We start from the raw sequence: 109,692 nt of genomic DNA, 5'->3' as shown, positions 1-109,692 counted from the left end.
AGCGTCGGCAAACAGAACCGGGCCGCAATCGGCCGACAGGACGCCGATGACAAGGCCGGGCGTCGCGGTCACCAGCGCGTCGGCTTCAGCGCGCGTGCCGTCATAGCTGGCGTTGACGATCACGGCGTCTGGCGAATGAACCTGATGCACCGTTGCCAGTTTTTCTGGTGGGGCACCAAACCAGGCGCTGACGCGGGCGCGATTTTCTTCGACACGGCTGCGCTCGTCCCGGGATCCAAGCCCGACATTCAGGCCTCGGTAGATGCCGTCCGAAACGCCGCCTTCGCGGGTGAAGTAGCCATGTCTGATGGCGTTTCCCGCTGTTGAAGAGAGAAGCGGGCTTTGCACAGGCGATAGCAAGGCATCATCCTTCATCGGTTGTTTTGCCTTTTCGATATGCTGCGATGCGGTTGGTTTTCCGGGCGTCTCGGCTGTGTCAGCCCGGGTGATTTGGCCGGATGTTGGCCTTTAGGGACGGTCTCTGTCAATCCATCGAAACGACAGCCGGCGTCGCCGCCATGTCTTTGTAGCTGCTATTTCTGAAAAGGCACGAGGGCTACATTCGGGCTGCTGACAGCGAGAACCTTGAACAATTCGCCCATTTTTCCTTCGCCAGCTCCAGCCAGCCGTTCGGCGTCGGCCCGGATGTTTTCCTGGGTTTCGGGGCTCTTGTTTCGGCCAAGGGCGGCGGCGCGTTCGGCCAGGCCAAGCGCGATCAGAAAATCGCCCTGATAGGTCAGCCCGTTGATTTGCAAGCCTTCGGCGACTGCACGCCGGGCCAGTTGCTCGAAATCGACATGGCTGGTGATATCGGCCTCGCCGGGGTGGGCAAGTGGCGGATCGAACTGATGGCTGCGCACGGCCTGCAGCGTGTCCCCGAGACCAGTTGCCATATGGCCGTAGTCAATGATCACGGCTGTTCCGCCATGGGTACGGATGCGCTCGCTGAGCGTTGCCATCACCGCATCGCGGGCAGGGGCGACTTCAAACACCGCTCCGAGTGGCGCTGCAGGGCCTGAGGACGGAAGCATGTCAGGATCGATACTGGCTACGCCGGCCGCAAACGTCAGTTCTCCCTGCGCATCAAGGCCGACAAGACGCTCCCTGAACCCCTGTGCCGTTTTGACGAACTGGCGGATGGGGATGGCGTCGAACAGTTCGTTGGCAGCCAAAAGCAGAAAGCCGCCCGGCAGCCTATCGAAACTGTCGTGCCAGGAAATCTTGAACTTGTGGGCGATCAGCGTCTGCTGTTGGACCTTCTGCAACCGCTCACTGGTCTCCACCAGATGGACGCTCGCCGCGTCATAGAGCGCGGGCGACAGCTTGGCGACGACGCGCAGGATATCGGCCATCATCGTGCCGCGGCCGGGGCCGATCTCGGCAATATTGACCGGAACCGGTTCTCCGTGCCGTTGCCAGGCCTGGACAAGGAAAATGCCGATCATCTCGCCGAACAACTGGCTGATCTCGGGTGCCGTGATGAAATCGCCGGACTGGCCGAAGGGCTCGCGCGTCCTGTAATAACCATGGTCCGGATCTGCCAGGCAGAGCGAAAAGTAATCGGTGACGCTGATCGGCCCGTGCGCCAGAATGAGTGCCTTGATCTTTTCTGCAAGCGGGGTCGTCATGAAAACCCCATCAGGCTGTGACGGCGCTGGCACGGCGTGCCCGCAGGATGGCCCAGAGGCCGATCAGCACCATCGGTACCGATAGAAGCATGCCCATGGTCAGCCAGCCGCCCAGCAGGTAGCCGAGTTGTGCGTCGGGTTCACGGAAGAACTCCACGAAGATACGCGCCAGACCGTAGCCGGTGACGAACACGCCGCAAACCAGGCCAGGCGTCTTCAGCGCCTTGCGGTAGTAAATCATGACGGCAAGTACGGTCAGCAGCACAAGGCCTTCGAGCCCGGCTTCATAGAGCTGGCTCGGGTGACGGGCGAAAGGACCGCCGGTCGGAAAGATAACTGCCCAAGGGGCTGACGATAGCCGGCCCCAGAGTTCGGCATTGATGAAATTGGCGATGCGGCCAAAGAACAGACCGATCGGCACCACCGCAGAGACGATGTCGAACAGGCTCCAGATGACGATCTTGTGGCGCTTGGCAAACAGGATCATGGCGATCATCGTGCCGATCAGGCCGCCATGGAAGGACATGCCGCCGTTCCAGATTTCCAGTGCCCGCACAGGATTGGCGATTACGCTCTGCAGGTCGTAGAACAGGATATAGCCGATACGTCCGCCACCGACGATACCCGCCGCAACCCAGAGCAGGAAGTCGTCAAGCTGTGCCTCGGTCGCCGCCGGCGTTCCGTTGGCCCAGAGCGTGGTGTTGCGGACCAGTCGGCGGGCATATTGCCAGCCGATCAGGATGCCCGCCACATAGGCGAGGCCATACCAGTGGATCTGCAAAGGACCAATGGAAATGAGGACGGGATCGATTTCCGGAAAAGGCATGATCGAGAAGAGTGTCGCTATTGTTTCCAAGGTCTTGCTTCATTTCCATCGTTGTTTGCCGGAACATGGCCCTGCGGCAAGGCAGGGTCAAGGCAAGCTGCGTTCACGAAAGCCTGACATCCCCGGTATTTTTCCTTGCATCGGTCAGCATGTGCTCCTACCTCCTTTCTATAGGCCCGCGCTGGCGGGCAATGGATGCCAAGGACCGGAGACCAAGACGATGAGCACAGGCGCAAACCGCATTCTGGATGATTTTGCCAAGTTGATGACGGACGCGGCGGGCGCAGCCCAGGGGGTCCGCAAGGAAATGGAAACGGTGTTTCGCGCCCAGGGCGAACGGCTGCTCAACTCCATGGATATCGTCAAGCGCGAGGAGTTCGAGGCCGTGCGTGAAATGGCGCTCAAGGCGCGGGATGAAAACGATGCGCTGCTCGCCCGCATCGCAGCGCTTGAAGCGCGTCTGGCAGACGCCGGCAAATAAGCAGAATCAACGCGGTGGCGTGTGCTGCGCCGCCGCGTGACCGGTTTGCGGGGCAGGTGTCCCGGGACGGTACAAGCCGTTCTTTTTCAGATGCAAACGCGCCGCCTTTTTCATAAATCTTTCACCCTGTGGACACTGCCGAAAAACGCTTATGGCAGAGTCATTTAAGAACGGGTGCTGAATCAATTTAAGAGAGCCTATCCACAAGCGCCGGCGCTATTTTTCACCCGGGGGGCTTTCATGCGGACTCCGGCATTATACACTGATTTTAAATGATGATTCGAAACGGATCACGCAAGCTCCAGGCAGGGTATGTTAGCCAGGATGGTCGTGTTTCCGGTAATCATAAGTGTTTGTTTCTGGTGTTTGAGTTTGCAGCCTTGTGTGTGAACACGATGTCGCATGTCTGCGCCAGGACTTTTGGGGTGATGCATGAGCCTGATGGAACTGGAACTTGAGCGCCAATCGAACCCGGTCGATATGATCGAGTTCGTCGCTGCCAACAATGATTGGTCCTTCGAGCGCTCGGGCGAAGATGAAATCGCCATGACGGTGGAAGGGAAGTGGACCGATTACCACGTCTCCTTCTCGTGGATGGAGGAGTTCGAGGCGCTGCACCTTGCCTGCGCCTTCGACATCAAGGTCCCGGAAAGCCGCGTCAACGAAGTGATCCGGTTGCTCTCCCATATCAATGGTCAGGTGCTGATGGGGCATTTCGACCTCTGGCGTCAGGAAGACGTGGTGATTTTCCGCCAGTCGCTGCTGCTTGCCGGTGGTGCGGAGCCGACCAACCAGCAGGTCGAAGTTCTGCTGTCGAGCGCGCTTGAAGCCTGCGAATCCTATTTCCAGGCCTTCCAGTTTGTGGTCTGGTCAGGTGTCGATGCGCAGAGCGCTGTCGAAGCCGTTATGTTTGAAACCGTCGGAGAGGCGTGACAATGGCTGTGCATGCGTCAGGTCCGGTCGTTCTGATCGGTGCAGGCAATATGGGCGGCGCAATGCTCGCCGGCTGGTTGAAAAGTGGTATCTCCGGTGCCGATCTTCTGGTGATCGATCCCGGCCCGCCGCCGGCCATGGCCAAGCTGATTGCCGACAACGGCGCGCGCCATGTGACGGCTGCGCCCGCGGACTTGAAGGCCGGTGTTCTCTTCCTTGCGGTCAAACCGCAGATGATGGGCGCGGTCCTGCCGCCATTGAAGAGCCTCGTCGGTCCTGAAACCGTGGTGGTTTCGGTTGCGGCCGGAACGACGCTGTCCTTCATGCAATCGCATCTCGGTGACGCTGCCATGGTGCGCGCCATGCCGAACACCCCGGCGATGATCGGCCGTGGCGTCACCGGCGCCTTTGCCAATGGTGCCGTATCGAGCGCACAGCGTGATCTCGTCCACAATCTTCTCAAAGTATCCGGCCCGGTCGAATGGGTCGAAACCGAAGCCGATATCGATGCGGTCACCGCCGTGTCGGGCAGCGGCCCGGCCTATGTATTCTATCTCGTCGAGTGCATGGCGGAGGCTGGCCGCAAGGCCGGTCTTCAGGCGGACCTTGCCATGCGGCTTGCACGGGAAACCGTCGCGGGGGCTGGCGAACTCTTGCACCAGTCCCCCGACGACGCTTCAAGGCTTCGCCAGAACGTGACGTCTCCCGGCGGCACCACGGCGGCAGCCCTCAACATCCTCATGGCCGATGACGGCATGCAGCCCCTGTTCGATAAGGCGATTGCCGCAGCCCGCAAGCGGGCGGAAGAGCTGGCCGGCTAGTTCAGGATTCTTTTCATGACCGAGACCATCAGTTACGCCGATTTCGAGCGCGTCGATATTCGCACCGGCACAATCATCGAGGCGTCGCCCTTTCCCGAAGCACGCAAGCCGGCGATCAAGATCGTCATCGATTTCGGTCCGGAGATCGGCATCAAGAAATCCTCGGCGCAGATCACCGCCCACTACACGCCGGAAAGCCTGATCGGCCGCCAGGTACTCGGCGTCGTCAATTTCCCGCCGCGGCAGATCGGCCCGTTCCGCTCGGAAGTCCTGACATTGGGCTTCGAGGACGAAGCCGGCGCGATCGTGCTTGCCGCCACCGACAAGCCGGTGCCGAATGGCAAGCGGCTCCTCTGAGGACTTTTGGTAAGGAACCTTGCGATGGACCTGAGTGCTGTTCGAGACTTCATCCGTGTCACGTGCCTGCGCGATGCGGCCATGGTCGCCACAGACTGGTCGGCCTCGCATGTCGTTTCATTGCTAGACCCGGAATTGGCCGAAGAGCACGTTCCGCGTATCTCCCCCGCACAGCACCATGTGGTGCGTCTGCGCGACCAGGAAAATGCATTGGCGACCAGCCATTTTCCGGATGCAGTCACGGCGTTCTTCGATACCGTCCTTCCGGCCATTGAACGGGAAGACAGCCGGATCCTCGTGCATTGTCATGCGGGTGTCAGCCGCTCGACTGCCTTTGCCTATGGCATCATCGCCCACCGCTTTGGCGCTGGCCGTGAGGATGAGGCTTTTGCAGCACTGCTGTCGATCGTCAACAAGCCCTGGCCGAACCGCCGCATCATCGAAATTTTCGACGCGCACTGGCAACGGGAAGGGCGGCTTCTCGCCCCGCTCGACGTCATGCGGTCAAAGCATCCGAAACGCATCGACGCCTGGCACCGGTTTAACGAACGGCGCGGCATGATCGGCACCTATTCACGTTGATCATACCGGAACCCGGACCACAGCCCTCAATCCACCCATTGGGCTATCCGCCAGCGTGACGTTGCCGCCATGACTTCTGGCGATGTCCAGGGCAATGGCAAGGCCGAGGCCTGTTCCTGAACTGTCGAGATTGCGGGCTTCGTCAAGCCGGAAGAACGGTTTGAACACGTCTTCGCGCGAGCGTTCTGGGATGCCGGGGCCGTCGTCGTCAACGGTGACGGTCAGCCATTTGCTGCTGTGCTTGGCATCGATATGGACGGTGTTGGCGTAGCGGTAAGCGTTCGATGCCAGATTGGCGACCAGCCGGGTGAAGGCATTCGGCCGGACGCGGATATTGTCGTCGCCTTCCACTGAGGTCGTGACCGTCTTGTCCTGCAGCTCACCCTCGAGCGTCAGCCGGTTCATCAGGTCGCTCAGCTTCAACTGCCCGACGTCTTCCTCCGCCTCGCCGCGGGCGAAGGCAAGGTAGCCTTCGAGCATGCTCTGCATATCCTCGACATCCTGGTTGAGATTATCGAGATCGGCACTGTCGCCGGCAAGCGCCAATTGCAGCTTGAAACGGGTCAGGATGGTTCGAAGGTCGTGGCTGACGCCGGTCAGCATCGCGGTGCGCTGTTCCATCTGGCGCTCGATGCGCTCGCGCATCTGGATGAAGGCAAGGCCGGCTTTACGGACTTCCTCGGCGCCGCGCGGGGAAAAATCGTCGATCTTTTGGCCCTTGCCAAAGCTCTCGGCTGCCTTGGCGAGTGCCAGGATCGGCCGGATCTGTCCGCGCAGGAACAGGATGGCGATGGTCAAAAGCACCAGCGAGGCGGCAACCATCCAGACGATGAAGATATGGGTGTTGGAGGCGTAGGCCTGACTGCGGCGGGCATAGACCCTCAGGATTCGCTGGTCGTCAAGCTTGATCCGCACTTCGACGAGATCGGAATTGCCGACGGTATCGATCCAGAACGGCTTGCGGATCTGGTCGGATATCTCTTCGCTGAGGATCTGGTCGAGGATTTCGAAAAAAGGTTTTGGGCGCGGCGCCGGCAGTTCGCCATCCGGTTCGATCGAGATGCGCAGGTTGAGCCGGTCACGGGCAATCTGGATGATATCCGAGTAATCACTGGCGGGCATTTCATCGATCAGGTCGATGACGGCGGCAATATCGCCGGTAACGGCCGCCGAGAGCCTTTGCGTGACCAGCTGCCAATGCCGTTCCATGAAGACGAAGGCGACCACCGACTGCAGTAGCACCATCGGAATGATGACGATCAAAAGCGAACGGGCGTAGAGCCCCATCGGCAACCGCCGCCTCAGCCAGCGGACACTGCGCTTCCAGGCCGTATCACCGGTTTGTCCGCGATAGCGCCGCAGGATGTCAAAGCTTGCCATGGATACCCAGCCGGATGGTCATCGCACTAGTCCACGCTCAGCCGGTAGCCGATGCCACGTACGGTCTGCAGCCAGACAGGATTGGACGGATCGTCCTCGATCTTGCGGCGCAGGCGGTTGATCTGCACGTCGATCGTCCGTTCGCCGACCTCAGCCTCGTCGCTGACCAGTTCATGGCGCGGGATAGTCTCGCCGGCGCGTTGTGAAAACAACATCATGATCTCCTGTTCGCGATCGGTTAGCCGGATATGGTCGGCGCCGCGGCGCAGTTCTTTGCGCACCACGGAAAAGGTGAAGGGGCCGAAGATGACCTGCTCCACCTTGGGGGCCTTTGCCGGCGTATTGCGCCTGAGGATGTTGTTGATGCGAAGCACCAGTTCGCGCGGGTCAAAGGGTTTGGGTAGATAGTCGTCGGCACCGGCCTCCAGGCCCTCGATACGGGCATTGGATTCGGCGAGCGCCGTCAGCATGATCACCGGCACGGTCTTGATCTTGCGCAGGCTCTGCGTCAACGAAATGCCGGTTTCACCGGGCATCATCACATCGACGATCAGAAGGTCGTAGTCGATGCCTTCGAGCTTGCGGCGTGCTTCGTCCGCGTCGGCAGCGGTGGTGACGCGAAAACCCTTTTCCATCAGATAACGGTTGAGAAGATCACGAATACGGCGGTCGTCATCCACGACCAGCAGATGGGCAGCATCATCGTCGATCCTGATGGTCTTTGTCATCTGTCGTTGGCCCTGTCATCTCGCATAGGCCGGCTGTCTTGCCGGGTGTCAATTATCGCCGGCATTTTTCATGCCGGCCAGGAAACGTTTGACCAGTTCGCGCGCGCCGGGACCGGTTTTTTCCATGGCCTCGGCGATGCGCCGTGATTGTGGCTCGGCCAAGGCCCTTGCGAGCGTCTTGCCTTCCTTCGTTGTATAGAGCATGCGCTGCCTGCGGTCCTCCGGTCCAGCAACTTGATGAATATACCCTGAATCGATGAGCTGTTTCAAAACACGCGCCAGGCTCTGCTTGGTGATCCGCAGCGTATCGAGCAGATTGGCGACCGTCATGCCCGGTTCGCGATCAACAAAGTGCAGCACGCGATGGTGCGCGCGCCCGAAACCGCGTTTTTCGAGAATCACATCCGGGTCGGACGTAAAATCCCGGTAGGCAAAGAAGAACAGCTCGATGATTTCAAAATCAACCGCGTCCGTGTTGTCTGCCCCAGCCGATGGCATCTCGTTTTCGGCTTTTTGGTTCGGCTGTCCCGCCACTCAGTCGTTTCCTTTCAATTGCAGAGCATTCTACGAAACATTTGAAAAAATATGTCAGCTATATTGACATATTTTTTCGTGGTTGGTAAGTCTCTAACTGCAGAAGGGCGAACACCCGACGCTCGTCTCATCCGTGAAGATAGGCCGCGCCGCTCCGATCGCCAATTCAAAATCACCATAGCGGATTTCCGTCGTTCACGTTTGCCGATAAATGGGAACCGGGAAGACAATCAACATAAAGAATGGTGCGTTGGCGCCAAGGGATGAGACAATGGCAGCAGTTCCTTTTGATCAGTTGGACGGTCAGATCTGGTTCAATGGTGAGTTCGTTGACTGGAAGGATGCCAAGGTTCACGTGCTGACCCACGGGCTTCATTATGCCAGTGCCGTGTTCGAAGGCGAGCGAGCCTATGGCGGCCGTGTTTTCAAGCTTAACGAGCATAATCAACGTCTGCACAAGTCGGCGGAAATCCTTGGCTTCACCATTCCTTATTCGGTCGGGGAACTGGATGCCGCGACGGTGGAACTGCTGAAGCGTCAGGGCTTTTCGGAGGCCTATGTCCGGCCGATCGCCTGGCGTGGTTCGGAATCGATGGGCGTTTCCGCCCAGAACAACCGCATCAACGTCGCGATCGCCATCTGGCAGTGGGGCAGCTATTTCAATCCGGCTGAAAAGCTGAAGGGTATCCGTCTCGATATCGCCGAGTACCGCCGCCCCGATCCGAAGACCGCCCCTTGCGCCTCCAAGGCCGCCGGCCTTTACATGATCTGCACCATTTCCAAGCACGCGGCGGAAGCCAAGGGCTATGCCGATGCGATGATGCTCGATTATCGCGGTCAGGTGGCCGAGGCGACCGGCGCCAATATCTTCTTCGTCAAAGACGGCGTAATCCATACGCCGGTGCCGGACTGCTTCCTCAACGGCATCACGCGCCAGACGGTGATCGGACTGGCCAAGCGCCGCGGCTACCAGGTGGTTGAACGGGCGATCATGCCGGAAGAGCTTGCCGGTTTCTCGGAGTGCTTCCTCACCGGTTCTGCTGCCGAAGTGACGCCGGTATCTGAGATTGGCCCCTACACGTTCAAGCCGGCGACGATTTCCGAGACGCTGATGAACGACTACATGAAGGAAGTCTATCCAGCCGCCGTTGCCGCCGAATAAGCCGCAGGCAAAATCAATGAAAAAAGGCGGCCGATGAGCCGCCTTTTTTTGATCGTTGAGTATGCTGGGTTCACGCGGCCATGCACGCGCCGTAAATCAAATGCTTCAGGCCTTGCTTCCGCCCATGACCATGCCGGCAAGCCCGGTCAGGACGCCGCCGCCGACAAGTCCGCCGATGGCCTGCGTAATCAGTCCCGTGGCTGCGGCTTCGCCACCCACCATCTGAACGAGAAACCCGCCACCAAGACCGCCGATGGCACCGACGATCGTGCGCACGACAATGCTAAGTGCCTGTTGCTTGAGAACCGCGCCCGTTGCGTTTCCACCCGCTGCGCCGGCAATCAATTGCGTAATTATTGCTTCCATTGCTCGCTGCTCCCGTGTCCGCCACTGGCGTCCGGCCCCCCGGACTCACCTGGCACGCCGTCGATCCGGCATGCTCAGGTTGAGGCGAAAAATGGTATGAGTCAATTTCGCAACTGCGAAATGAGATTTTGAGTCCGGATCTCCTTCTGGTGGAGAGGCCCCACGGCGGTTTTCGCGAGACTTCTCCCGGCTGAAAACGTCGCCGAGCTGGGGCTATCTTGCTCAAAAAAACGGCACGAAATCCTGCCTTTGCCCTTCTTGCCACTCGCGTTTTTTTTGGCCATGCACCAGCCGTCTGGCCGCCGGCGCCAGTGCGCCTTGGCATGTTCCCTTTGGAACTGCGAATATTTCGAAATTGTAAAATACTGAATTCGTTCCGCTTTACCGGAACCTTTAAGCAATTCCGGTGTTTAGACGCCAACTGAGAGGATGAATGATATGTCGCAGACAATCTCCGAGGATTCACACTCCACCGCGCGCCAGCTGCGTCCCGTTGTCGTCACCGTTGTCGCTGCAAAGCTTGCGGTTTTCGCTCTGTTGATGACAACGATCAACTTTCAGGCGCCTTTGCCGGTCGCCGTCGAACTGGCGGAAATGCGCTAAGGCGATTTGTCCTCCGCCTTCCAGATAGGGCGCCTTTCGCAGCTGCTCTGTGTTTCCCTGGCGTCTTTGCCGTTTTCATTGCGGTGCGTCCGTCCTATATGCTGTTCAACGAGTGAGACAGCGAGGCACGGCTACATGTTACAGGCGGGCGTTATCCCGGTTACCCATTTCCAGCAAAATTGCACGGTTCTGTTCGATACCGAAACCAAGGAAGGTGTCATCGTCGATCCGGGTGGTGACGTCGATCTCATCCTGCAGACCATCAAGGAAAATGGCATCACGCTGAAGGCGATCTGGCTGACCCATGGCCATATCGATCATGCCGGCGGTGCCAAGGAGCTGAAGGAAGCCCTCAGCCTCGATATTATCGGACCGCACAAGGATGACCGGCCGCTGCTTGAAAAGCTGGAGACCCAGGCTGAAAAATTCGGACTGGCCATGAAGGTCGAGAACGTCTTGCCGGACCGGTGGCTGGAGGATGGCGACACCGTCTCGTTCGGTGAGCACGTCTTCGAGGTTCTGCATTGCCCCGGCCATGCGCCCGGCCATGTCGTCTACTTCAACCGCGAGCAGGGGTTTGCGCATGTCGGGGACGTGCTGTTTCGCGGCTCCATCGGCCGCACCGATCTGCCCGGCGGCAATCACCAGCAACTGCTCGATTCGATCCGCGACAAGATCCTGCCGCTTGGTGATACCGTCGGCTTCATCTGTGGGCATGGCCCGGGCGGGCAGATCGGCGAAGAGCGCCGGACCAACCCTTATCTGCGCGGTCTGTAACGGCCAGCATCGGTCCTGTGCCAGGGGCAGGGACAATAAAAAAAGGCACGTGCCGGTCAGCACGTGCCTTTTCAGTGAAACGAGACTGTCGCCTCAGCCTGCCTGGCAGAAATAGTCCCGGCCATCATAACCGCGGAATGTGCCGGACTGGGAATCGAACGAGCGGTAACGTTGCGAGCAATACCGGTACCAGCCGGGTGTCCAAGGCTCCAGTCCACCGTAGTTCTGAACAACGACCGGGCGTGCGCGGCGATAGACCGGGCGCGGCTCATAATATTCGGGCTCCGGATCGATATAGACGCGTTCCTGGTAGCGCGGTTGGCTGGCAATCGCGCCGCCGATGATGACGCCGGTAGCAAGGCCAAGTGCGCCCAGCGCGACAGCGTCGCCATTGTTGTGGCGGCGATAGTCTCTGTCGTAGCCACCATGGCGATAGCCGCGACGGCCCCAGTCTTCGGCCTGGGCGGACGATACTGTCGGAATGACCGTCGCTGCGGTGGCGATGGCAAGAACGGCAGCTTTGATAACCTTGTTCATTGATTCGATCCTGTTTTCGGCCGGACAATCCAGTCCTTGATGATGAAAACAGATTAGTCTGGCGAAACTGAACGCAGGCTGAATGAAAAAACCCGGCAACGAGGCCGGGCTTCAACGTGAATCTGTTTGCAGAAACTCGGGCCGTTTAGCCAGAAACCTGCAGGTTGACCGCCTTAGGGCCTTTGCCGCGGCGATCCGGTTCCGTGTCGAAGCTGACCTTCTGATTTTCGGAGAGTCCGTTCAGGCCCGAGGCCTGGACTGCGGAGATGTGCACGAAGATATCGGCGCCACCATTGTCCGGCTTGATGAACCCAAAGCCCTTGTCGGTGTTGAAGAATTTAACAATGCCAGTCTCGGCCATACGTCAGGTCCTTTTTCCTCTGCCCGGATGCAGCGGGCAGCATTACGATATTTTGCCCCAAAGGGCGTGCGGCAGGCAGTTCTCGACTATGAGGAAAGGGTCCTGTAATTGCAGCCAGCCATCGAAGAATTCCGTCTCTTTGCCTGACTGCCCGGGACATTGTGCGTGTCCGGCGCGCGTTAATATAAAGGTCTTCCCGTGTTCGCAAATTGCCCGAACACAGTAAGATTGCTGTGTTTATTTTAAATTGGCAAGCAAAAGTTTTTTGAAACAAGTGTGCCGTTTTGGTTTGTTTAAAAAGCAATCAACTGCCAAAAAATGCGGTTCTTCGGCCGATATATTGCAAACTATTGAAAATATTATCATTTGGCCGCGAATACGCATTTTTTAAGCCGTTTGAGGCTGAGTGTGCCTGAGAAGATTAAGGCAACACGACCCGTTTCCCCGGGTATCTTAAATATTAACCGTTTGATAAAACTGGTACTTGCGGGTGTTCTAATGCAACGCAGTCAACACTCGGAAAGCTACGCCTTATGACCGGCGAGGCATCAGGCGCCGGCTGCGATGCGTTTTGGCTTTGTCAGTTCGGGCACGATCTCGGCGATCAGCATGGCGGCAAAGATCGTTGCGCAACCAATGTAGCCAACGGTGGTGATGGATTCACCGAGCAGCAGAACGCCGAGCAGCGCGGCAAACAATGCTTCGCTCGACAAGAAGATCGCCGCCTGCGGCGCTGTCGTATAGCGCTGCCCGACCACCTGGCAAATGAAGCCGATGCCACTGGAAAAGAAACCGGCATAGAGGATTTCGGGCAGGGCGTTTGTAATGGCCGTCATATCGAGTGGTTCGAACAACGCTCCGGCTAAACAGCCCAGAACCGCACAGACGGCAAACTGTACCACGCACAGCAGCATCGGCCGGCCGGTACTGCCAACGAAAATGCCGACCAGCATCACCTGCAGTGCCCAGAAGGCAGCGCAGATGATGGTCAGGAAATCGCCGTTGTTCAGGCCGGCAAGCGTGCCGCCGCTGAGAAGGAAAATGCCGAGCAGCGCCATGCCGGCTGCCGGCCAGATGACCCAATGCGGCTTGCGGCGCAGGAACACCACGGTCAGGATCGGTACGAACACGACGTAGAGCCCGGTCAGGAAGCCGGAATTGGTGACGCTGGTCGTCAGGAGACCAAGCTGCTGGGTCATCGCACCGGCAAACAATGCCAGCCCGATCCACAGGAAGTTGCGGATGTTGGATTTCGGTGTTGGTTTCTCTGCCTTGCGATGCTCCCACAAAGCCAGCGGTGCTGCTACCGCGGTTGCAATGGCAAATCGAAGGCCGATGAACCACATCGGGCCGATCGATTCCATCGCTGTGGATTGAGCAACGAAACCGGCCCCCCAGATGGCGCCGGACATGAGCAGGAAGAGATTGGCCTGAAAGCGCGTCACGATGCTGGTCCTGATGTATCGGCACGAAGGCCTCATATCGGAACGATTTCAGGGCAGCAGTGCGTTGGATCCTATTTGCATCTGAGCTAACATCTGCACGGATTTTCGGCAAGCGGTCGTCTGGCGCAAATTGTCGGGCTATCAGCTCCTGTTGCCAGGTGCGGAAACCCGCAGAAGCGCGCCGCCGTCTCCGTCCGTCAACATCAGGATCGCCCCGTCGGGCGCAACCTTGACGTCGCGAATGCGTCCGAATTCGCCCTCGAACAGCTGCTCTTCGGCAACAATCGCGCCGTCTTTATCCCGTTCCAGCCGCGTCAGCAGTTCGGATTTCAGCGCTGATACCAACAGGTTTCCGTTCCACTGGGGAAACATGGCGCCGCGATAGACGTCGATGGCGCCGGGCGCGATGGATGGATCCCAGTAGTGAAGCGGTTGTTCGTAGCCATCGGCGGCCTGCCCGGTACCGATCTTCGCGCCGGAGTAATCCTTGCCGTAGGTGATGACCGGCCAGCCATAGTTCTTGCTCGGCTGCGGCGCGTTGATTTCGTCGCCGCCGCGCGCGCCGTGTTCGACCGTCAGCAATTGGCCACTGTCCGGGTCGATGACAATGCCCTGCGGATTGCGGTGGCCTTTTGACCAGACTTCGGCAAGTCCGGCCTTGCCGTCCTTGTAGGGATTGTTCTCCGGAATGCTGCCATCCGGATTGATATGCAAAATGGCGCCGGCATGGTCGCGCATGTCCTGTGCCCGAGCCCGTTCGCCCCGATCGCCGATGCCGAAGAACAGACTGCCATCGGCGGCCACCGCGATCCGCGACCCGAAATGCTGGCCCTTGCCGGTGAACCTATTCATCCGGAAAAGTTCCTGCACCTGTGTCAGGCTTTTGCCATCCTTGGAGAGGGTCGCGCGAACGACGGCCGTGCCATAGCGGCTGCGCTCTGCGACCGCCATGGAAAGAAACAGCGTGCGATTGGTCTTGAATTTGGGATCGAGCGCGACGTCGAGAAGCCCACCTTGTCCCTGCGGCGCCACGTCCGGAACGCCGGTGACTGGCTCGGACGCCTTTCCGTCACGGATGATGCGAAGGGTGCCGCCAAGCTCTGAGACAATGTAAGCGCCATCCGGAAGCACTTCGACTGACCATGGATTGTCGAGGCCGGATGCGATCGTATCGACCTGGACGGCCGCCTTTCCGGTCGTAAACTGCTTGGGAGTGTCGGCGAGGGCAGGGACGGCGGCAAAAGCCGACGCCAGTCCGGCGAATTTCAACAGGCTTGCGAATGGCGTCGTCATCTCATTCTCCCACGGATACCCGTTGAAGCTGGGTCTTGAGACACGCGGATCAAGGTCCCGAGCGAGGTTTTGCGATCAAAAGGATTTGACCGGGAGTTTACCTGATTCACCTTGCGCGGCGAGCGTTGATGGGTCTGCATCCGCGACAAGTTCGGCATTCATGATGTAACGCAGCGGGCCTTGCTCGGCGGCATCGAACGGCCAGCAGGTGGCGAGTACCAGATTGCGGCCGGGCGCATTGGCGTTGATGCCGCTTCGGTCCCAGCGAGCGATGCGGCTGCTGCCGGCGCGAAAGGTGAGGTTGGTGCCGTCGTTGCGGGTGACGACCAGGAGATCGCCCGGCTTGACGTCCTTGAGCCAGCGGAAATGCGTGTCGCGATGCGCGGCGATGACCGACGTGCCGGGTTCCCCCGGCGCAGGCGTATTGGCCAGGCGGGCCGGGCCAAAGGCCAGGGCCTCGCCGCTGGCGCCGGAAAGCACGACCGCCGTCTTACCAATCCGGGGTGCGGTGATTTCCGCCTCGGTGGAAAAGTCGGCCCAGGGCCAGGGTTTGACATTGGTTTCACCCTGCAGTTGCGCCTCAAAGCTGCGCTTCAAAAGAACCTGCGAAACCTCCGCCTTGGCCTTCATGTAAAAGCCTTTGCCGACCAGCATCAGGCCGGCGAGCGCGATCAGCAGGATTCCGGCCAGCACAATCGTTTCCAGCGCGGTGAGGCGCGCCAGAAAACCGGCGCGTCCTTCCTTGTCCTGATTTTCCTGGTTGCCGGGCTTATCAGACACGGTCGCTTGCCTCCAAAGCCAGGCCACGCAGTTGCCAGCGCCACAGGCTGAACGTTGTCGCCGCCATCAGGGCAAAGGCGAGCAGCAGCAGGCCGATCAGGATATGCCGGTCGGCAAGCGTTGCCGTCTGCGGCAGGTCCACCTGCTTGCCGGCGTCGGCGATTACGCTGGCGGCGCGCGCCGTCGGTGCTGCGGCCATCCGGTCGGCGACCATCATGGCCTGCTGTTCGCTCCGTTCAAGCGATGCCTTGCGCTCGCCTTCCGGCATGGCCTGCTGTGGCTTCTCGCCGAACACCTTCTCGAAATCCCAGCCCTCGGGCAGGTTGAGCGGCAAGTCGGTGCTGACGACCGGCTCACCGGTCGGACGGGACGGCGTCACATCGACGGCGACAAGGCTGGTGACGCGCGAGACAAGGTGGTTGGCAAGCGCTACCGTCTCAATCTGCTTGTCAAGCGCCGCCTGATCGTTGACCGCATAGGCATTGGCTTCGAGATCGTCGATCTTGCGGCGGGCCCAGAGCTTGGCGATGCCCTGGCCTTCGGAGGCCTTGGCAACATCCATTTCGATCCGCCACGGCTGGTTGCCGGTCTTGCCGGTGATTTGCAGCTTGCCTGCGGGCGTTGCGCCGTCAAGCTGCGCTGTCAGCACCACCGGCTCGCCGCGGTAAAGGTCGGGCATCGGGTTCGGGGTGATATCCCGGGCATTGGCCCCGTCGAAGTCAGCGGCGATGTCGGTCATCACAGGGTTTTCGAGCTTGGCAAACAATTCACCCATGCGCGCAGCAACCTGATCTTCCGAGCCGATCAGCGTGAAGGTGCCACGGCCGATTTCGGCGGCCTTGGTCATGAAATGCGTGTTGGGTGCCGAGCCGATGCCGACGGTGAAGACGCGAGCCTCGCCACGGTTCTTCGAAATCTCCTCGAACAGCTGTGCCTCGTTGCCGATCGCGCCATCGGTGAGGAACACCACCTGCCGCAGCGCTCCGGGTTCGACCGGACCCTGGGTGCGAAGGGCTGCTTCGAGCGCCGGCAGCATTTCCGTGCCGCCATCGGCGGTCAGGCCGCGAACGAAGGCGATGGCATCCTCACGTTTGTCCGGTGTTGCCTGGACGAGCGTGGGGAAATGCACCTCCATCGTGTCGTCGAAACGCACCACGTTGAACTTGTCTTCGGCCTTGAGCTTGGAAATTGCCAGCGCCAAACTATCGCGTGCCTGCTCGATCGATGGTCCGGCCATCGAGCCGGAGTTGTCGATGACGAAGATGACCTCGCGCTTTGCCGGTGTTTCCGTTACAGCGGACCCGGCGGGAGGCGTGACGAAGCCCAACAGATAGGTCTTGCCACCCTGGGTTTCGCGGAACAGGCCCGCATTTGGTGTCTTGCCGGCGATGGCGTTCCAGCTTAGCGCGAAATCCTTGTCGGCCGGCACGCTGCCGCCCTTCAGAGAAATCGTGCGCGCCATGTCATCGACCGTCTGCATGTCGGTCTGATGGAACGGCGAGGTGACTGTGCCAAGCGGGAAACCGGCATTGAGATTGACGGTCAGCGTCACCGGATTGATCCTGGCGTTCTCAGCCGGGTCGAGTACGGGGGCGGCGATCTTGTCGCGGTCCGGTACCGGATCGTTGACCGCATAGCCGGACTTCGGATCGAGATCGACTGTCTGGATGATTGGGTCGGGATTGTAGCGCGGTGCGACGACCATCGGGAAACGCAACGAGAACTCGCCACCCGACTGATGAACGCTGCTCTGGTATTCGATCTGCACGACGATGGTTTCACCCGGTCCGATATTGGCAACCTGGTTGGTAAAGATGTTAGGGCGCTGCTGTTCGAGAAGTGCCGTCTTCTTGCCCTCGGCCTTGGCTTCCTCATAGACCTTGCGGGCCTCTTCGCGGGCCTTGATCTCACCCTCGATGAAGCGGTCGCCGATCTGCATTTTCAGCGTATCGACCGCAGAATTTTCCGGCAGCGGGAAGACATAGGTACCTTCGACCCAACCCTTGCTCGGGTTCTGGAAGCGCTGGGTGACGCGGGTGCGAATGATCGGACCGTTGACGTCGATCACCACGTCGGTCGCCAGACGCGGCGCCTCGACGAAGGACCCCGGTTCCTTGGAGGGAAAGAGCAAGGCACCGGTCCCCATGTCGTTGGGGCGCACATAACCGGCAAGACGCTGCGGCTTGCCGTCATTGGTCTCGGCCACGGCGTGCGAAAAGACACCCATCACGAACAAAAGGACGAGTGTCAGGGCAGCAAGGGCTGCGACGATCGCATATTCGATGTGCCGCGCGGTCATGCGGCTTGGTCGCTTTGCTGAGTTTTCGGTGTCCAGAAGCATTGCAGGCCCCCTCGGCGCAAATGGATTCGTGTGCCTTCAGAAAAGGCTCCGAAATCGGCTGCACAAGGACGGAATTGCGGCAGGCCGAGGCATTTGTTGTGACCAAATCAAGGCGTTGCGGAAAGTGGCAAAAGTTTTTGTTTTTAATGAATAAATCTCGGTGAAGAAACGTTATTGCGCTCCGTCCGGATACGGCAGCCCGGGGCGACGTTTCTCATTGGCAGGGCTCAAAAAAGCAGAGTCGTTTCAATCGTCTGCGCAGCTCAGCCGACAAAGTGATTCATCCAAACCTGTGATGTCACTGAAGAAACATTGTCATGGTTACGCATTTTGCCGGTTTTATCGGTTCTTTGCGCTTGAAACCGGGGCGGTCTTTCGACATACACCTAACCGCTATGGAGCCCGGCGATGCCCGCTCTTGGCCGCATGCTGTTTCAACCTGATCAGGACAAACATATCATGGCCTTTCTTGCCGACGCCCTTTCCCGTGTAAAGCCATCCGCCACCATCGCCGTTTCCCAGAAAGCCCGGGAACTGAAAGCCAAGGGCCGCGATGTGATCGGGCTTGGTGCCGGAGAGCCGGATTTCGATACGCCGGATAACATCAAGAAGGCCGCCATCGACGCGATCAACCGCGGCGAGACGAAGTACACGCCGGTCTCGGGCATCCCGGAACTGCGCGAAGCGATTTCGAAGAAGTTCAAGCGCGAAAACAATCTTGAGTACACGGCTGCCCAAACAATCGTCGGCACCGGTGGAAAGCAGATTCTTTTCAACGCGTTCATGGCGACGATGAACCCGGGTGATGAAGTCGTTATTCCGGCACCTTACTGGGTTTCCTATCCGGAGATGGTGTCGATCTGCGGCGGCACGCCGGTATTCGTCGAAGCGACCCAGGCCAACAATTTCAAGCTGACAGCCGAAGACCTCGACAAGGCGATCACACCGAAGACCAAGTGGTTCATCTTCAACTCGCCGTCGAACCCGTCGGGCGCTGCCTATACGCATGCCGAACTGAAGGCCCTCACCGATGTGCTCCTGAAGCACCCGCATGTCTGGGTGCTCACCGACGACATGTACGAACACCTGACCTATGGCGACTTCAAGTTTGCCACGCCGGTTGAAGTCGAGCCAAAGCTCTATGACCGCACGCTGACCATGAACGGCGTCTCCAAGGCCTATGCCATGACCGGCTGGCGCATCGGCTACGCAGCCGGCCCGCTGTCGCTGATCAAGGCGATGGACATGATCCAGGGCCAGCAGACCTCGGGTGCCTGCTCGATCGCCCAGTGGGCGGCTGTCGAGGCGCTGAACGGCACGCAGGATTTCATTCCTGAAAACAAGAAGATCTTCGAAGGCCGCCGCGACCTCGTCGTCTCGATGCTCAACCAGGCCAAGGGCATCGAATGCCCGTCGCCGGAGGGGGCGTTCTACGTCTATCCGTCCTGCAAGGGCCTGATCGGCAAGACGTCGCCAAACGGTAAGCTGATCGAAAGCGACGAGGACTTCGTTTCCGAATTGCTGGAATCCGAAGGCGTCGCCGTCGTTCACGGTTCGGCCTTCGGCCTCGGCCCGAACTTCCGCATCTCCTATGCGACTTCGGAAGAGCAGCTCGAAGAAGCCTGCAAGCGCATCCAGCGCTTCTGCGGCGCCTGCAAGTAAGGCATCGTCACTGAACGACAATGGGCCCGCCGGAAACGGCGGGTTTTTTTGTTGGAGCTTGGCTACCTCGCCATTTCTCTCTGTCGCGAAATCTGACAGTCGCCGGGGTAAATCTTTACCCTTGAATGTGCGCTTGGCTTCCGCTCCAACCCAATTCCCGATACACAACAGCGTACCGAGGAGCCCCGTCATGACTATTGCGCCGCATCACAGGATCTATACCTGTTTCTTCCTGTTTGCCGTGTCGCTTGGCGCGTTGCTGGCCCGCATGCCGGACCTGCAGGTGGCGCTGGGGGTGAATAAATCCGAGCTCGGGCTGACGCTGATCGGCATGGCAGTCGGGGCGCTGATTTCGCTGACATTCTCTTCGCCGCTGATTGCGCATCTGGGCGCGCGCACCACGGCCTTCATCACCGTTCTCGGGACGGCCACCGCGTTTGCGATTGTTCCCTGGGTTGGCGCGCCGGTGCTGGTGTTCGGCGTGCTGTTTACCGCCGGGTTGCTGGCCGGTGCGCTGGAAATCAACCTCAATGTCGAGATCGACCGGCTGGAGGCGCGGCTTGGCCGAGGCATCATGAACAGGGCGCACGGGTTCTGGAGCTTCGGTTTTTTCGTCACCGCGCTGATCGCTTCGGGCGTCCGCCAGGCGGAAATCTCGATGCAGCTGCATTTGGGGATAACGCTTGTCGTCGTCGTCGTTGCCGGTGCATTTGCCATTTCGGGTATCCGCAACGCGCCGGCGCGGGCGGTTTCGCACGAGGCCAAGGCGCCGTTGTTCGCCGTGCCGACGCTTGGCCTGCTGCCGCTCTGCATCATTGGCGTTGCGGCCTTCTTGGTCGAAGGCGCGGGGATCGACTGGTCGGCGATCTACATGCGCGACGTCTTTGCCGTCGAGCCGTTCATCGGCGGTCTGGGGCTGACTCTGTTCACCTTCTTCATGGCGATGGCCCGGCTGTTCATCGATCCGGTCGTCGACCGGTTTGGCGCCCGCAACGTCGCCTCGGTCCTGCTTGTGCTGTCGGCCATCGGCCTCACCGCCGTCTGGCTGGCGCCGCATGCCTATGTCGCGCTGTTCGGCTTCGCGCTGATGGGTGGCGGATGCAGTGCGGTCTATCCGCTGGCAGTGTCTGCGGCTGCGCAGCGCACTGACAGGCCGGCGCAGGTGAATGTCGCGGCCCTCGGGCAGGTGACGTTCATCGTCTTCTTCCTCGCACCACCGCTGCTCGGCTTTGTTGCCGAACATGCGGGCATCCGCACATCCTATCTCGTCTGCCTGCCGCTGATCATCTACGCGCTGTTTTCGGTCAAGGCGCTGGCGCCGCGCCGGAGTGTGGCGGATGCGGCTACTGCTGCGGTCTAACGGCCGGCTTTTTTCCCTAGATAGGCCAAAATCCCTCGACCAGCGCATCGAAGGTGACGCGGTAACGCGGGCCTTTGGAGAGCACAGGGTGACTGTTCAGTTCTTGAAGACAATGCAGGCGCCGCCGGTCTTGCGGATATCGGCGCAGACTGCATCGGCTTCCGCCCGCGTCTGGCGGCCGATGCGGGCCGTGTAGCGCAGCCGGTTTCCGAAGGCCCGGTTGCGCTCGCGCTGGATCAGCGGTTTCTCCGTATTAAGCGGCGAGGGCATGCGGCTGACGGTGGCCAGAAACAGCCGTTCCGCAACCGATTTCTGAAAATGTGCTGAAAGCTGCGCCCCCCAGGGTGTCCAGGTGCCTTCCTCTTCAAACTCAACCTCCTTCAGCCGCCGCTTGTCAGCAAGGGCGGTGCAGGCATCGTAGAAGGATTTGTCCTTGTCGAGCCGCAGATCGAGCGTCTGAGGCGGATTGTCCTTCCATTCCTCGACCGGATGGGCGGTGATGGCCAGCACATAGGCGCGCGTTTCGGACGGCAGATTACCGGTTTCCAGAAAGTTGCTAAGCCCGCCTTCACCGGCATTATAGGCGGCAGCGGCAAGGCCGAGATTGCCGAAGCGATTACGCAGCAGATCGAGATATTCGGCCGATTTTCCCAAGGCTTCCAGCGCGTCGAAGCTATTGGTGAGCCCGCGCAGTTTCGCGGTCGAAGGGATGAACTGCGCGATGCCCTCGGCACCCTTCGGGCTGACGGCATCCGGCCGAAACAGGCTTTCCTTCCAGATCAGTCGCGCGAAGAAGTCGGGTGGGAGCGCATTGGTTTCAGCGAAATGGCCAAGCGCCGTGCAGATGTCACGGCTATAGCTTTTGGCGCGCACGCAAAGCGTCGCCGTGCCGGTATTGGCGGAGTAGACGCACGGTGGTGCACGCCATTCCGGCTGCGCCAGGGCAATCGGGCTGTGCAAAAACGTCCCGCTAAGCACCGCGGCCGTAGACAGCGCTGCAAGCCATATCCGCTCCTGCCAACGTCTTTTGTATCTCATCCGCCAGGGGACCGTCCGCTTCGACGGCCCTTGATAGCATCGATCGGCGAAACCGGAAAATGCTTATGGTTTTTCCGGCAGGGTCAGCTGCATGAAGGTCAGGTCCAGCCAGCGGCCGAACTTGGTGCCGACTTCCTTCATCTGGCCGGTGATCTCGAAGCCGAGCTTTTCGTGCAGGCGGATCGAGGCGGCATTGTTGGCTTCGATGCCAGCGACCATCACATGCTTGCCGCAGTCCGCCGCCCGCTCGATCAGGGCAAGCATCAACAGCTTGCCGATGCCGCCGCCGCGCTGGTTCTTCTCGACATAGACGGAGTGCTCAACCGTATGGCGGTAACCGTCGAAAGCGCGCCAGTCGCCAAACGAGGCATAGCCGGCAATGGTGCCGTCATCCGTAACCGCGACAAGAACCGGATAGCCGAGGCGTTTTCGATCGGCCAACCATGTGGCGCGATTGACAAGATCGACCTGTGTATCGTTCCAGATCGCCGTCGTGTTGAGCACGGCATCATTGTAGATGTCGCGGATGGCAGGCAGGTCGGTTTCTTCGGCGTCGCGCAGGTGCATCAGTGGTCTCCAGCAGTTTGGCGAAGCTCTAAGCCGCGATAGAGGCGTTGTACAGCCGGTAAATCCTGCCCTTGCGCAAACTGCTTATGGATTACCGGCAAGCTCCGCCGCTGCAATTTCGGCAACGCGAAGCGCCGGTGCCGGATCGCCGCCATCTTCAAGAAACCACGCTGCGGAAAGTCCGGCATAGGCGACGATCCAGCGCAGCAACCGCTCCGGCGCAAGGCCCGATTCTTGTGCCACGATGGGAAGCTGGCGTCGCAGTCTTGCCGGCTCCTGTGTCGATGGCAGGTCGGGATTGCAGAACAGGTTGGCATAGTCATAGCCACGCTCGCCAAGCAAACCTTTCGGGTCGATGGCCAGAAAACCGCGGGCTTCGAAATCGAGAATATTGCTGTGATGGATATCGCCATGCAGCGCGCCGATCTCCCGGGGTTCGGCAAGCAACGCTTTTGCCACGGTGGCAGAGGTGCTGAACTTGCCGCCATGCGCCAGCGAGGCCAGTTCCAAGGCGCGGAACCAGATATTGAGAGGAACAAGCTCGGGATAGGGTTTTGCGGATGGCCTGTGCAGGGTTGCGACGGTTTCGCAGATGATCCGGCTCGCAGCCTCGTCTTCGCCCGTCATGGCCATGGACAGCAGAGAACGCTTGCCTTCAGCTCTCTCGAGCAAGATGGCGTCATCCTCACTGGCATAGACCTTGGCTGCACCTTGGCCGTTCCACCATTGCAGCAACAGGCCGCCGCGTTTCTCTTCGGCAATGGTCGCCACCTTCAGCATTGCAGGCAGACCTTGCCAGCGGACGGGCAGGAGGAGGCTGGACGGCGTGACGACTGGCACGCCATCAGGCTGCAAGGCCCATGCCTTGATGAAATGGTCGAACATTGCAGGCACCTTCACTCCGTGATTTCCCCAATGAGAGAAACGGTGGTTCGCGTCCTCTTCTCCCCTATGGGGAGAAGGTGGCCCGTAGGGCCGGATGAGGGGGCGGCTGGCTCCGAAATCACGGCCGTACCCCCTCATCGCCTTATCTCACTCGGCACTCTCGTGCCGACCCTCCCCCTCAAGGGGAGGGTGGATAGTCAAGCAACCTGCTGTTCAAGCACCGGATAATCCGTATAGCCCTTGGCGCCGCCGCCGTAGAAAGTCGCCTGATCCGGCATATTGAGCGGTGCATCGTCTTTGAGGCGTTCAACCAGATCCGGGTTGGAGATAAACGGCTTGCCGAAGGCGACGAGGTCGGTCTTGCCGTCCTTGACCGACTGGATGGCGAGGTCGCGGTCGTAACCGTTATTGGTCATCCAGGCGGCCTTGCCGCCGGCCTTTTCATAGGCCTGGCGCAGCGCCGCATAGTCGAACGGCTTGTCGCCCTGCTGGAAGTCGCGTGGGCCACCAGTCGCACCCTCGATGATGTGGATGTAGGACAGCTTGTACCTGGCCAGTCCTTCGACGACATAGGTGAACAGCGCCTGCGCATTCGGATCGGAGGAATCATTGGCAGGCGTCACGGGCGAAATGCGGATGCCGGTGCGGCCTTCGCCAATTTCCTTGGTGATCGCATCGACAACCTCGAACAGGAAGCGGGCGCGATTTTCGATCGGGCCGCCGTACTCGTCGGTGCGGACATTGGAACCCGAGCGGAGGAACTGGTCGATCAGGTAGCCGTTGGCGGCATGGATTTCGACACCATCGAACCCGGCATCAACAGCAGCTCGGGCGGCCTTGCGGTAGTCTTCGATGATGCCCGGGATCTCGGAGAGTTCCAGCGCGCGCGGTTCGGACGTTTCCGCAAAGGTGCCGGTTCCGTCAGCGTTGATCAGATAGGTCTTCGACTTTGCCTGGATGGCCGAGGCCGATACCGGCTTGCCGCCATCCGGCTGCAGCGTCGTGTGCGAGATACGGCCGACATGCCACATCTGCACGACGATCTTGCCACCTGCCTTGTGCACCGCGTTGGTCACTTGTCTCCAGCCGTCGAGCGCTTCCTTGGTGTAGAGGCCGGGAACGTCGGCATAGCCCTGGCCCTGATGGGTGATCGCAGTCGCCTCGGTGATCAGCAGGCCGGCGGAGGCACGCTGTTCGTAATAGGTGACGTTGAGCGTGTTCGGCACGGCGCCCGGCGAGCGGTTGCGCGTCAGGGGAGCCATCACGATGCGGTTGGCAAGCTCGATATCGCCGATCCTGATCGGGTCGAAGAGGGAAGTCATGGGAAGTCCTTTTCGTTTGCTGCGGGGTGTTTATCTTGGGAGGATAAAATGTTGGGCAACGTTGGCGGTCAGAGCGTGTTGCCAATGTCCTTCAGGAACGCTGCGATTGTGTCTTCGTTCCGCTTGTAGAAAACCCATTGGCCAACACGTTTGGTGCTGACGAGATCGGCGCGCTGCAGGATCGACAGATGGCCGGACACGGTCGATTGCGACAGGCCGCAGCGCTCGAACTGGCTGGCACAGATACCCATATCCAGCGGATGATGCTGGCTGGAAAAATGCGCTTCCGGTTCTTTCATCCAGCCGAGCATTTCGATGCGCTTGGGATGCGCCAGGGCTTTGAGAATTTCGTCCTTGTCCATCAGTCTACTCTGTATCGCTAAATTCCGATATAGCGATACGTAAATCGGTATTTTCCGATATTCAAGTCACGTCTTCGTGAAAAATGCCTGGAGGGGAAATCCGGGCAAAAAAAGAGGGCCGCTGACGAACAGGGCCCTTTTAGATGTGAAGGTTATAGAACCTCCAGAGGGGAACAGCTGCTGCGGTGGTACTGGGAGGAAAAGACCACCATGTGCATCAGCTGAACTGGATATGGGAAAGGTGCCTAAAAACTTCAATGCCGCTCGGCAAGAAATATTGCAACCTTAGGGATGTCTTTGAAATCTGGGCAAAAAAAGAGGGCCACAAGAAAAACTTGGGCCCTTTATAGTTATGAAGGTAATTAAACCTCCAGAGGGGAACAGCTGCTGCGGTGGCACTGGGAGGAAAAAAGCCACCAAGATGCATCAGCTGCAGTCGGTATGATGGTTTTTTGGGCTGTTCGCAATGATTTAATCTGCATGACAGCCATGTGCCGGACGCACCCCTGCGTAATTTTCAGGCGGTTTCTATTCCTTGCATCCCTTATAAAGCAGAGGATTTGGCAAAAAATAAGTTAAAACAACAGTTTGTCTAGGAGAAAGGTAGAGAGTGTTTTTTGTGCAGGTGCGAAGGCTGTATCAGAAGGCCCAGTTACGTGCCTTCGCAACGATGAAATCACGGAAGACTTTCAGCTTGGCGGCGTTCTTCATCTCGTCCGGATAGCAGAAATAGGTATCGAAGGACGGAATCTCGGCACCGATCGGAAGTTGAATCAAGCCGGGATCGCGGCCGACGATGTAGTCGGGCATCATGGCGATACCGATGCCGAGCAGGCAGGCGCGCTTGATCGAGGTCTGGCTGTTGATCTGCAGATGCGAGGGGCGGGGATTGTCCGAATCCCGGCCGGCGATCTCCAGCCAGTTGACGTCGAGCAGGTAGTTGGGCGCCGGCTCGCCGAAGGTGATGATGCGGTGGTTGTCGAGATCCTCGATCGACTGCGGCTCGCCATACTTGTTGATGTAGGAGGGGGCTGCGTAGACGTGCATGTGCACGGTGAACAGTTTGCGCTGGATGAGGTCGGACTGCTGTGGCTGGCGCAACCGGATGGCGCAATCGGCATGGCGCATGTTCACATCCAGTTCCTCGTTGTCGAGGATCAGCTGAACCTGCATGTCGGGATAAAGCGCCAGGAATTCCTGCACCTTGTCGGTCAGCCAGCCTTGGCCGAGACCCACCGTCGTGGTGATACGCAGCTTGCCGGATGGCTTGTCGGTGTTCTCGGTCAGCTGGACCTTGACGCTTTCCAGCTTCATCAGCACTTCGTGTGCCGTGCGATAGAGGATTTCACCCTGTTCGGTGAGGATCAGGCCGCGGGCATGGCGATGAAACAGCTTGATGCCGACATCCTGCTCCAGTGAACTGACCTGGCGGCTGATGGCCGATTGGGACAGATGAAGCTTGTCGGCTGCATGGGTGAACGATCCCGCTTCCGCCGCCGCATGGAAAATACGCAGTTTGTCCCAGTCTAGCGGCATGCCGTCCCCCAATAAATGCTCGTGGCGGAAAACGGCCTCGTGTTTTCCGCCATAAGGCTAATTGTCTGTTCCCACTCAGGAACGGTCTTCGACCGATCCCATTCTTCGCGGCTTCTATTCGGCCGCAATTGCGACAGGCATATGGCCCGCCAGATATTTTTCCGCTTCAAGAGCCGCCATGCAACCCATTCCGGCGGCGGTAATGGCCTGGCGATAGATATCGTCGGTCACATCGCCTGCGGCATAAACGCCCGGCACATCCGTGGCCGTCGAATCCGGCGCCGTCCAGAGATAGCCGTTCGGCTTCAGGCGTAGCTTGTCCTTGAAGAGTTCGACCGCAGGCGCATGGCCGATGGCCACGAACACGCCGTCGATCGGCATGTCGCTGACTGCGCCCGTCTTGGTGTTGCGCAGCTTGACGCCGCTGACCGAGGCCGGCATTGGGGGCTTGGCCGCCGCACCGGTATATTCGGTGACTTCATGATCCCAAACGACCTTGACGTTTTCCTTGGCAAACAGCCGCTCCTGCAGGATTTTCTCGGCGCGGAAGTGATCGCGGCGGTGAACGACCGTCACGGTCTTGGCAAGGTTCGACAGGTACAGCGCTTCCTCGACGGCAGAGTTGCCGCCGCCGACAACAATCACGTCCTTGTTGCGATAGAAGAAGCCGTCGCAGGTGGCGCAGGCCGAGACGCCGAACCCCTGGAAGGCTGGTTCGCTCTCGATGCCCAGCCACTTCGCCTTGGCGCCGGTGGCGATGATCACCACGTCGGCCGTCCAATCGGTGCCGCTGTCGGTTTTCAGCTTGAACGGGCGCACCGACATATCGACATCGGTGACGAGGTCGTTGACGATCTCGGCGCCGACATGCTGCGCCTGCTTGAGCATCTGCTCCATCATCCACGGTCCCTGGACCGGATCGGCATAGCCCGGATAGTTCTCGACATCCGTGGTAATCATCAGCTGCCCGCCCTGTTCCATGCCGGCGATCAAAACCGGGTTGAGCAGCGCGCGTGCCGAATAGATGGCGGCGGTATAGCCGGCCGGGCCTGAGCCGATGATGAGAACTTTGGTGTGTCGGGCAGTCATGGTCCGGGTCCTTCGATCGCTATGACGGTATAATGCCGCCCAGCTTCGTCCTGGGTTGAGAAAATCCTCTCTAGTCTAGGGATTCCCCCAGCCCTGTTTCAAGGGCGAGGCTGCTGATACACACAGATGTGTTGCTCCATTGCCCCGGTTTTACGAGGTTTTTGTGCATGACACACAAACTCTCTCTCGTTTTTCCATCCTAATACGTGTTACCGACGAGCCTTGTGACAAGTGGCCGATCGGGATCGAACTGGCAGTGAAAATACGGCAATCCTCATATCCGTTCAAAAACCCGGACGATTTCGATTATAGCCGTACGCTGTTTCACCGGCTCCGGACCTGGCTCGATAGTCGCCGCGTCTCCGCCCGGCTTAAAAGCAGAGCCGAAACGGTACCGCTCGCGCTTTTGTCGCCTGTCACCTTCTGGCCGCTGGCGGATAGCGACGTGCCTTTGCTTTTCCTGGCGCACAACGACCTCAAGTTCATGCGCTCGCTGCTTGCCCATTACCGCGCGCTCGGTGTCACCCGTTTCATCTGCGTCGATGATCAATCCGACGATGGCACGCGCGAATTGCTATGCGCTGAGCCCGATGTCGATGTCTGGACCTCGACGGTGCGTTATGGCGAAGCCCGCCGCGGAAAGCTCTGGCGCGAAGCGCTGTTTGCCCGCTATGGCAAGAACCGCTGGTATCTGAATATCGATGCGGACGAGTATCTCGTCTACGACCGCTGTTTTGAAAAGCCGTTGCCGGACCTGATTGCGCAATTGGAACGTCTCGGGCTTCGCCGGTTTGCGGCGCCGATGATTGATATGTATCCGGGTGGCAGCGTCAGTGCTTTCGCTTTCGACGGTTCGACGGACGTCATGCCTTGGGCGGTTGCCGGCTGTATCGATGGCAACGGCTACATTCTTGAGAAGACAAAGCGCTTTCTCAGTCTCGCCGGTGGCCCGCGCCGGCGCAAGTTTGCAGCAGAAGCTGAAATGATGAAATATCCATTGATGTATTGGGACGACGAGTGCAGTTTCGGCATCAGCATCCATCAGCCACTGCCTTTCGATCGCAATTTCTCGGCCATTTCAGGCGTGCTGCTGCATTTCAAATTCTTTGCCGATTATCATGAGAAGACGCGGGCTGCGGTGGAGGACAAGCAGTATTTCGGTGGCGCTCGTGAATATCAGCGCATTCTCGACACTGTCGAGGCCAGCGGCGATCTTGATTTTGTCTATGACGGAACCTTGAAATATGCCTCGCCGGAGCAACTGGTCGAGCGTGGTTTCATGCGGTCGATCTGGTCCACCGGCCAGGGCGGGGGGATTTAACGGCGGATGCGCATCGGATCGCTGACCCATTGTTATTGGCTGCTTCGCGGATTTCTGTTGCCGGGACATTTGCGCATCGGCCGCAGAGCCCAGATTCGCTCGGGCGCGGCCATCGATGCCTATCGCGGCCGCGTTGTCATCGGCGACCGGTTCAAGATTCACAAGGGCGGGTTCATCGACGCGCAGAAGGGAAGCATCGAGATTGGCTCGAACGTCTCGATCAATCCCTATAGCATTCTCTATGGTCTTGGCGGGATCAAGATCGGCAATGATGTGCGCATCGCTGCCCATGTCGTGATCGTTTCCTTCGACCACCGTTATGACGATGTCTCCAAGCCCATTACCATGCAGGGTGTCATCGCCAAACCGATCACCATCGAGGACGATGTCTGGATCGGGGCCGGCGCGAAGATATTGGGGGACTCGCATATATCAAAAGGGTGTGTCATCGGCGCGAATGCCGTCGTCAAAGGCAAGACGGAGCCCTATGGAATTTATGTCGGCAGTCCGGCGAGGCTTGTGAAATATCGCGGGCAGTAACAAGAAAGGGTCTGCTCAGAGCGGACCAAGAAGAACAACGGGAAGCTCAACCATGGTGATACGCGTCGAACTTGATGCTATCGATATGAAAATTCTACGCGAACTCCAGAACGACGGGCGGATGACGAATGTCGAGCTTGCCGAACGCGTCGGAATTTCGGCGCCGCCCTGCCTGCGGCGTGTGCGAAAGCTGGAAGAAGCCGGCATCATCCGCGGCTATCGCGCTCTTTTGAATGCTCCGGCGCTTGGTTACGATCTGGTGGCCTTTTGCATGGTTGGGCTGAAGCATCAGTCCGACGCCAACCTGAAGGCATTTGCCAAGCAAACGGCCAAGTGGCCGCTGGTGCGCGAGGCCTGGATGGTGTCGGGCGAGTCCGATTTTCTGTTGCAATGCGTCGCCGAAAACCTTGCAGGCTTTCAGGATTTCGTTATTGAGGAGCTTACGGCCACGGAGAATGTGGACACGGTACGCACCATGCTGACCATTCGCCAAGTCAAGGATGTCAGCCTTATCGAGATCTAGATCTCCTGATTGGTCTGTTGCCCGAGATTTCCGCTTACCACGATAGGATCAGGTATTTTGAAAAGATTGCTGCGTTCGCTGCGCAAAAGCTTCCGGTACATGTTCAAGGTCCGTACCGTTCGGCTGGGCGGGGTGACGATCGATACGACTATTGGCCATATCCCGGAAAACGTCCGTGAGCTGATTTTCCGCGAAATCTACGAGGATACCGAGCGTGACCTGATCGGTAAAATCCTCAAGCCGGGTATGCGCACGCTCGAAATCGGCACTGGTATCGGCTTCGTCAGTCTGGTTGCGGCCCGGATCTGTGGAGTGAACAACGTGTTCTGCTACGAGGCCAATCCGGAACTGGAGCCGACGATCAGACGCAATTTCGCGCTCAACGGCATGGCGCCCAACCTGACCATGCGGGCGGTCACCGTCGATGGCGCCCCGATCACGTTTTTCAGAAGCGACAACATCATCTCGTCCAGCCTCTACGACCGCAAGCGCGATGATCAGCAGATCGTGGTGGAGAGCGAAGCGCTGTCCGATGTCCTGGCAAAGCACGATCCGTCGGCCTTGATCATGGATGTGGAGGGTGCCGAGATTGAGTTGCTCGGTGATGTCGATCTGAAGAACATCGCCCATATCATTGTGGAGCTGCATCCGCATATCGTTGGTGAAGCTGCGATATCAACGCTGGTTTCCAGTCTGAAAGCGCGCGGTTACGTCATGCGCAGCAGTAATCGCAAAACCTCCCATTTTGCCCGTGCGGCCTGAAGGGCGCCCTTTGATGCCAGCGAAACTCCCGCTCTCCGCCTTCATCATCTGCCAGAATGAAGAGGCCTATCTCGGCAATTGCATCGAGAGCCTGGAAAGCTGCGCCGAGATCGTCATCGTCGATTCGGGATCGACCGACGGTACGGCGGCGCTGGTGCAATCCTATATCGACAAGGGCTGGCCAATCCGTTTCCTGTTCGAACCCTGGCGCGGCTATGCCGGCCAGAAGCAGTTCGCGCTCGATCAGTGCCGTGAGCCCTGGTGTCTGAATATCGATTCCGACGAGCGGCTGGACGAGCCGCTTCAAGCCTTGCTGCCGTCGCTGCTGGAGGCTCCCGTAGATATCGTTGGCTGGCGTATTGCCCGCCGGCCCTATCTGATCGGCTATGGCTACACGCCTGATAAGGTACGCGAGCGCAAGAACCTGCGGCTGATCCGCAAGGGCAGGGGCGCCTACGATCTTTCTCAGAAAGTTCATGAAGGCATCGTCCCTGATGGCAAGGCTGGAGCGGCGGCGACCGGCAGCCTGTTGCATTACCGGCCGCTTATGCTGGACGAACAGATTCTCAAGGAAAACAAGTATTCTACCCTGAAGGCCGACCAGCAGTTTGTCGCTGGCAAGCCGCCACGGGCCTACAAGATGCTGTTCAGTCCCCCACTTTATTTTCTGCGGCTCTATTTTCGCAACGGGCTGTGGCGGTGTGGCTTTCCGGGCTTTATCGAGGCTGCGACCGGTGCCGTCTACGCCTTCATGACCGCAGCCAAGATCTACCAGCGGCACGCGTTGCAGCGGAAGCCGAATTTCGACGACATGGAGCGCGCACGCCGCGGCAAGTGAGGACGTCATGAAGGTTATGCACTATCACTTCGGCAAGGACGGCGGTGCCGAGCGCTTCTTTGTCAATCTCGTCAATGCCCTTCACGATCGTGGCGTCGAGCAGCGCATGCTGATCCGCCCGGACCGGAGCTGGCGCAAGGATCTGGAAGCGTGCGGGACTGTCTACGAGGGGGTCTTCCGGCGTATCTCGCTCTCGCGCTTTCTCTTGCAGGCTAGAATGAAGAGCGTGCTGCGCGAGTTTCAGCCCGACGTCATCATGGCATGGCAATTGCGGGCGAGCCGTTTCATGCCGAAATGGGATGCTTCGTTTCGCCTGTCGCGCCTTGGCGATTATCCCGAACATCTCGACTACTACAAGAACGTCCAGACCCTTGTCTGCATCACGCCCGATATGGCCGACAAGGTGCGGAAGATGGGCTGGACCCGCGACATCGAGGTGATTGCCAATTTCACCCGTGCAAAGCCGGTTGCTGCGGTTCAGCGCAGCGAGCTGCAAACACCAAACGATGCTTTCGTGGTGGCTGGCATGGGCCGATTTGTTCCCCGCAAGGGCTTCGACTATCTGATCCGGGCGATTGCCAATGCGCCCAATACCTATCTCTGGCTGCTGGGAGACGGCCCTGAACGCGACAACCTGATCAAGCTGGCCGCCGATCTCGGTGTCTCGGATCGTGTGCGGTTCCCTGGATGGAAAACCAATGCCTATGGCTATCTGGCCGCTGCAGATGCCTTTGCCGTCACCTCGCTGCATGAACCGCTCGGCAATGTCTGCTTTGAGGGATGGGGCGCCGGTAAGCCGACGATCGCATCGCGTGCGGAAGGCCCTTCATGGGTGATGACGGATGAGGCCGATGCGCTGATGGTCGATTGCGCCGACGCTGCGGGTCTCACAAATGCGATTGAAAGGCTGCGCGCAGATCCGGCTCTTCGCCAGCGCCTCAGCGAGGGCGGACAGGCGACATTGCGCGACCGCTTTTCCGAGGATGCGATCAGCGCCGCCTATATCGATCTCTTCAAGCGCGGGTCTGGCTTCCGATGAAGGTTTCGCACTTTCATTTCGGCAAGGATGGCGGGGCGGAGCGCTTTTTCGTCCATCTCGTCAATGCGCTGGCGCGCCGTGGCATCGAACAGACGGCGGTCATCCGGCCCAATCGCGTCTGGCGGCGGGATATCAATGCTGCTGTCGGGGTGACGGAGAGCCATTTCCGCAATCTGTCGCTTGATCGGGTTCTGTTGCCACGCAAAGTCCTGAGGATGGCGAGGAGCAGCAAGCCGGACGCGCTGATGGCATGGGCGCCGCGGGCAAGCGAGCTGATGCCGGACTACAAGGGTTGCATCAAGGTTTCGCGGCTTGGCGATTATCCGACCCGGCTGCACTATTTCAAGAATACCGATGTGATCGTCTGCAACACGCCCGGCATTGCCGATCATGTGCGCAGTCTCGGCTGGACGCGCAGCGTCGAGGTTATCTCCAACTTCACCAGCACCGAGCGCGTCACGCCGGTTGACCGCAGAACTGTCGACACGCCGGAGAATGCGCCCGTTGTCATGTCCATGGGACGTTTCGTCCCGCGCAAGGGTTTTGCGCTGCTGACCGAGGCCGTGGCCAAGCTGCCTGGCGTCTATCTCTGGATTGCCGGCGACGGTGAGGAGATGGAGAACGTCCGCAAGCTGGCCGCCGATATCGGTGTCACTGACCGCGTGCGGTTCCTTGGCTGGCAGAAGGACACGCGGCCCTATGTGGCCGCCTGCGATATCTTCGTCATGCCGTCGAGCCACGAACCGCTCGGCAATGTCATCCTGGAGGCCTGGGCACAAGGCAAGCCGGTCGTTTCCAGCCGTTCCGAAGGTCCGAGCTGGTTCATGCGCGATGGTGACAACGGCCTGCTCGCCGATATCGGCGATACCGATGGTTTCAGCCGGGCAATCGAGCGGCTGATCAACGACCGTCAACTGGCCGATCGTGTTTTCCTGGGCGGCCAAAAGACCCTGATGGGCCAGTTCTCCGAGGAAGCGGTCGCCAACGCCTATATCGAACTGTTCAAGCGAAAACCTTAAGTCGCAGACGATAAGAGCTTTTCGTAGATTTCGCCGATTTTCGTTGCTTCGCCCTTGATGCTGAAGCTGTCGATGGCGCGGGATAGGCCGCGCTCGCCAGCGCGTCTGGACCGTTCTGGATCATCCATGAACGATGCGGCTGCGTCTGCCATGGCGCTCAGTTCATTTGCAGGAACAAGGATGCCGGTTTGATCCGCGCCTGTAACGAGCAACTCGGAAAATGCACCGACGTCGGTTGCCACCACCGGCACCTGCGTTGCCATCGCCTCCAGCGGCGTCAGGCCAAAACCTTCCCAGCGCTGCGGCGCAATGAACAGATCGAGTGCCCGGTACCAGTCGGGAATGTTGGTATGTTCGCCGACGAACAGGATGCGTCCGGCAAGGCCTGCGGCTTTGACCTTTTCCTTCAGTTCTGTCTCGAACCCCTGATGCGATGGCGTGGCGCGGCCGGCGATGATGGCAATCCAGTCCGGCCGCTGTGGCAAAAGGCTGATCATGCTGTCGACGAACAGGTCGGTGCCCTTCTGATGGCGGACCCGGCCGAAGCAGCCGGCAATCCTCTTGTCTGACGGCAGGTTGAGGGCTGCCTTTGCTGCGGCCTTGTCATGTGCCGGGAAAAAGCGCTGCGTGTCGATGCCGTGCATGATCGTCGTACTCGGCACCTCCAGATAGGCGGCCGTGCGGTTGCTGGTGGCGATCACCGCGTCCATCCGCCGGACGAGGAATTTGGTCCAGCCGGAATGTTTGCGCTGCGAAGCCGAGGTGAAGACGATCTTCAGTTTCACCCGCAGGATATCGCGCAAGACGATAGCGGGCAGCATTTCGATGTTGCGGCGGGCATGCCAGACGCGCAGCGCCCGGCTTTTCGGACGGCGCCAGAGGCTGAGAAGAGCTGTGTAACCGATATGTGGCAGGCTATCCGGCAGCCCCGGTCCAAGAGCCGCCACTTTCTGGCCAAGTGCCCGCTGCACGGGGATCAGCTGGATGATGGTCGAGGTGACGCCGGAGAGGCGTTGCTTGAAGTTCGGTGCAATGATCTCGACGTCGCTGATATCTACCACTTGCCAGCCCTTGTGTGTGATTTGCAGTGCGCACCCTTCATGAGGCTCAAAGGTCGCTGTAGCACTTTAAGCATGCAGGAACAGAAAAAGCCCGGAGGCAGCTTTGCGCGCCGTCCGGGCTTTTCTATGGGCATGCCGGGGATCAGCCCCAGTTGATCGCGAGGATCTCGTAAGCCTTGGAGCCGCCGGGGGCGACGACTTCGATCGAATCGCCGACTTCCTTGCCAATCAGGGCGCGGGCAATCGGCGAGGAGATCGAGATGCGGCCCTGCTTCACGTCGGCTTCCTGGTCGCCGACGATCTGGTAGGTCTTGTTCTCTTCCGTGTCTTCATCGATCAGCTTGACGGTGGCGCCGAACTTGATCTTCGTACCGGACATCTTCGACAGGTCGATGACTTCGGCGCGCGCGACGTAATCTTCGACTTCGCCAATGCGGCCTTCATTGTGGCTCTGGGCTTCCTTGGCCGCATGATATTCGGCGTTTTCCGAAAGGTCGCCATGGGCGCGCGCTTCGGAAATCGCTTCGATGATCCGCGGGCGCTCTTCCTGCTGACGCCAACGCAGTTCTTCCTGCAACTTGGCGAATCCGCTCTGAGTCATCGGTACTTTATCGACCATTTCGCTGTCCTTCATAGTCCATGCTTGCCCGCTTCAAGCAGGGCTTAGCACAAAAGAAAACGGTCACCGGAGGGTTAACTCCGGAACCGTCGGAAACATTTGAACGACTCTTATAGCAGAAAGCGGAGTGAAAAAGCCAGATTAATCGGAGGCGGGCGCAAGCCTTGGGGCGTCCATCCAGCGCAGAAAATGGCTCGGAGGGAACAAATGACGGTAGTGCCCGTTGGGTGTTTAAGATGAGGACCAGATGATGCGGAACCTATCACCGGAACAGCTTGAAGGCCGGCTCAATGCCCACAGAAAACTCTTGGTCGCACTGACTGCGTTTATCGCAGATGGCGTTGAGGGCCGGGCCTTTGTGGAGCGACTGAGGCGCGATGCCGAAACGGTTCGCGATCATGAGGAGGATCCTGGAGTGGAGCCCAATGGCAGTTTTGCAACCCAGCAGATCGCCGATGACGAGCTTCAGTCGATTGTCACTGCGGCGCTCCTGCGGGTGCAGGCGGTGGGACGTCAGGAACAGGCGCGCGGCGATGCCGCGCCGGAAAGCGAGGATCGATGATACAGGAAAACCAACGCCCACTGGACAAGTTGAAGCTTTACCGGCTGGTTCCTGTTGCAAGGGCAGGGGATCCCAACTGGGACAGTGCCGATAACCAGGGCGAGGTGATTGTTCGCGCATTTTCCGCCGCTGATGCCCGCGTCACGGCGGCGGAAGCAGAGCTGGATTTTACCGAGATCGACGCTGCCCCTGCGGAGGGCAATTCGACACGAGACGCCAGCGCTTTTCGCAACGAGCGGCTTTATGCCGTCGTTGAAATGCTGGACCAGTTGGGCGTTGCTGCGTCCGGACCGCGTGGTGTTGTCGATGGTGTCGTGTCCGTGGGCACGATCAAGCCGACCCAGATTTCTTAAAAATCGCGAGGAGAGATACGATGGCCGCACGGCCGAGTCCAGCCGCCCGCACGGCGGAGAAGCAGCGTGATATCCAGGCTGAGGTGGCCAACGCCGACGCCAGAGAAAAAACGAAAAAGCCTGCCAAACCGAAAGCCATGCAAGCTGGCGCGCGGGCTTATCCGGTCCCGCCCTTTCCCAGGCAGCACCAGCCGAAGCCGGGTGCCGAACACAGGCTCGACCCAGCCCCCTTCTATGAAGCGCCCTACTACAAAGGGTCCGGCAAGCTCGATGGAAAGGTTGCATTGATCACCGGCGGCGACAGCGGCATCGGCCGTGCGGTCGCGGTTCTTTTTGCCCGGGAGGGCGCCGATGTCGCGATCCTTCATCTTGCCGAAGGCAAGGATGCCGACGACACGGTGAAGGCGATCGAGGCGGAAGGGCGGAGGGCCATGACCTTTCCCGGCGACGTGAAAGACCGGGCCTTCTGCCGGAAGGCCGTCGCCGCCGTGGTCGAAGTCTTTGGGCGGCTGGATGTACTCGTCAACAACGCCGCCTTCCAGGTGCACACCGCCGATGTGCTCGACCTTTCGGAGGAGCATTTCGACGAAACGCTCAAGACCAATCTCTACGGTTATTTCTTCATGGCACAGGCCGCGGTGCCGCACATGAAGGAGGGCAGCGCCATCGTCAACACAGGTTCGGTTACCGGCATCGAGGGCAGCAAGCAGCTGGTCGACTATTCCATGACCAAGGGCGGCATTCATGCCTTCACGAAGGCATTGTCCGGTCAGCTCATCGAAAAGGGTATCCGCGTCAACGCCGTCGCACCGGGGCCGGTGTGGACGCCACTCAATCCTTCCGACAAACAGGCAGAGGACGTCGCCACATTCGGGGCCGACACGCCAATGAAGCGTCCCGCACAGCCGGAAGAGATTGCCCCGGCCTACGTCTTCCTCGCATCGCCCCAATGCTCCAGCTACATTACCGGCGAGGTTCTGCCGATCGTCGGTGGTTACTAGGCGTTCCGGCTAACCATCGACAGGATGGTCTGGTAAAGTTCGTCTTCGGCTTGAGCGGCGGTGATGTCGCCGGTCGCGGCGGCATAGGAGAGGGCTTCGGCGGCCCCAAGCATGGCCCAGAGACCGGCGGCGGCAATCGTGCCGGTGCCAGAGAAGGGGGCAAGAGCCGCCCGGCATTTTTCGGTGAAGACCGTCTCGTATTCGCGCTTGATCTTTTCCAGTTCGGGCGAGCCTGCCAGGGCTGCGCTGACGCCGGGAATTTCTCGCCCCTGCAGAAGAACGCATTCGATATAGGATGATGCAATCACCCGTGCCTTTCCGGCAAGGGTCGGCTCACTGTCTTCAAGCGCCTTGTCCATCAGCGCCGTCTGGCGCGTGTCGTACTCGCGGTAGAGCACCGCCAGCAGTCCCGGGCGTGTGTTGAAATGGTCGTAGACCACCGGCTTGGTGACGCCTGCCTGTTCGGCCAGATACCCAAGCGTCAGTGCTTCGGTTCCCTCGGTGCGAACGACCTGCCATGCGACATCCAGCAACTGACGAAGCCGTTCCTCTCGCGACAGGCGCCGCCGTGTCGACGTGGTGGGAGCTGTGTTTTCCATGCTTGACACCGTTATGTACCAAAAGTAACTTACTAAAAGTATATAGCGCGTGACTTTCGCGCGCAACAGCCAAGCAGGAGTTTTCAACATGCATGCGCTTATCGTCGTCGCCCATCCCGACCAGGATTCGCTGACCCACAATATCGTCCGGCATCTGGCGGAGGGCATCGCCCAGCCGAATGATGATCATTCCTTTGAAATCGCTGATCTTTCAGCGGAAGGTTTTTCGCCGGAATTCACAATGACCGACCTTGCCGTTCACCGCCGTGACGTGCCAATCCCGGCAGATATCGCCGCCGAGCAGAAGCGGATCGATCGTGCCGAAGCGCTCGTACTGGTCTTTCCCGTCCATTGGTGGTCGATGCCCGCCTTGCTGAAGGGCTGGATCGACCGGGTGTTTTCCAATGGCTGGGCCTATGATGAGGGTGTGGGGATCAAGTCGGTGAAGAAGTTACGTCATCTTAACGTTCATCTTGTCGGCCTCGGCGGCGCCAGCGCATCGACCTATGAGCGGCGGGGCTATCGCGATGCGATGAAGACGCAGATCGATCACGGCATCTTTGATTATTGTGGCGCTCCGGTGCTGACATCGGAGCTGCTGCTCGGGTCGGAACCGGCGGATGTCGTCCGGCATCTGGAGGCCGCGCACACCATCGGCCGGGAGCTGTTCAATGCCCGTCCAGCCAAAGAAAATCAGGCGGCGTGAGGGCGAAAAAATCAGTTCTGCTGTAAAAATAGGGCTTTACCTCAACAGCGCTTGAGGTTGTATCAGTCTGGCTCCCTACTGGAGACGGAAGCATGACGACTGACAATATCCCTTACACAGACGAGCCGGTGAACAGCGCCTCCTCTGAACTGGCCGGAGGATGGGGTGAGCTGATGCAGCCGCGTTATCTCGTTTCGACGATAACGCTCTGCCTCGGCGTCGCCCTGTTCGCCTTCAACGAGTTCTTCATTTCCACGGCCTTGCCGACGGCGGTCGAGGAACTCGGTGGTGCCTCGCTTCTGTCCTGGGCCTTCACCCTCTATCTGGTCTTTGCCATCATCGGCGGCCTTGTCGCGGCCAATCTCAAGCGACGGTTCGGTGCCCGCAACACACTGCTTGCCGCAGCAACCGTTTTCATCGCCGGCACGGTGCTTGCGACAACCGCCGTTGATATGAAGGAAGTCTTGGCCGGCCGGTTGCTGCAGGGGGCGGGTGAGGGCGTTGTCGCCGCTCTTTGCTATGCGCTGATCCCCGAGCTTTTCCCCTCCCGCCTCGTCCCCAAGGTGTTCGGCGCCGAGGCGATCGTCTGGGCCATGGCGGCGTTTTCCGGACCGCTGGTTGCCGGTGGATTGACGGAGCATTTTTCATGGCGGGCGGCCTTCTTCGTCAGCATCCCGGCGGCGGCCATCTTCATCGTCCTCGTTCTCGCCATCGTTCCGCGTGGTGTGTCGGGCGCCGGGCAGGTGTCGCCCATTCCGTTCGGGCGCCTCGTCGCAGCGGGAGCCGGCATCCTGATGATCTCGCTATCCGGCATTGCCGGCGGAACGATGCCGATGAGCGCATTGCTGATCGGCGCGGCCGTGGTTCTGGTGACCGTCGTTCTCTTCGACCGGCGCTCGCCCAATCCGATTTTGCCGAGCGCGGCGTTTACCATCCGTAAGGCCTTGGGCACCGGACTATGGGTGATCCTGCTGATGCCGCTTTCGCAGGCAGCGGGCTCGGTGTTCCTTGTCTATAGCCTGCAGCATCTCTGGAAACTCGGCCCGACTGCAGCCGGTGCGCTGAGTGCCGTCATGGCGATTTCCTGGAGCCTGAGCGCGATCGGCGTGGCAAGCGTGCGGTCGCTCGCAATGCGCAACCGGATCATGCTGACCGGTCCGGTTCTGCTTCTGGCGGGGCTGGCCTTGGTGGTGCTTGCGATCGGCGCCGACATATTCTGGTTGATCCTGCCGGGGCAGGCGATGATCGGCGCAGGCTTCGGCGTTTCCTGGGGCACGCTCAGCCAGCTGATGATGGATGTTTCGACCGATGACGAACGCGACCGGACCTCGGCCATGCTGCCGACCTTGCAATCGGCAGGGTATGCGATCGGCGCCGCAGTCTTCGGTCTAGTTGCCAATCTCATGGGGTTCGGCGGCACTGCAAGCGTTGAAACGATGCGCCAAGCCATGCTGGTGGTTTTTGTCAGCGGATGTGTGATTGCAGCTGTCGCCGTTACGCTCGGCTTTCGAACCGTGCGTCTTGCGCGCGCCGAGGCGGCGAACTGATATCCGGCAAAAGAGAAGCGGCGCCCTGTTTGGGCGCCGTCAGCGTGACGCTTTCTCAGGCTGCTTCGTCAAGCGTCTTTGGCGAGAGATGCTGACGGGCATCAAGCACTTCCATACCGACGATATGGCCGTGCGCATCATAATCCAGAACAATGGCGGACGAGATTTCTTCGCTTTCCAGAATGGTCTCGCTGGAGAAACGGATATAGGCCGCGTTTGCCGTCGCATCATATTCGATCACGGGTTTCATGCTGGCTTGATCGCTCCACGGTCGAGAAATGCGGATATTATACGGATTTCAAATTCGTCTTCAACGCAAGCGACGCGCATAATTCGCCCGCCGCGTTCCGGAACCACGCCAAAACGCCTTTCCACCGCCGGATCCCTCGGATCCGGCGCCGTCCATAACGGGTCGAGAACGACCGTCTCCACCCACCCGGCATCAAGCCCACGCTCCCGCATGACTGTCAAAGCATGTGCGGAAAAGCGGATGGGCTTGTGCATCGGGCCTCAGAAATAGCTCTGCAGCGTGCGCACTTCCAGGCTTCCGGCCTTGAGAGCCTTGATCGCCCGGGCAGCCGCTTCGGCACCCGCCATCGTCGTGTAATACGGCACCTTCTGCATCAGCGTCGCACGGCGCAGCGACTTCGAGTCCGAGATCGCCTTGTTCGAATCCGTCGTGTTGATGACGAGATGGACCTGGCGGTTGCGGATGGCGTCCTCGATATGCGGACGGCCTTCCTGGACCTTGTTGATCTTGGTGGCGGTGATGCCCTTTTCGGCGAGGAAGCGCTGCGTGCCGCCGGTTGCCATCACCTTGAAGCCGATGTCAGTCAGGATGCGGATGGCGGGCAGGACCCGTTCCTTGTCCTCGTCGCGCACCGAGACGAACACGGTGCCTTCGCGCGGCAGGTCGACGCCGGCGCCGAGCTGGGCCTTGGCGAAGGCCAGCGCAAAGTCTGTGTCGAGGCCGATGACTTCGCCGGTCGAGCGCATTTCCGGGCCAAGCAGGATGTCGACGCCGGGGAAGCGGGCAAACGGGAACACCGCTTCCTTGACGGCAATGTGGTTCAGCTTGCGCGGATCCGGCTTCTTGCCATAGGCGGAGATCGCATCATCAAGCTTTTCGCCGGCCATGATGCGGGCAGCGATCTTGGCGATCGGCGCGCCGATGGTCTTGGCGACGAAGGGCACCGTGCGCGAGGCGCGCGGGTTGACTTCGAGCACGTAGATCGTGCCGTCCTTGATGGCGTACTGGACGTTCATCAGGCCGCCGACGTTCAAGGCCTTGGCCATTGCCTTGGTCTGGCGCTCGAGTTCGTCGACGATCTCGGATGACAGCGAGTAGACAGGCAAAGAGCAAGCAGAGTCACCGGAGTGGATACCGGCTTCCTCGATATGCTCCATGATACCGGAGACGAACACAGTCTCACCGTCGCAGAGCGCATCGACGTCGACTTCGACGGCATTGGTCAGGTAGCTGTCGAACAGAAGCGGGTTCTTGCCGAGCAGGGTGTTGATCTGGCCGGTCTTGTCGTTCGGATAGCGCTGCTTGATATCTTCCGGCACCAGTTCCGGTACGGTGTCGAGCAGGTAGGTCTGCAGCATCGATTCCGAATGGATGATCTGCATGGCACGGCCGCCCAGAACATAGGACGGGCGCACGACCAGCGGGAAGCCGATTTCGGATGCGACGAGGCGGGCCTGTTCGACTGAATAGGCGATGCCGTTGTTCGGCTGGTTGAGGTCGAGCTTCATCAGAAGCTTCTGGAACCGGTCGCGGTCTTCGGCGAGATCGATCATGTCGGGGGCGGTGCCGAGGATCGGGATGCCGTTCTTTTCCAGCGCTTCGGCGAGCTTCAGCGGCGTCTGGCCACCGAACTGGACGATGACGCCGTGCAACTCGCCGTTTTCCTGTTCGGCGCGCAGGATTTCGATCACGTCTTCGGCGGTCAGCGGCTCGAAATAGAGCCGGTCGGATGTGTCATAGTCGGTCGAGACGGTTTCCGGGTTGCAGTTGATCATGATCGCTTCATAGCCGGCATCCTTCAGCGCGAAGGCGGCATGGCAGCAGCAATAGTCGAACTCGATGCCCTGGCCGATGCGGTTTGGACCGCCACCGAGGATGACGACCTTCTTGCGGTCGGAAATCTGCGCTTCGGAGCGTGCCTTCCCATCAAACGGCGTCTCGTAGGTCGAGTACATGTAGGCGGTCGGCGAGGCGAATTCGGCAGCGCAGGTGTCGATGCGCTTGTAGACCGGGCGCACGTTCAGCCGGTTGCGCAGTTCGGCCACTTCCTTCGGGCGGCTCTTGGAGAGCGTCGCAAGACGCGCATCGGAAAAGCCCATGGCCTTCAACATGCGCAGGTTTTCAGCGTCTTCCGGCAGGCCATGCTCGCGCACGCGGGCTTCCATGTCGACGATCGCCTTGAACTGGGCGATGAACCACGGGTCGATCTTCGAACCGTCATGAACGTCGGCTTCCGACATGCCCATGCGCAGCGCCTGGGCGACCATGCGCAGGCGATCGGGCGTCGGGGTGCCGATGGCGGCGCGGATGGCGTTGTGGTTGTCGCCACTGTCTTCCAGCCCCGGGATTTCGATCTCGTCGAGACCGGTCAGGCCGGTTTCGAGGCCACGCAGGGCCTTCTGCAGCGATTCGGCAAAGGTGCGGCCGATTGCCATGACTTCGCCGACCGACTTCATCGCCGTCGTCAGCGTCGTGCCGGCGCCGGGGAACTTTTCGAAGGCGAAGCGCGGGATCTTGGTGACGACATAGTCGATCGAAGGTTCGAACGAGGCAGGCGTCGCACCGCCGGTAATGTCGTTGTCGAGTTCGTCCAGCGTGTAGCCGACCGCGAGCTTGGCGGCGATCTTGGCGATCGGGAAACCGGTGGCCTTCGATGCCAGAGCAGAGGAGCGCGAAACACGCGGGTTCATCTCGATGACGACGAGGCGGCCGTTTTCGGGATTGACGGCGAACTGCACGTTCGAACCGCCTGTCTCGACGCCGATCTCGCGCAGAACCGCGATCGAGGCGTTGCGCATGATCTGGTATTCTTTGTCGGTCAGCGTCAGGGCAGGGGCAACGGTGATTGAGTCACCCGTGTGCACGCCCATCGGGTCGATGTTCTCGATCGAGCAGATGATGATGCAGTTGTCCGCCGTGTCGCGGACCACTTCCATTTCGTATTCCTTCCAGCCGAGCACCGATTCTTCGATCAGCACTTCGGTGGTCGGCGAAGCGTCGAGGCCGGAATTGATGATCTCGAAGAATTCCGAGCGGTTATAGGCAATGCCGCCGCCGGTGCCGCCCATGGTGAAGGACGGGCGGATGATCGCGGGCAGGCCAATGGTGTCGAGCGCCTGCGCGCCGATCGCCATGGCATGGCTCATGTAGCGCTGCTTGCGGTCTGTCTCGCCGAGATTCCACTGGTTTTCCAGTTCGTCCAGCGCCTTGTCCAGTTCGGCGCCTGACAGCTGCGCCTTCAGCTTGTCGCGCTCGGCGACATGCACCTTGCGGTCGGCGTCTTTGATTTCGGTGGCATTGGCCAGCAGCGATTTTGGAGTTTCGAGACCAATGCGCTCCATCGCTTCGCGGAACAGGGCGCGGTCTTCGGCCATGTCGATGGCGGCGGGCTTGGCGCCGATCATCTCGACATTGTAGCGGTCGAGCACGCCCATGCGCTTCAAGGAGAGTGCGGTGTTGAGCGCCGTCTGGCCGCCCATGGTCGGCAGAAGCGCGTCCGGGCGTTCCTTGGCAATGATCTTGGCGACGACTTCAGGCGTGATCGGCTCGACATAGGTCGCATCGGCCATATCCGGGTCGGTCATGATGGTGGCGGGATTGGAGTTGACTAGGATGACCCGGTATCCTTCCTCGCGCAGCGCCTTGCAGGCCTGTGTGCCGGAATAGTCGAACTCGCAAGCCTGGCCGATGACAATCGGACCCGCGCCGATGATGAGGATCGATTTAATGTCTTGGCGCTTTGGCATGGGTTCTATCCGCTTTTTCCGGCTGCGCAAAAAACCGGCCAGGGTGGGAGATCACCGGTCGGGTCGCGCAGGCTTGGTATTTTCAGGCTAGAAGCGGCTTATAGGGAAATGTGACGCAAAGCGGAACCCCGAAAATGCGGGAATCGACAGGAAAGTTCGCGTGTTTTCCCTGTCATGGCGCCTGTTGCGAGGTTCGGTTTGCCGGGAATTGGCAACCCGGCGGACGAGCGCTTACGGAATCGCGAAAATGCCGATCTCGCCGGTAATGCCGCGAAGGGCGACATTGTGCGATGCCGGCGTCACGCCGCGCTGTGTCAGCAGGTGCAAGGCACGCTGGTCTTGCAGGACAGAGCCGGTTGCGAAGATTTCGCGGGACGTGGCGAGATGCTGTACCCTTGAGGCGATGTTGACGGTCTGGCCGAAATAATCCTGCCGTTCGTTCAGGCTGACCGCAATGCACGGTCCTTCATGGATGCCAATCTTCAAAAGCAGGTCTTCGTTACCATGCTCCTCATTGAGTGCGCGCATCGCATCGCGCATCCGCATGGCGGCGGCTACGGCACGGTCCGGTGTCGGGAAGGTGGCCATCACCGCATCGCCGATGGTCTTGACGACGGCGCCTGCTTCCGCACTGACGATCTCGTTCAAAATGCTGAAATGCGTCTTCACCAGATCGAAGGCTGCGAGATCGCCGACGCGCTCGTAAAGCTCTGTCGAGCCACGCAGGTCGGTGAAGAGAAAGGTGAGACTGGTGATCTTCAGCCGCTGATCGACGTCGATCGTATCGGTGCGGTAAATGTCGCGGAACGTCTGATTGGTGAGCAGGCGTTTGGCGGTCAGGAAGGGGCGGCGCCGCCCGAGCAGATCGTGCAATGCGTCGTTGGCCAGGCACACGGACGGCAATGTCCGGACCCCGGTGTGATTTTCCACCATGATCCGCACCGGCCCGGGCCGCAATTCCAGCGTCTCGCGATGCTGAAAAGACCTGTCGAAGACAAGCGAAAGGTTCGTTCGCTCCTTGGTCGGCTCGCCCTTCACGTCAATGAACTGTGCCGCATGGGTGACGGGCTCAAACACCATCACGAACCCTTCGGGCAATTGCAGCGAGATGACCGCCTTTTCGCCGGATGGCAGTTCCAGCGCTTCGAGGACGAATTCATCGACCTTCGCCTCGTAATCGTCTTCCGGCATGTCGATGCCGGAGCCCCAGTAGATCTGACGGAAATATTCGAGCGGCGGCAGGTCGTGCGGATTATGCGCTTCGATGTGGCGCACCCGCGGATTGACCGTGAAGGTCACCTCGACCATCTCATCGAGCGTCGGCTCGTAACCGGCGGCACAGAGCGCGCAGATATATTGCTCGCTTTGCACGGTCTTGAGCGAGGTATTGGCATCGAGCACACCGCCGCACCCCGGGCACAGGACATTCCATGACATCTCGAACAGGCCGAGCCGCGACGCGTGCAGAAACCCGTTGATCGCGTGTTCTTCGTCAAATCCCGCGTTGGCGGCGAACGCCAGCGGGTTTACCCGGCCGAGTTTGCGGTCCGGCGCATCTTGAACGAGCCGTTCGATGGCATCGACAATGTCCGGCCTTGCCGATTGGCGCAACGCCGCGAAAAGGGGCTGGGTGTCGCTCATGCGCACAGTTTACACCAAATCCGATTTGCTGACAGCGGATTGCTGCTTCCCCATTGCACAGGGGCAGGCGCCCCGGTGCAAAAATGCGGCCGACCGTCAGGCCGCCTTGATCAGTGGCCTGCGTATCTTTGTTTCAACCGGTTCACCCCGGGCGCCTGCAGTGTCCTCCCACCAATCGCCGAGCGCGTCGATCAGCGGCACGAGCGCATAGCCCGAAGCCGTCAGGTCATAGTCGACCCGCAGCGGATAACCGGAAAAGGCCGTACGTCTGACAATGCCGGCTTTTTCCAGCTTGCGCAGTTCCAGCGCCAGCATCCGGTGCGACAGCGTCGGGTTGTCGCGCTGCAGATCGCTGAATCGCTTGGTGCCGTCCTTGAGATAATAGAGCAGCAATGTCGGCCAGCGGCCGCTCAGCACGCGCATGGTCTCTTCGATCGGGCATTTGGAGACGACGTCTTTCATCGGGCGGTCCTGGTTACAAAAGAGTGCGTAATTTACATGGGGGCGCCAATGGTTAGGGTCAACCATCGCTGCGCAGCGTCACCATCAACAACAACAAGAGACCCGAAAAATGGAACCTATTCTCATTCACGGCTTCCCGCTTGGAAGCTCGATGGGGCTTGTCGCTGCGTTCGAAAAAGTCGGCCAGCCTTACCGCCTCTGCCGCGTCGACATGCTCTCCGAGATGAAGAACGATGCCTATGCCCGGCTGAACGGCCGTCAGGAAACTCCTGTCCTGATCACGGACAAGGGCGCAGTCCTCACCGAAACCATGGCGATTGCCGGCTGGCTTGCAGCCCGCGATACCCAGCACCGCATCAGCTTTGAGCCCCGCTCGCCACAGGCAGACCGGATGTTGCAGTTGATGGCCTTCATCAATACCGGCTTCACCGGTGCTTTCGGGCCATTGTGGGTTGCGCTTGAGTCCGAAGGCGAGACGCCAGAGACACTTGCATTTCTGCGCGAGTTCGGCCGCAAATCCGTTGTGGAACGCCACGAAAAGCTGGAAGCTATGATCGGTGATACGCCATTTCTGGCTGGTGATCGCCTGAGTTTGGCGGATACGACGCTGATCGGTGTGGCGCGCTGGGCCGAATTCCATCAAGCCGTTGACCCCAAGGCCTATCCGAAACTTGCCGCGCTGCGCCGCCGGATCGAAGCCGAGCCGGTGGTGCAATATGCCCTGGCAGTCGAGGACGGCGAAACACCGGCTGGCTCCGGCGCCTGCGTCGGCCATGTGCCGCTGGCCGAGGTGATCGCCCGCTTCGCCGCTTGAGGTAAACAATGATAGCGGCATGACGAATCTGACCGATGGGAGGTGCGATGCACATTTCCCATCGGTCGGTCATTCAGACCTCCGTCAAGCGTGGGGCCTGCGGACATTTCCGTCAGGTCTGCCCGGTGTCGCTCGAATGCCGGCGAGCTAGGAGAAGGAAATTTCTATGACGGCATCGCCTGAAACCGCATCGGTGACACCGCGCTCCTCGCCCAGATCCTCCAGCGTATGGCGGAACGTGTCGAGATTGTTGATCATCTTTGGCCGCGCCGCCACCATATGATCGAAACTGTCCCATTCGCCGATCGAACAATAGGTGCCATCGGCGGACTTGATCAGCGAGAATTTCCGTAATCCCTCGAAGTTGCGCGAAAGGCTGCGAAACAGGTTTTCGAACTCGTCATGCAGGCCGGATTTCGGGCGGAACCGTACAACGCCAAATGCCGTCATCTTGCTTCCCCATAGCTTGAGATCACCGCAATTCTTGTATCACGATAGACCGGAAAATCTAAGAGGTGGCACGGCGATCGAATCAGACGCGGTTGCTTACCACCAGGACCTTGACTTCGCCTGCCGCCGGAGGATTGCGGATCACGTCCGGCGCTTCTTCAAGCGTGATTGTGCGGGAGATCAGCTTTTCCACATTGATCACCCTCGATGCCACCAGATCGGCAGCGCGGCGATGCGTGAACGGATTGATGAAGGAGCCGAGCACCCTGAGTTCGCGGAAGAGAATGTCGAACGGCTCGATCCGGACCGTCTCTCCCTGTGCCATCACGCCGAGGATGACGACGGTGCCGCCGGGTTTCGCAAGCCGGGTGGATTGCTCGACCGTCGCCGCCACACCAGCGCATTCGATCACTACATCGACACCGCCGGGAACAAGTCCGCCTGGTCCGGTAATGGCTTCGATCAGGTCGCCTTCCGACGGATCGATGCTGGCAGTCGCGCCCAGTTCTTCCGCCAGCTTCCGTTTTGCTTCTTGCCGGGTCGAGAGAATGACGGTCGTTGCCCCCGCCAGCCGCGCCAGCTGCACCGTCAAAAGTCCGATGACGCCGCCACCAAGTACAACGACCGAAGAGCCTGCCTTGATCTCAGCCATATCGACGCCGTGCAGGCAGCAGGCAAGCGGTTCGCAGAACGCGCCGTGGGTCGCGGGCATATCGAGCGGGATTTCGAACGCCTGCTTCTGCGGCACGATGACATAATCGGCAAAACCGCCATCGCGGCTGATGCCGATGGCCTTCAGGTTTCGGCAGAGATTGATCCGGCCTGCCTGGCATTGCGGGCAGCGGCCGCAGGAAATGTTCGGGTCGCCGGTGATGCGCGCGCCCAGCTTGAAGCCTTTCACGTCAGCACCCACAGCCTCGACGATGCCACAGAACTCGTGGCCGAGCGTCACGGGGGGCGTCGAGGGAAATTCGCCGTGCAGCAGATGGCGGTCGGTACCACAGATGCCGCAGGCCTCGACCCGGACCAGAAGGTCGTCCGGCCCCGGAACGGGCGTCTCGATCTCGCGCACGAAAAGTTTGCCGATCGATTCCAGGCGCATGGCTTTCATAGGCTCGTTCCTCCCAAAACAATGGCTGCCATACTGGCATGGCCTTTCACCGGCTGCCAACGGCCGGATCGAATTTTCGCGAGTGAAAAACTTTGTCATTTGGGTCTTGTACAAAATCGCGTCTGGCGCGTTATATGGTCTTGAAAAGCTTGAGGGCCTTGAGCGGCCAGCACGGGGAGATCAGATCATGGAATGGAAGGGCCGGCGTCAATCGGGCAATATCGAGGACGAGCGCGGAGCGGGTCCTGTGCGGGGCGGGATGGGCGGTAATCCGTTCGGCCGCGGCGGTGGCTTCCGCCTGCCGACCGGCGGTGGCGGCCGTGGCGGCGGCATGAGCATCGGCACGATCATCTTCCTCGTTGCTATCTATTTCGTCTTGAAGATGATGGGTATCGACATGCTGCAGGTGCTCGACGGTGGCCAGTCGCCCGGCCAGTCCGGCTACGAGCAGACCCAGTCGCAATCGCCGCAGGGCTCTGCCGCCGAGGAAGAGACCAAGGCGTTCGTTTCCACCGTTCTGGCCGAGACCGAAGACACCTGGAACGGCATCTTCCAGGCGAGCGGCGAAACCTATGTCGAGCCGAAACTGGTTCTGTTCCGTGACGGCATCAATTCGGCCTGCGGTATGGCGTCTTCCGCCAGCGGCCCGTTCTATTGCCCGGGTGACCAGAAGGTTTATCTCGACATGGCTTTCTTCGATGAGCTGGCGCAGAAATTCGGGGCATCCGGTGATTTCGCCGAGGCCTATGTCATTGCCCACGAAGTCGGCCATCACGTCCAGAACCTGCTCGGTATTCTGCCCAAGGTGAACGCGCAGCGCCAGCGCATGAGCGAAGCCGATTCCAATCAGATGTCGGTGCGGGTGGAATTGCAGGCGGATTGCTTCGCCGGTATCTGGGGCAAATATACCGAGCAGAAGGGGCTTCTCGAGCAGGGCGATCTGGAAGAAGCGTTGAACGCCGCCACGCAGATCGGCGACGATACGCTGCAGAAGCGCACCCAGGGCTATGTCGTTCCCGAAAGCTTCAACCACGGCACCTCGGCGCAGCGTTCGACCTGGTTCAAGCGCGGCTTCGACAGCGGCAAGCTTTCTGCCTGCGATACGTTCAACAGCAACATCTGAGTGGCATACGGCGCGTCCTTTCGCGGACGCGCCGTCTTTACGGCAAGCATTAAAAAATCTCGCGCGCCGCAGCATGGTGATCGCAAAAGCGGCGGGATAACCTATATCTCCTGAACAAGACGACACCGATGGCAAGCCCGGCCGGGTGGTTACTGAAGGAGAATAAGCATGCGGAAAATCCTCCCCCTGACATTTGCGGCTGCGGCGCTCGCCCTTTCGGCCGTGCCGCCCGCATCGGCGACCGAAACACTCGGCACCATCCTGTTCGGCCACCCCATGGAGCCCGGCATCGCCGTTGTCATGGTGAGGTCCGGCGATCGTGGCGGTGATCGCGCTCCGGCGATCTTCCGTGATCCGTCGGCAGAGACGCGCGCCCGGGCGCAGGCGGAAATTGCCTCGAATCGAGTCATCAGGGCATCTCTGGAACGGCGAAACATCCGGCCGCACAATGTCCTTGCCATTCAAACGGCGCTGGATGGTAGCAAGATCATTTATACACGATGATATCGGCCCATTGCGGTACGTGTGACCGCAAACGCCTGAAGGAGAAAGACAGTGAAGAAGATCGTTACGCTTGTTCTGGCTGCCGCCCTTTTAGCTCCGCTTGGTGCCGGGTTGGCAACGGGAACGGCCTATGCCCAGAGGGCGCCGACCGCTCGCCAGGCCGCCAACACCAATCCCCGCGTCACGGTGATCATCATCCGCGACTATATCGGCCCGGACGATTTCCAGCAAGTGCCGCGCACCTACCGTTATCCGTCGGCGCAGACCTACGCCAGGGGGCAGGAGGAAATCCGCAACACGCCCAACATCCGTGCGGCCCTACAGAAGCGCGGCATTCCGGCACGCAACGTCAATGGCGTCCAGACCGCCTTCAACGGCGGCAAGATTGTCTATGTGAAGTGATCGGGACGGCGGCGTCTGGTTTCATCACCGTGACTGCGCGCCGCCATGACGATCGCGCGCACCCGGTCCTTACCAGTCGCAGTAGCCGTCTGTGACAGTCTGCCGGCCGCTGGAAGCCGTCACTGGATCTCTGAGGAGAGAACAATGCGCAGACTCATCATGCTCACGTTTGCCGTGTTGGTCGCGGCCATGCCGCTTGGCGGCCTTGCCAGCGCCCGGGATGCGCGTTCCGGCCAGGTCAGCATCACCGTCATCATCATCAAGAATGAGGTCGATAGTGATGACGAAACACAGCAGGTGCCGCGCACCTATCGCTACCCCTCGCCACAGACGATCGCCAAGGCGCAGGACGAAATCCGGTCTGACGCCTATCTGCGTGGTTTTCTCCAGAAAAAGCGCGTCCAGTTGCGCAATGTCGTCGGCATCCAGACCGCGTTCAATGGCGGCAAGATCGTTTATGTAAGATAGTCACCGATTGGTCTGCGCCGTCTGCGTTTCCCGCGACATCTCCCGCTTATCTGCCTGTCCGATTTTTCTAATTTCCATAGTGCAGGTCGCGAGCATCTGCGGCCTCACTGTGGGTCTTCATGCGCTTTCTGAAGAGCATGCCGGGGGGCTAGGATTAAAGTCTGCGGGTTGCGCCATTCTGCCGATGTTTTGCGGAATATCGCTTCTCATGATTGCAGTATCCTTGCAACTTTTGCTGGCGGTATGTGCGGCCTTGTGATTTTAGTCGTGTCTGATATTTTTCGGTTTGGCGGTATTTCAGATTTTATTTATTGCGGAGGGAAGGATGAGCTATCAGACGTTTACGGTGGGCGAAATATCCGGGTATGTTTCGCTATTGTCCTCATTCGACTTCGCATCAGTCGACTGGAACGAAGTGATCGGCTACTTGCAGGATGCCGGCCTTTACACATCGGAGGTGGCTGATGTCATAAGCCAGTTTGCAAGTGGAAACTTTGACAGTCTGTTTCGTGGGCTTGAACTGGTTCAGACGATCGTTGATCAATATCCGCCGGACATGTTGTTCGAAGCCGCCGTCAACGACTATTTCTCCTCCTCGACGGATACCAGATTCGAACAATTCCTGCCGGATATGCCTTCACCGACTGATACCCATTGGGGAGAGGACTGGAACAACATCAAGGACCAACTGACGTCTGCGAAGATCGAGTTCGACAAGACGTTAGATCGGTGGAATCTTAGCGACCTTGTTCCGGGTGAATGGACCACTGATGGAATAAAACAATTCCTAGTCGCCAAAACTTACTCTGCTTTTTTCGATAAAGCTGACGGTTTCCTTGAAAATCTGGCGCTCAATCGCGGCGTACTAGGCCAGTATGAAGCTGCGAAAGAGAGCTTTCGGATCAAGGAGGCTCTGACCAACTTTCACACCAATCTGTTTTCCATCATCGATGACGGTGTCAACGAGCGCAGCAGTCCCGAAGACATGTTCCAGCGTCTGGATGACGTGACCAGCAAGGGGCTACTCGATGTGACAGGCATTAGTAATGGCTTGAAGAACGTGCTGAGTACTATCGGTTCCGGTATCTTGGATAAACTTGTCAGCAACAAGAACACGTTCGGTTATGGGGTGGCGCTGGCTACAGACAGCGGTTCTTTCAACGTGACGATAGCTCCGATCAAATCGGTCTTTGCCGGCACGGCGGGCAGGGATGCTCTGGTTGGCGGCTCCGCAGCTGATACGATCGACGTCAAGGCGGGCAACGATATCGCCTACGGCGCCGGTGGGAACGATACGCTGTTGGGCAATACCGGAAACGATATTCTTGGCGGTGGCGCGGGGAACGACAAGCTGATCGGCGGCGCCGGTGCGGATAAACTCTTCGGTGGTGCCGGCAAGGATATTTTTGTCTTCAAGAGTACAAAGGAATCCGCCAACAGCGTGGCCTTTCGGGATACCATCTACGATTTCAGCGCCAAGGAAGGCGATCGGGTCGATCTGTCGGCCATCGACGCCAATCTGAAGCTCAGCGGTAATCAGGCTTTCAGTTTTATCGGAACGAAGGCTTTTTCGGGCAAGGCGGGTGAGTTGCGCTATGACAAAAAGGTGTCTGATAGCTACATCTACGCCGATGTCAACGGCGACAAGAAGGCTGATTTCGCCATTCATCTCGACGACGCTGTCGTGCTGACTAAGGGGCTTTTCATCCTCTAGCCCCACCCCTTTCAGGCAACCGTTGTAACGGAACATCCGTCATCGTTTGGAACGGGAGCTATCCCTTGGGTATGTTGCGCCCGCTCATCAATGTTCCCGAAGCACTCATCACGAACAGTGAAATGTTCACGGATTGTTTCCGTCAAAATTTTCCGATACAGACGATTTGCCTGTCATGTTCGCGTTCTGTATCCGCGCGCCGCCGGATGCCCATTAAGGTTTGTTCGATGATCGATCCGAAATCAACGCGGCGTGGCCTGTTCCTGGTTTTCCTTATCCTCTTCCTGGATATTATGGGCATCGCCATCATCGTGCCGGTGCTGCCCGCCTATCTGAAGGAGCTGACCGGCGATACGATCAGCGAAGCAGCCGTTGATGGCGGCTGGTTGCTTCTGGCCTATGCCGGCATGCAGTTCATTTTCGCGCCCTTGATCGGCAATCTGTCCGACCGCTTCGGCCGCCGGCCAATCCTGCTTGCCTCGGTGCTGACGTTTGCGCTCGACAACCTGATTTGCGCGCTGGCAACAACCTACTGGATGCTGTTCGTCGGACGGGTTTTGGCGGGCATCAGCGGCGCAAGTTTCTCGACCGCTGCCGCCTATATCGCTGATGTCAGCGATGATACCAACCGGGCGAAGAATTTCGGCCTGATCGGTATCGCCTTCGGCACCGGCTTTGCGCTCGGTCCTGTGCTCGGTGGCCTGCTCGGCGAATTCGGCCCGCGTGTTCCCTTCTATGGTGCGGCGGCCCTGTCCTTCGTCAATTTCGTCGTCGCCTGGTTCCTGCTGCCGGAGACGCTGGAAAGCCAAAACCGCCGCCGCTTCGAATGGAAGCGTGCCAATCCGCTAGGAGCCTTGAAGCAGATGCGCAATTATCCGGGCATCGGCTGGGTGCTGCTGGTGTTCTTCCTGTTCTGGCAGGCGCATGCGGTTTATCCGGCCGTGTGGTCCTTCGTCGCCTCCTATCGTTATGACTGGAGCGAAGGGCAGATCGGCCTGTCTCTCGGCATCTTCGGGATTTGCGGGGCGCTGGTGATGGGCTTTGTTCTGCCAAAAGCCATTCCGCTGCTCGGCGAATGGAAGGCGGGAGCCGTCGGGCTGATCTTTACCGGACTCGGTCTGGTTGGTTATGCCTTGTCCTTTCAGGGGTGGATGATCTACGCCGTGATCATCGTCACCTGCCTTGAAGCGCTTGCGGATCCGCCCTTGCGCAGTATCGCGTCCGCCAAGGTGCCTCCGTCGGCGCAGGGCGAATTGCAAGGCGCCCTGTCGAGCATTTCCAGCTTCACGACGATCCTTGGGCCGCTGATGTTCGCGCAGATCTTCAGTCTCTTCACGGCCCCGCAGGCGCCCGTCACATTTGCCGGCGCACCATATGTTCTGGGTGCCATCTTTATTGTGCTGGCCATTGCCGTGTACATATTAAAAGTGCGGCCGGAGCCTGCCTCAATCGATGATGGTGGTGTGGCCGGACAGGCTGCCTGACCTGCTTTCCCGGATTGACGCTCGAAAAAAGATCAACTTCTGTGATCTTTGGATGAAAAAATAAGCACATTTGCCGTTCTGGCTGGTGCTTTTCAATCGGTTGTTCTATTTCAAAATCTTCCGTCTTGCGGCCCATACCGGTTGCGACGAAGCCAAAGGCCTATCCTCACATGCTGACTTCACCCCCTGTCGACACGGGCGTCCGCACCGATAATTCTTGGTCCGCGCATTATCGCGCCACCATTGCGCTCGGTGTGCCCTTCGTCGGCGCGCAGCTTGCGCAGTTCGCCATCCATGCCACCGACGTGCTGATGGTCGGCCGCCTCGGCACGACCGAGCTTGCGGCCATGGTTCTGGCCGCTCAGACGTTTTTCACCATCTTCATTTTCGGCTCCGGCTTTGCCAATGCCGTCGTGCCGATCGTGGCGCAGGCCGAAGGCCGCGGCGACCGTGTTGCCGTGCGCCGCGCCGTGCGCATGGGCATGTGGGCCGTGCTCGGCTATGGCGTCATCATGGCGCCGGTTCTCTGGCAAGCCGAGCACGTCCTGTTGCTGCTGGGGCAGAAGCCCGAAGTGGCAGCCCTTGCCGGAAGCTATCTGCATGTTGCGCTCTGGGGCATGTTCCCGGCGCTGCTGTTCATGGTTCTGCGTGGCTTCCTGAGCTCGCTCGAGCGTGCCGGCATCATCCTTTACGTGACGATCATCGTGCTGCTTGCCAATGCCGCACTCTGCTACGTATTCATCTATGGCCATTTCGGCGCCCCGGCGCTGGGCATCGTCGGTGCCGGTATTTCGGCGCTGATCGTCAACACGCTGAGCTTCGTGCTGCTCTACATCTATATCCAGGCGCAGCCGCAGACCCGGGCCTATGAAATCTTCGTGCGGTTCTGGCGGCCGGACTGGCCGGTGCTGAGGGATGTCGTCAAGCTCGGCCTGCCGATCGCGGTCACCATCCTTGCCGAGGTCAGCCTGTTCACCGTCGCCTCGCTGCTGATGGGCATGATCGGCACTGTCGAGCTTGCCGCGCACGGCATCGCCCTGCAGTTTGCCTCCGTCGCCTTCATGGTGCCGCTCGGGCTGGCGCAGGTCGCGACCGTGCGTATCGGCCTTGCCCATGGCCGCCGCGATGCGGAGGGAATCAGGCGCGCAGCGATCGCCGTGTTTGTCATCGGTTGCGGCTTTGCCTTCATCGGCAGCGCCGTCTTTGCGATTTTCTCGCATGAGCTGGCGGCGATGTATCTTGATACCAACCGGCCGGATGCGGCCGAAGTGCTCGCCTTTGCCGGACCGCTGATCGTCATTGCCGGCGCGTTCCAGCTGGTCGATGGGGTGCAAGCCCTTGCTGCCGGCATGCTGCGTGGCCTGAAAGATACGACCGTGCCGATGGTGCTGGCGCTGGTTTCCTACTGGCCGATCGGCTTTGTCGCCGCCTATCTGCTCGCCTTCCACTTCGGTTTCGGTGGTGTCGGCGTCTGGTATGGCTTCGTGCTCGGTCTTGCCGCCGCCAGCGTTTCGCTCACCTGGCGCTTCTTCCTCTTCCTGAAGCGGGAGCGCAAGCTGCTGGCCTTGCCGGCCGGAACCGTTTTGTGAGCCGCGGCATGCCGGAAGATGGCCTGAATCTTCAGCCGGAATTAAAAGGGGAGACGCTGCTACTGCGTCCTCTGACGGCCGATGACTTCGATGAACTCTACGCGGCCGGCAGCGATCCGGCCGTCTGGGCCGGGCATCCGGCGAAAGACCGTTACAAACCGGAGATCTTCCGCCAGTATTTCGACGCCCAGTTGACCAGCCGGAGCACGCTGGTCTTCATCGACCGGGCCACGGGTAAGCTGATCGGCTGCTCGCGCTATTATGTGGCACCCGATCAGCCGCAAGATATCTCGATCGGTTTCACCTTCCTCAGCAATGCCTATTGGGGCGGCGCCACCAATTTCGAGATCAAGCGCCTGATGCTCGACCATGCCTTCAAGAGTGTCGATGATGTTTGGTTCCACATCGACCCCACCAATATCCGTTCACAGAAAGCGACCGCCAAGCTCGGCGCCGTGCATGCCTATGATGCGGTGCTCGATATTTCCGGTTCACCCGTCAGCTGGATGTGCTACCGGCTGACCCGGGATGTATGGGCGAAGGTGAAGTCGGCACAGGGGCATTAAGCCGGAAGCTGCATTTCTTTCGTGTAATTTTGTTCTTTATTTGTTCTGGATTTTCGCTTAGCCTGCCGGTGATCAAAGGGAGGACGTGATGACGGCATATGCAACTGTTGGAACATTGGATCACGCAACGTCGGTGCGATTCTACGATGCGGCGCTAGCCACGATTGGCTGGAGCGCACATGCAAACTATCCCGGCTGGCGCGGCTACACCCTGGGCGGCAGCGGGGAGGGGTTTCTGCTCTGGGTTTGCGAACCGTTCAACCACGAACCGGCGACCCCCGGCAACGGCACGATGGTCGGCTTCATGGCGAAATCCCACGACGAGGTTGAGGCTTTTTACCACGCGGCACTCGCCAATGGTGGCAGCAGCGAGGGAGAGCCTGGGCCTCGTCCGCAATATGGCCCGGACTGGTACTCCGCCTATATGCGCGATCCGGCCGGCAACAAGCTTGCCATCGTCTTCAACGGCTGAATCGAAAAGCCCCGGTACTCCATTGAGAGACCGGGGCTTTTGGCATTTCAGGATGGTGGATATCAGCGTTCGGCCAGCGCCGGTTCGCCCTTCTTTTCGCGCACCAGATTGATGAAGCGGCGGAAGAGGTAGTGGCTGTCCTGCGGGCCGGGCGAAGCTTCCGGATGGTGCTGGACCGAGAAGACCGGCTTGCCGGTGACGCGCAGACCGCAATTGGTGCCGTCGAACAGCGAAACGTGAGTCTCTTCAACGCCTTCCGGCAAGGACTTCGAATCCACCGCGAAGCCGTGGTTCATCGAGACGATCTCGACCTTGCCGGTCGTGTGATCCTTGACCGGGTGGTTGGCGCCGTGATGGCCCTGGTGCATCTTCTCGGTCGTCGCGCCGAGTGCCAGGCCGAGCATCTGGTGGCCCAGGCAGATGCCGAACAGCGGGATGTCGCTCTTGATCAGCTCTTGGATCACCGGGACGGCGTATTCGCCGGTTGCTGCCGGGTCGCCCGGGCCGTTCGACAGGAAGATGCCGTCCGGCTTCTGTGCCAGCACGTCTTCGGCCGATGTCGTTGCCGGCATGACTGTGACCTTGCAGCCAAGGCCGGTGAACAGGCGCAGGATGTTGCGCTTCACACCATAGTCGAGTGCGACGACATGGTGCGTCGTGTCGGCGTCGGCCAGTTCGTCAAAACCCTCGTTCCACACCCAGGGCTTTTCGCTCCAGCGCGAGGTCTGGCCGGAGGAGGCGACCTTGGCGAGATCGAGACCTTCAAGCCCGCTCCAGGCCTTGGCTTCGGCCTTCAGCGTCTCGATGTCGAAAACGCCGTTCGGGTCATGGGCGATGACCGCGTTCGGCGCGCCGTTCTCGCGGATCCAGGCGGTCAGCGCGCGGGTGTCGATGCCGCACATGCCGATGATGCCGCGCGCCTTCAGCCAGGCGTCGAGATGCTTTGCCGCACGGTAGCTGGAAGGATCGGTGATGTCAGCCTTGAAGATGACCCCGACCGCGCCGTGGCGTGCTGCCGGCGTCAGGTCTTCGATGTCCTCGTCATTGGCGCCGATATTGCCGATATGCGGGAAGGTGAAGGTAACGATCTGACCGAGATAGGAGGGATCGGTCATGATCTCTTCGTAACCGGTCAGTGCGGTGTTGAAGACCACCTCGGCCTGTACCTTGCCGGTGGCGCCGATGCCTTTGCCTTCGATGACGGTGCCATCGGCCAGAACGAGCAGGGCGGTTGGTTTTGCGGTGGTCCAGGGGGCTGTCGCGGTCATTGTCTTCATCCCGTTCAGGCGGCGCGTCTCGGACGCTCCCCAAAGGAGCGCCGTCCGGCCTTTGTGGTTTGCAGGCGGGCAGATGCGGGCGATGGGCGCGCGCTGTCAGGCCTGGTCACGATGTTGGTGCAGGTGACGGTCAATAACTGCAGTGTCCGGCAAGGTCAATCTTGAAGACAGCGGGATCTGGCTTTTCCTGCAGCTTTTACTACGGAAACTCGCATTTCGTTTGCTCCGGCTCGTCCGGCTGGTTTATGAAACGCCATCAAACAGGAGAAGATAAAGATGCGCGATCAACTCGCTGCCGCCCTCAAGGATGCGATGAAATCAAAGGACGCACCGCGGCTGTCCACCATTCGCCTCATCCAGGCCGAGATCAAGACCCGCGATATCGCCAATCGCAGCGCTGGCAAAGGCGACGCCAGCGACGACGAAATCCTGCAGATCATGGCCAAGATGGTCAAGCAGCGTGAGGAATCGGCAAAGATCTACGAAGACAATGCCCGCCCGGAACTGGCCGCCAAGGAACGCGCCGAGATCGTTGTCGTTCAGGATTTCATGCCCAAGCAATTGAGCGAGGCCGAGATACGCTCGAATATCGCCGCTGCGATCACCGAAGCGGGCGCCGGCGGGATCAAGGACATGGGCAAGGTCATGGCGGTGCTGAAAGAGCGTTATGCCGGCCAGATGGATTTCGCCAAGGCGTCGTCCGTTCTCAAGGAACTGCTGACAGCTGGCTGACGGCGGGGTTGTCTGCCGTTTCTTCCGGCGCGGCCTGCGCATGAAAGGCCGCGTCGATAATCGCGAATTTTTCCGCCTGATAGGTCCGGTATTCGCGGATAAACCCTTGCGAAAGCCAGAGCATGTTCTTGCCGGCACCGCTATCATGGCCAAGGCTGCCCATCTCTGCCGCCTTGTCCATCAGCCGCTTCAGGTGGGTTTTCGAGATCCGGTAGCGCTGGCAGATTTCGGCCGATGAGATTGGCCCGATCCGGATGCGGGGCGCGTCCGGATCGAAATCCCTGATCAGGGCAATCAGGCAATCCATCACCACACCGCCGGAATTGGCCCAGGTAAACAGATTGAACGTCTCGCCGGGGTTGCGCACCGCGTGGTTTTCCAGAATTCCCTGCGCGATGGCGGGCTGTAGACTTGCAAACAGCGCCGGTTTTTCTGCCAGCGCCACAGCCCTTTTGCCACCGTCCAGCATGTCGAGAATGGCCAAATGCGTGTAGAGCCATTTGACGACGGATTCTATCGCGACATCGGTGGGCTCCAGCGGCCGCATACGATGATCAGGCGGATTGTCGGCAGGACGCGCGAAGCGATAGGCGAGCATTTCCTTGACGAAGGCGCCAGCGGTGTTGCGGCTGGCAATACCGTATTGCACGGCGTTCGCAACAAAACGCCCGGCATAAAGGCCCTTGTCCGGATCAGCGCGGCGGTAATGCAGCGACAGGCCCAGCTGCGCCATCAGCCAGCGCTGCTGCGAGGCAAAGATCGAGCTCAACCGCGGATTTTCCGCAAACTGCGCCGTCATCTGCCGCGCATTTTCCTGCATGGCGGCAAAAAAGACGCTGTTGGACACGAGATCGCTTGCGACAAAGGGCATCGGGCGGTTTCCGGAGGGATGCCAACAATTCATTGCCTGTTCTGCATCCGGCATCAATGGCCTATTCTGGGCAGGTCTGCCCAGATGCAAGGTTTCCTGGAGAGGCCGGGTGGCGGTCGGGGGCTATCCGTTCTTGCGGTTCTTCTGCTCCGTCATGAAATGCCTGAGCACCGCATTCATCCGCGTCTGATAGCCTTTTCCGCTTTTCTTGAAGAAGTCGATGACATCCTCGTCGAGCCGGATCGAAACGGCTTTCTTCGGGGTCGGGTAGACGATCGTCGCCTTCGACCAGTCAACATCCACGAATTCCGCCCAGTCGGGGTCGTCCCGCATGGCCGTCATGATATCCTCGTCGGTCAGGGCTGCAACGCGCGCCCAGTCGGTGCGGTCTTCGCCCTTGGCAATTTTTTCGCGGATTTCATCCAGCGAATATCTGACGATATTGTCTTCGCTCATGTTTGTGTGCCGAACGGGCTGAAATGATCCTGCAGGCCTCTTTCCGCATCGTATAGACTATTGCGATCAAGGTTCCCGACGAAGGGCAAATCGCCAGTGTGCGGACTTCTCCGTTCTTGTCGGTTTGGCTTTCGACATGTGGCTCGTTCAATGCGGCCGCTGCAATCAGAAAGTCGATACCGTGTTTGCGAATGTTAATAAGGCGCTTGTTTTCGTCCCATTCAAAAGATGGGAATTTGTTATCTGCGTGCTGCATTTCCGAACTCTCAACAATGACATGTCGCCTTGCCTACATATGTTTCCTTTCGGATAATGAATTTGCATATATAATTGTATATACGTATTCGAATTCCGTCAACCTGTGAATTGCGGGTATCATGCGTCCCCTCTTGTGGCGCGGGCGGCGATTGCCGCCTATATGGAAGCCAGCCCAGAGGTATCCATGCGATTTTCCAACACCTTCCTTGACGAGATCCGCGACCGCGTTCCCATTTCGGATGTGATCGGCAGGCGTGTCACGTGGGATCGCAAGAAAACCAATGCCTCGCGCGGCGACTATTGGGCCTGCTGCCCGTTCCATGGCGAGAAGTCGCCGAGCTTTCACTGCGAGGACCGCAAGGGCCGCTATCACTGCTTCGGCTGCGGCGTGTCGGGCGATCATTTCCGCTTCCTCACGGATCTTGACGGTATGGCCTTTCCGGAAGCCGTGCAGCAGATTGCCGATCTCGCCGGTGTCGCCATGCCGCAGCCGGATGTCGAGGCGGAAAAGCGCGACCGCCAGCGCATCGGCCTGCAGGAAGTCATGGAAGTGGCGACGCAGTTTTTTGAAGCCCAGCTGCAGACCGCAAACGGCGCCAAGGCGCGTGCCTATCTGCGCGACCGCGGGCTGACCGGCCGCACCATCGAAACGTTCCGGCTCGGCTATGCGCCGGAAAGCCGCAATGCGCTGAAGGAGTTTCTGGCCGGGAAGGGCATACCGAAGGACCAGATCGAGGCCTGTGGCCTGGTCGTCCATCGTCCCGACATTCCCGTCTCCTATGACCGGTTCCGCGATCGCATCATGTTCCCGATCCTCTCATCGCGCGAAAAGGTCATCGCCTTCGGCGGCCGCGCCATGTCGCCGGATGCGCCGGCCAAATATCTCAATTCGAACGAGACCGAGCTGTTCCATAAGGGCAACGTTCTCTACAATTTCGCTCGCGCGCGCCGCGCCATGTCCGGTGCCGACGGCGCAGGCACGATCATCGCCGTCGAAGGCTATATGGATGTCATCGCGCTGCATCAGGCCGGCATCGAGAATGCAGTCGCGCCGCTCGGCACGGCACTCACTGAAAACCAGATGACGCTGCTCTGGAAACTGACGCAGCAGCCGGTACTCTGCTTTGATGGCGACGGTGCCGGTATCCGTGCCGCAAATCGCGCCGTCGATCTGGCGCTGCCGCACCTGAAGCCCGGCTTCTCCGTGCGCTTCGCCATGCTGCCGGATGGCAAGGACCCGGACGATCTCGTCCGCAACGAAGGACGCGCGCCGTTCGACAAGGTCATGGCGTCAGCGCGTTCGCTGTCGGAAATGGTCTGGTTGCGCGAAGCCCAGGCCGGTGGCTTCGATACGCCGGAGAGCCGGGCCCAGCTGGAAGCGACGTTGAAACAGGTGGTTTCTGTCATTGCCGATGAAAATGTCCGCCGTCACTACGGCCAGGATATCCGCGATCGGCTCAACCAGTTCTTTCAGGGCGCCTCCCGTCAACAGAACGGCCAGCGCGGTTTTGACCGCAACCCGCGCCAGGGCGGCGGACGCGGCCAGGGGCAGGGGCGCGGTGGCCAGCAGGGCGCGCGCATGTCGGAGCGCACCGGCATTTCCGACCGGCTGGCGCGTTCGTCGCTGGTGAGCGGCCATCAGGCGCTGCCGCCCTTGCGCGAAAGCGTGCTGGCGCTGACCATCGTCAATCATCCGCAACTGCTGTTTGAAGAGTATGACGAGATTTCCGCGATCGAATACGACAATCGCGATCTGCAGCGCTTCTGGTCCTCGGTGCTCAATGCCGCCGCCGCCAAAGGTCCGCGCCTGACGCGCGAAGTCCTCGTCGAGCAGCTGGAGGCCGAAGGGTTCGATGCGCTTCTGAAAGCGCTTGACCAGCAGATCCGCTTCGCCCGCCTGTGGACTGCCACCACGGCCGCAGCGCCGGAGGATGCCCGCGAAGGTTACCTGCAGGCGCTTGCTCTCCATCAGCGCACCAAGGCTTTGCTCTGGCAGCGCCGCGAGCTGGAAAGCGAACTGGCCTACGCAACGGAAGAAGGTGATGACGACACCGTCAGCCAGATCCTGCGCAATCTGCAGGAAGTGCAGCTCGAAGTGACGCGGCTGGAAAACCAGGAAGCGATCGTCGACGGGTTTGGCGTGTTGTCGGGGCGCGTCAAGGGACCGGCGGGCAAGTAGGGCACGCTCTTTTGGTGACGAAACCGGTTCAGTGAGCCTCTTGCCACCTTGCAAGGCAATTGCAAGACTGCCCTTTCGATTGCGCCGCCGGCGATGCCGCTGCGCAGGTCCGGAGGAGGGGCAACCATGACCGAAATCACCTTGCTGGCTTTTGCATTCGTCTCGTTCATCGGTATCGCCACGCCCGGTCCAACCGTGCTTCTGGCGCTGACAAATGGTTCGCGCTTTGGTGTGCGCCGCGCGCTGATCGGCATGCTCGGTGCTGTCCTGTCCGATTTTGTCCTGATCGGTGCCGTGGCGCTCGGTCTCGGTGCGCTGCTGGCGGCGTCCGAATTCTGGTTTTCGGTGGTCAAATGGATCGGTGCGGGTTATCTCGCCTTTCTCGGCATCATGCTCCTGCGCTCGAAAGGCACACTCAATGAGACGCTGCACGGCGCGGCGCAGGCCGGTTCGGGATCGCCGCGCGCGATCTTTCTGAAAAGCTTTCTGGTCGCGGTCACCAATCCCAAGGGTTACCTGTTCTTCTCGGCCTTCCTGCCGCAGTTCATCGTGCCGTCCGAGCCGCAGTTCACCCAGTATGCGGTGCTTGCCCTGATCTTTGCTACCGTCGATTTCCTCGTCATGTTCGGCTACGCAGCCCTTGGTTCGCAGGCCGTCAAGGTTTTGAAAACGTCCGGCGCGCTCTGGCTCGACCGCGTCTGCGGAGGTGTTCTGTTGGCGCTCGCCGGGTCGCTGGCATTTTACCGGCGTGCGAGCGTCTGACGGCGCGTCCTTCGGCCGAGCGGACGAATGGACCGCTTAGCTGTTGCCAGCGGGATCCGGTTGTTGCGGCAATCCCAAACGGTCCGGTCAACCGCCTTCAATGAGAACTCGGCCCTCGCGCCCACAACCGTTCCTGTGCCATAGTCCGCTTTCTCCCACGAAAGCGATTCCATGCCGCAGACCCAGAACCGTATTGATCCCACCTTTGACACTGACGGTGCCAGAAATCCGCTGTCGGTGCTGAAAACGGTCTACGGCTATCCGGCTTTTCGGGGCAAGCAGGCTTCTGTGGTTGAGCGGGTCGTGTCGGGCGGTGATGCCGTCGTTCTGTTTCCGACGGGCGCGGGGAAATCGCTGTGCTTTCAGATTCCTGCCCTTTGCCGCGATGGCGTCGGCATCGTCGTTTCGCCACTGATTGCGCTGATGCGGGATCAGGTGGAGGCGTTGAAGCAATTGGGGGTCAGGGCAGCGGCGCTCAATTCCTCGCTCTCGCGCGAAGAATTCGTCGATGTCCGCCGGGCAATCTCCAATGGCGATCTCGATCTTCTCTATGTAACGCCTGAGCGCATCGTCACGCCGGGCTTCAAGGATTTGATCGGCAATGCGACGATTTCGCTGTTTGCCATCGACGAGGCGCATTGCGTCTCGCAATGGGGCCATGATTTTCGTCCTGAATACCGCGAGCTTGGCCAACTGGGCGATCTCTATCCCGGCGTGCCGCGCATGGCGCTGACGGCGACCGCCGATCCGCATACCCGCGAAGACATCATCGACAGGCTGGGCCTGCAGTCTGCCGAGGTTTTTACCACCTCGTTCGACCGGCCGAACATCGCCTATGAAATTGTCGAGCGCGATCAGCCGCGCCAGCAATTGTTGCGTTTCCTGTCGCGCCACAAGGGATCGAGCGGCATCGTCTATTGCCTGTCGCGCGCCAAGGTCGAGGAAACAGCCGAGTGGCTGAACGGGCAGGGCATTTACGCGCTGGCCTATCACGCCGGCATGGACCGCGCGGTGCGCGATACCAATCAGGATGCCTTCCTCAAGGAGGAGGAATTATGCCTGGTGGCGACCGTCGCCTTCGGCATGGGCATCGACAAGCCGAACGTGCGCTATGTCGCCCATCTCGATCTGCCGGGCTCGGTCGAGGCCTACTACCAGGAAACCGGCCGCGCCGGGCGCGACGGCCTGCCGTCGGATGTCTGGATGGCTTATGGCATGGCCGATGTCATCCAGCGCGGCCGGATGATTGATGGCGGAACATCGGGCGACGATGTCAAGCGCGTCGAGCGCGCCAAGCTGAATGCGCTGCTGGCCATCTGCGAGACACCCGGCTGCCGGCGTCAATCGATCCTCGCCCATTTCGGCGAGGCGCATGGCGGCGGGTGTGGCAATTGCGATACCTGCATCAACCCGGTCGAAACCTGGGATGGAACAGACGCCGCGATCAAGGCGCTGGCGGCGATCTACCGCACCGGCGAACGCTTTGGCACTGGTCACCTGATCGATGTGCTGCTCGGCACCGAGAATGAAAAGACCGAGCGCTTCGGCCATAGCAAGATGCCGGTTTTCGGGGCGGGCAAGGATATCCCGTCGAAAACCTGGCAATCGGTCTATCGCCAGCTTTTGGCCGCCGGCCTGATCAGCGTCGATCACGAGGCTTTTGGGGCGCTCAAGCTGCAGCCGGAAGCACGCGCCGTCTTCAAGCGTGAGCGCGAGGTCCGCTTCCGCAAGGATCGGCCGGTCAGCGGCAAGGGTAAAAACGCCCGGCAATCGGCGTCATCCAGCGCCAAATCGGCCTTGTCGGGTTCGGATGCGGAACTGTTCGAAGCCCTGCGCCGGGCACGTTCCGGCATTGCCAAGGAACTGGGTGTTCCGCCTTACGTTGTTTTCCCGGATACGACCCTGATCGCTTTCGCCACCGCCCGCCCGCACAATCACGACGCCCTTCTCGGCATCTCCGGCGTCGGCCAGTCGAAGCTGGAGCGATACGGCGACGCGTTCCTGGATGTTATTCGCGGGTTCGATTGACGGGCTGGCTCCCTCGTCTCCCCACCGGGGAGAAGGTGTCCGAAGGGCGGGTGGGGGGCGGTGAATTCTGAAATCGCGGCCCCTCATCGCTTCGCTCGCATTGCTCGGCATTTCTCCCCGCCGGGGAGAAGAGTGAGAGCCGCTACATCCTGACCGTCATGCCGCCATCGACCGTCAGCACATGGCCGTTGACAAAGGATGCGGCGTCGCTGGCGAGGAACAGGGCGGCACCGGCGATCTCGTCGGGCCGGCCCCAGCGCTGCGCCGGGATGCGCTGGCGAACGAACGGCATCAGGTCTTCGTCAGCGGCCATCGCTGCGTTGGTCTCGGTGGCAAACCAGCCGGGTGCGATGGCGTTGCTGGTGATACCGGAGGGGCCGAATTCGACCGCCATCGAGCGCATCAGGCCGGTCAACCCCTGTTTGGCAAGGGGATAGATCCCGTCGCCCGGCATCGCCACATAGCCGTTGATCGAGGTGATTGCGATCAACCGCCCGTACTCGTTCCGCTTCATGATTGCCGCCGCATCGCGCGATAGCGTGGTTGCGGCAATGAGGTCCGTCTGGATCAAGGTGAGAATGGCATCGTCGTCGAACTCGGCCAAAGGCCTGCGGTCGCGGGCGCCGACATTGTTGACGAGAATATCGAGCCGTCCATGGCGTCGTTCAATACTGGCAAGCGCGTCTCGTTGCGCGGTACGGTCCGCGACGTCAAAAGCCATCGCCTCGGCGCTGCAACCTGAGGCCCTGATCGAGTTGACCGCGCCTTCAAGCGTCGCAGCCGTGCGGCCATTGATGACGACATGTGCTCCGGCGTCTGCCAGCGCCCGGGCAATCTCCAGTCCCAGCCCGCGCCCGCCACCGGTGACAAGCGCTACACGGCTCTTGAGCGAAAATCTGTCGAATCTAGTCATGGCTTCCTCATCGCATTAAAAGCGTTGTCTATCGACATCAAAATAGTGGACTCAGTCAATTAATTTTTGCAGTTTTCCGTTTTTTGGTGCAGAAGCTCAAGGGCTGGGGTGGATAGCCTGTTTGAAACAGTCAAGTCGCAATCAGGCAAGACCCGGAACGATCCTGTCGTGCAAACGCCGCCCGCTGGCGCCGTCTTTCGCTGTCATATCAAACGGAATATGATAGGAATTCATCGCAAACCGATCTCAGATCCTGGAAAGCGGCCTTCATGACGTCAGCCTTCATCACTCACCTTTCCTCCGAACTCGAAGGGCTGAAATCCGCCGGGCTTTACAAGTCGGAGCGGGTGATCGTGTCCAAGCAGGCTGGCGAGATCGAGGTTGCGTCCGGTGCGAAGGTTTTGAACTTTTGCGCCAACAATTATCTCGGGCTTGCCGACAATGCCGAGCTGATTGCGGCGGGCAAGCAGGCGCTCGACCGTTACGGCTACGGCATGGCCTCGGTCCGTTTCATCTGCGGCACCCAGGAAGAGCACAAGCAGCTTGAGGCGCGGATTTCGTCGTTTCTCGGACTGGAGGACACGATCCTCTATTCCTCCTGCTTCGATGCCAATGGCGGTCTGTTCGAGACGCTGCTCGGCGAAGAGGACGCGATCATTTCCGATGCGCTCAACCATGCCTCGATCATCGACGGCGTGCGGCTCTCCAAGGCCAAACGCTTCCGCTATGCCAACAACGATATGGCGGCGCTCGAAGAAGAGCTGAAGAAAGCCGAAGGCGCGCGTTTCAAGCTGATCGCCACCGACGGCGTCTTTTCGATGGATGGCATCATCGCCAATCTGCAAGGGGTCTGCGATCTCGCCGACAAGTATGGCGCCATGGTGATGGTCGATGACAGCCATGCCGTCGGTTTCGTCGGCAAGCATGGCCGCGGTTCGGCCGAATATTGCGGCGTCGAGGGAAGGGTGGATATCATCACCGGCACGCTCGGCAAGGCGCTTGGCGGCGCCTCAGGTGGCTATACGTCGGCAAGACGTGAAGTGGTCGAGTGGCTGCGCCAGCGCTCGCGGCCCTATCTATTCTCCAACACGCTGGCGCCGGTGATTGCGGCTGCCTCGCTGAAAGTGTTCGACCTGATCGACAATGGCGACGCGCTGCGCTCGCGGCTTGAAGCCAATGCGACGCTGTTCCGCAGCGAAATGGGCAAGCTGGGCTTCACGCTCGCCGGTGAGGGTCATCCAATCATCCCGGTGATGCTCGGCGATGCGTCGCTGGCACAGGCTTTTGCTGCCAAGATGCTGGAAAAGGGCGTCTATGTCGTCGGCTTTTCCTTCCCCGTCGTGCCGAAAGGCCAGGCCCGCATCCGCACCCAGATGTCGGCGGCGCACAGCGAGGCGGATGTGCGCCGTGCAATCGCGGTGTTCGAAGAGGTTGGCCGCGAGCTGGGCGTGATTTGAGGGCGTCTTTCTCCCTCTTCTCCCCAGCGGGGAGAAGATGTCCGAAGGACAGATGAGGGGGAGCGATGCTTCGAGCGCAAGCGAGAGGCAAGTATCCGGGAATTGGAAGCGGTGCCGTGTCGGCCCCCTCATCCGCCCTACGGGCACCTTCTCCCCGCTGGGGAGAAGAGGGGGATAGCAACGCCGGCGCAACCAAAAGACCAAAAGAAGGAATGCTGAATGACAAACATGATGAAGGCGCTCGTCAAATCCAAAGCTGAAACCGGCCTGTGGATGGAGCATGTGCCGGTGCCGGTGCCCGGTCCCAACGATGTGCTGATCAAGGTGAAGAAATCGGCGATCTGCGGCACGGACGTGCATATCTGGAACTGGGACCAGTGGGCACAGAAGACCATTCCCGTGCCGATGGTCGTCGGTCACGAATTCGTCGGCGTGATTGCGCAGATCGGATCGGCCGTCACCAAATACCATGTCGGCGAGCGGGTATCGGGCGAGGGGCATATCGTTTGCGGCAAGTGCCGCAACTGCCGGGCGGGCCGCGGGCATCTGTGCCGCAACACGCTGGGCGTCGGCGTGCATCGCCCGGGTTCCTTCGGCGAATATGTCTGCATTCCCGAATACAATGTCGTTGCCATCCCCGACGAGGTGCCGGATGAGATCGCCGCGATCTTCGACCCGTTCGGCAATGCCGTGCATACCGCACTCTCCTTCGATCTGGTGGGCGAGGATGTGCTTGTCACTGGCGCCGGCCCGATCGGCATCATGGGCGCGATGGTTGCCAAGCGCTCCGGCGCGCGCAAGGTCGTGATCACCGATATCAATCCAGTGCGGCTGGCGCTGGCCGAAAAGATGGGCATCGATTATGTCGTCGATGCGTCGAAGGAAAACCTCGCCGACGTGATGAAGCGGATCGGCATGACTGAGGGGTTCGATGTCGGGCTGGAAATGTCGGGTGCTGCCCCTGCCTTCCGCGACATGATCGACAAGATGAACAATGGCGGCAAGATTGCCATTCTCGGCATTGCGCCAACCGGCTTTGAGATCGACTGGAACAAGGTGATCTTCAAGATGCTCAACCTCAAGGGCATCTACGGCCGCGAAATGTTCGAGACCTGGTACAAGATGATTGCCTTCGTGCAAGGCGGCCTCGACCTGTCGCCGATCATCACCCACCGCATCGGCATCGACGATTTCCGCGAGGGTTTCGAGGCGATGCGCTCCGGAAACTCAGGAAAGGTTGTCATGGACTGGTAGGGGCTTTCCCGCACCGCGTTGACCCAGTGCGGGCCTGTTCTACTCTATGACTTCCCTTGGGTAGACGCCCCAGAGTTTCGTCTGGGCGACGTAACCGCTGAGCCGTGGCCGCTGGATGGCGACGTGGCACCAGGAGCCGCTACAGTCGATGATCGTCACAATCACGCCCGGTTGCATGAGGGCGGTGACCTTAGGGGACTGGCCCGGGCTGCGCTGCAGGCTGGCGCCCTCCTTCAGCCATGGTGCGATCATGGCGGTACGCTGGCCCGACAGAAGGGCCGCGTGCATCCAGCCGGATGATCCATCGTGATCGCGCACCAGCCGCCAGTTGCCCCATTCCTCGATCAGTTCCATCGGCAGGCCTGCGGCCATGTAGACGAACCGCACCGCATAATCGGTGGAAGGGCCAACGCGCATGCGCGCATTGTCGCTCTTCAGCGAGACGAAACGCGGCAGTTTCAGCCCCGTCACACGGCCGGTATTGCGGCCGGGCGCCGCGATGGTGTCGCCCGACGCTACCTGCGTGGTCGCTGCCACTGCCGGCTGCGCCATCGCTGCACAGGCGGCAAGAAACACGATGGCAGCCTTCATCTGTCCCGTCTCCGGCCCCTGACTGTATCTGCCGTCGGTAGCCTGTTCATTGGCATGCACTTGCCCTTTTCAGCGCGGCCGTGATGCCATCAAGCGAAAAGGCGTATTGGGTATCGGTGCCGCGGCTGGAGGTTGCCTGAAGCGTCAGCGTGGCTCCGGACTTCATGGCGGCGACCAGCGCGTTGTCGCGGGTTTCGCGGATCGGCCATGCGACGTTTCCGCGCGGGGTCAGGGTAAAGACGTCGTTGCCGACCTTGACCGTGACCTCGGACCCGGCCTTCAGGGTATATCCCATCTGGGCCTGCGGCATGTAACCGCCGGCACCTTTTGGCGCGACCAGCAGGAAGTTGTTGCCATGGTTGACCCCGGCCGGCTCCATGTCGCGTGGCATGGTCAGCGCGTAGCAGGCGGTCTTGCCGTTATCGGCGTAGGAATAGACACCCCAGTGGCCGAAAGTCTTGACCATCACCGGCTGCGCCTGGGCTGGAAGGATGGTGCTGGCTAGGGCCAGGGCGGCGAGGATATGCCGGTTGAAGGACATCTGATCTCCGTCGTTAAGGGGGAATGGGCCTGTCTGGCAGGCGCTCAATGCGTCCTTAATGAAAGGGCCGAAGGGTTATCAAAAGGTAAATTTCGTCCCGCAGGAAGCCGCATGCGGCCGCTTGAGACATGCCGGATGGGCGTGGGCGTCACCGTTCTTAAGGGCATCCGGGGAGGTCCGCTCACCCCATCAAAACCTGTTCACGTTTCCGTTAAGTGGGTTCCATTGGCTGCTTGCGCATGGCAATCCCATGGCCTTGGACAAGCAGATGAGGTTTCCCCGATTGATTGATTTGAATGTGTCCCGCCGAACCTTCCTTCAGGCGGGCGGCGCCTTTGCAGCGCTCGGTCTTGCCGGTTGCGCCACCACGGCACAGCCCGTCGCCGTGCCGGTCAAGGCCGAACCCATCGTGCTGCCGACCGCCGAAAGCGAGATGTACAGCGCCCGGCCGGAGGAGCAGTTTCCGCTGCCGGCTGTTCCGTACCAGAAGATTCCAGTGCGCTTCCGCCGCCAGTGGGTCGACAACACGACCGGCGAGCGTCCCGGCACGTTGGTCGTCGATACCGCCAATCATTTTCTCTACCTCACCTATGAAAACGGCAAGGCGATGCGTTACGGCGTCGGACTTGGCCGTGCGGGCTTCGAGTGGTCGGGCCGCGGTGTCATCCAGTACAAGCGCAAATGGCCGCGCTGGACGCCGCCCGACGAGATGGTGGCGCGCCGCCCCGATCTCGAACCCTACAGCATTGCCAATGGCGGAATGGACCCGGGCCTGAAAAATCCGCTGGGCGCTCGCGCTCTTTATATCTTCAAGGACGGCGTCGACACGATCTACCGCATCCATGGATCGCCGGAATGGTGGACGATCGGCAAATCGGTGTCATCCGGCTGTGTGCGCATGCTCAATCAGGATGTGATCGATCTTCATAGCCGGGTGCCCAACCGGACAGAAATCCTGGTCACCGGCACGGCGATGGGCTAGCCGCGCACGGCCCTGGCACGTGTGCCTTTTTGGGTGGCGATGCAGGCAAGACCTTGACATTGCCACCCGCAACATCATCTCTCAAGCAGCAGGCTTGGGAGGGTTTGATGATCTATTCTGGAAGTTGCCATTGCGGTGCCATCGCCTTTGAAGTCGAGGCCGATATCACGCAGGCGATGGACTGCAACTGTTCGATGTGCCGCCGCCGCGGCGGTCTTCTCGCCTTCGTGCCGCGTGAAAATTTCAGGCTGCAGACACCGCAGTCGGCGGTATCCACCTATCAGTTCAACAAGCACGTCATCCAGCATCATTTCTGTGCCACTTGTGGAATTGCGCCCTATGCCGAGGGCGAGAGCAAGACCGGCGCGATGACGGCGGTCAATGTCCGCTGCCTGCCGGATGTCGATCTCGAAACCCTGACGATCACCAAGGTCGACGGGCGAAGTTTTTGATGCGGGAGGAAAGCATGAAGGGTTGAAGCCGGGCCTCATCTGCAAGCGGAGATTCCTTTGGCTCTTGTCTTTCCATCAACAGTTCCTACATTTCGGCCATGGAACTGAATCTTTGAAGCACTCTGCTAGATTCAGTCTTTTTTGCCGATTTGAACGGTTTTTCACCGGAAATGCTTGACGGGACCGAAAATTGTGGGAATCACCATTTCTAATACAGTGGGTGAAATAGGTACGGCGGACAGATCCATCATGCATGTGATGCCAGAACGGCGCTGCTGTCGCAGTTCGCCGGTTTAACTGCGGTGAGTGGCGTGGTTAATCAGGAATTAAAGATCATCCCGTTACGTCAGGGGTAATGATTCGCGGTGGGAGCGATTGACGCACCCGAGCTACGAAAAAGTTTTGCACCGCGCACGCGTTGAGTGCTGTCCAAGGAAAGCGACGATATAAATGGCAACCAAAGTCAAAGAGAACGAAGAAGCAGAAGCCGAACGCGAAGGCGCACCCGACGGCCCGCTTCTTGACCTCTCGGATGACGCGGTCAAGAAGATGATCAAGGCCGCCAAGAAGCGCGGCTATGTGACCATGGACGAGCTGAACGAGGTTCTGCCGTCCGATCAGGTTGATCCCGACCGGATCGAAGACATCATGGCGATGCTCAGCGAAATGGGCATCAATGTCGTCGAGGACGAGGAAGCCGACGAGGGCACCGCAGCCGCCGAGGAAGAGGATAGCGATTCCGACGGCGAGAGCGAAGGCGGCGAACTGGCCCCTTCGGGCGGCACGGCTCTTGCGACCGCCAAGAAGAAAGAACCGACCGACCGCACCGATGATCCGGTGCGCATGTACCTGCGCGAAATGGGCTCGGTGGAGCTTCTGTCGCGTGAGGGCGAAATCGCCATTGCCAAGCGCATCGAGGCTGGCCGTGAAACGATGATCGCCGGTCTCTGTGAGAGCCCGCTGACGTTCCAGGCCATCATCATCTGGCGTGACGAACTCAACGAAGGTAACACGCTTCTGCGCGAGATCATCGATCTCGAAACCACCTATTCCGGTCCGGAAGCCAAGGCTGCACCGCAGTTCCAAAGTCCTGAGAAGATCGAGGCCGACCGCAAGGCTGCCGAGGAAAAGGAAAAGAACCGCAAGCCGCGTGCTGGTGACGACGACGTGACCAATGTCGGCGGTGAAGGCCTGCCGCCGGAAGAAGAGGAAGAGGACGACGACGAGTCGAACCTTTCGCTCGCCGCGATGGAAGCGGAACTGCGTCCGCAGGTCATGGAAACGCTCGACATCATCGCCGAGACCTACAAGAAGCTGCGCAAGCTGCAGGACCAGCAGGTCGAAGCCCGCCTGGCTGCGACCGGCACACTGTCGCCTGCCCAGGAGCGCCGCTACAAGGAGCTGAAGGACGAGCTGATCACGGCGGTCAAGTCGCTGTCGCTCAACCAGAACCGCGTCGACAGCCTTGTCGAGCAGCTCTACGATATTTCCAAGCGCCTGATGCAGAACGAAGGCCGTCTGTTGCGTCTGGCCGAGAGCTATGGCGTCAAGCGCGACTCGTTCCTGGAACAGTATTCCGGCGCCGAACTCGATCCGAACTGGATGAAGTCGATCGCCAATCTGGCCGCCAAGGGCTGGAAGGAATTCGCCAAGAACGAAGGCACGATGATCCGCAACATTCGCGGCGAGATCCAGAATCTGGCCACGGAAACCGGCATCTCGATCTTCGAATTCCGCCGCATCGTTTCGATGGTGCAGAAGGGCGAACGCGAAGCCCGCATCGCCAAGAAGGAAATGGTCGAAGCGAACCTTCGCCTCGTCATTTCGATCGCCAAGAAGTACACCAACCGCGGCCTGCAGTTCCTCGATCTGATCCAGGAAGGCAACATTGGCCTCATGAAGGCGGTCGACAAGTTCGAATACCGCCGTGGTTACAAGTTCTCGACCTATGCGACGTGGTGGATCCGTCAGGCGATCACCCGCTCGATCGCCGACCAGGCCCGCACGATCCGTATTCCGGTGCACATGATCGAGACGATCAACAAGATCGTCCGCACGTCGCGCCAGATGCTGCACGAGATCGGCCGCGAGCCGACCCCGGAAGAACTGGCCGAGAAGCTCGCCATGCCGCTCGAAAAGGTCCGTAAGGTCCTGAAGATCGCCAAGGAGCCGATCTCGCTCGAAACTCCGGTGGGTGACGAAGAAGATAGCCACCTCGGCGATTTCATCGAGGACAAGAACGCGCTGCTGCCGATCGACGCCGCCATCCAGGCGAACCTGCGCGAAACGACGACCCGTGTTCTCGCCTCGCTGACGCCGCGCGAAGAACGTGTCCTGCGCATGCGCTTCGGCATCGGCATGAACACCGACCACACGCTCGAAGAAGTCGGCCAGCAGTTCTCGGTTACCCGCGAACGTATCCGTCAGATCGAAGCCAAGGCGCTGCGCAAGCTGAAGCACCCGAGCCGCTCGCGCAAGCTGCGTTCGTTCCTGGACAGCTAAGAACGAACTCCTTTCGATTGAACAAGTGGAACCCGGTCAGTGAAAACTGGCCGGGTTTTTCGTTGGGCGGCCGGAGTTTACCGCGTGCGCCCCTCCGCGCTCACAGCCTTTCCTTGTCTGTTTGAGCCGCCGAGACTATAATTTAGTAATCGCTAAAACTTCTGAGCTGTCATCGTACGCGTTCTGTTGACTGAGATCGGCTGTCCGCTTTGCCGGATAGTGTGTCCGATGAGGCGGGAGGCGGAGGCATCAATCGCGGCGCCATCTTCAAGGTCGTGCCGTATGGGAGGTGTGCTATGACCATGTATATCGTGTTGATCAACTGGACAGAGCAGGGTGTCAAGAACGTGCGCGAGTCGCCCAAGCGTCTCGACGCGGCAAAGAAGCTGCTGAAGGATATGGGGGGCTCGTTCAGGGAGTTCTATCTGACCATGGGCGATCACGATATGGTGGCGGTGTGTGAAGCGCCTGATGATGCGGTGATGGCGCGGTTTGCGCTTTCACTCGGAACGGGTGGTAATGTGCGCACCAAGACATTGAAGGCATTCCCGGAAGCCGCCTACCGGGAACTGATCAGTTCGCTTGGATAGAGGCGCGCAATCAGGCTGAGCGGGCTAAACCGGTCAGGGCATCCGTTTGGGGGGCCGCATCCTCTTGATTCTTTCTCGTTGCGGCCCAATGTGAAGGGAGCAAAACTCGCTTCAAACGCTTGGAGTTTTTCATGCTCGACAAGCCTGCCAAAATACCCGGTCCGGATCACCCTATTGTCATCGCGCCCAATCCCGGCCGTGTCGTTGTCCGGTTGGGCGATATCGTCGTTGCCGACAGCCGCCATGCCCTGACATTGCGTGAGGCGTCCTACCCGGCGGTGCAGTACATTCCCCGTGCCGATGTCGACATGGCGCGGCTGCAGCGAACGGACCATGCCACCTATTGCCCCTACAAGGGGAATGCGTCCTATTTCAGCATGACCGAGGGTGGCCCCAGGCTCGAGAATGCCGTCTGGTCGTATGAAGCGCCGTATGATGCCGTCGCCGTCATCCGCGATCACCTGGCGTTCTACCCCGATCGCTTCGTGATCACGGACGCTTGAACGCTTATCCACCACGCTAGGAACAGCGTTGCGCGCATGCTAGGAAGAAAGGGGCTCGCCCCTGGTCTGCCTGTCCCCATTTCCCGCCGGTCACGATCCGGTCAGTATCCGGTTCTAATCACCATCCATGCAGCAGAATTCGGAAAAATGGTGGGGCACATTCAAGGCGGGGCTGCTTGCTTCCGCCGCCCTCCATGTCGTTGCCGCTGCGTTTCTGATCTTCGATATGCCGGTGATACCGCCACAGCCTGAAGAGCAGGAAGTGGTCAAGGTCGAGATGGTGCCCGAACCGGAGAAGAAACCGGAGCCTGAGAAGAAGCCGGAACCTGAAAAAAAGCCGGAGCCTGAGAAGAAACCTGAACCGGAGACGAAACCGGAACCGAAACCGGAGCCAGCGGAAGAGGTCAAGCCGGTGGAAAAACCGGTAGATAAGGCCGAGGAGAAACCGGCGGAAAAAGCTGAGCCACAGGCAGCAGACAAACCTGCGGCAGGGCAGGCGGATGCGCAGAAGGCTCCAGCCGGGAAAACGGAAGTCCAGAAGGCCGAAGCAGAGAAAGCTGCAGCACAGCCGCAAGCCTTGGAATCGGCCGCCAGGGAGGGGGGGGAAGAAGCAGGTGGCGACCGTCCTTCGGAACCGGAAAAACAAGCCGAGCTCGAACCACGCGCCGAGCGCGCGGCTCCACTTACGAGCGAGCAGGCGCCGGACGAGATTGAGCCGCAATTGCGCAAGCCCTTGGATACGCCTGCCGAGACGGCGGCCGCTGCCAAGCTGCCGGAGCTCGATCTGCCCGAGGCGGCCAATGCCAACCCGCTGCTCAACGAAGGCGAAGCCCTGATCGAGAGGGTACCGATCCCGCAGGTCAAGCCGCAAGACCGGCCGGTGGATGCCGCCGTGTCCGATCCGCAGAAGCTGGCGTCGGCTGATGGCGCTGACAAAAGACCCAGCCGTCCGCCCGCCGAGTTGAAGCGTGCAAAGGAACTCTATTCCGCCGATACGTTGTCCGATCCGCGTGTCCGTCAGGCGCTCGGGAAGCTGCCACGGGATCGGCGGATCGTGCAGATGTGCATGATCGAGACGCTGGAGCAGGTGCGCCGCACCCGGGAGGATACCGTCCCGCAGGGGCTGTTCTTCGATCCGCGCAATGGTTCGCCCATCGCAGGCCAGGTGATGACGGCCAATGGCGCTGCCTATAAGACCGCGCAGGGCTGGATCGATGTCGATTTCAAATGCACCGTCAACGCGGAAGCCGACGGCATCACTGCGTTCAGTTTCGCGGTCGGCGGCTCGGTTCCAAAAAGCCAATGGCAGGCGCGGCGGTTCCCGAGGAATTGAGCCGCCACGCCCATTGCTGGATTACTTGTAGAAGCCTTCCCGCAGGTTGATGCCGTGCTCCAGCCAGGCCTTCATGGCGCAGAGCGCGCCGGTCCAGCCCTCGCAATTGCCGTAGGAGCCTTTCAGCCCGCCCGGCGTCTGGCGCCAGCCTTCCTCGGCAATCGTCACCAGTGTGCGGCCATCGTCGGTGGGCTCGAACAGCATGGTGACGGTGGTGTCGTATTTGGGTGTGTCTGAGCCCGGTCCTTCATAGGCAACCCATTGGAAGACGATCTTCTGGTCTTTCATCACCTCGATGACCTTGACCGGGAAGGCGCCAGGAAAATCGTGGAAATCCCAGGTGACGGTGGCTCCCGTTTCAAGTCTGCCCTTGGCGCCGCCGGTGGTAAAATAGCGCGACAGCTGTGCCGGATTGACCACCGCCTCGAAAACCTCCGAGACCGGCTTGGCGATGCGTCCGGCGACCCTGAATTTTAGCTCCATGTTTTTTCCTCCTGCCTTTATACTTGCTCCGACTCTTATTATGTTATAAAAAAACAACATGTCAATCGACGAGAAAAACGACAAAATCTTCAAGGCTTTGGCCGCCTCCAGCCGCCGGGCCATGCTGGATATCTTGAAAGATCAGCCGCAAACGACAGGCGATCTTTGTGCACGCTTTCCCGCCCTTGACCGCTGCACGGTGATGCAGCACCTCAAGGTTCTGGAGGCGGCGGATCTGGTCATCGTCAAGCGCGAGGGGCGCGAGCGCTGGAACTATCTCAACGCCTTGCCGATCAAGGATATCCATGACCGCTGGATCGGTCCCTACGCCGCCCATGCCGTTGGCCTGCTCGGCAGGTTGAAGGATGATCTGGAAGGGTAGGCTGGTTCAGCCGGCGGCGGCTTTCTCCAGACCCGCCACATCGATCTTGACCATCCGCATCATCGCGTCACGCACCCGTCCGGCTCTGGCCGGGTCCGGATCGCTCATCAGCCGCATCAAGGCATCCGGAATAATCTGCCAGGTGACGCCGAAAAGGTCGGTGAGCCAGCCGCATTGCTGTGCCTGTCCGCCGTCCAGCAACCTCTCCCAGTAATGATCGACCTCCGCCTGGTCGGCGCAGGCGACGAAGAAGGAGACGGCTGGGGTCAGCTGGTAATGCGGCCCGCCATTCAGCGCCATGAATGCCTGGCCTTCCAGTTCGAAGGCGGCCGTAAACGTTTTGCCGTCCGGCCCCTTGTGCTGATAGGTCACCGTCGCCTGCTTGAAAATGGAGAGATAGAAGGCGATTGCCTCGTCGAGATTGTTGTCGAACCAGAGAAACGGCGTGATCTTTTGCATGAGCTTTCCTCCTGTTTGCGTGAACATTACCTGCAATGACGAACGGTCAGGTCCGGATTCGACACCGTCAGTGAAATTTTCTGAAAGAGCGAAGGAAGCTGGCAGGCCTTGAGAGCACGGCTGCGGGCAGCAAAAATGCCCGCAGCTACCCGCCTTTTGCCAGTCACATGCCCGGTATTGTGAACAATCCAACAGAATTCAATGGCAACTTTTTACGAATTGCCGCCGTAGCATCGGGACTGTAGTCAGGTCTTTGAGGAATTGTGGAGCGCATCTGGATGCGCCGGCGCAAGGAGAGAAGTGCTCATGGCGGCTGTACGCGCATTCGGAAAATCATCCGCTGAGACGATCCAGCGGGAAATCGACCGGCTGGCGGCGCTGGAAGCCTTCGATCTTCTCGATACGCCCCGCGATGAAGGCCTGGACCGTATTGTGGGCCTGATCAGGGAGATTTTCTCCGTCGAGATCGGCATCGTCTCGCTGATCGACGCCCACCGGCAATGGTACAAATCCTGCATGGGCCTTGCCGCCGAAGAGGTGCCGCGCGAAGACACGTTCTGCCGCTATGTCATTGATATCGAAGAACCTATCGTCGTCCAGGATGCCACGAAGGACTCGCGGTTTTCGGAGCATCCGGCCGTCACCGGCGAAAGCCATATCCGCTTTTACGCAGGCGTACCCTTGCGCACCAGGGCTGGGCATGTGATCGGCACAGTCTGCGCCATCGATCGGCGGCCGCGGTCGTTCGGCAATCGCGATCTGACCATCCTGACCGGGCTCGCCGGTGTCTCGATGGACCGTATTACCCTGTTGCAGTCTGCAGCGACCGATAGCCTGACCGAGGCGCTGACCCGGCGCGCCTTCAAGCAGGAAGCGGATCAGCTGATCTCGCTGGCGCTGCGCCACCAGCATGACATCGCCTGCATCGTCCTCGATGTCGATGATTTCAAGTCGGTCAATGACACGCATGGTCACGCAGCGGGTGACGAGGTTCTGAAGAACGTTGCAGCGACCTGCAAGGGCGCGCTGAGGGCGGGCGATCTGCTGGGCCGTCTCGGCGGCGAAGAGTTTGCCATCCTGCTGCCGCATGTGGACCGGGAAGGGGCGCTGGCGGTTGCCGAAAAGGTGAGGGCGCTAATCGCCGCGCAAACTGTCAGGGCCGGGGACCATAAGCTCAACGTCACCGCAAGCTTCGGTGTTTCGGCGCTGTCGATCATCGGCAAGGATATCGAGACGCTGCTCGCCCAGGCGGATGCGGCGATGTACAAGGCCAAGCATACCGGCCGCAACTGCTGTGTTTCCTGGAGCTCGCTGCAGGCGGATCAGGCGGTTGGCACACGACGGCGCGTCCTGAAGGCAGGATCGATCGTTTTCAACGACCGCCGCTCGACCATCGACTGCACCGTCAAATCGCTCGGCAGCGACAGCGCCGGTCTTACCGTGTCCAACTCCGCCGGCATCCCCGCCGAATTTCTCCTGTCGATCAAGGGCGAGGGGTTCGAGACGCGGTGCCAGGTGATCGCCCAGGACCGGCAAAACCTCGAAGTCTCCTTCCGGTAATCGATGCCATCTGACCGGCCGGATTGACATACAGGCCCTGTCTGTTTTATCTGGCCGCATGACCAGTCTGCCGATCAACGCTCTTTCCTGCATGATGATGCCGCTCTCCATCCGAGAAGCGGACCCTTTTGCGTGATCTGAGATAATTTTCGCCAGACGCCCAAGCCGCTTCATCCGAGGCGGCTTTTTTTGTGGAACCGCCTCCCCAGACCATCCAGAGGAGTTCCGCCCATGATCCAGCCCGCCAAATCCGCACCGGTGCGCTACGTCACCACCGCCATCCCGTTCGTCAATGCCGCCCCGCATCTGGGGTTTGCGCTCGAGGTGATCCACGCTGATACGCTCGCCCGGTTTTATCGCGAGCGGGGAGATGATGTCCGGCTGCTGGCCGGAACCGATGAGAACAGCATCAAGAATGTTCGCGCGGCCGAAGGGGCAGGAGAGCCGGTCGCCGATCTCGTCGCACGCAATGCCGCCCGGTTCCAGGCTCTGCCGGAAAGCCTCGATCTCTCCTACGATGATTTCATCCGCACCAGCGTCGATCCCCGCCACACTCCGGGGGTCACGAAACTCTGGCAGGCCTGTTGCGATAGTGGGGATATCTACAAGCGCTCCTATACCGGTCTTTACTGCGTCGGCTGCGAGCAATTCTACAAGCCGGACGAACTGGTGGATGGCCGCTGCCCCGAACATGATGCGCCGCTGGAAGAAATCGAGGAAGAGAACTGGTTCTTCCGGCTGTCGAAATACACAGACCGGCTGCGCGATCTTTACCGGCAGGGAACGATCCGGGTCGTGCCGCATGCGCGCCAGAACGAGATTTCCGCTCTGATCGAGCGCGGCCTGGAGGACTTCAGCATTTCGCGCAGCGCGGAGCGGGCGCGGGGCTGGGGCATCCCGGTTCCGGGCGATCCCGGCCAGGTGATCTATGTCTGGTTCGATGCGCTCGCCAACTACATCACCGCCCTTGGCTATGGCACGGATGAGACGCTGCTTTCGCAGTATTGGACAAATGCCAAGGCCCGTGAACATGTCATCGGCAAGGGCATTACCCGGTTTCACGCGGTCTACTGGCCAGCCATTCTGCTCTCGGCCGGCCTGCCTTTGCCCACCCGCATCCTCGTTCACGGGTATCTGACGACGGAAGGCCGCAAGATCAGCAAGTCGCTCGGAAACGCTGTCGATCCCACCGTCCATGCGAGGCGCTTCGGGGCGGATGCCCTGCGCTACTTTCTGCTCCGCCATATCCGCACCACGGAAGACGGCGATTTTTCGATCGAGCGTTTTGAAACTGCCTACAAATCCGAACTGGCGGGACAACTCGGAAACCTCGTTCACCGCACGCTGAGCATGATCGAGCGTTCATGCGGCGGCACCCTGTCACAGCCTTCGCAGGAATTTGCCGAAAACGACACGCTGATCCGCCAGGCCCACAGCCTTGAGGAAGTCGTCACTGCCCATCTCAATGCCTATGCCTTCGACCGCGCGCTGGATGCGATCTGGAAACTGGTGGCCACGGCCAACAAATATGTCGCCGATCAACAGCCATGGGCGTATGCAAAGGCGGTGGCGGCAGCCCGGACGGAGGATGAACGGCAGGAGGCTGTTACCCGCCTCAACGGCAGCCTCTACAGCGTCGCCCGGACGCTGCAGATCATCGCCGAAGCGCTCACCCCGTTCATGCCCCTAACTGGCGCGGAGCTGCTGCGAAAGCTGGGATTGGAAGCGGAAGATGACGGTCAACGTTCAGAACTTGCCGGAGCGAGGATTGCAGCCGGTGCTCCGTTGTTTCCGATGGATTTGTGACGGGCATGGTGCCAAGACGCGCCGCATGGATGGTCGTCGCGAAGAGCGTCATCCATTCGGCCATCCGGCCCCATCGTCGCCTACGTAACCCGGTCAAAAAGCAGGGCGCCGGCTTGCGAGATGATTTCGGTCGCGTAACAGTGAAGATCCTCGTCCGGGACGCGATGATCGCAGCACTCTCCAACGTGATGCTTATCGAATGTCGCAGTGGCCGCATGCGTATCTCTGCCTCGCACGGCCGGGGATAATTGGTTTGCGGGAATGCAACAATTTCGGGACTTTACGCAGGACTTCTCCCCAATTCATCCCCGCAAATCCCCGCCTAGAAAACCCGTGCGATACTCATCTCGTCCCATCACGGATACACCGGTTTGCGTTGCCGGCGAGATGGGGCCGGTGCCCGGATGGTTTGGCGAAACGCGCGCAAAATCCCCGGGGCTGCGTGAAAGGTAGTTCTCCTCCGGTTCGTGAATGAGCCGGGCGTGCCGGGTGGTCACACCGTCTTTTGACGGTCCAGGGCCAGACCCCGCCGGATTGGAAGGCTTGGCGGATAAGCGGCCGGGCTGGGGCATTGGAGGCTTTCCGGTCAGAACGGAAAGCGCAGAAGAACCTGAGAAGCGCGGCAAAAGACACTGAAGCGGGGCACATCGCGTGTCACCTACTTCTACTTACCTGAGGCACCCGATGTGCCCCGGCCGATCCTGCCGACCCCAAAGCCGGCAGACATTGCAGATGCTCCAAGCCACGGGCGAAAAGCTGCCGCGTGACTGAAAAACCGTGTCCATCGTTCCGCACTTCCATCCTCAAAAAGGAGACAACCATGCTGCCGATCTGCGGGCCTGAAGAAATACCGCTCCATCCCGTTCTGTTTGAGGCGCTGTGCCGCGCCACCGCAAAGAGGATGGATATCCCCTCCATCTGTCGCGTCCGCCGCTGCAGCCGCCAGGAGGAATGCACGGGTAAGCTGAAACCGCGCGAAATCCCGCTCTGTTTCCGCGGTCCTGGGGATGTCAATGTGCTCTTGCCTTCCTGCATAGCCGGTGCCGACGATGCCTGGTTCCGCGCGTTCGTCCTTGAGTGGATCCTGTGCCGGGAAGATTATTTCGGCCGCGTCCGCCCGCCCGAGGCGGTTCGCAGCCTGCTTGCCCTTGACGAGCAGTGGCCGGTCTCCATCTATGTCGAGGAGCAGGAGGAAACACCGGCCGCTGCAAGCCCTCGCATGAATGTAACGCGCGATCTGCTCGATGCGATGCATGCCTGCGTGGAACGGCGGCATGCGACACCGGTGAAAAAGGCGGATCTCTAGGAGGAGACTGACATGCCCTATGTCGATGGATTTATCGTTGCCGTCCCGAAGGACAATATCGAGGCCTACAAGGAATTGGCCCGCACAGCGGGTACGGTCTGGAAGGAATATGGAGCGCTCTCCTATGTCGAATGCATCGGCGACGATGTGCCGTATGGAGAGCTCACCTCCTTTCCCCGCGCCGTTCAGGCGGCCGAGGACGAGGTGGTGATCTTTTCCTGGATTACCTATCCCTCACGCGAGGAGCGCGACGAGATCAACAAGAAGGTCATGGCCGATCCGCGCCTCAGCATGGACAATTTTTCCATGCCGTTCGATGGCAAGCGGATGATCTATGGAGGCTTCAAAAGTTTTCTGGAACTGTAAAACTGTAACGCGGCAAACCGGCAACCCCTCAACCCGCGCGATGCTGCGGCATGGAAAGGATTTTATGCCCCAGACCATCATCAGCCTGCCGACGCGCGGCGCCGGCCTCTACGAGTTTACCGGCGAGGCGCAGGATTTCGTGCGGCGCGCCGGTGTGGAGGAGGGGCTGTTGACCGTGTTCGTGCGCCACACGTCCTGCTCGCTGCTGATCCAGGAAAATGCCGATCCGGATGTTAGGCGCGATCTCAACCAGTTCTTCAAGCGCCTTGTGCCGCCGTCCAGCGATTCGTCGATGGCCTGGATTATCCACACCGCCGAGGGCCCGGACGATATGCCGGCCCATATCAAGGCGGCGCTGACGCAGGTGTCGATCGGCATTCCTGTCAGTGAGGGCCGCCTGATGCTCGGCACCTGGCAGGGCCTTTATCTGTTCGAACACCGCGACCGCCCCCACCGCCGCGAGGTGGTGCTGCATCTGAGCGGGTGAAGGCGGTGAAGATGTTGTAATTACGGGAACAAAAACAGCCGTTTGGGCGTTGCAGGGTTTCGATTAAGGCGGGGATCGCACCGCTCATACAGGCAAAGGGAAGAGACATTGACCGACGCGCAGACCATTGCCAGCCGCTTCATGCAGGCCCTCAATGAACGGGACTTCGAGACGATCGGCACATTTCTCGACGAGGACGTGGCGCTCGATACCCTGACGGGCCAGCGCACCATCGGGGCGGGTCCGTTGCGTATGGGGGTGATGACCTATTTCCGCCATTTCGACGAAAGTTTCAGCGACATGGTGCTGATGCACGATGCTCTTGGCCAGCGTGTCGCCGTCGATGCCACTGCGCGCGGCCATTACCGCGAAACGATGCCGGGTTTCCCGCAAGCCAGCGGCCAGTCCTATTCGATCCCGAGCGTCTTCGTGTTCGAGTTCGAAAATGGCGCCGTCACCCGGCTCAGCCATTATCGCAATATCCGCGTCTTTGAAGAGATGCTCGCCCGCTAAGGCTGCTTTGCGCCTTCTTCCTGCCATTTCAACACGTTCTTGCTTCGGCTGAACCCCGGATGAACGGCAGATTCGGGTTCCGTTCAGCCGCCCCGGATTAGGGTCTCGTCAATGCCCGGAGCAACAGGCGGGCGGACGTCTCACGGTTTTAGACCCATAAGGAGAAACAGTCATGAAACAGATTTTTGCAAAGCTGGCCCTTGCCGGCATGATCGGTCTGACCGGCTTTGGTGCCACGCTCGCACCGGCTGCCGCCGATACAATCACGCTTGGCATCCATTCCGGCGGTGTTGTTGATGTGCAGTATCGCGACCGTGACCGGTATGGCGATGAGCGTGATTGGGATCGCGATCGCCGCCATCGTCCGGGCTGGGGCCATGAGCGCCGTGGCCGTTGCGATCCCTGGCTTGCCCAGGACAAGGCCCGTGCCAATGGCATGCGCCGCGCCCGCGTCGTCGATGTCTCGCCGCGCCGTGTTGTCGTCGAAGGCCGCCGCTGGGGCGAATACCGCCGCGCCGTGTTCGCTAATGTCCGCGGTTGCCCGTACATCGGCCGCTAAGCCGCCGGTCATTTGCATTCTTTCCGTCTTGTCTCCTCCGGCCGGCGGAAAGTTTCACCCCTCGCGGTTTTCCGCGGGGGGTGTTTTTGTTTGGGGCGCCGGACGTCGCGTCCGTCACTCTCTAAAATTCTGTACATAAAAAACCCCGCCGGAGCGGGGTTCTATTGTCCACGGTGCCTGGCGATGCGTTATTATTGCTTGATCGCGAAGGTGACGTTGACGGTAACGTTGTAGCTGTTTTCTCCCGTGGCGATCGGTACGGCGTCACCGGCATATTCCTTTGCCATGGCGCGCATCATCGGCATCGGTTCGGGCCGGGATGAGTTCTCTGAAATTTCAACGATACGGCCAATCGAGACGCCGGCTGCTTCCGACAGGACCTTGGCCTTGGCGACGGCATCCGTCACCGCAGACTTGCGGGCTTCGGTGATCGTTGCTTCCGGCTTGTCATTGGAAAACTGGATCGAGCCGCCCTGATTGACGCCGAGCGTCACGGACTGGTCGATGATTTCACCGAGCTTGGCGAGGTCACGCACCTTGATGGTCAGCGAATTGGCCACCTGGTAACCAGTCAGAACCGGCTGGCGATTGCCGCCGTCGCTATTGTCCGGATACTGGTATTGCGGATTGACGGCGAAACCCGACGTCTGCAGGTCGCGATCTGCAATGCCGCCGGCTTTCAGCGCGTTCAAGACATCGGCCATCGCTTTGTTGTTGGCGTCGAGCGCTTCCTTGGCGGTCTTTGCATCCTTGACGACGCTGAATGACAGGATCGCCATATCAGGCGCAATGCTTGCACGGCCTTCGCCGGAAACCGTGATCACGGCTTCGCGCGGTGTGTTGTCCTGCGCAAAGGTGGATGCGCCGGCAATCCCCGCAAAAGCGGCAGCCAGAACGACGGTCTTGAGGCGGCGGGGGAAATAGGTGGATGTCATGGATGGGTTCTCTCCAGTTGTGTTTCGTCCCTGTCACCTTATTGATGATTGATTGTGTAGGGATTGCGGCAACGTCTTGTGGGAAAACCAGTTTTCCGCTAGAGCCAGTCCCACCGCGGACTGCCATTGGCCCGCGGGATCCGGACATGTCCGGCGGGGCCTGTAGCTCAATGGTTAGAGCCGGCGGCTCATAACCGCTTGGTTGGGGGTTCGAGTCCCTCCGGGCCCACCATATTTCTCTTGCTCGCCACATACATCTGAACTTTCGCCACTTAAATTGAACAAAATAAGCGGCATGGGTGCATTATGTTCGTTTTGCGGTGAGCCTACAGCTAAAAAGAGCAGGGCATCTTCCTGCTGGAACGTAGCTTCCCGGACATAGCTGACGGTACGATTTTCGGAAAAACAACGATAATTTGCAGCACCCTCACGAATCGTTAGCGGTCTTCGCTCTATTTCACGCATCTGATTAGGAGATGCGGGATGTCAGCAGTAAGTCTACGTTGCGTACTAAACCCTGGGAAAAACCCAACCGAACTTGCAAAAACAGAACTTCACTATTTTGCCATTACATCAACGGGTGAAATTCAAGGTGATGGCGACCTCGGCCTTAAAGCCGTTCTCACCGCATTGACGCACGATGGGATCAAAGAGTTCATTCTGATGACCTTTCGGCAATTCGAGGAGCTTATTGCTGCCGCAGCAAGAAAAGGCTCCAACGCTCTCATCGCCGACATCAAGATACAGCTTGATCTGTTCCAAGGCTGGCTTATCTCGGTAAAAGGGTTTGGCGACAGAGAGCTTATCTTTCATTCAGCAAAAGAATTTCAAGCCTATCTGATCAATGAGTACAAGATCGAACCTCTTCTAGAAGTGAGCGAAGTTGATGCTCCCGCTGCCACCATTCCGGGCCTTTAAGGTTACGGAGTTGTCGAGCATTCTCAAGGAGATGCGGCTCCCGTTCGTGGCGACCTCCCGGCGTTGACAATGAATACTGAACAACCCGAGACTCTTCCACGAGCAGCGAGCCTTCGCCATGTAGCTTTTCGATCTCTATCCATCTAGCTTCGATCTTCTTCGCGTCGGGAATGACGTTTGATTGAAGCTCTACAGCAACCTTTTGTTCTTCCCAGTGGAGATGCCAACGCAAAGTTAGCAAGCTGCCAGTTTCAATAGCCGAAACGATGGCGGTTTCGAAAGTTTCTATAAGTTGTCCTGCGGCCCGTTCGACCATGTGCACCGGAACAAATTCGCAATTTGATGTTGTCATGTAGACCTCCACCACTATGCTGATCTGGAGGAGTGTCGGCGGCAACATCATTCGACTACTTTCCTGTCGCAGCACATGGGGAAAATTGCCACACAATTTCGCATAGGGAGAGCCAGCTATCATTGCCGAGCCAGTCCTTCATGAAAGCGTTAGCCATACCTGGCAAACGCTTTTGTTAGCGATGGCGAACAACACTCTTCAAGGCGATCTCGCCACCATAAACGAATGTGACGCTATGTCTGGCCCTGGAAACTCCGACGTATAGCTCGGGCCTGACGCCATCGACATGCGCATAATTTCCGGTCTCCAGCCACTTCAGAGCCTTCTTATGTGGGAAGATGAGGACCCGCTCGAACGTCATTCCCTTTGACTCGCCAAAATTTATCGCTGGCAACCCGGCACAATCGGTCTTCACTGATAGTCTGAGAACCTTGGGATTGAACTTGCGGTAGTATTCGCTCACTTCGTCTGGTCTGATTGCAAACACGCCGTCATGATCAGTCAGGTTCTTGTTTCGGGATAGCGTCTGCTCGTGGCCCGGATAGAAACTGTCGGCTAGGTCTGCGATCAACTGGTTGCACCGATGGGTCTCAACTTGGTGTTCCATTTGGGTGAGCTTCTTTTTTTCCCACTCCTGAAACTTCTTGATGATATCGGGTCCGCGAAACCCCTTGTGACGATTTGAATTATTGGTCGTGAATGTCGATTGGCGGGGATCGCCCACGAGGACTACTTCGAGATTCGACCTGAGCATCAGCTCGATAATATCGATGTCGTATCCTGCGACATCCTGAATCTCGTCGATGAAGACCCGCTCGAAACGCTGCTCCAGACGTTGGAATATCGCGCCGCCGGACGCGGAGTTGCAGTCACAAATGAACTCCGCGAGCCTGTTGGAATAGATCGTTGATGAGTTGCCGAAATAATAGCGACCGACGTCGGCCTTTGGTGCGAACCTGTCTACCGTCGTTTCTGTCCAGAAAATGCCGTCGATGCGTTTGCCGTATTTGTAGTTCCGATAAGGCCGGGCCAACTCGCGCAGAAGGAATGTGTACCATGTGATGATCTCCACGTGCGGCGGAATGGTTTGGCCAAGCTGATAGAACTTGGATTCAATCTCTCTAACGTTGTTGCGTGTGTAGGTGATGATCGCCGACCGCGCGGATTTATTGGCCAGCACTTCGTCAACGATGCGTGTTGTCTTCCCCCCACCTGCAGCGGCGATGACGATTCGATTAGGCGACCGCACGATCAATATACTCCGGCACGCTCCACGCTTTGTCCGTCTCGAAAAGTCGGAGAGCCACCTCGGTCTTGTTGTTCTGCATGAATTTCAGGAGGGCGTCATCCGTGGCGTATGCCTTGTCGAGGATGTCGTTTAATACCGTCCTGCCGTTGGCTTTGAGCAGTTGAGGTTCCAACGTTTTGGCGGTCTCGTCCGGGTCATACTGAATCGAGATGGATTTGTGTTGGAGGTAGTCGACATACTTCTGTTGCAGCCTAGCCACGTCGCCATCATTGTCTGTGACAACGTCGACCCGGATGTCCAGGATTTCAGCAATCTCCAAAAACCGTTTGAAGGCGAGGGAGCTGACACTGATGACATCGACACCCGCCTCGATTGGCATCTTGCCGTACTTTCGATGGAAAGCCTTCTGAACAATAAGCTCGTCAGACGGGCCTTCAACAAGGATTGCTCGCTTCGATAGCACCAATCGGAGGGTGTCATAGCCGGGCAACTTGAGGAAATAGTCTCGGGTTTTCGGATCAAGGGCGGTAAGCTTGGTCGCGGCACCATTCATGAACATTAAAACTGAATCGACGCCAAGTTTATTCATGACGTAGCTGCTATGAGTGGTGATAAGCAGCTGCCGGTCTCCACGTTTTGTGGCTATGTGATTGATCAAACTGGCCATATTAGAGAACGAGAGATGATTTTCGGCTTCCTCAATCAGGAAGACGTGAGAATTGTCTGCTATATCCAATGCCAGCTTGATCTTCACGGCGCTCTGCTCGCCCTTGCCGACAAGTGTCATGGGAATGTCATCAAGATGAGGCATCACGCCCGACTCCCAGCTGGCGCGGGCAGAGCTGTCGAGTGACACGGTGATCGCCTTGTCAGAAACGTGCCCCTTCTTTGATTCAAGGCCCGAATTGATCGCCGCGACCTTGGGGTCGGCGAGAAAGCGATCTTTCATCTGACGGTACGAGAGCGCGAGACTGACCTGTTCCTCGCGTGTCAGACTGTCCTTGACCACGTCGAGCACATATCTATTGGCGACACCATTATTCCGCAGGGTGCTCGCGTCGATAAAGCTGGGTTTGATAGGTATGGATCGAGCTGTTACGTCATTGTCTGCGAAGTCGCGCCACCGGACAATGTAGTGCTCGACTGGCACTGTTCGAATTATAGAGGGGTCCTTAATGTAATCCTCGTACTCGGCCCTGTACCCGTCATTAAATTCGATCCGCATACTGACGCCTGGGACGTCCTGTTTCAGAAAATTTATCCGTCCCTTCAGCTTGGCTAGGTCGGGATCGTCCGCGAAATAAAGCTCAATCAGGATCGGGGGCGGCGGCCCCTTGTAGCCCTTGTTCAGAGCCTCGATGTATTTACGGATCGTATCGGAATTAAACAGGTAGGGGTGTAGCTCACCCTGAATGCCTCGACCATTGAGTTGACCGCTCAACGCCAGATGGATTGCCTCCATTAGGGTCGATTTTCCGCATTCGTTGTCACCCACGATGACGTTGAGATTAGGATTTAGATCAATGGTTGAATTCGGGAGACAGCGATAGTTCCTGATGACGACCTTTGTAATATGCACCACACCCCCCGTAATCCCCCAACTAGCACTGACGAATCAGTCCGGTATCGATGAGGGATTAATATCGCGAGAGTTGTGGTGGGTACAACTGAAGCGTTTGAAAACTCGGCTTCAATTTCAAGATAACCAGATAACGGTCGGAAGCCCGCGCGACTTAAAAGCCGGAGGCGAGGGAGTATCGGCTCTCATGTTCCCGAGAATGCGCTTTCAGGGTGGGGATGAATTTTACATTCCGCCCCACGAAAACAGTCTCCGGATATCCGCGCCAGTTGAGTTCTGACGCAGCATCAGCGTCAAACATTCGCGCCCTCTTTACCAGGTCAGAAGGCGCATCAGCTGGGTAGCTGATCTCGGCGTCCACGCATGGGTCTGACAAATAGAGGATCGCTTTCGAAGCCAGTCTCGTGCCTGCGACCACGGCAAACCGGTCACCCAGAACGAACGGGTCCAAATCCGTGGAGACACCATACACAGCCCTATCGAGCGGGCGATCCCCCGGAATGAAGATGTGGTAGAAGCGCGACATGCGGGTCAATGTCAGGCCAATCGGGTGGTCATCGCTGGAGGCGTAGTCGGGATCGTTGCACGACAAAATGATGTCGAAGTTGGAAATCCCATCATTTCGGGTTTGTTTCACATACGCGCCCTCGAAAAAGAGATTTGTCTCTCGGTCGATGAGCAGGCTCTCCTGATGGCCAAAATCGACAAAGAAGGTGTCGTATGGCAGCTCAATTGCCCCTAACGTTTCCCCGACCATGTCTCCGATTGGAAATTTCGCAGCGGCCGCCGAGACATCCAAGATGCGGCTGCTTCCGCTGCACATGATGTCCACGGCGAGGGTCTCGAACTTCGCGATTGTATCGAAGCGCTCTTTTCGTTCCTCGTGCGGCATCGCGCCAAACTCTTTGGAGAGGGCCCAGTTTTTGATAATCTGCTCCTGGCGGTGGGTTTGCTTCAAGTCGGATTGCTTCAGCGAGCTTTGCCAAGTGGCTCTGGTTCTATCAAGCCGTGTTTGCAACAGTGCCTCGAAAGAAGTGACACGAGTGGGATGTGGGTATCTGCTCATTGGAGGCCTCGGCGATGTGAAAGACTAGCCTCCCATACGTTTTTGCAACCGAAAACCTGGGCGTTACCATTTCTCTTGAGGAATGGTTCCGCTATACAACCGTTCTGTTCTGCGTCTTTAGGTGCTTCCGTTTGCGTATCGTTTCTTTAAAATCAACGACGCTTTCGCCGGTTTACGCCATCGGCGATGTCCACGGGATGCACCGACATCTCAAGGTTTTGATCGATGCCATTCTAGGAGATGCAGCGGCGACAGATTCCGTACCGCGAATTGTTTTCCTTGGAGATATTATAGACCGGGGTGAGAACAGCCGGTTAGCCATGGAAATTGTCATCGAGATTCTGGAAGGTTTGCCTGGCTCACTATTGATCCTTGGCAACCACGATGCTTTTTTGCTGGGGGTCATGGACAACACGCTCAACGCTGCCCACGCCAAATACTGGATGACAGAACTCGGTGGCGAGGAAACCATCCGCTCGTATGTCGGTGATGCATTGGACACCAGCGGCCGGGTTGCAGCATTGATGGCAACCAAGTTTCCGCAACATCTTGGTGTTCTACGTGATGCAGTCGATATGGTACTTCTCGACGACGACTGGTGCCTCGTTCATGCGGGCGTCGAGCCCGGAAAGTCGCTTGCCGAGCAGGACTTGAAGACCGTCCGTTGGATACGTGGAGAATTTCTGTTCCACTCGGGCGAATACGAACGGCGGATTGTGCACGGTCATTCGGTCACGGACGAAAATCTTGGGGCGGAGCCTTATCCGAATAGGATTGGAATGGATGGTGGCGTGTACAGAGGCGGTCCGCTCTGCGCGGTCCGGATCGCAATCGGCGAGACACCAAGGTTTATCTTTGCCTTTGGATGCGACGACGATCCAATCGGCGTCCAGCATTATTCGGAAGCTGATTTGGCAATTGAGTACCGGAACGGAATTGCGTAGCAGCATCGCAGACTCCGATGCAACGCCGCCACGTACGTGATATGATACCGGCTTCGCTGAACCATGGGAGGTGGGAATGCGTGCTTTTGTACTCACCCTCGCCGTCGGAGTGCTATCCGCTTTAAGCGCGGTGGCCTCAGAGCCTCTGATATTCCACACTGCGCATTTCGACGACGATACTGTTGTCAACCTTGGTCTCGTCAGCAATCACGCGACAGATCAAGCTGGATACGATTACGACGTCCTAATATCGCTTTCGCAAGGTCACGCGAGCGGTTCTGCCTACATTGATCCGGGAAAGCATCGAGCGTTCGTGAAATGCAGTGATCCCGCCAAGGTGTCCGTCCGAGGCATTGACTACCCGGTGCGTACATCGGACGTGGGAGGGGATGACTGGAAGGACGATCTTTGGAGGGCGGTCTGTATGTCACCGGTCTCGTAGCTCACGTTGTTCTCGGCCGAATTGACCCCCGCTTCACGGCGCAAATACCAAACATCTACGGGGAGCCGACGTCCCGGAAGCAGCACTGAGCTTTGCGGTATCCAGAGGGCGGATGGAACCGGATTTTGCAGCCGGGCCATCAGTGCGGACGATACGACAAGTGGGGCGTCGAGTGATTTGGACAAGGTCTCCAGTCTCTGCGCGACGTTTACAGCGTCGCCGATCACCGTGAACTCGCTGTGGCATCCGCTATCCAGAACCCCGCCGACGACCGTGCCGTAGTGCAAGCCGATGCCCGCGTTGAGGGCAGGGTAACCGTTCAGCATACCGTGATTCTTCCAATCGTTCAGTGCATCGACGAGGTCGAGAGCGCATGCCAAGGCACGATCTGCATCATCTTCCGTGGCCTTGGGCTGCCCGAACACCGCCATAACCCCGTCACCGATGAATTTGTCGACTGTCCCGCCATAGCTGAAGATGGTGCCGGAGACGAGGTGGCGGTATTCCGCCAGGACGAAGGCCAGTTCCCGCGCGGGCGCTGTCTCGGCAAAGCTCGTGAAATCTCGCAGGTCGACGAACATGACCGCCGCGTTGCGACGTTCAAGATCAAGATTGGAGCTGCCTTCCTGGAGGTCCGCAACCACAAGCGGTGAGAAGAAGCGCGAAAGGTTGAGACGCCGCTTGTCGGCTCTCAAGGCTTCCTTGCGGGTCCGATCATGGTCCCTCGCGAGCAGGTAGATAGCGAAAGCTGTAAAGCCGAAGCTTACTGTGAGGCCGAGGTCCTGGTTGAAGAATGCCGCAAGCAGCGACATTGCGTCAGCGGTATGATGTCTGGCGGCCGTGATCGCCAACATGGCTACCCAGGAAACCAAGACGATGCCGGAGAAGACAAGTACCAGCCGACGATCTTGTTTCAGGCCGACATGGTTGAGCAGAATGAACGCCACCACCAAACTGGTCGTCGTCAGGTTGTGGTTTTCGGTTACCGGTCCGCCAAGAATGTGCGCGTACAAAATCAGGGCAACCAGCAGCGCATCGAGAACGACAAAGAGAGTCTTAAGCCAGGAGAGGCTAGGCAGGAACCGCGCTGTCGCCACCGAAGCGACGCTGAAGATAAAGTAGCTGATGACGACGACAATGTGCATCCTTTCCGCCCCCTCGTTGCCACCAAGCAGGAGGTTGGCAAGTAGGATGGCGAAAGCGACAAATCGCAAAAGGATTGAACGGATTTCCCGCGCGGCGTCCCACTGGGCGCTGAGTGAAGATGTCATTGCTCGTCGCTTGAAAGCGCGGTTGGGTTTCCAGACCTTGTGGGTCGACCGAGTCCGCTTTCTCTCGGTAAAGCAGAGGTGTCGCACGCGGCCGCTTAAACAGCCGCGTGCACTGTCCGGCGATTTCGACTACTTGATTTCCGTGACGGTCAGCTTGCCCTCGACGCGCTCGGCCACGAACTCAATGCTTGCGCCTTCCTTGAGCTTCTCAAGCATTGCGTCGTCCTTGACGCGGAACACCATGGTCATGGCAGGCATTTCCAGAGACTTGAGTTCCTCGTGGATGAGGGTGACCTTCTTTGCCTTGGCGTCGACTTTCTTGACGGTGCCCTTAGTGAATTCCGCCGCGAAAGCGCCGGAGGCGAGGGCGATTACGACCATGGCAGTGGCTGCAAGTGTGAAAACTGATCTCATTGTCTTATCTCCTTTGGGTCGGATCACTTCTTGGCTACGGTCACGTCGCCATGCATTCCGGCGTCGTAGTGGCCGGGAACGAGGCATGCGATCTTGAAAGTGCCATCATTGGTGAACTTCCAGATGATCTCGCCGGACTTTCCAGCGGCCAAACGGATCGCGTTCGGATCGTCATGTTCCATCTCCGGGAACTTCTCCATCACGGCCTTGTGCTCCATGATCTTGTCTTCCTGGTCGAGGACGAACTCGTGGTCCAACTCGCCCGCGTTCTTGATGGAGAAGACGATGGTCTGACCCTTGCGAACCTTGAAGGTGTTCGGCGTGAAGATCATTTTGCCGTCGTCCGTCTCCTTCATGGAAACGCGGATGGTCTGGGTGGCCTGGGCTTTCTTGCCGGGCTCACCGACCGCCATGGCAGCGTCATGGCCACCTTCGTGGGTGCCGGAGGCGAGGGCGGGTGTGGCGAGCGCCGCCAGAAAGAGTGCGATCATTGCAGTTTTCATGGTTTATTCCTTTGGTTGTTTTGGATCGAGTTGAAGATTAGCCGTGCTTCATGGGCTTGGGCGTGATCTGGGTTTTTGCATCCTTGGCCTTAGTCGTATCGGGCAGTTCGCCGGTCCACTCCCAGGCCTGCGTACCGGGTGGGTTTTCGTACCAGCCGGGATCGGTGTAATCGTCGGCCGCGATGCCCTCGCGGACCTTGACGACGGAGAACATGCCGCCCATCTCGATGGGGCCATGCGGACCCCATCCGGTCATCATCGGAACGGTGTTCTCCGGAATTTCCATTTCCATCTCGCCCATGTCGGCCATGCCAGCGGTCCCCATCGGCATGTATTCGGGGCGGAGCTTCCTGATCTTTTCCGCGACTTCTTTCTTGTCGACGCCGATGAATGTCGGGATGTCATGTCCCATGGCGTTCATCGTATGGTGCGACTTGTGGCAATGGATCGCCCAGTCACCGACGTATTTGGCGTCGAACTCGTAGGCCCGCATCGCGCCGACCGGGATGTCGATGCTGACTTCCGGCCAGCGGGCTTCCGGCCGTACCCAGCCCCCGTCCGTACACGTGACCTCGAAGTCGTAGCCGTGCATGTGGATCGGATGGTTGGTCATAGTGAGATTGCCCACCCGGACCCTGACCCTGTCGTCCTTGGAGACCACAAGCGGGCTGATGTCTGGGAAGATGCGGCTGTTCCAGGCCCAGAGGTTGAAGTCCGTCATTTCCATAATGCGCGGAACGTAGGTGCCGGGGTCAATGTCGTAGGCGCTGAGCAGGAACACGAAGTCCCGGTCTACCGGCATGAACTTCTCGTCCTTCGGGTGGATGATGAACATCCCCATCATGCCCATGGCCATCTGAACCATTTCGTCCGAATGCGGGTGGTACATGAAGGTACCCGATTTCACGAGGTCGAACTCGTAGACGAAGGTCTTCCCGACGGGGATGTGCGGTTGCGACAGCCCGCCGACCCCGTCCATGCCGGACGGCAAGATCATCCCGTGCCAATGGATGGTCGTATGTTCCGGCAGCTTGTTGGTCACGAAGATGCGAACCCGGTCGCCTTCAACCGCCTCGATGGTCGGGCCGGGCGACTGGCCGTTGTAGCCCCAGAGGTGCGCTGTCATGCCCTCGGCCATCTCACGCTCGACGGGCTCCGCGACAAGGTGGAATTCCTTGACACCGTTGTTCATGCGATGCGGTAGCGTCCACCCGTTAAGGGTCACGACCGGCGTGTAATCCGGTCCTGACGAGGGGCGTACAGGCGTCTGCGTTTCGGCGGTTTCCATCATTGCAGCCTCAGGCAGACCCATGTTGGAGGTCTTCGCCCAGGCGGCGGTCGAAACCAGGGCCGCGCCTGCGCCGAGCATCTGTCTTCTGTTGAACATGTCTTTGTCCTTTCCTAGTGACCGCCGCCGCCGCTTTCGGCAGCCGCTGCGACTTCCGTTTCACCACCCGCTGCTCCCGCGCCACCGCCGTAAATGGCAGGCGCGAGATTGGCTTCGGCCAACCAGAAATCGCGTTTTGCGTTAACGGCCAGGAGGATCGAGTTGACCTTCTCTCGGCTGTCGGCGAGCAGTTCGAACGTATTGGTGATCATGCCGTTGTATGTGAGGAGGGATTCTTCCTCGATCTTCGTGCGCAGGGGCACGACGCTGTTGCGGTAGTGTCGGGCGATATCGTAGTTCGAGCGATAGGCCTGGTAGGCGGACCGCGCCTCCGAGCGGACGTTGACTGCCTTTTCCGCGAGCAAGTTCGCGGACCGCATGTAGGCCAGCTCGCCTTTCCGCATTCGGGCCTTGCCGGAATCGAAGATCGGGATGACGAACTCCAGCGCGACGTTGCCGGTCGTGTCGACGTTCTTCTCGCCGTCCTCCAATTCACGTTCAGTCTCGAACCCCGTCAGGATTTCGAGATCGGTCACGTACCGCGTTGCTTCCGTAAGGTTGTACGACTTGGCCGTGGCGTCGAGATCGAGCTTGGCCATCTGCAGGTCAACACGACGTTGCAGAGCCTCCGCCTCAATCAGGTCTCGCTTGATCAGACCCTTCGGAAGCTGTGCCAGGCGATTGGGAATCTGGTATTCGGTGTCCGATCCCCAAAGTCCCATCAGCCGCGTCAGTTCTTCTTTCGCGAGACGGGCCTCTAACCGGGCCTTGGCGGTCTGACCTGCCAGTTCGGCATAGAACACGTGCTCACGCGCCTGGCCGCCCTTGGTTAGAGCACCCGTTTCGCCGAGTTTTTGTGCAAGGTCCGAAGCTGCGTCTGCCGCCGCCTGCGCCTGGTTGAGTTGGGCGACCGTTTCCCACGAGGCAACGGCAGTGATCCACGCACGCCGGGTATCGGCGGCAAGTTGCAAGGTCTGCATGGCAGCATTGAGCTGGGCCTTGCGGAACTGGGTATCGGCAATTTCCACGTTCCGTTTGTGGGTAGCGAGCGCCAGGAGGTTGGTGGCGATCACGCCTTCGACGGTTTTGTAAGCTTCAAGCCCTGGCGTGCCGATACCGATCAATCCGACCTCGACTGTCGGGTTCACGAGCATGGTCGACTGCCACGCGTCCGCAGCCGAGCCCCCGAGATCGGCATAGGCTGCCTGGAGGCCCTTGTTGTTGAGGAGGGCGACCTGCACCGCTGTCTCGACATCGACGTTTTTCTTCGCAAGCAACGTCTTCACCCGACCCGAGACGGCCTGGGCATCGTGGCGGTTCTGAATCCAGACGGTGTCTTTTCCGGTCGCTTCTGCGGTTTTGTTGGATACGGACGAGAATCCGGAGTTCTTCTGGGAATACTCCGCCGCCGAGACGCATCCACCGAGAATAAGCGGGAGCGCGATGGTTGCCGCGAGCTTGAGTTTCGTTACGTTCATGACGCGCCTCCGTCTGGAGCCTGCGCGTCGTTCTGGTTTCGCCACGGTTTGGGATCGACCGGGACGCGGTGCGTGTAGCCCGAAACGGGGCTTTGATAGCGGACGGGGCGAACATCGACCGGGAGGTCGGCAAGGTCGCCCGAAGCAATAACTTCAGGGGGCAACGTGGCAACACAACCGCTTGCGAAGAGCGGCAAGGCAACCACCAGAAATATAGGTTTCATGGTGTAATCCGAATAGGAGACGGCAGCGGCGCAGCGGGCAATAACGCCCACCTACGCACGTTCAGACCCGCAAGGACGGGCGTGTCCTATTCAGATATTAGGGGGGCGATGCAGCGGCACGAGTTCGCCGACGACACGATTGTCGTCGATGAATTTGCGGATGGAACCCATCACGACGGGGCCGCCGTCCACATCGGCGGTCGCGATAATCGCAAAACTCACGCAGAAGTCTTTGCAGCACTCCGTCTTCGCAATTTTCTGCATGTCATCCGGAGAGGCGCTCTCGTCTCCATGGACGTGGTCGCCGTTTGTCATGTCGTGGTGGTCGTCAGATTGGACGGTCGTGGATGTCGCTATCGACCCATGCATTGCTGCCGAAGCAGCGGGCAATGAGTATCCAGCCAGTGATGCGATGATCACCAAGCGAAGCAGAACCAGCATTTTTGCCAATGTGATTCGATACATACCCATGCCCGAGGACTAGCATCAGCCCGGATGTTGTCAATTGCGAGCTTCATCTAGCCGATGATTCGCGTCGATTATATGGCACTGCACAAGGGACCATTCCGCCGATGGACCATGAAGAAGCCTTTGTAGAGCTTCCAACGATGGCAAGGTCAACAGGTTATGAAGGGGGAGTGCGGAATTTATGGGAGATATGCGGGCTACATTCGGTGAGTAGCTTAACGGCCTATATCGGGCTTTTCCTGGTCGCTTTCGGCGCAGCGACCATATTGCCCTTCCAATCTGAGCCCGTGCTCGTTGGGCTCCTCGTTTCGGGCAAATTCTCCGTGCCCGGCCTCATCCTCGTCGCAAGTGTCGGGAACATTCTTGGGGCAGTGTTCAACTGGGTTCTCGGCCGGTTCATTGATCGCTTTCAGGACAGGGCGTGGTTTCCGGTGAAGAAAACTGCGCTAGAAAGAGCCAGTGGTTGGTATCGGAGGTATGGCCGATGGTCGTTGCTCCTGTCTTGGATGCCCCTGTTCGGTGATGCGCTGACGGTGATCGCCGGAGTGTTGCGTGAGCCCCTATGGTCCTTCCTGATCCTCGTCACGGTAGCAAAGACCGGCCGCTATCTTGTTCTCGCGGCGGTGACGCTCGGGGCAACCTCAGCCTTGGGGTTCTGAGGTCTCAGAGCCAGCGAAAAGGGAACAATTTTCTGGAAGGTGCGTTATCAGCCGGAAGGAATTTCGCCTCCAATGACCATGCTGAGAACATTTTACCGATTCGTCCAGATAGTGTTCGTGTGTGTCGTGGTTTTGAACGTCCACGGGGCGTTCGCGGCTGCCCAATTCAATCCACGTCACGACTGTCAATCAGCCTCGGAACCCGGGCATCAATCCCCTATGTCCATTCGTGATGTTGATTGCTGCTCCAACCTGCACTGCTGTTCGATTCCATCCGAGTCGCCCTGTGCAGCGGAGCCTTTATTCAGCCCCCTGCCGACTACTCCGATCCTGAACGAGCCCAGTCCGTTCCTGTTGGTACGTGCGGTTTATCCCCCTCCAAAGCTCCTTAGCTGATTTGCTGAATCCAAATATTTGAATCCAACCAGGAGAATAGAGATGAAAACTCTCACAAGATACTCGTTCGCTGCAGCAGCCGCACTTTCAACGTTTGCAGTTATGCCAACCGCCTCTCACGCGGAGATGGCCTACCCAGAAAAATGTAAATCCGAAATGGACATGTCGAAAATGGGTATGATGTCGGACGGTATGGCCGGTGACATGGGCATGGGCGACATGATGACCGACTATCAGAAGGCATCAATGGAAGGCATGAAGTCGCTGCACATGAACATGATGCAGGGCATGATGAAAAAGGACGCCGACGTCGCCTTCGTTTGCGGGATGATCGCCCATCACATGGGAGCGATCAGCATGTCAGAGGTCGAGCTGAAATATGGTGACAACGAATGGGCCAAAAAGACCGCCCAGAAGATCATCGACGCGCAGACCAAAGAAATCGCGGAGATGACGGAGTGGGTCGAAAAGGAAGCGAAGTAGGAAGGGAGTACGACCATGCATCACCCTTCAGACGAAATGACAACCTGCATCGACAACTGCCTGGCCTGCTATCGAGAGTGCTTGTCGATAGCCATGGGGCACTGCCTGGAAATGGGCGGCGAACATACCGAGCCGAAGCACTTCAAGCTCATGATGGCTTGCGCGGAAATCTGCCGGACCTCGGCGCATTTCATGCTCCTCGGTTCCGAGCATCACAAGCACGTCTGCCGCGAGTGCGCCGAAATCTGCACACAGTGTGCGGACGATTGTGAGCGTGTCGGGGACATGGAGTCGTGTGTAGCGGCTTGCCGTCGCTGTGCGGAGACCTGCACTAAAATGGCGGCTTGAAAATCTGGGGGAGAGCACTCTCATCCGTGCTCTCCCCCAACATGCAGTTTGTTCAGGCGATAGCCTTTGCCCTTTCCAACCAGTAGGCGATCAAACTCGCGGCCCAAAGGGCAAAGAGACCAAGAAGTGCCCACTTGAAGTCGGAGTTGATCGCGAAATTGACGGCTGTCATCGTCCCAATCGAAACCGCGCCTCCAAGGATGGCACCGAACGCCGCTATGGGCTCTCGCGAGCGGAAGGCCGTAGCGGCAAGCGTGATCATAAGAACACCCGTCGCCATCGCGAAGCCTCCAAGGACCGCAAAGACACGGCCGAGCCAATCTCTCAAGCTCGGCCCGACTACCGACAGGTCGGCTTCGGTCAACTGCATGTAACGCACGTCCTCTGGCAGCAGCGGCGGGCGAAATAGAACAAAATAAATCCCGATGCAGACGACGATGATCCCCGTCATCGCCATAAGCACTGCCGAGGGTGACCACTTACTTCTATCCAGCATCGTCTTATCCTCAGAGCGGGCCGCTCTTTTTGATACGTCCATCGCCATCGCGACTGACGCCGGGTCAGTCAGGTCCGAGTTTGGTCGAAAAATGCTGCCTTTGCAGCCGTCGCCATCCGGTTGACGCACCATCTTGCGTAGATTGAACCCAGCAAGGTCCCAGCGATCCGGCCAACCACGGAGCTTGGATAGTTGTAATCGATAAACACGTGGAGACGGCAGAGACGGCCGTTATCCTCTATTTGGAAGCGCATCCGGTAGCTTCCGATAACGAGAAGGCACGGCTCTCCTACCGTTTCCCATGCCTTTAGAAACGGCGGTTGCCGCTGAATGACGACTTCCTCTACATACAGGTTCAAACCAGCTACTTTTCCGGTCATCTTGATCACGGAACCGACGCTTCGGCCACGAGCGTCGTCGAAGTCATATGCCATGCTACCCCACAGCATCATGGCCGACGATCTCTGCATGTGCGTGCCGGGTTTTGCCTGGTCGTCCATGTAGTCAAATAGGCGTTCTGCCGACGTCATCACCTCGACATCTGCCTGTGCGGAGTGTGGGTAGATCAACGTGTTTCATCCTTACCCAGGCGGTCCTCGCCGTGAACACCATGGCCATGACCACCGTGGCCATGAAAGAGATGCAGGACGGGGCAAACTAACAGGAGAAAGTAGGGCGCGAGACCAAATGCATGCGCCCAGTGCTCGCGCAGGAGGAAGAAGGCGAAGATGACGCCCATCGACGCAGCAATCAGCGTCCATTTGCGATCCCATTTCATATCCGTACGCTCCTCAATCTGAGGGCGTTGCCAATGACGCTGACCGACGAAAGCGCCATCGCGGCCGCAGCGATGATCGGAGACAGCAAAAGTCCGAACGTGGGGTAGAGCACTCCAGCGGCGATTGGGACGCCAGCCGCATTATAAATGAAGGCGAAGAACAGGTTCTGCCGGATATTGCTCATTGTCGCGTGGCTGAGTTCACGAGCCCGGACAATCCCTTGAAGATCGCCTTTGAGCAGTGTGACGCCCGCGCTTTCAATCGCGACATCCGTGCCGGTTCCCATAGCAATTCCGACATCTGCGGCAGCCAGGGCAGGGGCGTCGTTCACTCCATCTCCGGCCATAGCGACGATCCGGCCTTCTTCCCGCAGACGCTTGACGATCTTGCTCTTGTCTTCCGGCAGGATTTCAGCCTCGACCTCGGTGATCCCGAGTTTTCGCGCAACTGCGTCGGCCGTCGTCTTGTTGTCGCCTGTCAGCATGACAACCCGGACCCCTGCCTTCAGCAAAGCTTGAACTGCATCTGGCGTCGTCGTTTTGATCGGGTCGGAGATCGCCAAAAGGCCTCCAACACGGCCGTCTATCGCGACGAAGATTACCGTTGCGCCTTCACCCCTCATCGCTTCCGCCTGGCTGGTGAGAGCCGAAACATCGATACGAGCTTCCTCCATGATGCGGTGGCTGCCTATAATGAGCTTTCGTCCATCGACACTGCCCGTGACCCCTTTGCCAACCGGGCTATCGAAATCTTCCGCGACGCCGAGAACCAACTGGCGCTCCGTCGCCGCGTTGACTATGGCAGTTGCCAGTGGATGCTCGCTCGCTCGTTCCAGCGTTGCCGCCAAGCGCAGCAGTTCGGGTTCTGTGAACCCATTTATCGCGGCCATGGACGTTACCTTGGGTTTACCCTCTGTCAGGGTTCCGGTCTTGTCGACGACCAACGTGTCGATTTTCTCGAAACGCTCTAACGCTTCCGCATTCTTGATCAAGACACCAAGACCTGCACCCCGGCCAACGCCCACCATGATCGACATTGGGGTCGCAAGGCCCAATGCGCAGGGGCATGCGATGATGAGCACTGCGACTGCGGCTACAAGGCCGTGGGCAAAGCGCGGTTCTGGTCCCCATATCATCCACGCTACGAATGCCACGATGGCAATCCCGATCACCACGGGAACGAACCAACCGGAAACTTCGTCGGCCAGGCGCTGGATGGGCGCTCGCGAGCGCTGGGCGTCCGCAACCATGCGGACGATCTGCGCCAGCATGGTATCGCGGCCGACTTTTCCTGCCTCCATGACGAAGCCACCGGTCTGGTTCATCGTCCCGCCTATCAGCTTTGCACCGACCTCTTTGGTGACGGGCATCGATTCACCGGTGATCATCGATTCATCAACCGAACTGCGTCCTTCGATAAGGCTGCCATCGACCGGGACCTTTTCACCGGGGCGAACCCGAAGCCGATCCCCGACGACAACCATTTCCAGGTCGATGTCCTCGTCGACACCGTCGCGGACGCGGCGTGCCGTCTTAGGGGCAAGGTCAAGAAGTGCGCGGATGGCTCCACCGGTCTGTTCACGGGCTTGCAACTCCAGCACTTGTCCAAGCAATACCAGTACCGTGATGACGGCTGCAGCTTCGAAATAAATGGCGACTGAACCGTCTGCGGAGCGGAACGTGGCGGGAAACAGACCAGGTGCAAGGGTTGCAACGACGCTGTAAATCCACGCAACCCCCGTCCCCATTGCTATCAATGTGAACATGTTCAGGCGCATAGTGACGAGCGACCTCCATGCTCGCTCGAAGAATGGAAAGCCCGCCCATAGGACGACAGGTGTAGCCAGAACGAGCTGAATCCAATTCGAAGTCTGGGCACCAAGCACCATGTGAAGATTGGTCAGGTGGCCACCCATCTCCAGCAGGAGCACAGGCACGGACAGAACGAGCCCGATCCAGAAACGGCGTTTCATGTCGAGATATTCGGCGCTGGGTCCGGTTTCTGCTGTGACCACTTCCGGTTCCAGCGTCATCCCGCAGATTGGGCAGTTCCCAGGCCCTATTTGCCTTACCTGCGGATGCATAGGGCAAGTGTAAATCACGCCTTCCGTCTGATCGGTGACCGGACTTTTCTCGGCTGCCAGCGTGGCCTGAGCTTGATGTTCACCATGATGGTAATAGCGACCTTTATGGTCTTTTTGAACGTCCATTGGATTTAGTTCCCTATTGGTTCGCCTCGTTCGGAGCGTCCCCCTGGCTGATCCAAGACTTTGCAAGGAGATGCAGTACCAGGGTGTCGGCAATTGTCACCGACATGGTCGCCGTGCGGGTATCGCAGGTAACCGACGATCATCCCGCCGTTGAGCGGAGGTGTTCAACCAGTGGATCGGGGAGGGCCGAGAGCAGGTGAGGAGCGGAGGCCGGTGATGGACTGCTGCGGATCAAAGTATCGCTGAGCGCCGGAATCCAGGTGAAAAACAACAGGGTCCGAAGCCGGAAGAATGCCGTTGCACAGGCTGCATACGTTTTTGCAGCAAGCCTTCTGCTCGGCAGGGTGGAAATCACCCTGTCCAGCTACGTCGCCCATGGACGTTTCGACATGTACACCTTGAGGTAAGTCGTTATCGCATATTTTGGGAGCAGCCTCGGCCATCGGCGCGAGGAGGAACATAATTGCGACCAAAACGGCCAGCAATTCTCTCGCGCATCTTCGAATGGCTTGGCTAACGGCAATCATGATTTCGCTCGGACCCTATCGTCGTATTCCAGCATAGTACCGTGCCGTTCCCAGAGTTGCGTTGATCGTGATCAAACGCGAGGACCTTTCCAGACCTAGAAGGTTGGGCCTCCGTCTGCCGGGATGGTCAAGAGTAGGAGGAACAGCCTCCGGAAAAATGGAGTGTAGCATGGGGGTGAATGCGAGCGCGACGAAATTAGCCGTTCTTGTACTTCCGATAGCCGTTTTCGCCACGGTGATCTCCGTCGCAACCGCCCAAACCGCCGCGCCCGGCAACGTTGTCCAAAGACAGGACGGCATGAAGGCGATGGCAAACGCCGCCAAGTCCATCAACGCCATGTTCAAGGACATGTCGCCCTACGACGCAAAAGCGTTCAAAGCGGCCGCCGAGACCATTCGGGCTCACTCGGGAGCTACCTTGTCGGCGTTGTTCGACGGTTCCGGCACCACTGCTGGCTCGAAAGCCAGCGCAAGCATCGAAACCGACCGTCAACAGTTCGACAAGTTGGCAAACGATCTTGGCATCTACGCGTCCGCGCTGTCTCTCGCAGCTGATCGAAATCCCCATGCTCTCGGCCCCGAGATGCGAATGCAGGGGAGCGAGGCCATGATGGGCGGACCCCTGGCACGGAAGATTGACGCGGCACGAGAAGCGGAATCAATGCCCGCCGAACATGCCTTTCATCTGATGCTTCAAACGTGCACGTCGTGCCATGCCAAGTTCCGGATCGAACCCAAGTAGCGGGACGTTGAGCCATAGGAAGCAAGAAGGTTATTGGCTCGGAGAGAGAACGCGATCCCGAAGAAGGAGGAAAGTCCTCTCTACGCAAAACCAGAGCAGGGTTGCTACCGCAAAGCTGGTGGCAAGATAAACCACAAAGCCGAAGCCGCCCTGAAGGTTCTCTTCTCCAAATACAAGCCTGTCGACATGGAAGACCGACTTGTGGGTCAGATAAAGGCTATATGACAAGGTGGCGACCATCAACGCACCCGGAACAGGCAACCGTTTCAAAACATGCTCCAAGTCGAGCATAGCGCCGAGAATGAGCGCGATCCCGACTGAAATGAGCGGGAACCCGGCAACGGCACCAGGCTGCGCCTGAAACACGAGAAAGAGATTGGTTCCTTCAAGCGGCCCTCGAATAGAGAACAGCACAAGAGCGGCTGCGACGAGGGCAACACCTACCGGCAGGGCGATGCGCGAAGGCGCGTAACGCTTGCAAAGTTCCGGTTTGAAAAATCTCGCCGCAGCGAGGATCACACCGAACATCAGGCCATCCAAGCGGGTGTATGTCGGATAATATACGTCCCTGAGATATACGGCGAAGGCATCTCTCAGCTTGTCGGCATCAACAAGGACGCCGACCTGGCTTTCCCAAATCGCGTATCGAAGGATCATTCCCGCAACCACCATCGCCGCAGCGATTAGAAGCATCCAACCCGTGCTAATTCGACGATGCAGCAGCAATACGAGAAGAGGCAAGACCAGATAGAAATGCTCCTCGACACAAAGCGACCATGCCTGCGTAAAGGCTCGTCCTACGCGTGGGTCGAAGTCGAAATTCACAGTGAAGGTCGCAAAGCTCCAGACCGGTTGCATCGTCGGAGCGTCCCGGAGAATGGGGAAAATTGCGTAGAGGCCGAGGACAACGAAAAACGCCGGGAAAATACGAAAGGCACGACGCAGATAGAAGGACTTCAGCCCAACTCTTCCGGTTCGCGAAACTTCCTTGAAGAGTTGGGTTCCGATCAGAAACCCGCTCAAAACAAAGAAAATATCGACCCCTAGCCACGCATAGGTACGAATGCCGACCAACAGGGATGGTGTCGCCTCGACTGGTAGGTGCACCAGCATAACAAGCAGGATCGCCAATGATCGGAGAACATCGGGGCCAACCGCCCTTGATTGTACCTTCTCCGTGGCTTGAGACGCGAGACTTCGTGCTGATGGGAAATAAGCAGAATCTGAATTGACGATAGTGTTCATTGTGACGATCCGTGGCTGTCTCTGGAAAGATTGGGACACGCCCAGGGACGTGTGGGTGCAACCATAGCTTTCTTTTTCCAGATCGAAACAGGCAGGTTCGGATAGATAAAATTAACCTAAATTTTTCGTAAATTTTGAAGTGTCGCACGACCTCTTGCCTGAAATTCCTCCGGCGTGCCTATGCTGGGTCACCTTTCTGGTTGTGCAGTTTGCGCCATCCATATCTGGTCATTCCACGCGGCTTGTAGACCGAAAGCGTCGTCGTCACGAGCAATATGACGAGGCCACCAGCGGCATGGATAACGAGCGAGCGCCTGAGACCAAGGAGATCGGCACTGGACAATGTCGTCTCAACCGCTACCGCCGCGATGTAGGCTATTCCCTCCATCTGGAGCAGCAGGACAATCAAAGTCAGGAGGGTTAGCAGGAGTTTCGCCAGAACCCAATAGTGTCGGAACAAGCCCCAAGTGGTGCAGAGCGACTGAATGACGCCAATTAGGAAGGAGGCGGAAACCAAAGGGACAATGACGAAGCGGGCAATCACCTCCATTGCGACATAAGCGCTCCGTAATACCTGAGCATCCTGACTGGTGAGGCCTGCGACCGCGAGAGCGAGGAATCCCGCGACCGCGCCAAGTGTGCCGACCGAGGAGATGATGTGCGCGACGAGAACGATCTTCCGGAGCCCGGGTCCTATATTCATGGGCTATCACCTTGTGGCGATGTCTGGCTGCCCGTGTCGGCAGGCGACAGGTGGCGGCCAGGACCGTGAGGGCCACCGATCCCGGTGGCTATCAAAATGACGGCCATCAAGATTATCACGCCGAGCATTATCCCAGAGATTTTCACCCATCGTGGCATGCCTGGGTAGGGGCCCGGATCAACCATCGTCAGTGTCCTTCGGCATTTTGGTAAAGTGGACATCGTAGCTGGGGATGGAGCCTCATTTCATAGCGTTAACCCCAAACCGGGCGTTGAGTTCTGATGGTTCTTTTTCGGAAGCGTTCGCGATCTCTTCGATGATCGGACAATCCGGTCGATCATTGCCTTGGCAATGGTTCGCCAGGTGCTTCAGGGTCTTGGTCATGGCTTGTATCGCCGCCGCCTTACGTTCCAGTTCGGCGATATGCTCAAGTGCAATCGCTTTGACGTCTGCACTCGCTCTCGACCGGTCACGCCATAAGGTCAAAAGCGTTTTCATCTGCTCCACTGAAAAACCGAGGTCACGGGCTCCTCGGACGAAACGCAATGTATGAATGTCGTTATCGCTGTAAGTGCGATAGCTCGCCTCCGTCCGGTGCGCGGGGCTTATCAGCTTGATCTGCTCATAGTAGCGGATCATTTTTGTCGAAACGCCGGTCGCTTTCGAGGCTTGCCCGATATTCATTTTGATATCCTTCTATGAGTGGACAGGCGTCCGACCAAAACCGGACGCCTGGATTTCAAGCCGGATTTGCCCGACGAAGCCGGAGCGCATTGCCGAGTACAAACACACTCGACATTGCCATCGCAGCCGCCGCGAATATCGGCGACATAAGGGTGCCGTTCACGGGGTACAATACGCCAGCTGCGACCGGAATCAGCAAAACGTTGTAGGCGAATGCCCAAAACAAGTTCTGCTTGATGTTCAGGATCGTGGCCTTGCTGAGGGCGATGGCCTTCGGCACACCGTTCAGGTCTCCGGACATGAGCACGACATCGGCACTTTCAATCGCGATATCGGTTCCTGTGCCTACCGCCAAGCCAACATCGGCTTCGGTGAGTGCTGGGGCGTCGTTGATGCCGTCGCCAATGAAGGCCACCTTTCGGTTGTCGTGCCGAAGTCTCTTGACCGCTTCGACCTTTCCTTCCGGCAAAACCTCGGCGATGACTTCGTCGATGCCAAGCTGCCTTGCTATTGCCTCGGCCGTACGACGGTTATCTCCGGTGATCATCGCCACCTTCAGGCCAAGGTTATGCAGGGCCTTGATCGCCTGAGGAGTGGTTTCCTTGATCGGATCGGAAACAGCGATGATGGCCGCCAGGCGTCCGTCGATTGCTGCATAGAGCGGAGACTTGCCGCTGTCGCCGAGCCGTTCAGCTTCGCGGGCGAACCTCGAAACATCGATCTTGTGCAGTTGCAGGGCGCGGTCGGCACCAACAAGGATGTCCGATCCGTCCACCGTGCCGCGCACGCCAAATCCAGGTGTCGCCTCGAAATTCGTCACGGTGGCCAAACCCACGCCCTTCGCCTTCGCGGCCGATACGATAGCTTCGGCAATCGGATGCTCGGACAAGGACTCCAGGCTTGCAATCTGAGCCAGTACCAGGTCGGCGTCGAAGCCGTCGGCGACGATCAGGTCCGTCAGTTCTGGGCGTCCCTTGGTCAGGGTTCCGGTCTTGTCGAGCGCAACGACATCTGCCTCGCGCAGGCTTTGCAGTGCTTCACCCTTCCGGAACAGGATGCCGAGTTCGGCCGCACGACCAGTGCCGACCATGATCGAGGTCGGCGTTGCCAGACCCATCGCACAGGGGCACGCAATGATGAGAACCGCGACTGCGTTCACCAGCGCGAATGTCAGCGAAGGAGAAGGGCCGAAGACGTACCAGGCGGCGAAGGTGAGGACAGCCGCGAGGATCACCGCCGGGACGAACCAGCCGGTCACCTTGTCGACGAGCGCCTGGATCGGCAGCTTTGAACCCTGCGCCGCCTCGACCATCTTGATGATCTGGGCAAGCAGCGTGTCGCTACCGACCTTCGTCGCCTTGAAGGTAAATGATCCGGTCTTGTTGATGGTGCCGCCGACAACCTCGCTATCCGAAGACTTCTGAACGGGTACAGGCTCTCCGGTGATCATGGATTCGTCGACGTACGAACTGCCGTCCACTACAGTGCCGTCGACCGGGATTTTTTCACCCGGTCTGATCCGGATGACGTCGCCGACGACAACGTCGCTGATCTGAATTTCGACGAATTCGCCGCCATGCGAGACGAAGGCCGTCTTAGGCTGCAGGCCGACAAGCCTCTTGATCGCCTGGCTGGTCCGGCCCTTGGCGCGGGCTTCCAGGTAACGGCCGAGCAAGATCAGCGTGACGATAACGGCCGCAGCCTCGTAATAGACATTCGCGGTCCCTGGAGGCAGAACGCCAGGTAAAAAGGTCGCAACGACCGAATAGCCCCACGCCGCAGACGTGCCAAGGACGACAAGCGAATTCATGTCAGGCGTCCAGCGTAACAGGTTTGGCACGCCCTTCTGGAAGAACCTCAGGCCCGGGCCAAACAGAACCACGGTCGCCAGCACGAACTGGAGATACAGATTGTTGCGCATCCCGATGGTGTCCATGATCAGTTCGTGGACGCCGGGAATGAAGTGGGAGCCCATCTCCAACAGGAAGAGCGGAAGTGTCAGCAACGCCGAGAAAAACAGCAGGTTCTTGAGCGTTCGTATCTCGACCGTACGATGATCCGCACCTTCATCGCTGACATCAGCGGAGACCACCTTGCGAACGTCATAACCGGCACCCCGGACGGCTGCCTCAAGCGCGGCGATCCCGGTCGCTCCGGAAATCAGGCGAACGGTCGCCTTTTCCGTAGCAAGATTCACAGCCGCGTCGATGACACCGGGCACCGCTTTCAGCGCCTTCTCGACACGAGAAACGCACGAGGCGCAGGTCATGCCTTCGATGCTGAGTTCGTGGGTGACAATCTTGGGGTCGTATCCGGCTTTTTCGATTGCGCGGAGTACCCCATTGGTGTCCGGCACTCCCGTGAAGTGAACAGTTGCTCGTTCAGTACCCAAGTTTACGTTGGCTGAAGCCACGCCAGGGACGGCCGCAATGGCTTTTTCCACGCGCACGACGCAGGATGCGCATGTCATCCCCTCGATGCCAAAGTCGGCAGCTACCGGTGTAGCGGCGGCGATTTCTATTTTTGATGATGCAGTCATGGGACTAT

The 109,692-nt window shown here is 59.1% G+C and carries 118 protein-coding genes and 1 tRNA gene (1 of these 119 only partly in view); 59 read left to right on the top strand and 60 right to left on the bottom strand.

All coding sequences use genetic code 11. The annotated features are described in order from the left end of the window. From pgeF to lgt, 3 genes are all read right to left on the bottom strand, one after another. On the bottom strand, positions 1-375 hold the 5' end (the start) of the coding sequence (gene pgeF, locus ACSQ3J_RS14900) for a peptidoglycan editing factor PgeF (protein WP_060505733.1). The gene continues 420 nt to the left of window position 1, outside the view; 375 of the gene's 795 nt are visible here — the first part of the coding sequence; the start codon lies at positions 373-375; its stop codon lies beyond the left edge, outside the window. 158 nt (positions 376-533) lie between these two features. Then, positions 534-1,628, bottom strand: coding sequence for a class I SAM-dependent methyltransferase (locus ACSQ3J_RS14895; RefSeq protein ID WP_436039399.1), 1,095 nt, complete (start codon positions 1,626-1,628; stop codon positions 534-536). 10 nt (positions 1,629-1,638) lie between these two features. Beyond that, positions 1,639-2,484 carry a prolipoprotein diacylglyceryl transferase gene (gene lgt, locus ACSQ3J_RS14890; RefSeq protein ID WP_082512259.1) on the bottom strand — a complete coding sequence of 282 codons (846 nt, stop codon included), beginning with the start codon at positions 2,482-2,484 and terminating at the stop codon, positions 1,639-1,641. A gap of 190 nt (positions 2,485-2,674) precedes the next feature. Between lgt and ACSQ3J_RS14885 the strand changes: the two genes are divergently transcribed. The 5 genes from ACSQ3J_RS14885 to ACSQ3J_RS14865 all read left to right on the top strand — a co-directional run bounded on the left by ACSQ3J_RS14885 (position 2,675) and on the right by ACSQ3J_RS14865 (position 5,628). Next, on the top strand, positions 2,675-2,935 hold the full coding sequence (locus tag ACSQ3J_RS14885; RefSeq protein WP_037099438.1) for an accessory factor UbiK family protein: 261 nt from the start codon (positions 2,675-2,677) through the stop codon (positions 2,933-2,935). A gap of 432 nt (positions 2,936-3,367) precedes the next feature. Then, positions 3,368-3,868, top strand: coding sequence for a YbjN domain-containing protein (locus ACSQ3J_RS14880; RefSeq protein ID WP_037098689.1), 501 nt, complete (start codon positions 3,368-3,370; stop codon positions 3,866-3,868). Positions 3,869-3,870: 2 nt separating this feature from the next. Continuing rightward, a complete protein-coding gene (proC, locus tag ACSQ3J_RS14875; RefSeq protein WP_060505730.1) occupies positions 3,871-4,689 on the top strand; it encodes a pyrroline-5-carboxylate reductase in 819 nt (272 codons plus the stop codon). 15 nt (positions 4,690-4,704) lie between these two features. Further along, a complete protein-coding gene (locus ACSQ3J_RS14870; RefSeq protein ID WP_060505729.1) occupies positions 4,705-5,046 on the top strand; it encodes a tRNA-binding protein in 342 nt (113 codons plus the stop codon). 24 nt (positions 5,047-5,070) lie between these two features. Continuing rightward, positions 5,071-5,628: a dual specificity protein phosphatase family protein gene (locus ACSQ3J_RS14865; protein WP_060505728.1), complete on the top strand. Its 558-nt coding sequence runs from the start codon at positions 5,071-5,073 to the stop codon at positions 5,626-5,628. Here the strand turns inward: ACSQ3J_RS14865 and ACSQ3J_RS14860 are convergent, their stop codons facing one another. The 3 genes from ACSQ3J_RS14860 to ACSQ3J_RS14850 are packed head-to-tail and all read right to left on the bottom strand — an operon-like array spanning position 5,629 to position 8,234. Then, on the bottom strand, positions 5,629-7,008 hold the full coding sequence (locus ACSQ3J_RS14860; protein ID WP_060505727.1) for an ATP-binding protein: 1,380 nt from the start codon (positions 7,006-7,008) through the stop codon (positions 5,629-5,631). It abuts the gene before it with no gap. Positions 7,009-7,034: 26 nt separating this feature from the next. Next, positions 7,035-7,736: a response regulator gene (locus tag ACSQ3J_RS14855; RefSeq protein WP_060505726.1), complete on the bottom strand. Its 702-nt coding sequence runs from the start codon at positions 7,734-7,736 to the stop codon at positions 7,035-7,037. Positions 7,737-7,784: 48 nt separating this feature from the next. After that, entirely contained in the window at positions 7,785-8,234 is a 450-nt protein-coding gene (locus tag ACSQ3J_RS14850) for a MarR family winged helix-turn-helix transcriptional regulator (RefSeq protein WP_112834496.1), read from the bottom strand. 307 nt (positions 8,235-8,541) lie between these two features. Here ACSQ3J_RS14850 and ACSQ3J_RS14845 point away from each other — a divergent pair, with 307 nt between their 5' ends. Beyond that, positions 8,542-9,432, top strand: coding sequence for a branched-chain amino acid aminotransferase (locus ACSQ3J_RS14845; RefSeq protein ID WP_060511751.1), 891 nt, complete (start codon positions 8,542-8,544; stop codon positions 9,430-9,432). Positions 9,433-9,537: 105 nt separating this feature from the next. Here ACSQ3J_RS14845 and ACSQ3J_RS14840 read toward each other — a convergent pair whose 3' ends face one another. Further along, a complete protein-coding gene (locus tag ACSQ3J_RS14840; protein WP_060505723.1) occupies positions 9,538-9,798 on the bottom strand; it encodes a hypothetical protein in 261 nt (86 codons plus the stop codon). A gap of 438 nt (positions 9,799-10,236) precedes the next feature. On the opposite strand from ACSQ3J_RS14840, the gene ACSQ3J_RS14835 reads away from it, so the two are divergent. Together ACSQ3J_RS14835 and ACSQ3J_RS14830 are read left to right on the top strand one after the other, a co-directional pair. After that, positions 10,237-10,401, top strand: a complete 165-nt coding sequence (locus ACSQ3J_RS14835; protein ID WP_164491969.1) for a hypothetical protein — start codon at positions 10,237-10,239, stop codon at positions 10,399-10,401. Between the two features lie 135 nt (positions 10,402-10,536). Next, a complete protein-coding gene (locus ACSQ3J_RS14830) occupies positions 10,537-11,178 on the top strand; it encodes an MBL fold metallo-hydrolase (protein WP_060505722.1) in 642 nt (213 codons plus the stop codon). Between the two features lie 93 nt (positions 11,179-11,271). Here ACSQ3J_RS14830 and ACSQ3J_RS14825 read toward each other — a convergent pair whose 3' ends face one another. The 6 genes from ACSQ3J_RS14825 to ACSQ3J_RS14800 all read right to left on the bottom strand — a co-directional run bounded on the left by ACSQ3J_RS14825 (position 11,272) and on the right by ACSQ3J_RS14800 (position 17,935). After that, positions 11,272-11,715, bottom strand: coding sequence for a BA14K family protein (locus tag ACSQ3J_RS14825; RefSeq protein WP_060505721.1), 444 nt, complete (start codon positions 11,713-11,715; stop codon positions 11,272-11,274). A gap of 145 nt (positions 11,716-11,860) precedes the next feature. Then, positions 11,861-12,076: a cold-shock protein gene (locus ACSQ3J_RS14820; protein WP_037098666.1), complete on the bottom strand. Its 216-nt coding sequence runs from the start codon at positions 12,074-12,076 to the stop codon at positions 11,861-11,863. A 548-nt stretch (positions 12,077-12,624) separates the two neighbouring features. After that, positions 12,625-13,521, bottom strand: coding sequence for a DMT family transporter (locus ACSQ3J_RS14815; protein WP_060506053.1), 897 nt, complete (start codon positions 13,519-13,521; stop codon positions 12,625-12,627). A 141-nt stretch (positions 13,522-13,662) separates the two neighbouring features. Continuing rightward, positions 13,663-14,814 carry a PQQ-dependent sugar dehydrogenase gene (locus ACSQ3J_RS14810; RefSeq protein WP_060505720.1) on the bottom strand — a complete coding sequence of 384 codons (1,152 nt, stop codon included), beginning with the start codon at positions 14,812-14,814 and terminating at the stop codon, positions 13,663-13,665. A 75-nt stretch (positions 14,815-14,889) separates the two neighbouring features. Then, positions 14,890-15,621, bottom strand: coding sequence for a class GN sortase (locus ACSQ3J_RS14805; RefSeq protein ID WP_436039393.1), 732 nt, complete (start codon positions 15,619-15,621; stop codon positions 14,890-14,892). Further along, positions 15,587-17,935, bottom strand: a complete 2,349-nt coding sequence (locus tag ACSQ3J_RS14800; protein WP_060505718.1) for a marine proteobacterial sortase target protein — start codon at positions 17,933-17,935, stop codon at positions 15,587-15,589. Before ACSQ3J_RS14800 ends, ACSQ3J_RS14805 begins: the two co-directional genes overlap by 35 nt. A gap of 459 nt (positions 17,936-18,394) precedes the next feature. On the opposite strand from ACSQ3J_RS14800, the gene ACSQ3J_RS14795 reads away from it, so the two are divergent. Together ACSQ3J_RS14795 and ACSQ3J_RS14790 are read left to right on the top strand one after the other, a co-directional pair. Then, positions 18,395-19,597, top strand: coding sequence for a pyridoxal phosphate-dependent aminotransferase (locus ACSQ3J_RS14795; protein WP_060506052.1), 1,203 nt, complete (start codon positions 18,395-18,397; stop codon positions 19,595-19,597). 190 nt (positions 19,598-19,787) lie between these two features. Then, positions 19,788-20,957, top strand: coding sequence for an MFS transporter (locus tag ACSQ3J_RS14790; RefSeq protein WP_060505717.1), 1,170 nt, complete (start codon positions 19,788-19,790; stop codon positions 20,955-20,957). A 96-nt stretch (positions 20,958-21,053) separates the two neighbouring features. Here ACSQ3J_RS14790 and ACSQ3J_RS14785 read toward each other — a convergent pair whose 3' ends face one another. The 7 genes from ACSQ3J_RS14785 to trxB form a co-directional block, all read right to left on the bottom strand. Beyond that, positions 21,054-21,995 carry a lytic transglycosylase domain-containing protein gene (locus ACSQ3J_RS14785; RefSeq protein WP_082512257.1) on the bottom strand — a complete coding sequence of 314 codons (942 nt, stop codon included), beginning with the start codon at positions 21,993-21,995 and terminating at the stop codon, positions 21,054-21,056. 63 nt (positions 21,996-22,058) lie between these two features. After that, positions 22,059-22,562: a GNAT family N-acetyltransferase gene (locus ACSQ3J_RS14780; protein ID WP_060505715.1), complete on the bottom strand. Its 504-nt coding sequence runs from the start codon at positions 22,560-22,562 to the stop codon at positions 22,059-22,061. A gap of 84 nt (positions 22,563-22,646) precedes the next feature. Continuing rightward, positions 22,647-23,447, bottom strand: a complete 801-nt coding sequence (locus ACSQ3J_RS14775) for an aminoglycoside phosphotransferase family protein (protein WP_060505714.1) — start codon at positions 23,445-23,447, stop codon at positions 22,647-22,649. 197 nt (positions 23,448-23,644) lie between these two features. Next, a complete protein-coding gene (locus ACSQ3J_RS14770) occupies positions 23,645-24,769 on the bottom strand; it encodes an alkene reductase (protein WP_060505713.1) in 1,125 nt (374 codons plus the stop codon). Positions 24,770-24,837: 68 nt separating this feature from the next. Continuing rightward, complete coding sequence (locus ACSQ3J_RS14765) at positions 24,838-25,131, bottom strand: ArsR/SmtB family transcription factor (protein ID WP_060505712.1); 294 nt, start codon at positions 25,129-25,131, stop codon at positions 24,838-24,840. Positions 25,132-25,770: 639 nt separating this feature from the next. Further along, a complete protein-coding gene (locus ACSQ3J_RS14760; RefSeq protein ID WP_060506051.1) occupies positions 25,771-26,667 on the bottom strand; it encodes a LysR family transcriptional regulator VtlR in 897 nt (298 codons plus the stop codon). Between the two features lie 114 nt (positions 26,668-26,781). Continuing rightward, positions 26,782-27,756, bottom strand: a complete 975-nt coding sequence (trxB, locus tag ACSQ3J_RS14755) for a thioredoxin-disulfide reductase (RefSeq protein WP_060505711.1) — start codon at positions 27,754-27,756, stop codon at positions 26,782-26,784. Between the two features lie 256 nt (positions 27,757-28,012). Between trxB and ACSQ3J_RS14750 the strand changes: the two genes are divergently transcribed. Genes ACSQ3J_RS14750 through ACSQ3J_RS14720 form a run of 7 tightly spaced genes read left to right on the top strand, consistent with a single transcriptional unit; the run spans position 28,013 to position 33,798 of the window. Continuing rightward, positions 28,013-29,077 (top strand): glycosyltransferase family 2 protein, encoded by a 1,065-nt coding sequence (locus tag ACSQ3J_RS14750; protein WP_082562844.1) that lies wholly within the window; start codon positions 28,013-28,015, stop codon positions 29,075-29,077. Positions 29,078-29,083: 6 nt separating this feature from the next. Then, positions 29,084-29,617: an acyltransferase gene (locus ACSQ3J_RS14745; protein WP_082512255.1), complete on the top strand. Its 534-nt coding sequence runs from the start codon at positions 29,084-29,086 to the stop codon at positions 29,615-29,617. 52 nt (positions 29,618-29,669) lie between these two features. After that, positions 29,670-30,140: an Lrp/AsnC family transcriptional regulator gene (locus ACSQ3J_RS14740; protein WP_082512254.1), complete on the top strand. Its 471-nt coding sequence runs from the start codon at positions 29,670-29,672 to the stop codon at positions 30,138-30,140. A 57-nt stretch (positions 30,141-30,197) separates the two neighbouring features. After that, complete coding sequence (locus ACSQ3J_RS14735; protein WP_060505710.1) at positions 30,198-30,902, top strand: FkbM family methyltransferase; 705 nt, start codon at positions 30,198-30,200, stop codon at positions 30,900-30,902. Between the two features lie 13 nt (positions 30,903-30,915). After that, complete coding sequence (locus ACSQ3J_RS14730; RefSeq protein ID WP_060505709.1) at positions 30,916-31,740, top strand: glycosyltransferase family 2 protein; 825 nt, start codon at positions 30,916-30,918, stop codon at positions 31,738-31,740. Between the two features lie 7 nt (positions 31,741-31,747). Beyond that, complete coding sequence (locus tag ACSQ3J_RS14725; protein WP_060505708.1) at positions 31,748-32,779, top strand: glycosyltransferase; 1,032 nt, start codon at positions 31,748-31,750, stop codon at positions 32,777-32,779. Next, a complete protein-coding gene (locus ACSQ3J_RS14720) occupies positions 32,776-33,798 on the top strand; it encodes a glycosyltransferase (protein WP_436039392.1) in 1,023 nt (340 codons plus the stop codon). Before ACSQ3J_RS14725 ends, ACSQ3J_RS14720 begins: the two co-directional genes overlap by 4 nt. Here ACSQ3J_RS14720 and ACSQ3J_RS14715 read toward each other — a convergent pair. Further along, positions 33,795-34,859: a glycosyltransferase family 4 protein gene (locus ACSQ3J_RS14715; RefSeq protein WP_436039391.1), complete on the bottom strand. Its 1,065-nt coding sequence runs from the start codon at positions 34,857-34,859 to the stop codon at positions 33,795-33,797. The two genes, ACSQ3J_RS14720 and ACSQ3J_RS14715, sit on opposite strands and share 4 nt — an antisense overlap. 142 nt (positions 34,860-35,001) lie before the next feature. Then, the gene (gene greA / locus ACSQ3J_RS14710; protein WP_060506047.1) at positions 35,002-35,478 is read right to left on the bottom strand and encodes a transcription elongation factor GreA; all 477 of its coding nucleotides are present in this window, start codon (positions 35,476-35,478) and stop codon (positions 35,002-35,004) included. A 247-nt stretch (positions 35,479-35,725) separates the two neighbouring features. Here greA and ACSQ3J_RS14705 point away from each other — a divergent pair, with 247 nt between their 5' ends. From ACSQ3J_RS14705 to ACSQ3J_RS14695, 3 genes are read left to right on the top strand one after another with little or no spacing between them, the layout of a single operon-like run. Beyond that, on the top strand, positions 35,726-36,040 hold the full coding sequence (locus ACSQ3J_RS14705; RefSeq protein WP_436039390.1) for a hypothetical protein: 315 nt from the start codon (positions 35,726-35,728) through the stop codon (positions 36,038-36,040). Beyond that, positions 36,037-36,393 carry a hypothetical protein gene (locus ACSQ3J_RS14700; RefSeq protein WP_436039389.1) on the top strand — a complete coding sequence of 119 codons (357 nt, stop codon included), beginning with the start codon at positions 36,037-36,039 and terminating at the stop codon, positions 36,391-36,393. Before ACSQ3J_RS14705 ends, ACSQ3J_RS14700 begins: the two co-directional genes overlap by 4 nt. A 20-nt stretch (positions 36,394-36,413) precedes the next feature. Beyond that, positions 36,414-37,394 carry an SDR family oxidoreductase gene (locus ACSQ3J_RS14695; protein ID WP_436039388.1) on the top strand — a complete coding sequence of 327 codons (981 nt, stop codon included), beginning with the start codon at positions 36,414-36,416 and terminating at the stop codon, positions 37,392-37,394. Here ACSQ3J_RS14695 and ACSQ3J_RS14690 read toward each other — a convergent pair. Then, entirely contained in the window at positions 37,391-38,002 is a 612-nt protein-coding gene (locus ACSQ3J_RS14690; protein WP_436039387.1) for a TetR/AcrR family transcriptional regulator, read from the bottom strand. The two genes, ACSQ3J_RS14695 and ACSQ3J_RS14690, sit on opposite strands and share 4 nt — an antisense overlap. Positions 38,003-38,081: 79 nt before the next feature. On the opposite strand from ACSQ3J_RS14690, the gene ACSQ3J_RS14685 reads away from it, so the two are divergent. Further along, positions 38,082-38,699 (top strand): NAD(P)H-dependent oxidoreductase, encoded by a 618-nt coding sequence (locus tag ACSQ3J_RS14685; RefSeq protein WP_436039386.1) that lies wholly within the window; start codon positions 38,082-38,084, stop codon positions 38,697-38,699. A gap of 92 nt (positions 38,700-38,791) precedes the next feature. Then, positions 38,792-40,246: an MFS transporter gene (locus ACSQ3J_RS14680; protein WP_436039385.1), complete on the top strand. Its 1,455-nt coding sequence runs from the start codon at positions 38,792-38,794 to the stop codon at positions 40,244-40,246. Positions 40,247-40,301: 55 nt separating this feature from the next. Here ACSQ3J_RS14680 and ACSQ3J_RS14675 read toward each other — a convergent pair whose 3' ends face one another. From ACSQ3J_RS14675 to ACSQ3J_RS14655, 5 genes are all read right to left on the bottom strand, one after another. Continuing rightward, positions 40,302-40,496: a DUF2283 domain-containing protein gene (locus ACSQ3J_RS14675; protein WP_436039384.1), complete on the bottom strand. Its 195-nt coding sequence runs from the start codon at positions 40,494-40,496 to the stop codon at positions 40,302-40,304. Next, the gene (locus tag ACSQ3J_RS14670; protein ID WP_436039383.1) at positions 40,493-40,750 is read right to left on the bottom strand and encodes a DUF4258 domain-containing protein; all 258 of its coding nucleotides are present in this window, start codon (positions 40,748-40,750) and stop codon (positions 40,493-40,495) included. Before ACSQ3J_RS14670 ends, ACSQ3J_RS14675 begins: the two co-directional genes overlap by 4 nt. A gap of 6 nt (positions 40,751-40,756) precedes the next feature. Continuing rightward, positions 40,757-44,242, bottom strand: coding sequence for a carbamoyl-phosphate synthase large subunit (gene carB / locus ACSQ3J_RS14665; RefSeq protein ID WP_436039382.1), 3,486 nt, complete (start codon positions 44,240-44,242; stop codon positions 40,757-40,759). 231 nt (positions 44,243-44,473) lie between these two features. After that, positions 44,474-45,883: an adenylate/guanylate cyclase domain-containing protein gene (locus ACSQ3J_RS14660; RefSeq protein WP_060505699.1), complete on the bottom strand. Its 1,410-nt coding sequence runs from the start codon at positions 45,881-45,883 to the stop codon at positions 44,474-44,476. Between the two features lie 96 nt (positions 45,884-45,979). Further along, positions 45,980-46,345 carry a winged helix-turn-helix transcriptional regulator gene (locus ACSQ3J_RS14655; protein ID WP_060505698.1) on the bottom strand — a complete coding sequence of 122 codons (366 nt, stop codon included), beginning with the start codon at positions 46,343-46,345 and terminating at the stop codon, positions 45,980-45,982. Positions 46,346-46,454: 109 nt separating this feature from the next. Between ACSQ3J_RS14655 and ACSQ3J_RS14650 the strand changes: the two genes are divergently transcribed. Further along, positions 46,455-47,159, top strand: coding sequence for a glutathione S-transferase family protein (locus tag ACSQ3J_RS14650; protein ID WP_060505697.1), 705 nt, complete (start codon positions 46,455-46,457; stop codon positions 47,157-47,159). 147 nt (positions 47,160-47,306) lie between these two features. On the opposite strand, the gene ACSQ3J_RS14645 is transcribed toward ACSQ3J_RS14650, so the two are convergent. Both ACSQ3J_RS14645 and ACSQ3J_RS14640 read right to left on the bottom strand, forming a co-directional pair. Further along, the gene (locus ACSQ3J_RS14645; RefSeq protein ID WP_060505696.1) at positions 47,307-47,609 is read right to left on the bottom strand and encodes an antibiotic biosynthesis monooxygenase; all 303 of its coding nucleotides are present in this window, start codon (positions 47,607-47,609) and stop codon (positions 47,307-47,309) included. Between the two features lie 82 nt (positions 47,610-47,691). Beyond that, positions 47,692-48,720, bottom strand: coding sequence for a zinc-dependent alcohol dehydrogenase family protein (locus ACSQ3J_RS14640; protein WP_060505695.1), 1,029 nt, complete (start codon positions 48,718-48,720; stop codon positions 47,692-47,694). 187 nt (positions 48,721-48,907) lie between these two features. On the opposite strand from ACSQ3J_RS14640, the gene ypfJ reads away from it, so the two are divergent. The 9 genes from ypfJ (at position 48,908) to ACSQ3J_RS14595 (ending at position 57,042) form a co-directional block, all read left to right on the top strand. Then, complete coding sequence (gene ypfJ, locus ACSQ3J_RS14635) at positions 48,908-49,843, top strand: KPN_02809 family neutral zinc metallopeptidase (protein ID WP_060505694.1); 936 nt, start codon at positions 48,908-48,910, stop codon at positions 49,841-49,843. A 168-nt stretch (positions 49,844-50,011) separates the two neighbouring features. Further along, positions 50,012-50,347 carry a hypothetical protein gene (locus ACSQ3J_RS14630; RefSeq protein ID WP_060505693.1) on the top strand — a complete coding sequence of 112 codons (336 nt, stop codon included), beginning with the start codon at positions 50,012-50,014 and terminating at the stop codon, positions 50,345-50,347. 51 nt (positions 50,348-50,398) lie between these two features. Beyond that, entirely contained in the window at positions 50,399-50,749 is a 351-nt protein-coding gene (locus ACSQ3J_RS14625; RefSeq protein ID WP_060505692.1) for a hypothetical protein, read from the top strand. Positions 50,750-50,893: 144 nt separating this feature from the next. Then, complete coding sequence (locus ACSQ3J_RS14620) at positions 50,894-51,217, top strand: hypothetical protein (RefSeq protein WP_060505691.1); 324 nt, start codon at positions 50,894-50,896, stop codon at positions 51,215-51,217. Between the two features lie 325 nt (positions 51,218-51,542). Then, a complete protein-coding gene (locus ACSQ3J_RS14615; protein WP_060505690.1) occupies positions 51,543-52,931 on the top strand; it encodes a calcium-binding protein in 1,389 nt (462 codons plus the stop codon). Positions 52,932-53,158: 227 nt separating this feature from the next. After that, entirely contained in the window at positions 53,159-54,415 is a 1,257-nt protein-coding gene (locus ACSQ3J_RS14610) for a TCR/Tet family MFS transporter (protein ID WP_060506045.1), read from the top strand. A gap of 170 nt (positions 54,416-54,585) precedes the next feature. After that, positions 54,586-56,004: an MATE family efflux transporter gene (locus ACSQ3J_RS14605; protein ID WP_060506044.1), complete on the top strand. Its 1,419-nt coding sequence runs from the start codon at positions 54,586-54,588 to the stop codon at positions 56,002-56,004. Between the two features lie 8 nt (positions 56,005-56,012). Beyond that, positions 56,013-56,570 (top strand): GNAT family N-acetyltransferase, encoded by a 558-nt coding sequence (locus ACSQ3J_RS14600; RefSeq protein ID WP_082512273.1) that lies wholly within the window; start codon positions 56,013-56,015, stop codon positions 56,568-56,570. 88 nt (positions 56,571-56,658) lie between these two features. Then, the gene (locus tag ACSQ3J_RS14595) at positions 56,659-57,042 is read left to right on the top strand and encodes a VOC family protein (protein WP_060505689.1); all 384 of its coding nucleotides are present in this window, start codon (positions 56,659-56,661) and stop codon (positions 57,040-57,042) included. Between the two features lie 62 nt (positions 57,043-57,104). Here the strand turns inward: ACSQ3J_RS14595 and carA are convergent, their stop codons facing one another. Beyond that, positions 57,105-58,310, bottom strand: a complete 1,206-nt coding sequence (gene carA / locus ACSQ3J_RS14590; protein ID WP_060505688.1) for a glutamine-hydrolyzing carbamoyl-phosphate synthase small subunit — start codon at positions 58,308-58,310, stop codon at positions 57,105-57,107. A gap of 285 nt (positions 58,311-58,595) precedes the next feature. Here carA and ACSQ3J_RS14585 point away from each other — a divergent pair, with 285 nt between their 5' ends. Then, positions 58,596-59,051, top strand: coding sequence for a GatB/YqeY domain-containing protein (locus ACSQ3J_RS14585; protein ID WP_060505687.1), 456 nt, complete (start codon positions 58,596-58,598; stop codon positions 59,049-59,051). On the opposite strand, the gene ACSQ3J_RS14580 is transcribed toward ACSQ3J_RS14585, so the two are convergent. The 3 genes from ACSQ3J_RS14580 to ACSQ3J_RS14570 form a co-directional block, all read right to left on the bottom strand. Next, complete coding sequence (locus tag ACSQ3J_RS14580) at positions 59,026-59,922, bottom strand: hypothetical protein (protein WP_060505686.1); 897 nt, start codon at positions 59,920-59,922, stop codon at positions 59,026-59,028. The two genes, ACSQ3J_RS14585 and ACSQ3J_RS14580, sit on opposite strands and share 26 nt — an antisense overlap. A 123-nt stretch (positions 59,923-60,045) precedes the next feature. After that, positions 60,046-60,378 (bottom strand): BrnA antitoxin family protein, encoded by a 333-nt coding sequence (locus ACSQ3J_RS14575; RefSeq protein WP_060505685.1) that lies wholly within the window; start codon positions 60,376-60,378, stop codon positions 60,046-60,048. Further along, positions 60,341-60,634: a BrnT family toxin gene (locus tag ACSQ3J_RS14570; protein WP_082512252.1), complete on the bottom strand. Its 294-nt coding sequence runs from the start codon at positions 60,632-60,634 to the stop codon at positions 60,341-60,343. Before ACSQ3J_RS14570 ends, ACSQ3J_RS14575 begins: the two co-directional genes overlap by 38 nt. A 186-nt stretch (positions 60,635-60,820) precedes the next feature. On the opposite strand from ACSQ3J_RS14570, the gene dnaG reads away from it, so the two are divergent. The 3 genes from dnaG (at position 60,821) to recQ (ending at position 65,605) form a co-directional block, all read left to right on the top strand. Then, positions 60,821-62,815, top strand: a complete 1,995-nt coding sequence (dnaG, locus tag ACSQ3J_RS14565) for a DNA primase (protein ID WP_060505684.1) — start codon at positions 60,821-60,823, stop codon at positions 62,813-62,815. A 126-nt stretch (positions 62,816-62,941) separates the two neighbouring features. Next, positions 62,942-63,577: a LysE family translocator gene (locus ACSQ3J_RS14560; RefSeq protein ID WP_060505683.1), complete on the top strand. Its 636-nt coding sequence runs from the start codon at positions 62,942-62,944 to the stop codon at positions 63,575-63,577. Between the two features lie 171 nt (positions 63,578-63,748). Then, positions 63,749-65,605, top strand: coding sequence for a DNA helicase RecQ (gene recQ / locus ACSQ3J_RS14555; protein WP_060505682.1), 1,857 nt, complete (start codon positions 63,749-63,751; stop codon positions 65,603-65,605). 142 nt (positions 65,606-65,747) lie between these two features. On the opposite strand, the gene ACSQ3J_RS14550 is transcribed toward recQ, so the two are convergent. Then, positions 65,748-66,518, bottom strand: a complete 771-nt coding sequence (locus ACSQ3J_RS14550) for an SDR family oxidoreductase (RefSeq protein WP_060505681.1) — start codon at positions 66,516-66,518, stop codon at positions 65,748-65,750. 269 nt (positions 66,519-66,787) lie between these two features. Here ACSQ3J_RS14550 and ACSQ3J_RS14545 point away from each other — a divergent pair, with 269 nt between their 5' ends. Then, positions 66,788-67,975, top strand: coding sequence for a glycine C-acetyltransferase (locus ACSQ3J_RS14545; RefSeq protein ID WP_060641745.1), 1,188 nt, complete (start codon positions 66,788-66,790; stop codon positions 67,973-67,975). Positions 67,976-68,194: 219 nt separating this feature from the next. Beyond that, positions 68,195-69,229, top strand: coding sequence for an L-threonine 3-dehydrogenase (gene tdh, locus ACSQ3J_RS14540; protein ID WP_060641746.1), 1,035 nt, complete (start codon positions 68,195-68,197; stop codon positions 69,227-69,229). 39 nt (positions 69,230-69,268) lie between these two features. Here the strand turns inward: tdh and ACSQ3J_RS14535 are convergent, their stop codons facing one another. Then, complete coding sequence (locus tag ACSQ3J_RS14535; protein WP_244482242.1) at positions 69,269-69,820, bottom strand: SH3 domain-containing protein; 552 nt, start codon at positions 69,818-69,820, stop codon at positions 69,269-69,271. Between the two features lie 46 nt (positions 69,821-69,866). Continuing rightward, positions 69,867-70,361, bottom strand: coding sequence for an invasion associated locus B family protein (locus tag ACSQ3J_RS14530; RefSeq protein WP_060505031.1), 495 nt, complete (start codon positions 70,359-70,361; stop codon positions 69,867-69,869). 283 nt (positions 70,362-70,644) lie between these two features. Between ACSQ3J_RS14530 and ACSQ3J_RS14525 the strand changes: the two genes are divergently transcribed. From ACSQ3J_RS14525 to ACSQ3J_RS14500, 6 genes are all read left to right on the top strand, one after another. Then, positions 70,645-71,343 carry a L,D-transpeptidase family protein gene (locus ACSQ3J_RS14525; RefSeq protein ID WP_436039379.1) on the top strand — a complete coding sequence of 233 codons (699 nt, stop codon included), beginning with the start codon at positions 70,645-70,647 and terminating at the stop codon, positions 71,341-71,343. A 107-nt stretch (positions 71,344-71,450) separates the two neighbouring features. Beyond that, a complete protein-coding gene (locus ACSQ3J_RS14520; protein WP_060505032.1) occupies positions 71,451-71,795 on the top strand; it encodes a GFA family protein in 345 nt (114 codons plus the stop codon). A 450-nt stretch (positions 71,796-72,245) separates the two neighbouring features. Then, positions 72,246-74,297 carry an RNA polymerase sigma factor RpoD gene (gene rpoD / locus ACSQ3J_RS14515; protein ID WP_060505033.1) on the top strand — a complete coding sequence of 684 codons (2,052 nt, stop codon included), beginning with the start codon at positions 72,246-72,248 and terminating at the stop codon, positions 74,295-74,297. A 296-nt stretch (positions 74,298-74,593) separates the two neighbouring features. Continuing rightward, positions 74,594-74,887 (top strand): GYD domain-containing protein, encoded by a 294-nt coding sequence (locus ACSQ3J_RS14510; protein ID WP_060505034.1) that lies wholly within the window; start codon positions 74,594-74,596, stop codon positions 74,885-74,887. Between the two features lie 131 nt (positions 74,888-75,018). Beyond that, complete coding sequence (locus ACSQ3J_RS14505; protein ID WP_060505043.1) at positions 75,019-75,390, top strand: DUF427 domain-containing protein; 372 nt, start codon at positions 75,019-75,021, stop codon at positions 75,388-75,390. A gap of 127 nt (positions 75,391-75,517) precedes the next feature. Beyond that, the gene (locus tag ACSQ3J_RS14500; RefSeq protein WP_060505035.1) at positions 75,518-76,723 is read left to right on the top strand and encodes a DUF930 domain-containing protein; all 1,206 of its coding nucleotides are present in this window, start codon (positions 75,518-75,520) and stop codon (positions 76,721-76,723) included. Between the two features lie 21 nt (positions 76,724-76,744). Here the strand turns inward: ACSQ3J_RS14500 and ACSQ3J_RS14495 are convergent, their stop codons facing one another. Then, positions 76,745-77,206, bottom strand: coding sequence for an SRPBCC family protein (locus ACSQ3J_RS14495; protein WP_060505036.1), 462 nt, complete (start codon positions 77,204-77,206; stop codon positions 76,745-76,747). A gap of 58 nt (positions 77,207-77,264) precedes the next feature. Between ACSQ3J_RS14495 and ACSQ3J_RS14490 the strand changes: the two genes are divergently transcribed. Further along, the gene (locus tag ACSQ3J_RS14490; RefSeq protein ID WP_060505037.1) at positions 77,265-77,588 is read left to right on the top strand and encodes an ArsR/SmtB family transcription factor; all 324 of its coding nucleotides are present in this window, start codon (positions 77,265-77,267) and stop codon (positions 77,586-77,588) included. Between the two features lie 6 nt (positions 77,589-77,594). Here the strand turns inward: ACSQ3J_RS14490 and ACSQ3J_RS14485 are convergent, their stop codons facing one another. Next, entirely contained in the window at positions 77,595-78,047 is a 453-nt protein-coding gene (locus ACSQ3J_RS14485) for a VOC family protein (RefSeq protein WP_436039378.1), read from the bottom strand. 306 nt (positions 78,048-78,353) lie between these two features. On the opposite strand from ACSQ3J_RS14485, the gene ACSQ3J_RS14480 reads away from it, so the two are divergent. The 7 genes from ACSQ3J_RS14480 (at position 78,354) to ACSQ3J_RS14450 (ending at position 84,644) form a co-directional block, all read left to right on the top strand. Beyond that, the gene (locus ACSQ3J_RS14480) at positions 78,354-79,607 is read left to right on the top strand and encodes a diguanylate cyclase (RefSeq protein WP_436039377.1); all 1,254 of its coding nucleotides are present in this window, start codon (positions 78,354-78,356) and stop codon (positions 79,605-79,607) included. A 231-nt stretch (positions 79,608-79,838) separates the two neighbouring features. Further along, a complete protein-coding gene (metG, locus tag ACSQ3J_RS14475) occupies positions 79,839-81,413 on the top strand; it encodes a methionine--tRNA ligase (protein WP_436039376.1) in 1,575 nt (524 codons plus the stop codon). A gap of 820 nt (positions 81,414-82,233) precedes the next feature. Continuing rightward, positions 82,234-82,719: a hypothetical protein gene (locus tag ACSQ3J_RS14470; RefSeq protein WP_436039375.1), complete on the top strand. Its 486-nt coding sequence runs from the start codon at positions 82,234-82,236 to the stop codon at positions 82,717-82,719. Between the two features lie 12 nt (positions 82,720-82,731). Further along, complete coding sequence (locus ACSQ3J_RS14465) at positions 82,732-83,085, top strand: DUF1428 domain-containing protein (protein WP_436039374.1); 354 nt, start codon at positions 82,732-82,734, stop codon at positions 83,083-83,085. 64 nt (positions 83,086-83,149) lie between these two features. Then, positions 83,150-83,572: a secondary thiamine-phosphate synthase enzyme YjbQ gene (locus ACSQ3J_RS14460; protein ID WP_436039373.1), complete on the top strand. Its 423-nt coding sequence runs from the start codon at positions 83,150-83,152 to the stop codon at positions 83,570-83,572. A 108-nt stretch (positions 83,573-83,680) separates the two neighbouring features. Next, positions 83,681-84,085 carry a ketosteroid isomerase-related protein gene (locus tag ACSQ3J_RS14455; protein ID WP_436039371.1) on the top strand — a complete coding sequence of 135 codons (405 nt, stop codon included), beginning with the start codon at positions 83,681-83,683 and terminating at the stop codon, positions 84,083-84,085. Between the two features lie 172 nt (positions 84,086-84,257). Then, entirely contained in the window at positions 84,258-84,644 is a 387-nt protein-coding gene (locus tag ACSQ3J_RS14450; protein WP_436039370.1) for a hypothetical protein, read from the top strand. A 191-nt stretch (positions 84,645-84,835) separates the two neighbouring features. On the opposite strand, the gene ACSQ3J_RS14445 is transcribed toward ACSQ3J_RS14450, so the two are convergent. Further along, on the bottom strand, positions 84,836-85,579 hold the full coding sequence (locus tag ACSQ3J_RS14445; RefSeq protein ID WP_436039369.1) for an SIMPL domain-containing protein: 744 nt from the start codon (positions 85,577-85,579) through the stop codon (positions 84,836-84,838). A 156-nt stretch (positions 85,580-85,735) separates the two neighbouring features. On the opposite strand from ACSQ3J_RS14445, the gene ACSQ3J_RS14440 reads away from it, so the two are divergent. Further along, positions 85,736-85,811 (top strand) — tRNA-Ile (locus tag ACSQ3J_RS14440). A gap of 251 nt (positions 85,812-86,062) precedes the next feature. After that, positions 86,063-86,497 carry a hypothetical protein gene (locus ACSQ3J_RS14435; protein ID WP_436039368.1) on the top strand — a complete coding sequence of 145 codons (435 nt, stop codon included), beginning with the start codon at positions 86,063-86,065 and terminating at the stop codon, positions 86,495-86,497. Here ACSQ3J_RS14435 and ACSQ3J_RS14430 read toward each other — a convergent pair. From ACSQ3J_RS14430 to ACSQ3J_RS14415, 4 genes are all read right to left on the bottom strand, one after another. Further along, positions 86,421-86,900, bottom strand: coding sequence for a hypothetical protein (locus ACSQ3J_RS14430; RefSeq protein WP_436039367.1), 480 nt, complete (start codon positions 86,898-86,900; stop codon positions 86,421-86,423). The genes ACSQ3J_RS14435 and ACSQ3J_RS14430 overlap by 77 nt on opposite strands. A 124-nt stretch (positions 86,901-87,024) precedes the next feature. Next, positions 87,025-88,098 (bottom strand): UvrD-helicase domain-containing protein, encoded by a 1,074-nt coding sequence (locus tag ACSQ3J_RS14425; RefSeq protein ID WP_436039366.1) that lies wholly within the window; start codon positions 88,096-88,098, stop codon positions 87,025-87,027. Continuing rightward, a complete protein-coding gene (locus tag ACSQ3J_RS14420) occupies positions 88,085-89,677 on the bottom strand; it encodes an ATP-dependent nuclease (RefSeq protein WP_436039365.1) in 1,593 nt (530 codons plus the stop codon). Before ACSQ3J_RS14420 ends, ACSQ3J_RS14425 begins: the two co-directional genes overlap by 14 nt. Before the next feature lie 154 nt (positions 89,678-89,831). Then, the gene (locus tag ACSQ3J_RS14415; protein WP_436039364.1) at positions 89,832-90,635 is read right to left on the bottom strand and encodes a hypothetical protein; all 804 of its coding nucleotides are present in this window, start codon (positions 90,633-90,635) and stop codon (positions 89,832-89,834) included. A 239-nt stretch (positions 90,636-90,874) separates the two neighbouring features. Here ACSQ3J_RS14415 and ACSQ3J_RS14410 point away from each other — a divergent pair, with 239 nt between their 5' ends. Then, positions 90,875-91,687 carry a metallophosphoesterase gene (locus tag ACSQ3J_RS14410; RefSeq protein WP_436039363.1) on the top strand — a complete coding sequence of 271 codons (813 nt, stop codon included), beginning with the start codon at positions 90,875-90,877 and terminating at the stop codon, positions 91,685-91,687. 357 nt (positions 91,688-92,044) lie between these two features. Here ACSQ3J_RS14410 and ACSQ3J_RS14405 read toward each other — a convergent pair whose 3' ends face one another. From ACSQ3J_RS14405 to ACSQ3J_RS14375, 7 genes are all read right to left on the bottom strand, one after another. Further along, positions 92,045-93,400, bottom strand: a complete 1,356-nt coding sequence (locus ACSQ3J_RS14405) for an adenylate/guanylate cyclase domain-containing protein (protein WP_436039362.1) — start codon at positions 93,398-93,400, stop codon at positions 92,045-92,047. Positions 93,401-93,529: 129 nt separating this feature from the next. After that, positions 93,530-93,814, bottom strand: coding sequence for a copper-binding protein (locus ACSQ3J_RS14400; RefSeq protein ID WP_436039361.1), 285 nt, complete (start codon positions 93,812-93,814; stop codon positions 93,530-93,532). 23 nt (positions 93,815-93,837) lie between these two features. Continuing rightward, positions 93,838-94,317 carry a cupredoxin domain-containing protein gene (locus tag ACSQ3J_RS14395; protein WP_436039360.1) on the bottom strand — a complete coding sequence of 160 codons (480 nt, stop codon included), beginning with the start codon at positions 94,315-94,317 and terminating at the stop codon, positions 93,838-93,840. Between the two features lie 37 nt (positions 94,318-94,354). Further along, positions 94,355-95,704: a multicopper oxidase family protein gene (locus ACSQ3J_RS14390; protein WP_062583460.1), complete on the bottom strand. Its 1,350-nt coding sequence runs from the start codon at positions 95,702-95,704 to the stop codon at positions 94,355-94,357. A gap of 14 nt (positions 95,705-95,718) precedes the next feature. Then, on the bottom strand, positions 95,719-97,182 hold the full coding sequence (locus ACSQ3J_RS14385; protein ID WP_436039359.1) for a TolC family protein: 1,464 nt from the start codon (positions 97,180-97,182) through the stop codon (positions 95,719-95,721). After that, positions 97,179-97,406: a hypothetical protein gene (locus ACSQ3J_RS14380; RefSeq protein ID WP_082478037.1), complete on the bottom strand. Its 228-nt coding sequence runs from the start codon at positions 97,404-97,406 to the stop codon at positions 97,179-97,181. Before ACSQ3J_RS14380 ends, ACSQ3J_RS14385 begins: the two co-directional genes overlap by 4 nt. Before the next feature lie 90 nt (positions 97,407-97,496). Beyond that, positions 97,497-97,877 carry a hypothetical protein gene (locus tag ACSQ3J_RS14375; protein WP_062583462.1) on the bottom strand — a complete coding sequence of 127 codons (381 nt, stop codon included), beginning with the start codon at positions 97,875-97,877 and terminating at the stop codon, positions 97,497-97,499. A 203-nt stretch (positions 97,878-98,080) separates the two neighbouring features. On the opposite strand from ACSQ3J_RS14375, the gene ACSQ3J_RS14370 reads away from it, so the two are divergent. The 3 genes from ACSQ3J_RS14370 to ACSQ3J_RS14360 all read left to right on the top strand — a co-directional run bounded on the left by ACSQ3J_RS14370 (position 98,081) and on the right by ACSQ3J_RS14360 (position 99,760). Next, entirely contained in the window at positions 98,081-98,533 is a 453-nt protein-coding gene (locus ACSQ3J_RS14370; protein ID WP_062583702.1) for a YqaA family protein, read from the top strand. Between the two features lie 438 nt (positions 98,534-98,971). Next, positions 98,972-99,412, top strand: a complete 441-nt coding sequence (locus ACSQ3J_RS14365; RefSeq protein WP_062583463.1) for a DUF305 domain-containing protein — start codon at positions 98,972-98,974, stop codon at positions 99,410-99,412. A 15-nt stretch (positions 99,413-99,427) separates the two neighbouring features. Then, on the top strand, positions 99,428-99,760 hold the full coding sequence (locus tag ACSQ3J_RS14360; RefSeq protein ID WP_436039357.1) for a four-helix bundle copper-binding protein: 333 nt from the start codon (positions 99,428-99,430) through the stop codon (positions 99,758-99,760). Between the two features lie 52 nt (positions 99,761-99,812). On the opposite strand, the gene ACSQ3J_RS14355 is transcribed toward ACSQ3J_RS14360, so the two are convergent. The 5 genes from ACSQ3J_RS14355 to ACSQ3J_RS14335 form a co-directional block, all read right to left on the bottom strand. After that, positions 99,813-100,256 (bottom strand): hypothetical protein, encoded by a 444-nt coding sequence (locus ACSQ3J_RS14355; RefSeq protein WP_436039356.1) that lies wholly within the window; start codon positions 100,254-100,256, stop codon positions 99,813-99,815. Between the two features lie 68 nt (positions 100,257-100,324). Then, complete coding sequence (locus ACSQ3J_RS14350) at positions 100,325-100,825, bottom strand: SRPBCC family protein (protein WP_436039354.1); 501 nt, start codon at positions 100,823-100,825, stop codon at positions 100,325-100,327. After that, positions 100,822-101,034, bottom strand: coding sequence for a DUF2933 domain-containing protein (locus ACSQ3J_RS14345; protein WP_092938584.1), 213 nt, complete (start codon positions 101,032-101,034; stop codon positions 100,822-100,824). Before ACSQ3J_RS14345 ends, ACSQ3J_RS14350 begins: the two co-directional genes overlap by 4 nt. Beyond that, entirely contained in the window at positions 101,031-103,244 is a 2,214-nt protein-coding gene (locus ACSQ3J_RS14340; protein WP_436039353.1) for a copper-transporting P-type ATPase, read from the bottom strand. The genes ACSQ3J_RS14345 and ACSQ3J_RS14340 overlap by 4 nt, the downstream gene beginning before the upstream one ends. Before the next feature lie 164 nt (positions 103,245-103,408). Then, positions 103,409-103,771, bottom strand: coding sequence for a hypothetical protein (locus ACSQ3J_RS14335; protein WP_436039352.1), 363 nt, complete (start codon positions 103,769-103,771; stop codon positions 103,409-103,411). A gap of 169 nt (positions 103,772-103,940) precedes the next feature. Here ACSQ3J_RS14335 and ACSQ3J_RS14330 point away from each other — a divergent pair, with 169 nt between their 5' ends. Next, the gene (locus ACSQ3J_RS14330) at positions 103,941-104,513 is read left to right on the top strand and encodes a c-type cytochrome (RefSeq protein WP_436039350.1); all 573 of its coding nucleotides are present in this window, start codon (positions 103,941-103,943) and stop codon (positions 104,511-104,513) included. A gap of 30 nt (positions 104,514-104,543) precedes the next feature. Here the strand turns inward: ACSQ3J_RS14330 and ACSQ3J_RS14325 are convergent, their stop codons facing one another. The 4 genes from ACSQ3J_RS14325 to ACSQ3J_RS14310 all read right to left on the bottom strand — a co-directional run bounded on the left by ACSQ3J_RS14325 (position 104,544) and on the right by ACSQ3J_RS14310 (position 109,684). Next, positions 104,544-105,758 carry an acyltransferase family protein gene (locus ACSQ3J_RS14325; protein ID WP_436039349.1) on the bottom strand — a complete coding sequence of 405 codons (1,215 nt, stop codon included), beginning with the start codon at positions 105,756-105,758 and terminating at the stop codon, positions 104,544-104,546. A gap of 178 nt (positions 105,759-105,936) precedes the next feature. After that, positions 105,937-106,461, bottom strand: a complete 525-nt coding sequence (locus tag ACSQ3J_RS14320; RefSeq protein WP_436039348.1) for a hypothetical protein — start codon at positions 106,459-106,461, stop codon at positions 105,937-105,939. 240 nt (positions 106,462-106,701) lie between these two features. Next, a complete protein-coding gene (cueR, locus tag ACSQ3J_RS14315) occupies positions 106,702-107,145 on the bottom strand; it encodes a Cu(I)-responsive transcriptional regulator (RefSeq protein ID WP_209847901.1) in 444 nt (147 codons plus the stop codon). A gap of 55 nt (positions 107,146-107,200) precedes the next feature. Beyond that, positions 107,201-109,684, bottom strand: coding sequence for a heavy metal translocating P-type ATPase (locus ACSQ3J_RS14310; RefSeq protein WP_436039591.1), 2,484 nt, complete (start codon positions 109,682-109,684; stop codon positions 107,201-107,203). Positions 109,685-109,692: the final 8 nt, after the last annotated feature.

The organism is Rhizobium sp. LjRoot98 (assembly GCF_964252935.1).
Classification (GTDB): Bacteria; Pseudomonadota; Alphaproteobacteria; order Rhizobiales; family Rhizobiaceae; genus Pararhizobium.
Note: the sequence above shows the minus strand (reverse complement) of the source record. Positions and strands in the feature narration are given on the sequence as shown.

What these genes read in the sequence shown, in the direction of transcription:
- ACSQ3J_RS14310 (WP_436039591.1), bottom strand. Translation starts at nt 109,684, where the DNA reads ATGACTGCATCATCAAAAATAGAAATCGCCGCCGCTACACCGGTAGCT.
- ACSQ3J_RS14850 (WP_112834496.1), bottom strand. Translation starts at nt 8,234, where the DNA reads ATGCCATCGGCTGGGGCAGACAACACGGACGCGGTTGATTTTGAAATC.
- cueR (WP_209847901.1), bottom strand. Translation starts at nt 107,145, where the DNA reads ATGAATATCGGGCAAGCCTCGAAAGCGACCGGCGTTTCGACAAAAATG.
- ACSQ3J_RS14695 (WP_436039388.1), top strand. Translation starts at nt 36,414, where the DNA reads ATGGCCGCACGGCCGAGTCCAGCCGCCCGCACGGCGGAGAAGCAGCGT.
- ACSQ3J_RS14745 (WP_082512255.1), top strand. Translation starts at nt 29,084, where the DNA reads ATGCGCATCGGATCGCTGACCCATTGTTATTGGCTGCTTCGCGGATTT.
- ACSQ3J_RS14490 (WP_060505037.1), top strand. Translation starts at nt 77,265, where the DNA reads ATGTCAATCGACGAGAAAAACGACAAAATCTTCAAGGCTTTGGCCGCC.
- ACSQ3J_RS14510 (WP_060505034.1), top strand. Translation starts at nt 74,594, where the DNA reads ATGACCATGTATATCGTGTTGATCAACTGGACAGAGCAGGGTGTCAAG.
- ACSQ3J_RS14610 (WP_060506045.1), top strand. Translation starts at nt 53,159, where the DNA reads ATGATCGATCCGAAATCAACGCGGCGTGGCCTGTTCCTGGTTTTCCTT.
- recQ (WP_060505682.1), top strand. Translation starts at nt 63,749, where the DNA reads ATGCCGCAGACCCAGAACCGTATTGATCCCACCTTTGACACTGACGGT.
- ACSQ3J_RS14390 (WP_062583460.1), bottom strand. Translation starts at nt 95,704, where the DNA reads ATGTTCAACAGAAGACAGATGCTCGGCGCAGGCGCGGCCCTGGTTTCG.
- ACSQ3J_RS14860 (WP_060505727.1), bottom strand. Translation starts at nt 7,008, where the DNA reads ATGGCAAGCTTTGACATCCTGCGGCGCTATCGCGGACAAACCGGTGAT.
- ACSQ3J_RS14705 (WP_436039390.1), top strand. Translation starts at nt 35,726, where the DNA reads ATGATGCGGAACCTATCACCGGAACAGCTTGAAGGCCGGCTCAATGCC.
- ACSQ3J_RS14775 (WP_060505714.1), bottom strand. Translation starts at nt 23,447, where the DNA reads ATGTTCGACCATTTCATCAAGGCATGGGCCTTGCAGCCTGATGGCGTG.
- ACSQ3J_RS14670 (WP_436039383.1), bottom strand. Translation starts at nt 40,750, where the DNA reads ATGCACAAGCCCATCCGCTTTTCCGCACATGCTTTGACAGTCATGCGG.
- ACSQ3J_RS14480 (WP_436039377.1), top strand. Translation starts at nt 78,354, where the DNA reads ATGGCGGCTGTACGCGCATTCGGAAAATCATCCGCTGAGACGATCCAG.
- ACSQ3J_RS14630 (WP_060505693.1), top strand. Translation starts at nt 50,012, where the DNA reads ATGCGGAAAATCCTCCCCCTGACATTTGCGGCTGCGGCGCTCGCCCTT.
- ACSQ3J_RS14430 (WP_436039367.1), bottom strand. Translation starts at nt 86,900, where the DNA reads ATGATGTTGCCGCCGACACTCCTCCAGATCAGCATAGTGGTGGAGGTC.
- ACSQ3J_RS14740 (WP_082512254.1), top strand. Translation starts at nt 29,670, where the DNA reads ATGGTGATACGCGTCGAACTTGATGCTATCGATATGAAAATTCTACGC.
- ACSQ3J_RS14620 (WP_060505691.1), top strand. Translation starts at nt 50,894, where the DNA reads ATGCGCAGACTCATCATGCTCACGTTTGCCGTGTTGGTCGCGGCCATG.
- ACSQ3J_RS14725 (WP_060505708.1), top strand. Translation starts at nt 31,748, where the DNA reads ATGAAGGTTATGCACTATCACTTCGGCAAGGACGGCGGTGCCGAGCGC.
- ACSQ3J_RS14840 (WP_060505723.1), bottom strand. Translation starts at nt 9,798, where the DNA reads ATGGAAGCAATAATTACGCAATTGATTGCCGGCGCAGCGGGTGGAAAC.
- ACSQ3J_RS14720 (WP_436039392.1), top strand. Translation starts at nt 32,776, where the DNA reads ATGAAGGTTTCGCACTTTCATTTCGGCAAGGATGGCGGGGCGGAGCGC.
- ACSQ3J_RS14770 (WP_060505713.1), bottom strand. Translation starts at nt 24,769, where the DNA reads ATGACTTCCCTCTTCGACCCGATCAGGATCGGCGATATCGAGCTTGCC.
- ACSQ3J_RS14520 (WP_060505032.1), top strand. Translation starts at nt 71,451, where the DNA reads ATGATCTATTCTGGAAGTTGCCATTGCGGTGCCATCGCCTTTGAAGTC.
- ACSQ3J_RS14645 (WP_060505696.1), bottom strand. Translation starts at nt 47,609, where the DNA reads ATGACGGCATTTGGCGTTGTACGGTTCCGCCCGAAATCCGGCCTGCAT.
- ACSQ3J_RS14535 (WP_244482242.1), bottom strand. Translation starts at nt 69,820, where the DNA reads ATGAAGGCTGCCATCGTGTTTCTTGCCGCCTGTGCAGCGATGGCGCAG.
- ACSQ3J_RS14580 (WP_060505686.1), bottom strand. Translation starts at nt 59,922, where the DNA reads ATGCCCTTTGTCGCAAGCGATCTCGTGTCCAACAGCGTCTTTTTTGCC.
- ACSQ3J_RS14780 (WP_060505715.1), bottom strand. Translation starts at nt 22,562, where the DNA reads ATGCACCTGCGCGACGCCGAAGAAACCGACCTGCCTGCCATCCGCGAC.
- ACSQ3J_RS14765 (WP_060505712.1), bottom strand. Translation starts at nt 25,131, where the DNA reads ATGGACAAGGACGAAATTCTCAAAGCCCTGGCGCATCCCAAGCGCATC.
- dnaG (WP_060505684.1), top strand. Translation starts at nt 60,821, where the DNA reads ATGCGATTTTCCAACACCTTCCTTGACGAGATCCGCGACCGCGTTCCC.
- ACSQ3J_RS14460 (WP_436039373.1), top strand. Translation starts at nt 83,150, where the DNA reads ATGCCCCAGACCATCATCAGCCTGCCGACGCGCGGCGCCGGCCTCTAC.
- ACSQ3J_RS14500 (WP_060505035.1), top strand. Translation starts at nt 75,518, where the DNA reads ATGCAGCAGAATTCGGAAAAATGGTGGGGCACATTCAAGGCGGGGCTG.
- ACSQ3J_RS14700 (WP_436039389.1), top strand. Translation starts at nt 36,037, where the DNA reads ATGATACAGGAAAACCAACGCCCACTGGACAAGTTGAAGCTTTACCGG.
- ACSQ3J_RS14675 (WP_436039384.1), bottom strand. Translation starts at nt 40,496, where the DNA reads ATGAAACCCGTGATCGAATATGATGCGACGGCAAACGCGGCCTATATC.
- ACSQ3J_RS14365 (WP_062583463.1), top strand. Translation starts at nt 98,972, where the DNA reads ATGAAAACTCTCACAAGATACTCGTTCGCTGCAGCAGCCGCACTTTCA.
- ACSQ3J_RS14545 (WP_060641745.1), top strand. Translation starts at nt 66,788, where the DNA reads ATGACGTCAGCCTTCATCACTCACCTTTCCTCCGAACTCGAAGGGCTG.
- ACSQ3J_RS14380 (WP_082478037.1), bottom strand. Translation starts at nt 97,406, where the DNA reads ATGAAACCTATATTTCTGGTGGTTGCCTTGCCGCTCTTCGCAAGCGGT.
- ACSQ3J_RS14325 (WP_436039349.1), bottom strand. Translation starts at nt 105,758, where the DNA reads ATGAACACTATCGTCAATTCAGATTCTGCTTATTTCCCATCAGCACGA.
- ACSQ3J_RS14795 (WP_060506052.1), top strand. Translation starts at nt 18,395, where the DNA reads ATGGCCTTTCTTGCCGACGCCCTTTCCCGTGTAAAGCCATCCGCCACC.
- ACSQ3J_RS14830 (WP_060505722.1), top strand. Translation starts at nt 10,537, where the DNA reads ATGTTACAGGCGGGCGTTATCCCGGTTACCCATTTCCAGCAAAATTGC.
- ACSQ3J_RS14680 (WP_436039385.1), top strand. Translation starts at nt 38,792, where the DNA reads ATGACGACTGACAATATCCCTTACACAGACGAGCCGGTGAACAGCGCC.
- ACSQ3J_RS14550 (WP_060505681.1), bottom strand. Translation starts at nt 66,518, where the DNA reads ATGACTAGATTCGACAGATTTTCGCTCAAGAGCCGTGTAGCGCTTGTC.
- ACSQ3J_RS14895 (WP_436039399.1), bottom strand. Translation starts at nt 1,628, where the DNA reads ATGACGACCCCGCTTGCAGAAAAGATCAAGGCACTCATTCTGGCGCAC.
- ACSQ3J_RS14450 (WP_436039370.1), top strand. Translation starts at nt 84,258, where the DNA reads ATGAAACAGATTTTTGCAAAGCTGGCCCTTGCCGGCATGATCGGTCTG.
- ACSQ3J_RS14585 (WP_060505687.1), top strand. Translation starts at nt 58,596, where the DNA reads ATGCGCGATCAACTCGCTGCCGCCCTCAAGGATGCGATGAAATCAAAG.
- ACSQ3J_RS14760 (WP_060506051.1), bottom strand. Translation starts at nt 26,667, where the DNA reads ATGCCGCTAGACTGGGACAAACTGCGTATTTTCCATGCGGCGGCGGAA.
- ACSQ3J_RS14655 (WP_060505698.1), bottom strand. Translation starts at nt 46,345, where the DNA reads ATGAAAGACGTCGTCTCCAAATGCCCGATCGAAGAGACCATGCGCGTG.
- ACSQ3J_RS14615 (WP_060505690.1), top strand. Translation starts at nt 51,543, where the DNA reads ATGAGCTATCAGACGTTTACGGTGGGCGAAATATCCGGGTATGTTTCG.
- ACSQ3J_RS14395 (WP_436039360.1), bottom strand. Translation starts at nt 94,317, where the DNA reads ATGAAAACTGCAATGATCGCACTCTTTCTGGCGGCGCTCGCCACACCC.
- proC (WP_060505730.1), top strand. Translation starts at nt 3,871, where the DNA reads ATGGCTGTGCATGCGTCAGGTCCGGTCGTTCTGATCGGTGCAGGCAAT.
- ACSQ3J_RS14530 (WP_060505031.1), bottom strand. Translation starts at nt 70,361, where the DNA reads ATGTCCTTCAACCGGCATATCCTCGCCGCCCTGGCCCTAGCCAGCACC.
- ACSQ3J_RS14600 (WP_082512273.1), top strand. Translation starts at nt 56,013, where the DNA reads ATGCCGGAAGATGGCCTGAATCTTCAGCCGGAATTAAAAGGGGAGACG.
- carA (WP_060505688.1), bottom strand. Translation starts at nt 58,310, where the DNA reads ATGACCGCGACAGCCCCCTGGACCACCGCAAAACCAACCGCCCTGCTC.
- ACSQ3J_RS14880 (WP_037098689.1), top strand. Translation starts at nt 3,368, where the DNA reads ATGAGCCTGATGGAACTGGAACTTGAGCGCCAATCGAACCCGGTCGAT.
- trxB (WP_060505711.1), bottom strand. Translation starts at nt 27,756, where the DNA reads ATGACTGCCCGACACACCAAAGTTCTCATCATCGGCTCAGGCCCGGCC.
- ACSQ3J_RS14820 (WP_037098666.1), bottom strand. Translation starts at nt 12,076, where the DNA reads ATGGCCGAGACTGGCATTGTTAAATTCTTCAACACCGACAAGGGCTTT.
- ACSQ3J_RS14435 (WP_436039368.1), top strand. Translation starts at nt 86,063, where the DNA reads ATGTCAGCAGTAAGTCTACGTTGCGTACTAAACCCTGGGAAAAACCCA.
- ACSQ3J_RS14495 (WP_060505036.1), bottom strand. Translation starts at nt 77,206, where the DNA reads ATGGAGCTAAAATTCAGGGTCGCCGGACGCATCGCCAAGCCGGTCTCG.
- ACSQ3J_RS14385 (WP_436039359.1), bottom strand. Translation starts at nt 97,182, where the DNA reads ATGAACGTAACGAAACTCAAGCTCGCGGCAACCATCGCGCTCCCGCTT.
- ACSQ3J_RS14335 (WP_436039352.1), bottom strand. Translation starts at nt 103,771, where the DNA reads ATGATTGCCGTTAGCCAAGCCATTCGAAGATGCGCGAGAGAATTGCTG.
- ACSQ3J_RS14485 (WP_436039378.1), bottom strand. Translation starts at nt 78,047, where the DNA reads ATGCAAAAGATCACGCCGTTTCTCTGGTTCGACAACAATCTCGACGAG.
- tdh (WP_060641746.1), top strand. Translation starts at nt 68,195, where the DNA reads ATGACAAACATGATGAAGGCGCTCGTCAAATCCAAAGCTGAAACCGGC.
- ACSQ3J_RS14470 (WP_436039375.1), top strand. Translation starts at nt 82,234, where the DNA reads ATGCTGCCGATCTGCGGGCCTGAAGAAATACCGCTCCATCCCGTTCTG.
- ACSQ3J_RS14835 (WP_164491969.1), top strand. Translation starts at nt 10,237, where the DNA reads ATGTCGCAGACAATCTCCGAGGATTCACACTCCACCGCGCGCCAGCTG.
- ACSQ3J_RS14560 (WP_060505683.1), top strand. Translation starts at nt 62,942, where the DNA reads ATGACCGAAATCACCTTGCTGGCTTTTGCATTCGTCTCGTTCATCGGT.
- ACSQ3J_RS14445 (WP_436039369.1), bottom strand. Translation starts at nt 85,579, where the DNA reads ATGACATCCACCTATTTCCCCCGCCGCCTCAAGACCGTCGTTCTGGCT.
- ACSQ3J_RS14605 (WP_060506044.1), top strand. Translation starts at nt 54,586, where the DNA reads ATGCTGACTTCACCCCCTGTCGACACGGGCGTCCGCACCGATAATTCT.
- ACSQ3J_RS14885 (WP_037099438.1), top strand. Translation starts at nt 2,675, where the DNA reads ATGAGCACAGGCGCAAACCGCATTCTGGATGATTTTGCCAAGTTGATG.
- ACSQ3J_RS14810 (WP_060505720.1), bottom strand. Translation starts at nt 14,814, where the DNA reads ATGACGACGCCATTCGCAAGCCTGTTGAAATTCGCCGGACTGGCGTCG.
- ACSQ3J_RS14465 (WP_436039374.1), top strand. Translation starts at nt 82,732, where the DNA reads ATGCCCTATGTCGATGGATTTATCGTTGCCGTCCCGAAGGACAATATC.
- rpoD (WP_060505033.1), top strand. Translation starts at nt 72,246, where the DNA reads ATGGCAACCAAAGTCAAAGAGAACGAAGAAGCAGAAGCCGAACGCGAA.
- ypfJ (WP_060505694.1), top strand. Translation starts at nt 48,908, where the DNA reads ATGGAATGGAAGGGCCGGCGTCAATCGGGCAATATCGAGGACGAGCGC.
- metG (WP_436039376.1), top strand. Translation starts at nt 79,839, where the DNA reads ATGATCCAGCCCGCCAAATCCGCACCGGTGCGCTACGTCACCACCGCC.
- greA (WP_060506047.1), bottom strand. Translation starts at nt 35,478, where the DNA reads ATGGTCGATAAAGTACCGATGACTCAGAGCGGATTCGCCAAGTTGCAG.
- carB (WP_436039382.1), bottom strand. Translation starts at nt 44,242, where the DNA reads ATGCCAAAGCGCCAAGACATTAAATCGATCCTCATCATCGGCGCGGGT.
- ACSQ3J_RS14505 (WP_060505043.1), top strand. Translation starts at nt 75,019, where the DNA reads ATGCTCGACAAGCCTGCCAAAATACCCGGTCCGGATCACCCTATTGTC.
- ACSQ3J_RS14785 (WP_082512257.1), bottom strand. Translation starts at nt 21,995, where the DNA reads ATGAGATACAAAAGACGTTGGCAGGAGCGGATATGGCTTGCAGCGCTG.
- ACSQ3J_RS14800 (WP_060505718.1), bottom strand. Translation starts at nt 17,935, where the DNA reads ATGCTTCTGGACACCGAAAACTCAGCAAAGCGACCAAGCCGCATGACC.
- ACSQ3J_RS14355 (WP_436039356.1), bottom strand. Translation starts at nt 100,256, where the DNA reads ATGCTGGATAGAAGTAAGTGGTCACCCTCGGCAGTGCTTATGGCGATG.
- ACSQ3J_RS14870 (WP_060505729.1), top strand. Translation starts at nt 4,705, where the DNA reads ATGACCGAGACCATCAGTTACGCCGATTTCGAGCGCGTCGATATTCGC.
- ACSQ3J_RS14730 (WP_060505709.1), top strand. Translation starts at nt 30,916, where the DNA reads ATGCCAGCGAAACTCCCGCTCTCCGCCTTCATCATCTGCCAGAATGAA.
- ACSQ3J_RS14865 (WP_060505728.1), top strand. Translation starts at nt 5,071, where the DNA reads ATGGACCTGAGTGCTGTTCGAGACTTCATCCGTGTCACGTGCCTGCGC.
- ACSQ3J_RS14320 (WP_436039348.1), bottom strand. Translation starts at nt 106,461, where the DNA reads ATGAATATAGGACCCGGGCTCCGGAAGATCGTTCTCGTCGCGCACATC.
- ACSQ3J_RS14660 (WP_060505699.1), bottom strand. Translation starts at nt 45,883, where the DNA reads ATGAGCGACACCCAGCCCCTTTTCGCGGCGTTGCGCCAATCGGCAAGG.
- ACSQ3J_RS14685 (WP_436039386.1), top strand. Translation starts at nt 38,082, where the DNA reads ATGCATGCGCTTATCGTCGTCGCCCATCCCGACCAGGATTCGCTGACC.
- ACSQ3J_RS14345 (WP_092938584.1), bottom strand. Translation starts at nt 101,034, where the DNA reads ATGAAATGGGATCGCAAATGGACGCTGATTGCTGCGTCGATGGGCGTC.
- ACSQ3J_RS14595 (WP_060505689.1), top strand. Translation starts at nt 56,659, where the DNA reads ATGACGGCATATGCAACTGTTGGAACATTGGATCACGCAACGTCGGTG.
- ACSQ3J_RS14790 (WP_060505717.1), top strand. Translation starts at nt 19,788, where the DNA reads ATGACTATTGCGCCGCATCACAGGATCTATACCTGTTTCTTCCTGTTT.
- ACSQ3J_RS14400 (WP_436039361.1), bottom strand. Translation starts at nt 93,814, where the DNA reads ATGAGATCAGTTTTCACACTTGCAGCCACTGCCATGGTCGTAATCGCC.
- ACSQ3J_RS14340 (WP_436039353.1), bottom strand. Translation starts at nt 103,244, where the DNA reads ATGGACGTTCAAAAAGACCATAAAGGTCGCTATTACCATCATGGTGAA.
- ACSQ3J_RS14640 (WP_060505695.1), bottom strand. Translation starts at nt 48,720, where the DNA reads ATGAAAGCCATGCGCCTGGAATCGATCGGCAAACTTTTCGTGCGCGAG.
- ACSQ3J_RS14375 (WP_062583462.1), bottom strand. Translation starts at nt 97,877, where the DNA reads ATGGGTATGTATCGAATCACATTGGCAAAAATGCTGGTTCTGCTTCGC.
- ACSQ3J_RS14575 (WP_060505685.1), bottom strand. Translation starts at nt 60,378, where the DNA reads ATGAGCGAAGACAATATCGTCAGATATTCGCTGGATGAAATCCGCGAA.
- ACSQ3J_RS14650 (WP_060505697.1), top strand. Translation starts at nt 46,455, where the DNA reads ATGGAACCTATTCTCATTCACGGCTTCCCGCTTGGAAGCTCGATGGGG.
- ACSQ3J_RS14570 (WP_082512252.1), bottom strand. Translation starts at nt 60,634, where the DNA reads ATGCAGCACGCAGATAACAAATTCCCATCTTTTGAATGGGACGAAAAC.
- ACSQ3J_RS14825 (WP_060505721.1), bottom strand. Translation starts at nt 11,715, where the DNA reads ATGAACAAGGTTATCAAAGCTGCCGTTCTTGCCATCGCCACCGCAGCG.
- ACSQ3J_RS14855 (WP_060505726.1), bottom strand. Translation starts at nt 7,736, where the DNA reads ATGACAAAGACCATCAGGATCGACGATGATGCTGCCCATCTGCTGGTC.
- ACSQ3J_RS14845 (WP_060511751.1), top strand. Translation starts at nt 8,542, where the DNA reads ATGGCAGCAGTTCCTTTTGATCAGTTGGACGGTCAGATCTGGTTCAAT.
- ACSQ3J_RS14360 (WP_436039357.1), top strand. Translation starts at nt 99,428, where the DNA reads ATGCATCACCCTTCAGACGAAATGACAACCTGCATCGACAACTGCCTG.
- ACSQ3J_RS14405 (WP_436039362.1), bottom strand. Translation starts at nt 93,400, where the DNA reads ATGACATCTTCACTCAGCGCCCAGTGGGACGCCGCGCGGGAAATCCGT.
- ACSQ3J_RS14330 (WP_436039350.1), top strand. Translation starts at nt 103,941, where the DNA reads ATGGGGGTGAATGCGAGCGCGACGAAATTAGCCGTTCTTGTACTTCCG.